Source organism: Streptomyces achromogenes subsp. achromogenes, from assembly GCF_000720835.1.
Taxonomy (GTDB): Bacteria; Actinomycetota; Actinomycetes; order Streptomycetales; family Streptomycetaceae; genus Streptomyces; species Streptomyces achromogenes.
Genome location: NZ_JODT01000002.1, coordinates 229,131 through 344,473, shown reverse-complemented (window position 1 = coordinate 344,473; position 115,343 = coordinate 229,131). Strand labels below are relative to the sequence as shown.

The window sequence follows — 115,343 nt, the reverse complement described above, 5'->3', positions numbered from 1 at the left end:
ATCACCGGCGCGGCCGACGAGGGGCACGTGGCCGCGCTCGCCGGGCCGGCGGCGGCCACGGCCAGGCCGCCGGCCAGAACGGCGGCCGACAGGGCGGACGTGAGGGTCTTGCGGACAGCGGACATGGTTGCTCCTCCAGGTGAAAGAGGTCATGGAAGCCGGACCGGAACGCCTCTCAGGGCGGGGCGCCGCCGACAGGGCGGGCCGCCCGGAACGCCGGTCGCGGCAGCAGCATGGCCGGAGGAGCCGGCCCGCGGAAGCCGATGCCGGCCGCCCGCCCAGGCACATCCATGCCGCGTCCCGGCATCGGAACCCAGGGCGCCGCCGACGTGCTGTCATGCCGGCGGGACGGCGGGCCCACGCCCTGCGGGCGGGCCTATGCCGCCGCTTGTCACGCGGACGCGGACGGGGGCATGCCCGTCGACCTCTGATACGCCGGGGCACTGGCGGGAGGACGCTGCCGCACCAGCAGCGCCAGCCAGGTGTCCGGGTCCGCCCTGCCGGTCACGGGCAGGTGGTGGGTGCGCTGGAAGAACCTCAGATCGTCGGCGGTCACCGCGCTGAACCGCCCCGACACCACCGTGCCGCCCTGGCCCACGTTGTCCAGGAGTTCCTGCACGGCCAGGACCATGTGCCCCGAGGAACCGGGCCCGACCGTCCGCACCAGCTCCGGCCAGGTGTCCGGGCCCACCTTGCCGTCGGACACCAGATGGCGCTTGCGCTGGAAGTCCATGACGGCGTCCCGGGTCTCCTCGCCGAAGAAGCCGTCCGTCCTCACCTGGTAGCCGTACGCGTTGAGCAGGTGCTGCAACGCGCGGGCACGGGTGTACTGGTCCTCCTTCCTCATCCGCAGCAGCGGCCACTCGTACGGCGACTCGGTGACGCGGAACGCACCGGGAGCGCCGTCGGCCGGCACGCCGTGGCCCGGGGCGAGCAGCGCGTGTACGGCGATCCCGGCGGCGAAGGACAGTACGACGGCCGACGCCACCAGCGCCGGGAGCAGCCGCCGGGAGCGGAGCCTGCCCCACGCGCCGTACCGGCCCGCCCTCACCGTGTCATCGGCACCGGTGGGGGCGCAGGCTCCGGAGGTGGTGCCGGGCTGTTCCACGAGGCCGGTCGCGGTCCTGCCGCCGGCCGGCCGTTGGCGGCTGCTCTCCTCCAGTGCGGCCCGGCACAGCGCCCTGGCCGGTTCCAGGTCCGCCGCCGGGGCCCGCAGCTGGGCGTGCAGGGCCTCCACCACCCGCGGGGGAGCGTTCAAGGGGTGCTTCGGATTGAGGTAGCGCGACAGCGTGGTCTGGTCGATGCCCAGGCGCGCGGCCAGCGCCTGCTGCGTCGGCCGGGCACCGCCGGACGCGCTTCCGGCCTCCTCCCACCAGCGGCGCAGCACCAGCGCCAACCGCGCCCCCTGCGCCCGGTCCTCTCGCTCCCGCATGTCCGTGTCCCCCAGTGGTCGTCAGGTGGGTCGGCCGGGCATCCGCACCGGTGCATGCACGGCATACGGCAGGCCGGCCGGGCATGCCTCGGCATGCATGGACGCATCGGCGTACAGCGGCGCAGAGCGTAGCGACACGGAAGCCGGCTCCCGGCGTGCCTGCCGCGAAGCCGTCGGCGGCCCCTCGCCGCCACGGGCACCGCGCGGCCGGGAGCGGAAGCGGGCTCGCGCCGGTGGACGGGCTCGGCGGCGAGTGCGCGAGTTCATCCGGACGAGTGCGCGGTACGGCACCGGTCTGACGTGCGTGGGTCACTCACAGGGAGGATGCGAGGCCGGGGGAGCCGCCCGCCGGGGCTCAGTTCGCCGCTGTCTTCCCCCGGCCGGGGTCGAAGTGTGCCGGGATGTGCCGGAAGAAGAAGTTGTGGATCAGCCGGGCGGTGGCCTTGCTGTCGCCGAAGTACTCCTGGGCCTGGTGGAACTGGCCGGGATCGAAGAGCACGAGCCGGTTCGGCACCATCGCCAGGGAGAGCAGCTCCTGCCACCGGGTGATGTCACCGCCGTCGGCGAGGATCTCCTGGGCGTCCGCACGGCCGCGCAGCTCGGAGAAGTGCCGCACTCCGGTGCGGCGGTGGGCGTAGAGGGAGGTGCCGCCGCGGCACTGCTCCGCCGTGTTCAGGTAGAGCACGCCCGCCCAGCGGGCCTCGTCGATGTGGATGCGGGCGCCGCGGTGCAGGTTGACCTTCCAGTCCATCGCCGTCGACATGTGCAGATGGTTGGCGATCAGTTCCGCCCGGCTGCCGGCCCCCAGTACCTCGCAGATCCGGCCGATGGCCTCCTCCTCCATCCAGCGGGGCGCAGGCGCGGTGCGATAGGCGAAGGCGCTGTCCGTGCGCGGGGTGAACGGGCGGGACAGCGCGGCGGCGCGGGCGCGTTCGAAGTCCGCGTAGACGTCGTCGACGACGATGAGGGAGGCGCGGTCGATGCCGGTGACGGTCATGGCGAGGCTCCTTCGGGGTCACGGGCGACAGCGGCGCGGTCCAGGACGAAGGCCGTCACCTCGGCCACGGCCCGGCGCGAGGCGCCCTGGCAGAACCGTTCCACGTGGCCGACGGGATAGCTGCTGAGGGTCACCGCCGCCCGGCCGCGCAGCCGTTCGGCCAGGCGCCGGCCGTGCCGGGCGTCGGCCCGGGTGTCGTGGGTGCCGGTCTGGATCAGCACCGGCGGCAGCGGACCGGCGGGCAGCGGCAGGTGGAGGGGCGACAGCGCGGCGAGGGCCGCGCGCTGTTCGGGGCGGGACGGGTCGCCGAGCAGGGACGTCCAGTACCGGCCGATGCCGAGCGCGGGGAAGCCGACCAGGTCGGTGACGGGGAAGCGCAGGATCCAGCCGTCGAACAGGCCGGGTTCCAGCAGCACCGCGCGTGCGGCGCCGACCGCGCCCATGCTGTGCCCGAGGACGAACAGCGGCCGGTCCGGCCCGGTGCGCTGGCGCAGGTGCCGGGCCGCGTGCAGCAGGTCGTCGTATCCGCGCCCGCCGGCCGGCACCCGATGGGCGGGGACCAGCGACCGGGTCACCGCCCGGGCCACGGTGAGCCGTCCCGCGCGGGCGAGGTCCTCCAGCGCGCGTTCCAGCGGGGCGTTGGCCAGGGCGGTGAGCCCGCCGTGCTCCAGCAGCAGGACGGGGCCCGCGGTGCCGGACAGCCCCACCGGGAGCCGGTGGCCGTCGCCCGCCGCGCAGAACCGGGTAGTGCGGGGCGCGGACGCGGGCCAGGGAAGCGCGCGGAGGGTGCGCGGGGCCGTCGTACCGTCCAGGAGCTGTTCCACGTGGCCGGCCGTACCGCCGTCGGGCCGGCGGCCGACCCTCAGCCACAGGGCGCAGTCGGCGTCGGGTGCGGCGGTGACCTCCGGGAACGAGTCGCCGGGCGCGCCCCCGGCGACCAGGCGCGGCTCGGGGCTGTCGGCGTCGATCCGGTACAGGGCCTCGGTCCCGCCCGCGACCACGGCGCGGACGACCACCCCCTGCCGTGTGCCCCAGAACCAGGCCGGTGCCGCCCCGTCCGGGAAGGCGACCGGTTCCCCGGCGGACGGGTCCGTCTCGCCGGGCGGAAGGGCGTACAGGACGGCGCGGGGCGTGCCCAGCGCCTCGCCGCGCCACCAGCGGTGCGCGCCGAGCACCAGGCGGGTGCGCGGGGAGGACGCCGCCGGCAGTTCGGTGACGAGGGGGAGGCCGGACCCGGGGGCGAGGCGCAGCAGCCGGTGGGCCGTCACACCGCGCGCCGTCGACTTCACGAGTACGGCGTCCGGGTCGGCCGTCGGCTCCAGGGTGACCAGCGCGTCCGGGGCGTCGCCGAGCGGCACCGGCCGGTCGTGCGCGAAGGGTTCACCGGCGCGGTGCACGGCGACCCTGATCCCGTCCACCGGGGGGTCCTCCAGGCGGGCGCCCGGCGGGAATCCGGTGTAGACGAAGCCCGGCCCGGCCGGTCCGCCGGTCGCCGACGGCACGCGGGGCAGGCGCACCAGGGCGGGACGCCGGGCGAGCACGCGGTCCGGCGCGCCGGCCTCGGTGAGATAGCCGTAGTCGCCGCCGGGATATCCGTACAGGGCGGCGCCGGGCCCGGCGTCGGCCGGATGGACGGCGAGGGCCGTGAGGCCGTCGGGCGGCTGGGGCAGGGCGACCTCGCGCACCCCGGAAGCGTCGCCGCGCAGCAGCCGGGACCCGCTCTCCGCGTCCTGCCACCAGTAGCCGGCCGCGCCGACGGCCAGCAGCCCGTGCACCGCCACCGGCTCCGGCCCGCCGGACGGACGACGCTCCCCGTACGCGCACATCCCGGGTCAGCCCTGCTCGTTGGAGGCGAGTTCGTGCCGCCCGGCGGCCAGGTGCAGGCCGCCCAGGACCAGCAGCGCGGCGGCGAGGCAGCCCGTGATCGCCTGGGCGGGGAAGCTGTCCGCGGCGGGGGAGCGGACCAGCAGCACGCAGTACGTGAACGGGTTCACCGCGGCCAGGACCCGCATGAACAGCGGCAGCCCGTCCAGGGAGTAGAACAGCGGGGCCGTCATGACCAGGGGCAGGCTGAACAGGGACGTCATCAGGTCCCGCTTGCTGTAGCTGTTGATCCCGAACCCGAGTGCGCATCCGGTCAGCACGGTCAGCAGACACACCAGCACCGCCAGGCCCGCCATTCTCAGGTCCTGGGCCGGACTGCCGCGCCCCAGCAGCTGCTTGAGCGCGCAGATGGCCGCGATCTGCACCGTCGCGACCACGGTGTTCGCCGCCAGGATCGAGCCGACGTACTGCGGGAAGGACACGTCCGTGGTCCGGGCGACCGCGTACACGCCCCACTTGCGGTCGTTGGCGACATCGCCCATGCACCAGAACAGGGCGCGTACGGCGATCACCACGAGGACGCCCGCGTAGGCGAAGTCGTCGTAGGCCATGCCGTCGACCCGGGTGCCGGCGACCAGGGTGTCCAGCCCGGTGACCATGAAGAGGAAGTAGGCGGGGGCCTCGATGACCCGGCTGAGATGGCTGGTCCGCCAGTTCCACACGCTGAGCAGGTGGAAGCGGGCCAGCGTCAGGGAGGTCTTCACTGCTGCACCGTCACAGTCTCGGTCTCGGGGGCGGGCGTGCGGTCGGCGTAGCGGGCGAGGTAGACATCGCGCAGGGACTGCTTCTCGGCGCTGAGGTCCTGCACCCGCAGCTCGGGCGGCAGCCAGGCGAGGACCGGGCGCAGTCCCGTGGCCAGCGGCACCTGCACCGCCAGCCCCGCGCGGTCCGGCGCCGTCGTCAGGGTCCACTCCGCCGGCAGTGTGCGGGCGAGCCGGTCCGGCACGGTGTCCGGCATCGGCTCGGCGAACACGACGCTCACCTTCATCGTGGCGCCGGCCCGGCGGACGAACTCCGCGACGGGCAGGTGGGCGCGCAGTCTGCCCTCGTCCAGCAGGACCAGGCCGGAGGCGGTCCGCTCGACGGCGTCCAGGTCGTGCGAGGAGACCAGCACCGTGCTGCCCGCGGCGGCCCGGCCGCGCAGATGCTCCATCACCAGCTCACCGGCCGCCGGATCGAGCCCGGCCGTCGGCTCGTCCAGTACGTAGACGGCCGCGTCGGCCACCAGCGCCCGCGCGATCTGGACGCGCTGCAACTGCCCGCCCGAGATGTACTCGGCCTGCCGGGAGCGGACCTTGTCCAGATCCAGCAGCCCCAGCACCCGGTCCACGGCGGCGACCGGCGTGCCGGTCAACCGCGCCACCAACTCGATGTTCTGACGCACCGTCAACGACCAGTCCACCATCGTCCGCTGGGGTGCCCACATGACCCGGCCGCGCCCGACGTCGGCGGTGACCGTGCCGGAGGTGGGGCGGATCAGCCCCGAGACGATGTTCAGCAGCGTCGACTTCCCCGCGCCGTTGTGGCCCACCACGGCCAGCACGGTGCCGGGCTCCACGGCGAAGGAGACGTCGAGCAGGGCCTCCGTCCCCGTGCGGTAACGCTTGGTGACGTGATCGACGGTCAGGCTAGGCACCGAAGTACTCCTCCACAAGATTCGCGCCCGCCTCCTCGCCGCCCTCGGCGGGCAGCGTCAGCAGGCTTCGTGCTCGGTCGGTCGCGAGCGTGCCGCCCAGCCACGACCAGGCCCCGGCCGGCCACACCCGCGGCACCGGCCCGCCCGGCTCCAGCGTCGGCGGGACGGGCGCGCCGGCCCGCCGTACGGCGACCAGGTGCACCGGCCGCAGCCGTCGTCCGACGGGGACGACCGCGCCCAGGCCCTCCGGCCGGGCGAGCACCACCTCACCGCTCACCGTGCAGAAGGAGCGGCGCTGTTCCAGCCCGGCCAGGGCGCCCTCGCGCATCGCGGCCAGCGTACGGCCGCGCACCCCGGTCGGCGTGAGATACGGCCGGGCCGCGCCGGTGGCGCGCTCGACCACCAGCAGCTGGTCCGAGGCCAGGGCCCAGCCGCGGGCCAGGAGCACCAGGCCGAGGCTGGTCTTGCCGCTGTGCGGTGCGCCGAAGAAGGCCACGCAGCGGCCCGCGCCCACCAGCACCGTGGCCTGGACCGTGACAACCGTGTCCCGCAGGGCCCGGAACGGCGGCAGCGGTGACGGCACCGAGGACCAGCGGGTGAAGCGGCGCTCCTCGATGAGGTCGCCGCCCGGCTCCGCGCACAGCCGGAAGGACTTCGGAGCGTCGTCCTTGGCCAGCAGCGAGCGCAGGAACCCGCCCTCACCGGCGACCAGTTCCACCCGGTACCGGGGCCGCGCCCCGCCTTGGACCCGGTGCGGACCGAAGAAGAAGTCCAGATCCACGGCGTCCGCGGGCCCGCACCGCACCCGGACCACGGTGCCGAAGAAGTCGAGGACGCGCTCGGCGCCCCGGTCACCCGGCATGGCGGCTCCCTCCTCCGGTCAGCTGTGCACACGTCTCCAGCAGGGGCGCCAGGTGCCGGTGCGGGTCCCAGCCGACGCGGGTGACGGGCCCGTCGGCGCGCGCGGTGAAGCGGTCGCCGCGGGCCAGATCGAGGCGCCAGGACAGTCGGTACGGCCGGTCGGCGGGGGCGCAGCGGCCGAGCCGCTGCGGGCGCACCATCCAAGTGCTGCCCCAACGGGTGGGCACACACGGCGCGCCGGCCAGGAGCGAGGCGTCGAGCCACGGCAGCAGCGGCAGGCTGCGCGCGCGGACACCGACGGGCCGGCCGTAGTAGTACAACCGCCCCCTGCTACGGCGGTCCAGCACCAGCAGGTCGTCGGAGACGAACCGCCAGCCGAGGCGCAGCAGATGGGCGACGACGACCGACTTCCCGGTGCCGCTGGCCCCGGTGACCGCCAGCGCCCGGCCCCCGTCGTCCGGGGCGGCCAGGGCGGCACCGTGCCGCAGGCGCACCCGGTCGCGCAGCGGCGGCAGACCGAAGGGCGGCACCGGCGACGGCAGCCGGGCCTGGACGCCCCACTCCTCGTACAGCAGCCAGGGCCCGCCCGGCGTGCGCCACCAGACGCGCTTGGGCGTCGCCGTGCCGAGGGCGGCGGTGAGGCAGCCGTCCCCGTCCGCCTCCAGCCGCACGCTCAACTCGGCCTCGCCACACGTCCGTTCCGGTACGAGGTGGTCGTCGAGGTAGTAGCGCAGGTGGCCGGCGTCGCGGGGGTGCGCGCAGTGGAAATCCACGGTCGTGCCGAGGAAGCGGGCCCGGACGGCCGGGAGCGTGCGGTCAGGCATCGAGACCGGCCTCCATGCCCTGTTCGCGCTGCCAGGCGGTGAGTTCCTCGCTGATGGCCCGCCGGTCGGCCCGGTAGCCGGGCTCCTCGAAGGGCATGCCCCGCACTCGGCTCGGGATCAGGGAGCAGGCGTGTTCTCGCGGGCTGAGGAGGCTGTCGAACATCCGCCACGGGAACTCCACGCTCAGCCCGAGCGCGGCCCGTTCGTCCCACAGCCCGCTGCCGGGGCGCAGCTCGCACTCGGTCAGGTACTTGGGCGCGGGGAGACCTGCCCGGCGGTGCGCGCGGATCTCCGCGAGCAGGCGCCGGCGGTGGTCCGGTGTCTCCTTGGGATGGCCGATCATCACACCCCACACGCTGCGCATGCCCAGCGAGCGGGCCGCGCGGAGCATCCCGACGCCCTCCTCGACGCTCTGCCGCTTGTTCATCAGCGCCAGATGGTCCTCCAGCAGGGTCTCGATGCCGAGCTGCACGGTCACCCGGCCGAGCCGGGCCAGCAGGCGCAGCCGTTCCTGGCCGAAGTCGGGCCGTATCTCGCAGAAGACGCGGTAGTCGTGCCGCTCCCCGGAGTCATCCAGCGCCTGGGTCAGCCGCGGGGGCAGCGCGGTGTCGAGGAACTGGAAGCGGCGCTGCCCGTACGTCCGGGCCAGGTGGGCCATCTCGGCCAGTACCCGGGCCGGGTCGTGCATCTTGAACCGGGCGTCGTAGGCGTCGTTGAAGTTGCAGAAGTCGCACCGGTCCCAGTAGCAGCCGCGGGACAGCTCCAGGCTCACCACCAGCCGGTCGCGCAGCCAGGGCCGGCGCGTTCCGGCCGCGACGAGGGCGGACTGCTCGGCGTACCCGTCCTTGAAGGTGTGCGCCCGGCCGGCCACGAGCCGGCGCCGCCCCTGGAGGGCGTGGTGCACGGCGTCGCCGAGGACGTCCTCGGCCTCCCCGTACACCACCACGTCCACCTCCTCGTGCCGGGCGAGGACGTCCCGGGCGACCTGCGAGGAGCCGAAGTAGCCCCCGAGCACCACGCGCGGCCGGGGCACACCCCGGGTCCGGGCGGCGCGGGCCACGCGGCGGGCCAGCAGCAGGCTGGGCAGCAACTGGAAGTGGGTGCTGGTCAGACACAGCACCTCGGTGCCCACGAGGCGTTCGGCGAGCCGGTCCAGATAGGCGTCGAACAGCTCCCGCAGCCGCGCCTCGTCCTCGGCGCCGGCGAGGATCTCGGTCCGCGCGAGCTCGGCGCGTTCGGCCCGGTGGGCGGGGGCCGGCGGCGACCACAGGGGCAGCAGGGCGACATCGGAGGCGAAGTGCCGGTTGGTGAACAGCTTGTACGCGCTCTCCGGCAGGCCCCGGCCGCGTGCGAAGGCGTAGAACTCCATGTGCGCCGGCAGGAACCGGGCCCGGCAGCCCAGCTGCCGCAGCCGCCGGGTGATGAGCACGGCCGGGTAGCAGGTCGCGAAGGGGGTGAAGAAGGGCAGCGAGACCACGGCGACGGTGGCCGCGGGCGCGGCCTGGGCGACCGGCGTCAGCGACAGGGGTGCGGGGCTTGGCGTCATCGGGGAGGGTCCCTCCGTGCCGTCCGGCGGTGCGAGTGACGTCGTAGGGGTGGTGCGCGATGATGAGGGGTGGTGCGGGTCCGGTGCACCGGCTTGGCCCCGGTGCACCGGACCCGTCCCGTGCCGGCGGATCAGTCCACGACGAACTGCTTGTGCAGGCCGGAGGCCATGATGGCCTCCTCGATCGTGGGCTCGAAGAAACCGTCGTCCTCGAACTCGACCTCCGCCGCGGCGGTGTCCGTCTGCTCCTCTGCCATGGGTTCACCTCCTTCCGGCGACTGGGTGCGCTGACCTGTCCGGGGATTCCACGGACAGGAACCGGGCGATCAGCAGCCGCCACACGAAGGCGCGCAGCCGCGGTACGGATCCCGGGGCGCAGCGCGCGGCCAGCGCGGCCCACCGGAGGCCGGCGCCGTCGCCGGCCTCGGCGTCGGCGCCTCGGCCCGCGTCGGCGTCTTCGCTCGCGTCGGCGATGAGGCGGGCGGCGGTGGCCCCGGAGGCGGACAGGCGCAGGCGCTGCCCGGTGATCCAGGAGGTCAGGAAGGCGTCGGTGCCCTCGTGGACGAGCCGCGTGCCCGGGGCGAGGCGCAGCAGCAGGTCGCCGGTCAGCTGGGCCGCCGAGGTCAGCGGCCGGGTGTCCGGGCCGGCGGGTTCCAGGCACCGGTGGTGCAGCGCGGCCCGCAGCAGCGTGCGTTCGGACCGGTCCCGGCACACGTCCACGGCGCGCCCGGGCAGGGCGTCCAGCAGTCCGCTCGGCAGGCTGAAGAGGGCGCCTTCCCGGGGCTCGTACAGGAGGGTCCGGTCGCCGTCGCGCAGCCGGACGACCCAGCCGCCGGCGGGGCGCAGCACCATGCGGTCCCAGTGGGGTCCCGGGCAGGGCACCTGCGGCGGGGCGGCCCGGTGGCCTCGGCGGGAGTCCGCCCGCAGGAAGAGGACCTCCTCGGCGGGGCGGTCCGCCGAATCGGGTGAGCCGCTCAGGACGCGGTCCGCCCGGGCGGCGATGTCCCGGTCCTCCGCGTCGCGCGGCTCCGGAACGGGGCCGACGTAGTCGTAGCGCAGCGCCATCTGGAGGTCCTCGCCCGGGTCCGGGGGCTCCAGGCGCACCTGGTACGTCTCCGGGGCGGCGGCCACCGGGGACAGCGCGTCCAGGACGAACGGGCCGATGCCGAAGGTGCTGTCCGGCACGCCGTACCGCTCCCGCGACCGGGCGAGGGTCGCGGCCGCGAACTCCACGGTGCGGGCCGTCTGCCAGCGCGCCTCGCCGGGGAATCCGGCGATCCCGAAGAGGTGGACGCTGATGCCGGACGCGAGCAGCGCGTCCAGGTTGGGCGCGATCCAGGAGGCCTTGATGTCCTTGCGCATGCGGTCGAGGACGCCCTGGTTGTACGACTCCAGGCCCAGGTCGAGCCGGCGGCACCCGGCGGCGTACAGCGCGTCGGTCAGACGGCGGTCGATGGTGGGGGAGAAGCGGGTCTCGCCGTACCAGCGGTAGCCGCGCCCGGCCAGCCCGCGGGCCAGTCCGCGCATGCTGCGGACGGTCAGGATCTCGTCCACGAACTGGAAGTGCCGGATGCCGTGGCGCCGGTGCAGCTCGTCCAGCTCCGCGACGACCGCCTCGGGGGCGCGCATCCGGAAGGCGTCCGAGGCGAAGGGGATCGCGCAGAACGCGCACTTCCAGGCGCAGCTGCGGGAGGCGATGACCGGCAGGACGGGGCCGGGCGCGAGATAGCCGTCGGCCAGGGGGTGGTCGGTGAAGTCGGGCACGGGCAGCTCGCCGAGCGAGGCGGTCACGGGCGGGCAGCGGTGCAGGGCGTCACCGTCGGGTACGACGATGCCGGGCACGCCGTGCGGGGACCGGCCCGTGAGCAGCCGGTCCACGAGGGCTGTGACCGACTCCTCGCCCTCGTAGCACACGAGGGAGTCCACAAGGGTGAAGAACGGGTGCCCCGGTCGCAGCCGGTCGGCGATCCGGGTGACGAAGTTGCCGCCGAGGGTGATGTGCGCGGCGGGCCGCTCGCGCCGGACCAGCCGTGCGGCCGTCAGCGCGGCGATGAGCTGGGAGTCGGCGGACACCGACAGTCCGACCACTTCGAGGTCCGGCAGCGCGCGCAGCCGGGGCACCAGGACGCGTTCGAAGACGTGCAGGTACGGGTTGTGCACGGGGTCGGTGACCGCGCGCATCACCTGCGCGCTGGAGACGGGGCGGTGCCGCAGGTCGAAGCGGTCGAAGCTCAGCCGGGCACCCGGGGTGAGGGCGGCCATGCCGCCGAGGACGGCATGGCATACGGCGGTGGCGGCCCGGTGACCGTCGATGTCCTCCACGGAGGCCGGCGAGCGCAGGAACGCCGCCGCGCGGTCCACCGCGGAGCGTGCCGCCTCGAACTGGTCCCGGGCCCGGCCGGTCAGCGTCTCCGGCCGGTGGGCCGCGTAGTCGCCGGACCCGGCGCGGCTGAGCAGGTGGCGCATCGTCTCCGCGGACAGGTCGAGCGCGCGGGCGGCCACACCGTGGCGGCGCAGCACGGCCAGCAGGAGGGGTACGGCGAGATGCGGGGCGTACGGGTTCCACAGCGGCGGGTTGACCAGCAGGACGCGGGTACCAGCGGTGTCAGCGGTATCAGCTGTGTCGGGGCTGGGGCTGGGGCTGGGGCTGGGGCTGGGGCTGGGGTTGCTGGGGCTGTCGTGGTTTTCGGGCGGGGGTGCGGGATTGCGTGGGTGCATGGGCTCACCTCGTCCCGTTTCCGGGAAATGGTCCGGCCTTCACGCCTTCACCGCTTCACGGCGAAGGCACGGAGGAGCGGTCGGTGTAGGTTCCCTCGCCGTCCCAGCGGCCGATGCGTCCGGGGACGAAGGTCTGCCGCACCGCGTCCGAGTGCGGGGTCCAGGGCTGCCCGAGGAGACGCCGGGTCAATTCTTCGAGGGGGCTTTTCGGTTCCGGACCGTCGGCGAGATTCATCGGTGCTTCGAGTGCCACGACCGGATTGGAGATGAATCGGGGCCGCCCCCGGGGATTGGGGGCCGACTGATGAGCGGTCAGCGGGTGCAGGATCCAGGCGTCACCCGCTTTGCCGGTCAGGGCGAGATGCCGCGCCGGGTCGCCGACGAAATCCCGGGCGGGAATGTGAGCGCTGGTCAGCCCGGCCGGATGGCGGGCCAGGTGCCGGAGAATGTCCGCGGTGGCCGTGGGTGCCGCGAGCGTGGCGCCCTCGTCCTCCGCCACGTCGGTCCACAGCACGAACAGCAGCAGCGCCTGTTCCGGGCTGTCGGGGTGGTGCACGAAGAAGTCACCGTCCACGTGCCAGCTGTCGGCCAGCGCGGTGGTACGGAAGTTGCAGATCAGGGCGTTGCCGAGACGGGCCGGCCGCCTGATCCGGCCGGCTCCGCCGAGCAGGGCGCACACGGCCTCCCAGAGGGTGGGCGCCACCTCGGCGAGGTCGGCGACGCGGGTCGGCGGCAGTGAGGTCACACCGGGCGGCACCTTCAGCCGGCCGTCCACGGTGAGTCCCTCCCGGCGGAGCGTGGTCTCGAAAAAGAGCTGGAGACGCGATCCGGGGCCGAGGTCGAGCGCATTTCTCACACGGACGTAACCATGCCGGAGAAAAGAGGAAACGAGAGAGACATGAGCCAACGGAGCCCCCGGTACTTCGTTTGACTGAGCCCTGAAGGGAATGGCATCGAATAAGGGAGTGAGGGGGAGGGTGGTCAATCCGCCCCGATTATCGGTGAACCGGTCCCAGTCGGAACCGAATCACCGGTGGAGTGCTGAATCTTCGGTGCGGTGGGATGCTAGCAGCGCCCACTTCGCGACGTCCATCAACGCGGCATTTCCGTACGGATCTTGGGGACTCCGCAAAGCGGACATCGCGCTTTTCAAACATGGGATTTTCTTGATCTGGTGGAGAGCCGCGAGCGGTCTCGGCAGGGCTCCTTTCGACAGGTAGCCGAGGGAATGACGGACAGCCCCGCCGCCGGGAATGGGCACCGCGCCAGGTGCCGTACATGGACTCCCGCGCATGCCCCGCGCCCACCGAACATCACCCGCACGAGTGACGACCGCCGGGCCTGGGGGAGCGGCCGGACGTGCGCTGCGGTCCACGGACCCGATGTGGCCGTCGCCTCGGCCGGAGCGCGGCTCACAGGCCGGGCCGACGCTTGTCGACGGTGACTTCGCCGTTCAGGATCACCATGCCGAGGTCGCGGATGTTGCCGATGTCCGCGGTGGGATCGGCGTTCAGCACGAGCAGATCGGCGCGCTTGCCGGGGGCCACCGTGCCGAGGTCGGGGCGGACGCACTGCCGTGAGGCGCCGCTGGTGCCCGCGGCCAGCACCTGTGCGGGCGTCATCCCGGCCGCCACCATGAGTTCGGCCTCTTCCAGCGTGTTGGCTCCGAACAGGCCCCGCCCGCTGAAGGTGTCGCTGCCGAGCGCGATGTGCACACCGGCCGCCGCGACCTTCCTGAGGTTGCCACGGGCGTCCGGGTGGGCGTGGTCGATCCAGAGTGTGGGCGTGTAGGTGATGCCGTGTTCGAGCATCAGGTCGATGAGCGAGTGGTCGGTGAGGGGCTCGATGGTGACACCGTGCTCCAGGCCGTCCGCCCCGGCCTCGATCGCCTCGCGTGCCGCGGCCTGCTGGGTGGTGTGGACGGTGACCCGCAGGCCCCGCTCGTGCCCGGCCTCGATCCCCGCGCGGAGGAGGGCGACGGGTAGCCGTACCAACTCCACACCGTCCGGGAACGCGGGATTCCGCCAGAGGTACGTCGGTCCGCCGGAGTGTGCGCACGCGCCCTCCGACAGGAGTTTGATCGCGTCCACCCCGCGGTCGGCGAGGTGGTGCACCAGGTCGCGGATCTGCCGCACGCCGTCGACCTCTGCCGTGAAGCGCTCGCGTGCCCACGGGTTGTCGCCGAAGACCGTGGTGGCGGGATGCCCGTCGCGTCCGGTGATGCCGCAGCCGGTCGCCAGCAGCCGCGGGCCTCCGAGCGCTCCCGCGGCGATTTTGGACCGTGTGTCCAGGATTCCGCCCGTCGGATCGCCCACCGACTTGATGGTGGTGACCCCGTGATCGAGGAACAGGCCGAGCTTTCGGGGAAGTTCGTTGTCCTCGAAGGCCCGCATCGAGTCGGGACCGGAGACCGCGCGTACGTCGTAGAGGTGGACATGTGTGTCGATCAGGCCCGGCATGACCCACCCTCCGGCCGCGTCCACCTCCCGTGTGCCCCTGAGCGGATCGGCCGAGACGGACGCGATCTTTTCGCCGTCGACGGCTATGTCGTACAGACCGGCGAGCGCCTGGTGGCCGTCGAAGACATGTGCGCGCCTGATCACGAGGTCGTAGGGCGCGGGGCCGTGAGCCCCGGCGTTCACGGTCGCTCCGGATTGCCGAGTCATCGCTCTCCTGTAGGCGTGTGGGGTGGGTCGTGCGTCGTGCCACGGATGTCTGTGCGCCACCGCTTGGGCGGTGGTCTCAGGGAACGGTCGGGCTGCCCGCCCACACCGTGGGGGTCCGTCCCGACCAGGGGCTCGCCTGCTCGAGCTGGCCGGCGAGGCGGAAGAGGCGGCCTTCGAGTCCGTGGCCCGCGGCGAACTGCATACCGATCGGGAGCCCCGTCTCCGGGTCGGCCGTCAGGGGCACGGACATGGCGGGGGTGCCCGCCACGTTGAACGCCATGGTGAACGGCGAGCGGTCGTTGATTCGGTCGATCCAGCCGAGGCCGTCCAGCGCCTCCGCGCCCTCGGCATAGGTGCCCAGGGGCACGGGCAGTTCCGGCAGCGTGGGGGTGAGCAGTACGTCGTAGGCGTCGAAGTACCGGGCCAGGCTCCGGGCGACCCGGTTCCGGATCGTGAGGGCGGTGACGAACTGGGCGCCGCTGACCCGCTGCCCGTAGTGGTAGCCGGCGAGGGTGATCGGTTCGAGGGTGGAGGAGTCGACCGGCCGGCCGAAGACGGTGGCCAGTTCGTCGACCTGGGCCGTCAGATTCGCCGTCATCAGGCGGGCGTTGGCCAGGACGAACTCCTCCCAGCCGGCCCCCAGGGCGACCTCGGCCTCCTCCACCCGGTGGCCGAGGGACACGAGCAGGCGCACGGTGCGGGAGAGGGCGTCGGCCACGGCCGGCGCGGTGCGGCGTCCGCCCCATGCCTGGGCGAGCACACCGATCCGCAGCGAGCCCGGATGCCGGGTGACTTCCTCCGCGTACGGCCGGGACGGCTGCCGGGCGGAGTAGGGGTCGCCCGGTTCCGGGCCGCGGATCTGGTCGAGCAGTGCCGCGCTGTCCCGTACGGTGCGGCTCAGGCTGCCGTGCACGGCCAGGCCGTTGAAGACCTCGTCGAAGTCGGGGCCCATGGAGACCCGGCCACGGGTCGGCTTCAGCCCGAAGAGGCCGTTGCAGGCGGCGGGGACGCGCAGCGAGCCGGCGGCGTCGGTGGCGTGTGCGACCGGGACCACCCCGGCGGCGACAGCCGCGCCCGCGCCGCCGCTGGATCCGCCCGCGCTCCGCGCCGGGTCCCACGGGTTGCGGGTCGCGCCGTACAGCAGTGGTTCCGTCGTGATGCTGTAGGCCATCTCCGGTGTCGCGGTACGCCCGAACGTCACGAGGCCGGCGCGACGGAAGCGTGCCATCAGGAAGGAGTCGGCGCGCGCGACGGCGCCGAGTGCGAGACGGCTGCCCAGCTCCATCCGCCTCCCGGCCATGGAGACTCCGATGTCCTTGATCAGGAAAGGCACCCCGGCCAGCGGTGCGCTGCCGGGACCGGGCGCGTCCTCGGCCGGCCATGTCTCCACGATGGCGTTGATCCGCGGATCGACCGCCCGTGCGGCCTCCCGTGCGGCCGTCTCCACTTCGGCGGGGGTCACCTCGCCGTTGGCCATCAGCTCCGCGAGTCCGACCGCGTCGAAGCTCACGTACTCGGACATCCTCACTACGACTCCCAGCAGACAGATCGATACCGTTGGGTCTCTGATGAGACCGAACGGTATCGCATGGAACGGGCTGGTATCTTGGCGGTGGGTGTGGGGGCCACACCGGACCTGACGTCACGGAGTAGTCATGGCAGCGACCGCCAGAAGGCCGAGCAGGGTGGCCAAACTGCCCCCTCGTGAACGCATCCTCGACGCGGCGGAAGAGCTCTTCCAGAGCGAGGGGATCCGGCGGGTGAGCGTCCAGGCGATCGCCGAGCGGGCCGAGACCACCAAGATGGCGATCTACCGGCACTTCGACACCAAGGACGCGCTGGTCGCGGAGTGGCTGCGGATCGTCGCCGCCGACTACCAGGCGGCCTTCGACCGGGCCGAGGCCGAACACCCCGGCCGGCCCAGGGAGCAGATCCTCGGCCTGGCCCGCTTCATCGCCGAAGGACTGCCGGGCATCTCGCACCGGGGCTGCCCGTTCATCAACTCCCTCGCCGAACTGCCCGACCGCTCCCACCCCGCACGTCGAGTGATCGAGGAGCACAAGGCGCTCCAGACCCGCAGACTGGTCGCCATGTGCGCCGAGGCCGGGTTGCACGACCCCGAGCAGGCCGCGGCCGAGATCACCTTCGTACTCGAAGGCGCGCAGGTCAGCACGCAGAACGGAAGCATCGGCCAGGCGGGGAACCGGCTGATGAGGACCGTCGAGGGCATCCTGGACCGGTACCGCTCCCCGCTCGGCGCAGCCCCCACGGCGACCGGCTGACCGCCCGCACCCGGTGTTCCCGTCACCGAGACCACCGGGTTCGCTTCCAGCGCCGGTGTCACCGACCCGGCGGACGCCGCCTGGCCGCGCGCCACGCTCCCGGGACTGCCGCCGCACGGCCCGCGGTGGCCGGCCCGGCCGTAAGGATTCCGGCCGGCGGCCGATGGATCACGCCGTGAGAGCGTGCGCGAGGAGCGTCTCCGCAGCCGCCCGCGCGTGCCGGCCGTAGTCCGCCTCGCCCAGCACCATGGCCCGGCTGGCCGCCCCGTCCGCGAGGGTGACCAGCTGTTCGGCGAGCGCGGCCGGCTCCCGGCAGCCCAGCTCCGTCACCAGTGCGGTGACCAGCTCCACCATCCGTAGCTTCTGCTCACGGGCGTAGGAGTGGACCGCGCTGTCCGGGTCGGGAAACTCCGCCGCGGCATCGATGAACGGGCACCCGCGCACCGGTGCCGCCTCCGGCGCGGACTGGTCGAACAACCCGAGGATCCGCTCCCGGGGCGGGATGTCCTCGCGGGTCAGCACGCTCTCCAGGGTCGCCCCCGACGAGGCGAGGTCCCGGAGGTGGGCGATCACCAGGTCGTCCTTGGTCCGGAAGTGCGCGTAGAGCGTCCGCTTGGACACCGGGGCCGCCTCCGCGACCTGCTCCATGCCGGTCGCGTTGATCCCCTGCACCGCGAACAGCCGGGCGGCGGCGGCCAGGATGCGCTCCCGCCCGCCGCGCCCGCGCCCCCCGGAGGCCGTAGTCGTCGCACTCATGCGCCAAGTATACGTCCGCGTTTACCTCGGCGGGTGGCGTCTGCTACGGTCCTGCCGTATCCGCAAAGTAAACGGTTCCGTTTACACCGTCTGTCGTCGAGGGAGTGCTCCATGACCCCGTTGGCCCCCACCGAACTGAGTGGCTGCGCGGAGAAGTTGATACGCGGCCGCCACGCGACCCGCGCATTCCGTCCGGACGCCGTGCCCGAGGACACGATGCGCGCGATCTTCTCGCTGGCCGGCGCCGCGCCGTCCAACTCCAACGCGCAGCCGTGGCGGGTGGAGGTGGTCAGCGGCGCCGCGCGTGAGCGCCTGGCGGACGCCTTGCAGGCGGCCCACGCCGCACAGCGCACCTCGGCCGACTTCCCGTACTCCGAGGACATGTACGCACCGGTGCACCGGGCGCGCCGGGCGGCGTTCGGCGCCCACCTGTACGGTGCGCTGGGCATCGGCCCCGACGACCACGAGGCACGAGCGGCCTACGACGCGCGGAGCCTGCGCTTCTACGGCGCGCCGCACGCCGCCTTCCTGTTCGTCACCGGGGACGGCGGACCCCGGCTGGCCGCCGACGTCGGCGCCTACATGCAGACCCTGCTCCTGGCGATGACCGCGTACGGCGTGGCGAGCTGCCCGCAGGGGCTGCTGAGCTTCTACGCCGACACGGTCCGCGCCGAACTCGCCGTCACCGCGGGGCGACTGCTCGTGGGCATCTCCTTCGGGTACGCCGACGAGGCGGCGCCCGTGAACCGCGTCACGACCGAGCGGGCCGCGCTCGAAGAGGTGACGGCCTTCCACGGCTAGGGGGTTGTCAGCGGTTGCCGTCGATCCGGGATCCGGGGACCCGCCCGACCGTGTGCGGCGGCCCGCACGGGCGACGCGGCACCGGGAGACAGGGAGCCGGCCGGACCCGCGCGAACCGCCGCCGTACGCTCAGGAGTGGTGCCGGTGCTCGGCGGCGAAGGCCGCCAGCCAGGCCAGGGGGGCGTTCCAGTTGATGGCGACCTCGTTGGTCGAGTACGAACCGATGTCGTCCACATAGCAGGCAGCCGGCCGGCACCCGGGCAGCCGCTCCTCGGCCACGGGGTCCTGAAGGGCGCTGTTGGGTCCGCCCGCCAGGGAGCCCGCGGGCGGGTTGGGCAGCGAGGCGTCGTACTCGTGCGCCCAGAACCGGTGGTGCTGGTTGTGGGAGTACCGGGTGCCGTAGCCGGTGACATAGGACGTACCGAGGGTATTGCGGCCCAGCAGGTAGTCCATCGTCTCCACGGCGCCGTCACGGTAACGCGGTCGCCGGGTCAGGTCGTAGGCGACCCCCAGGACGAGTCCGTTGTTCGCGACCTGGCTGTTGGAGCCCCAGACGTACGCCGACGCGGGAATCGGGGCCGGATAGCCCTGGGTGCTCAAAGTGGTGAGGTAGCCGTCGGCGGCGGAGACGACGGAGGCGCGCAGCCGGGCCACGTCCGAGGCCGGCAGCCCGTTCGGCACGGTGGCGAGGGTGAGACGGCCGAGGGCCGCGGTCTCGGCCCACCCGAAGCCGAAGGGGGTGAACACGTCCGAGGACGTGTGCCAGGGCGAGGAGGTGACGGCGTCGCGGTACGCCTTCTCCCGGGTGGTCGCGTACAGTTCGGCCGCCGCCCAGTAGAACTCGTCGGTCACCTGCCCGTCGCCGTACGCGCCGCCGCCCGTGCTGTCGGAGTCCGGCGCGATCATGCCGGGGTTCGCCTTGGCGGCGGCCCAGGCCTTGCGCGCGGCGGTCAGGCAGCGCGCCGCGAACGCCCGGTCGAACGGGGCGTACACCCGGGCACACTGCGCGGCCGTCGCCGCCAGGTTGAGGGTGGCCGCCGTGGAGGGCCGGTGCAGTTCGCGCGGCTGCGGATCCTGTTCGGGACGGGTGGGCAGCCCCGTCCAGTTGGCATCATGGATCTTGTGGAAGGCCATGCCGGCGTACGGCCGCCCGTCCGGTACCTGCATGCGCAGCAGGAACTCCAGCTCCCAGCGGGCCTCGTCGAGTACATCCGGCACACGGTTGCCGCGCTCGGGGACGCGCAGCGTGGAGTCGCCGAGGGCCTTGGCCGTGCCGGCCCGCGCCGCCCGGTCGTAGGAGTTGACCAGCAGCCAGGTGGAAATGCCGCCGTTCACCACGTACTTGCCCTGGTCACCGGCGTCGTACCAGCCGCCGCGGACATCGAGGGAGTAGTCACAGACCCCGGCCTGGCAGGGCACCTGTGTGTCACCCGTGTTGGGCGCCACGCCCAGGTGCCCGGCCGGCCGCGCGTACTCCGGCCCGGCGAGGGAGGCCTCGATCGGCGTGCCGCTGCGCTGCTGGTAGAAGAAGGACATCGAGTCCGAGAGCAGGGAACTGTAGAGGCCGGCGCGGATGTCGAAGACCGGACTGCTCTGTCCGTCCACCACCAGGCGGAAGCCCTTGCCGGTGCCCCTGTACGACGTGAAGTCGGCCAGATGGGTGGAGTCGCCGGACGCCTCGTCGGAGCCGCGCGGTGCCGTGGAGCCGGAGGCGACGGTCCGGCCGGAGGCGTCGAGCAATTGCCACGCCAGCGGCTGCGCCGACGAACTGACGACGGTGGCGCGCTTCGGGCCGTCCGGCAGGTACCCGAGCTGGTTGACCCGGACCGGAGAGTCGGCGATCGCGGCCGAGGGCGCCGCCACGGTAGGCGTGAGCCCCGCGGCTCCGGTGGCGTCGGTCAGCGCGCCGGTGAGGGTGAGTGCCGTCACCAGACTGACGGCCGCCACGCGATAACGGCGGCGGACGGCTGGGAAGCGGGAGGCCATGGGCTGCTCCTGGGCTGGACGGGACAGTATTGGGAGCGCTCCCACGCAGGGTTTCATGGCGATCTCACAGCGTCAATCGCTCCTGCGGCATTCGGCGGGACCCGGGCAGAGGGCGTGACGTCGGATGTACGGGGGTGCCGATGCCCGGCAGAATGCCGCGCTGTCCGCCGGGGGTAGTGCGGCCGGCGTGGTACGGCGCCTTGTCGGGCCGGTGTGCTCCCGTCAGGACTCGACCACCTCCACGTGGTCGCCCACGGCGACCACCAGGACCCGCGCGCCCGGCTCGGTGGAGCGCCAGCGGTGCCGGACGCCGCCGGACAGCAGCAGGGTGTCCCCACGCCCCAGCCGGTGGATCCGCCCCTCGGCCTCCACCTCCACCGAGCCGTCCGCCACGTACATCAGCTCGTCGTTGCGGTGCCGGAACTCGCGGTCCGCCTCGTGCGCGCCGATGAACTCCAGCGCGTGCAGCTGATGGCGTCCGCGCACCACCGGCCGGACGCGCGCCTCCCGGTCGAGACCGCTGTCGTCGTCCGCGCGCACCACGTCGACCGTGCGGGTCTCGTCCGAGGCCGCGAGGAGCTGCACCGCCGTGGTGCCGAGGGCGTCGGCGATCCGCTGCAACGAGCGCATGCTGGGGCGCGCCCGGTCGTTCTCGATCTGGCTCAGGAACGGGGAGGAGAGCCCGCTGCGCCGTGCCACGTCGGCGAGCGTCAGGTCGAGCGCCCGGCGTCGGCGGCGTACGGCAGCACCCACCCGAGGTGTGTTCCCGGCCTCCATGGCTGTCCCGCCCCTTCCCGCCGCGCGGCGCCGTTCTCCCTGGCCGACGGTGCCTGACGGCACCTTACGTGGCGCACGCCGAGAACCCGGAGGCGGTTTCGTACTGCCGACACACGCCCGTCACACAACCTCTCTACGGTCAAAGTCGATTGCTCTGATCAAAGAAAATTTGACGAGACGAGGAGTTCCGACGTGCCCCCGATCGACCAGAACTCACGCCGCCGGCGTCCCACCGGCCTCATCGCCCTCGACGAGACGGCCGTGTCCGACGGCTACACCCTCTACGCGCCGCTCACCGGCACCGGCGAGGTCTATCTCATCGACCTCCACGGCCGCACCGTCCACCGCTGGGACCTCCCCTACCGGCCCGGCCGCCACGCCCGCCTCCTGGCTGACGGAACCCTCGCCTACAACGGCGTTCTCCCGGGGGAGAAGGCCCTGTTCCCGATGTGGCACAAGTACCGGGGCGGCGTCATGCTCCGCGCGGCACCCGACGGAACGGTACTGAGGGAGCATCGCGACCCCCTCCAGCACCACGACGCCCACCACCTCGACGACGGCCGGATCCTCTATACGGCCCTGGAGGCCCTGACCGGGTCCGGGGCGGCGGACGTACGGGGCGGGGTGCCCGGCTCCGAAGCCGCGGGCGGCGTCGTCTGGGCGGACACCATCAAGGAGGTCGGCCCGGACGGCGAACTCCTGTGGTCCTGGCGCGCCGCCGAGCACCTCGACCGCGCGTCCTTCCCGCTGCACGAGGCGTACGCGCGGGAGCACTGGCCCCTCGTCAACAGCGTCACGCCCCTGCGGGACGGCAACATCCTCGCCAGCCTGCGCAGCGTCTCGGCCGTCGTCGTCATCAGCCGCGAGACCGGCGAGATCCTCTGGCGCAGCCGCCCCGGCACGGTCAGCCAGCAGCACGCGCCCACCGAACTGGACGACGGCCGGCTGCTGGTCTTCGACAACGGCGTCTTCCGGCCCGGCCACGACGTGCCGTACTCCCGCGTCATCGAGATCGACCGGGCGGGCGGAGACATCGTGTGGGAGTACCACGACCCGGCCCGCGAGTTCTTCTTCGCGCCGTTCATGGGCTCCGCGCAGCGCCTGCCGAACGGCAACACGCTCGTGACCGACTCGCCGTCCGGGCGATTGTTCGAGGTGACGAAGGACGGATACCTCTGCTGGGAGTACGTCGTCCCGTACTTCGCCGGATACCACGAGAGCGAGGTCCGGGGACTCTTCCCGTCCGAACCCAACGCCGTCTTCCGCGCCTACCGTTACACGGCGGCGGACATCCCGTGGCTGGAGACGACGGCATGACGGACATCCCGGCCCCGGCTGCCACCCGCCCTGCCGAACCCGTCGACGCGCGGGTGCCGTTGCGGCGGCTCGTACCGCTCGCCGTCCAGCACGTCCTGGCGATGATCGCCGCCCCCGTCTCCACCGTCTTCCTCGTCGCCGGCACCCTGAGGATGCCGCCCGGTGCGACGGCCTCCCTGCTGAGCGCCGTCCTGCTGCTGTGCGGCGCGGGCACCCTGCTCCAGTCCCTCGGCGTGTGGCGGATCGGTGGCCGCCTGCCGTTCGTCATGCTGCCCGGCGGTGCCGCGACGGCCCTGTTCCTCCAGATCGCCCAGGAACACGGCGCGCCCACCGCCACCGGTTCCGTCCTCCTGGCGGCGGCGCTGCTGCTCGCCGTACTGCCCCTGTACACCCGTGTCGTACGGCTCTTCCCGCCCCTGGTCATGGGCGTGACCGTCCTGCTCATCGGGATCGCGATGATCCGCGTCGCGGCCCGGCTGGTCACCGGTCCGGACGGTACGGGCGAGCCGCGCGCGGTGCTCCTGGCCGCGCTCACGGTGGCGGCGACCCTCGCCGCGTACGTGCTGCTGCGCGGCGTCTGGCGTCAGACCTCCGTCCTCATCGGGATGGCGGCCGGAACCGTCGTGGCGGTGACGACCGGCCTCGGGTCCTTCGCCCCCGCGGCCGGCGACGGCTTCGCGCTGCCCGCCTTCCTGCCCTTCGGTCCACCGCGCTTCGACCTGGTGGCCGCCCTTCCGCTGCTCGTGTTCAGCCTCACCACGCTGGCCGAGATCACCGGGCAGACCGTGCTCAACAGCGAGACCGCTGGCCGAACCCCCGTTCCCGAACGGGACGTTCCGCGCGTCGCCCGCGCCGATGCCCTCGTCTCCCTGGCCGGCGGACTGTTCGGCACGTCCCTCATGGTCACCAGCGCCGAGAACATCGGCATCGGCCGGCTCACCGGAGTCCGCAGCCGCTTCGTGACGGCCGGGGCGGGCGTGCTCCTGGTCGTCGTCGGCCTGGCCACGCCCGTGTCCCGGGCGCTGGCCGGCATACCCGAGGCCGTCGTGGGCGGCTCCTCGCTCGTCGTCTACGCCGTCATCGCCGTCATGGGCATCGAGATGCTCCGCCGAGCCGACCTCTCCGGTCCGGGGACGGGCAACCTGACGGCCGCGCTCGCGCTCACGATGGGGCTGCTGCCGTTGCTCAGCCCGCAGCTGTACGCGGGGTTCCCCGACTGGGCCCGCACGATCCTCGGCAGCGGTGTCGTCGCCGGGACCCTGACGGCGGTGCTCCTCACCGCGCTGCTCGGCCGGTCCGGCCCCGGGCGGGCGGGCCCCCGCTCCCGGCTCCCCTCGCCGCGCAGGCAACCGAGAAGTTAACAGTACATTTCGAGGAATGGGTGCAATATTTCTGAAACGAAAAAACACTCCTGTTGCGGTGGATGTTTGTGGCCGGTATTACCCTCAAAGCTCCGAAGTCTTCGTACGACGGGTCGAACGTGGCAGGTCACACCTTGATCGGTACTCGGTAGTAGGTATTCCGCTCTGGCGAGAACCCGTTGGTTGACCGATTAAGTGCACGCTCTCTATGATCTCTATGGGCTGATCATTAAAGAACCAGATGGTCATTGCAGGTTCTTGACACCATTCATCGCGCGCTGTCCGATTCACGAGGAAGGTGGCGGACGTGGGTTTGTTGGTCAGCGAGATCCTCCCGGAGTCCGATGGCGGTGCGTCCCGCGGCGTGTCCCTGCCCGTACGGATTGCGCACGCCCTGGCACAGCGCACCATCTGGCACCTCAACAGCACCGCCCGGGGCGGCGGGGTCGCCGATTTACTGGAGAAGTCCATAAGGCTGCACAACGAATCCGGACTGAGAGCACGATGGCTGGTGCTCACCGGTGAGCCCGGATTCTTCGCGGTCACCAAACGGCTCCACCACCGGCTGCACGGCAGTCCGGATCCGGCCGGACCGCTCGGCCCCGCCGAACGCGACGTCTACGAATCCACGACGCGGCGTCAGGCCCGGGAAGTGCTGGAACTGGTCGCGCCGGGCGATCTCTGCGTCCTGCACGACCCGCAGACCCTCGGCCTGGCCCCGCACCTCGTCGCCGCCGGCCTGGACGTCGCCTGGCGCTGCCACATCGGCACCGCCGCGCGGTCCGCCGTGGTCCGGGACACCTGGGACTTCCTCGACCCCTACCTGCGGGCTCCCGCACGGTGCGTGTTCACGGCCGAGCGGTACGCCCCGCCCGGCCTGGCCGGGCAGCGGGACAAGGTCGTCGTCCTGCGGCCGTCGATCGACCCCGCCGCCCGCAAGAACCGCCCGATGACGCGGACGGCGGCGCACGACCGGCTGCACGCGATCGGACTGCAGCCCGGACCCGGCCGGCCCACCGCCGCGCGCACCGCCCGCATCGTGCAGGACCGGCTCCTTCCGGCGGATGCCCCCATGGTCCTCCAGGTCTCCCGCTGGGACCCGCTCAAGGACATGGCCGGGGTGCTGCGCGGCTTCGCGGACCATGTCGCGCCGGCCCGGGACGACGTGCACCTGGTGCTCGCCGGGCCGGAGCCGGACGACATCCCCGACGACCCGGAGGGCGGACGCATCCTGCGCGAGCTGCGCGGGGTCTGGGAGGCGCTCGACCGGCCGGTTCGCGAGCGCGTGCACCTGGTCACCCTCTCGCTGTCGGACCCCGGAGCCAACGCCGACTCCGTCAACGCGCTGCAACGGCGCGCCGACATCGTCGTACAGAAAAGCCTGCGGGAGGGATTCGGGCTCACCGTCACCGAGGCCATGTGGAAGGGCAAGGCCATCGTCGCGAGCGCCGTCGGCGGAATCACCGACCAGATCCGCGACGGACACGAAGGCGCCCTGGTACGTAATCCGCATGACCTCGCCGCATTCGGTCGCTCCATTCTCCGGCTGCTGGCGGACGGTGACCTGCGCGAGCGGTACGGAACCGCCGCTCATCGCCGCTGCACAAAGGAATTCCTCATCTACCGGGAATTCATGGACTACTGCTCGCTGTACACCGGTCTGCTCCGGCGGACGCCGACCGCCACGCACCCGTGAGCGGTGCGCAACGCACACGGAGCCGGACCACCGCACCATTTCCTTTCCATCCGTAACCGATGAGGAAGCGACGACATGGAAAGTCTTGTGCAGTCCACCACCCGTACCCGCCCGGACACCGACGACCCCTCGGCCCCGGCCCTGATCAGAAACGGCGGAGACCGGCCCGAGTGGCTGGTCCAGGCCACGAAACCGGTCCGCTACGAAGTCCGCATGGTCGACGGACTGCTCGACCCGGCCCACCCCGACCTGGCCCTGGCCGGTGTCACCGAACGCACCGGCAACCGGCGGTTCATCGTTCTCGACGACCACGTGGAGCGCCACTACGGGGACCGGCTGCGCACCTATCTGGACGCGCACGGCCTGGAGCCCACCATCTGCGTCCTCGCCGCCGAAGAGCGCACCAAGACGATGGACAGCGTCTCCCATGTGGTCCATGCGCTCGACGCGTTCGGGATCTCCCGGCGGCACGACCCGATCATCGCCGTCGGCGGCGGCGTCCTGCTGGACATCGTGGGCTTCGCCGCGAGCCTGTACCGGCGCAGCACCCCGTACGTGCGCGTCCCCACGACGCTCATCGGCATCGTCGACGCAGGCGTCGGGGTGAAGACGGGCGTCAACTTCGGCAGCCACAAGAACCGGCTCGGCACCTACTTCGCCCCCGCGCTGGCCCTGCTGGACCGCGACTTCCTGGCCACGCTCGACGAACGGCACATCAGCAACGGGCTGGCCGAGATCCTGAAGATCGCCCTGGTCAAGGACATGCGGCTGTTCTCCCTGCTGGAGCGGCACGGCACCACCCTGGTGTCGAGCCGCATGCAGGCGCGGGGCGCCGACGGCGAGGTGGTGCAGGAAGTGCTGGAGCGGGCCATCCACGGCATGCTCGAAGAGCTCCAGCCCAACCTCTGGGAGAACGATCTGCAGCGCCTCGTCGACTACGGGCACACCTTCAGCCCCACCATCGAGATGCGGGCGCTGCCGGACCTGCTGCACGGCGAGGCCGTCGGCATCGACATGGCCCTCACCACCGCCATCGCCCGCCGGCGCGGACTGGTCGGAGCGGGGGAGCAGCGGCGCATCGGCGGCGTCATGCGCCGGTTACGCCTTCCGCAGTACCACCCGGTGTGCGAGGTGCACAGCCTGGCCGAGGCGCTGGAGGACACCGTCCGGCACCGCGACGGCCTCCAGCGGCTGCCGCTCCCGGTGGGCATCGGATCCGCCCGGTTCGTCAACGACGTGGTGGTGGACGAGATCGAGCAGGCCCTCGCCACGCTGGCCGCCGGGGGCCTCGATGCGGCCTGACCTCCAGATCTCCGACCTCGGCTCCCCGTCGGACGTCCACGGCGTGCACGGCGCGGCCGGCGTGACCCAGTGGCGGTCGCTCGCGGCCGGGCGGGGGCTGCGCGGTCCCTACGAGGCCGTCGAGTGGGCGTGCGTCCCGCCCGGCGGGCTCAGCGGCGAGCATCTGCACAGCCGCACCGAGGAGGCGTACGTCCTGCTCTCCGGCCGGGGCGAGGCGCTGCTCAACGGCGCGCCGCACCCGGTGCGGGCCGGAGAGGTGATCCTCACCGGTCTCGGCGCGACCCACGGCCTGCGCAACACGGGCTCCGGGCCGCTGAGCTGGCTGACGCTCGAAGTCCCCGCACCGCGCACGATGGCCCTCGCCCACACACCCTGGAAGGACGCGCCCATGGCAGAGCCGCACACCGGTGAAGCGGTCGTCGTCGACCTCGGAGAACTGCGGGACGTGGACCCCCGGCCCACCCTCCAGGGCCCGCTGCGCCGGATCCGGCTGCTGGAACTGGCCCCCGGCGCCAGCGAGGCCCTGCCCGGACAGGGCGCCGAGCACACGGTGTTCGTGCTGTCGGGCGCCGGAACGGCCACCAGCGGCTCCGGTGACGTCACCGTGCGGGAGGGCATGTCCGTGACCGCCTCCGGCGGCGAGGACCTGACCGTCACGGCGTCCACCGCGGGTCTGCGGGCCGTGTGCGCGAGCTTCGTCGTCGGGTCGCCGCACGGGAGGGAGACGGGCCTGTGATCGTCACCGACAGCGCCGCCGCCTCGACCGTGCTGGACGGCGACGGCCGCAGCCGGCTCTGGCGCTGCCTCGCGCGCCGCGGCATGCTGTTCAGCGAGTGCGAGTCCGTCGACCACGTGACCCTGGAGAAGGACTCCGTCCTGCACGCGGACCCCGAGGCCGGCACCGAATGCCTCTGGTACGTGGTGCGGGGGGACGCCGCGTTCCACACCGCCGGCCACGGCCCGGGCCGCCCCGTCCGGGACGGACATGCCGTCCTCCTCCCGGCCGGTGCCCCCGGCCGCCTGGTGGCCGGCTCCGCCACGGAGGTCGTCGTGGTGACCTGCGTACCGGACGCGGTGGCGCGCCGCCTCCCGGCCCGGGCGCCGTCGCTCCCGGCACCCGCCCGGGGCATCCCCACCGCGACCAACGTCGACCACATCGCCTACACCGTGCCCGACCTCGACGAGGCCGTGCGCTTCTTCGTCGACGTCCTCGGCGCCGACCTGCTCTACCGCGAGGACACCATCCGCTCCGACGACGACTGGATGCGCGAAGCGCTCAACGTGCACCCACGGGCCACCGCGGACATCGCCATGCTCCGCCTCGGCCCGGTCACCAACCTCGAACTGTTCCAGTACACGGCACCCGACCAGAACCGGGCCATACCCAGGAACAGCGACGTGGGCGGCCACCATCTCGCCTTCTACGTACGGGACATCGACGCGGCGACCGCGTACCTGCGCCGGCAGCCCGGCGTGCGGATCCTCGGCGACGGCCCCCGGACCGTGACGGACGGGCCCATCGCGGGAGACCGCTGGGTCTACTTCCTCAGCCCGTGGGGGATGCAGATGGAGCTGATCAGCCTTCCCGGGAAGCTGCCCTACGAGGAAACGACCCCGCACCGCCGTTTCGGGCCGTGCGCCGACTGGTCGGCCGCGCCGTGACCGGCCCGGTGCCCCGCGTCCGCGAAGGAGGTCTCGCGCCATGACGGGCAGCGGGGAACTCAGCTGCCGAGCCGTGCTGTTCGACCTGGACGGCGTCCTCGTGCGGTCCGGGGCCGTGGTGGAGCGGTCCTGGACCGAGTGGGCCCGCGACCGGGGCCTGGAGCCGGCCCGGGTGCTCGCCGCCTGCCACGGCCGACGGTCCGTGGAGGTGATCGCCGCCATCGCCCCGCACCTGGACGCGGCGGCCGAGGCGGCACGCCTGGAGGCCCGGCAGGCCGCGGACACCGACGGGCTGACGCGCTGCCGGGGCGCGGACGCCGTGCTCGCCGCGCTGTCCGGCGCGGCCTGGGCGGTGGTGACCTCGGGGACCAGCGCCCTGGCCCGCTCCAGGCTGCGCGCCACCGGGCTGCCCGTGCCGGACGTGCTGGTCACCGCCGACGACGTGACGAGCGGAAAACCCGCACCGGACGGCTATCTGGCCGCGTCCCGCGCGCTCGGTGTCCCGCCCGCCGACTGCGTCGTCGTGGAGGACGCGCTCCCCGGCGTCACCGCCGCGCGAGCCGCCGGCATGACCGTCGTCGGTGTGCGGGGACCGGCCCTCGGCCCCGAGGAGTCGCCGGCGCGGGTCATCGGCGCCGTGGGCGACCTCGCCCCCCGGCTCCGCGCGGGACGCATCGTCCTGCTGGGCGGCACCCGACGGCCGCGCCCCGGCGTTGCGGACACCTCGCACGACCCGGCCCACCCCTCACGAACACGCGCGCAGGAGGCGTCATGAGCGCAGATTCGCCCGCCGTCGGCCTGGTGACCGCGGGAACCGGCGGCATCGGCCGGGCCGTGACCGAGGAACTGCTCACCCGGGGCGTCGTCGACCGGCTCGTCGTCGTCGACGTGTCCGAACCCACGGCACCGCTGCCCGCGGGCGCCGACTTCCGCCAGTGCGACCTGCGGGACCCCGGCCGGCTCGCCGAGCTGGTGGCCGGACTGCCCACCGAGCTGTCGGTGCTGGTGAACGTGCTCGGCGGCGAGCGGCGGCCCCCCGTCGTACCGGTGGACGACGTGGCCTGGCCGCCGCCGGAGGTCTGGGACGACATCATCGACCTCAACGTCTCGGCCGCCTACCGGCTCACGCGCGCCCTGGCCGGCCGGCTCGCCCCGGGCGCGGCGGTGTGCAACGTCAGCTCCATCGCCGCCGCGATGCCCTGGGCGGTCTCACCCGCTTACGGCGCCGCCAAGGCCGCGCTGGAGCACTGGAGTTCCTCCCTGGCCGTGCTGCTCGCACCGCGCGCGGTCCGGGTCAATCTGGTCCGGCCCGGATTCGTCTGGAGCCGGCAGTGGGCGGCGGTGGACCGGGCGGAGTTCGAGCGCGTGGTCGCCGACCGGGTCGTCCTGCGCGAGGCGCCGCCGCACACCAGCCGGGAGCAGACGGCCGCCGACATCGCCGCCGCGGTGGCGTTCCTCTGCTCCGCCGACGCCCGGCATGTCACGGGGCAGGCCATCAACGTCGACGGCGGGGCGACGCTCGTCCGGGCCGCCCGATGACGGACCCCGCCGGACCGCACCCGTCCCGGCAGCGGTTTTCAGCCAAGACAGCCAAGAGAAGGGCACACATCGACATGCAGGAAGAGACCACCCCCCGGCTGTCCGTGGTCATCCCCACCTACAACCGCGAGAGCCTGCTGGACCGCACGCTCGGGTCCCTGGCCCGGCAGGACGTCCCGGTGTCGGACTTCGAGGTGGTCGTCGCCGACGACGGCTCCTCGGACGGCACCGCCGAGCTGGTCCGCTCCTACGCGGACCGGCTGCGCGTGCGCTACCACTTCCAGGAGGACCTCGGGTTCAGGGTGGCCGCGGCCCGCAACGGCGGGGCCAGGCTCGCCACCGCGCCCGTGCTGGCGTTCCTCGACACCGGCATGGTCGTGGGTCCGCAGTGGGTGCGCGCCCATCTCGACGCCCACGTGTCCGGCCGCCGGCAGGCGGTGCTCGGCTACTCGTACGGCTACAACCCCGCGAACCCGAGCCGGGAGATGGAGGGCATCGTCGACACCCTCCCGCCCGAGGAGGTGGTGCGGCGGCTGATCGACGTGCCGTCCTTCCAGGACATGCGGCTGCCCGACTACGAACGCGTCGGCTTCGACCTCGGCCGCATGGCCATGCCCTGGGTGTTCCTGTGGACGCTCAACTTCTCCGTGCCCGCGGCCGAGTTCTGGGCGGCCGGCGGCTTCGACGAGGACTTCACGGGCTGGGGGGTGGAGGACATCGAGTTCGGGTACCGGCTGCACCGCAACAGCGTCGCCATGGTGGTCTCCCGTACGGCGTGGGGGATCGAGCTGCCGCACGAACGGGCGCACGACGAGGCCGCGGTCAGCATCATGCGCAACTGCCAGCGGTTCCTCGACAAGCACCCCGGGGTGCAGACCGAGCTGTACTGGGCGGTGTCCTCCCGGGGGCTCATCGACCCCCTGGAGGTCGAATGGGAGGACCTGCTGGGCTGGACCGAAGCGGCCGCCGGGCGGGACGTGGCCGGCGAACTCGCCGAGAGCACCCGGCACCTGGCGGAGCGGACCGGAGATCCGGCACGCGTGGCGGTGTTCGGCTGCGGCCCGCGGCTCCCGGCCGCATGGGCGTCCGCGAACGCGCGGTTCACCCTCTGCGACTTCGACGACCGGGCCCTCGGGCAGGCCGTGGCCGGCGCCCCCGCCACGGTCGTGGAGTCCCTGCACCTGTGCGGGACGCGCACCCCCTGGCCGGACCGGCGGTTCGACCTCGTGGTGGTCACCTCCCGGCTCGCGGGCGGCCTGTGGAAACGCTGGGGCGATCACATCACGGCCGAGGCCAAGCGGCTCGGCGGCGAGGTCCGCGTCCCCGGTGCCGACCGCATGTGACTCCCGCGGGGCCGGCGGCCGAGGCCGGAAAGCGCCGACAGGGCTTTATTTTCAGGAACCCTGCCTGAAAAATAGCCCGGTCGGTCCGCGCCGGACCACCGCAAGCGCTTGTCGTCACTCGCACCCTCCCGAGGAGAACCCGCCATGAAAGCGTCGACCGACCGGCCCGCGAGGCCACGCCCCGACGTACGCGCGGCGCGCGTGCGCACCGCGACCGTCTTCGCCGTGCATGGTGCCGTCGCCGGCAGCTTCGCCACCCGCATCCCCTGGATCGTCGACCACCTGCGCATCAGCGACGGTTCGCTGGGTGTCGCGCTGCTCGCGCCGGCCCTCGGCTCCCTGCTGGCCATGCCCCTGGCCAGCAGGCTGGTCCACCGGTTCGGCGGGCGCGCGGCACTGCGCACCCTGCTCGGCGCCTGGTGTCTCGCGCTGCTGCTGCCCTCGCTGGCCCCCGACGTGGCCCTGCTGTTCGCCGGGCTGCTGGTGTTCGGCGCGGCGGCGGGCATGGCGGACGTCGTGATGAACGCCGCCGGGGTGGAACTGGAACAGGCACTCGGCCGCTCCGTCATGGCGAGCATGCACGGCATGTGGGGCGTCGGCGGACTGGTGGCCTCGGGCGCCGGGTCCCTCGCCGCGGCGACGGGGGTGGACGCCCGCGTCCACTTCGCGGCCGCGGCCGCCGTCCTCCTCTGCGTCGGGCTGTACGCCACCCAGGGCGTGCTCGACATCAGGCCGCGCCCGGGCCAGCAGGAGCCGCCGCGCTTCGCGCTGCCCCCGCGGTCCGCGCTGGCCATCGGCGCGGTCGGCTTCTGCGCCGTCTTCGCCGAGGGCGCCAGCGGCAACTGGAGCGCCGTCTACCTGACGTCCGTGGCCCACGCCTCCGACGGCGTCGCCGCGGGCAGCTACACCGGGTTCGCCTGCGCCCTGGCGCTCAGCCGGCTGCTCGGCGACCACGTGGTCCGGCGGATCGGCGTGGTGAACGCGGTCCGGCTCAGCGGAGCCGTCGCCACCATCGGTCTGCTCCTGGTCGTCGTCGCGCGCACCCCGGCCCCCGCCATCTGCGGCTTCGCCCTGGTGGGCATCGGAGTGGCGGTCGTCCTGCCGCTGTCCTTCGCCGCCGCGGGTGCGGCTGCCGTGGACACCAGCCGCACCATCGCCGGCGTCGCCACCCTCACCTACACCTCCAACCTGCTCGCACCGGCCGTCATGGGCTTCGTCTCCGACGCGACCTCGCTGCCCGTCTCCTTCGCGCTGGTGGCCCTGCTGACCCTGTCGCTCGTCGGCACGGCCGCCGTGCTGCGCCCGTCCGGCACCCCCGAGAAACCGGCCGCCACCTGACGCCGACGGCGCCGACGACACAGCACCCCAGCCGCCACCCACGGTGACCCACCGAGGGGCACCGATCGGAGAGACAGCCCGCATGGACACCACCGCCACCGACCGCGCCGTGCTCCGGCGCGGACGCACCGCCACCTCCCTGCTCTTCCTGCTGTTCGGCGCCGCCCTGGGCGCCTGGACGAGCCGGATCCCCAGCGTGAAAAGCCATCTCGACCTCGGCGACGGCCTGTTGAGCCTCGCGCTGCTCGCCTTCGCCCTCGGCGCGATCGTCGGCATGATGGTCCTCGGCCGGCTCACCGACCGCTACGGCAGCACCCGGGTCATGGTGCCCACGGCACTGCTGGAGGGGGTCCTCCTCGTCCCGCCGGCCTACATGCCGGACCTCGCGGCACTGATGCTGGCCCTGTTCCTGTTCGGACTGGTGCACGGCACCCTGAACATCGCCATGAACGCCAACGCGATCGAGGTCCAGCGGGCCTGGGGACGGCCCATCATGTCGTCGTTCCACGCCGTCTACAGCATCGGCGGCTTCCTCGGCTCGGCGGCCGGCGGCCTGTTCGCCCGTCAGGAGCTGAGCGCACGGGCGACCTTCCTCTCGGTGGGCGGCTGCGTCGTACTCCTGGCGCTCTGGGCGGCCCTGTGGGCGCTGCCGGCCGGCACGGGCGACACCACGCCGCAGGACGCACCCGCCGGGCCCGCGGGACGCGGCGTCATCCGCTCGCCGCAGCTGTGGTTCCTCGGCGCCCTGGCCATGTGCGCCCTGGTGGGCGAGGGCACGGCGGCCGACTGGAGCGCCGTCTACCTGCACGAGGACCTCGGCGGCTCGCCCGGCTTCGCCGCGTCGGCGTTCGCCGCGTTCTCGGCGGCGATGACCGCCGGACGCCTGCTCGGCGACCGGCTCACGGCGCGGTTCGGGCCGGTGGCGCTCGTCCGGGCCTGCGGTGTGCTCGCCTCCGTCGGCATGACGGCGGCCCTGATCATCGGCCGGCCGTGGGCCGGCGTCGCCGGATTCGCCTGCCTGGGCGCGGGCATGTCCTGCATCGCCCCCCAGGTCTACTCCGCGGCCGGCCAGCGCGACCCGGCCCGCGCGGGTGCCGCCCTGTCCCTGGTGGTCAGCCTCGGCTACGTGGGCTTCCTCATCGGCCCCATCGTCATCGGCAGCGTCAGCACGTTCGTCGGGCTGCCCCTCGCCCTCGGCCTGCCCGCGCTCCTCGTCTTCCTGGTGGCGCTCGGCGCGCCGGCCCTGCGCCCGGCCGGCCCGGCCCCCGAGGCCCCCGGCCGCACCGAAGACACCGGACTCGTACCCGGCCCCGGACGCGGCTGACCCAGCCCGCATTCCGGCCGACTCGCCGTACCGCCTAGCGAACAGAGGGACCGTTGCACATCATCGAGTGTCATTTCGAGTTCAGCGGATTCGACGACCGCCTCGTCAAGGCGGGCACCTCCGTCTACCTGTGGAACCTGGTCCGGCAGTTCCGGGACCAGGGCCACCGGGTCGGCGCGGTCACTCCCGCGCACGGCCTCCTGCCGCTGCTCAGAGAGCGCTACGAGGTCGTCGACCTGGACTGGCGGACGGACGACGAGATCCCGGTGCGGCTGGACCCGGCCGAGTGGCCGGACCAGCCGGAGACGGTACGCCTGCCGCTGTCCGTGCGCGCCCACCGGATGACCGTCGAGGGCATCGACATCGTGCTGCTGAGCGGCGGCCTGCTGGACACCCACCCGGACACCTTCCACCCGCCCGCCGACCTCAAGGGCCACGACCTGACCTACCTGAAGACCCTGGCCTTCCAGGTCGCCGCCGCCCGCTACGTCAGACAGCGGATCCCGGCCGGCGCGGTCGTGCACCTGCACGAGCCCGTCCACCACTACCTCCTGCCCGCGCTGCTCGCCGGACACGGCCACCAGGTGGTGTCCACCGTGCAGACGAACCTCGCGGTCAACACCAAGGTCTACGGCCCCGAGGTGCGCGCCCTCCTCCGCCACGAAGGGGCCGACACCTCGGTCGCCGAGGGCCTCGCGGACCCGCCGCTCGACGGCCACCTGGAGCGGGCGATGCGCGCCTACCTGCCGCGCACCCTGCTCCACACGGACTCCCCGGAGCGCCCCGGCCACGACTACCTGCCGGTGCTCGGCCTGGTGTCCCGGTCCGTCGCCGCGCTCGACTTCCTCTCCGACGGACAGCTCGCCCACGCGCTCACCCAGGCGGGAACCCCCTTCGAGCAGCTCTTCCGGCAACTGGCCGTGCGCCGCGAACTCCGGGCGCGCACCGACCTGATGACCGTCGGCGGCTGCGCCATCGGCGACGAGTGGCTCGACGTACGGCGGTCCGGGGAACGCCGCCGGCGGACCCTGACCGCCCTGGGACTGGACCCGGAGCTGCCCACGCTGTACCACAACGCACGGTACTCGGTGCAGCACAAGGGCCAGAAGGAGCTGTTCCGGGGGGTACGGCGGCTGCTGGACGAGGGGCACCGGGTCAACGTGCTGCTGCACTGCCTGTCCCCCCTGCCCCCGAAGGACGAGGACCTGGCCGCGCTGGAACGCGACCACGCCGGCCTCGTGCGCGTCCGCACCGACCCGATGAGCACCCCGGAACTGATGGACTGGGCGACCGCCAGTGACTTCTGCGTCTTCCCGTCCAAGTTCGAGATGGACACCTTCCTGATGGCGATGGGCGAGGCGATGGCCGCGGGCTGCGTTCCCATCGCGACCGCCCAGCAGGGCATGCGGCACTTCGGACACACCGAGGACCTGGACGCGCCCGGCGCCACCGGACTGGCGCTGCCCCGCTCGTTCCGGGTGGACGACGAAGCGCTGACCGAGGCGGTGCGGTCCGGCGTCCTGCGCATGCTCACCCTGTGGCACGAGGACCCGAAGCGGATCGACACCCTGCGCGCCAACGCCGTCGCCACCGGCCGCGGCTTCACCTGGAAGGCGGCCGCCGACCGCTTCCTCGCCGTGTTCACCGCCTGCGCCGAGGGGCGCCGCCCGGCGGACGCGACCCCGGTGGTCCGCTCGGTCCTCGCCGAAGACGGCAGCGATCCGCTCCCGGCCGGCCACGGCCGCGCCCACCTCACCGGGGACACCGTGCGGGTGCGGTGGCAGGGCCCCGGCATCAGCCGGGTCGAGGTCGTACCCGCCACCCCCGACCCTGCCGTGACGGAGCTCACCGCGGGGCCCGCCGGAGACCTGTTCACCGGTGAGGTCCCCGGACCGGCACGGGTGCTCGCGCTGCTCGTCACCGGCCGGGACGGCAGGTCGGCCTGGCACGCGCTGCGGGTGGACAGCGAACCCGAGGTACGGGCCACCGGATCGAAAGTGGTCTACGAGAACCGCTGGATGAGCGTGCGCGAGGACACCACCCTGCGCCACGACGGCACCCCGGGCCTGTACGGCGTGGTGCACAAGCCCGACTTCGCGGTCGTCATCCCCTACGCCGACGGCGGCTTCCACCTGGTCGAGCAGTACCGGTATCCCGTCGAGGGGCGCTACTGGGAGTTCCCGCAGGGTTCCTGGGAGGACCGGCCGGACGCCGACCCCCTCGACCTCGCCCGGGGCGAACTGGCCGAGGAGACCGGGCTGACCGCCGCCGAGATGACCCCGATCGGACACCTGTTCGCCGCCTACGGCTACAGCGACCAGGGCTGCCACGTCATCCTCGCCACCGGCCTCACCCAGGGCGAACCCCGCCCCGAACCGGAGGAGGCCGGCCTGGTCAGCCGCTGGTTCTCCGAGGAGGAGGTGTGGCGGATGGTCGCCGATGGCCGCGTCAAGGACGCCTCGACCCTGGCCGCCCTCGCCCTTCTCCAGCGGCACCTGGCGGCCGGCCGCGCGGGCCTGTCCGCCGTAGACCACCGGAGTTGACACTCGGAAAGGGCACGCATGGAAACCCACGTATTGGTGGTGCACACCCGGCCGAGACCCGGCGCGGAGGCCGAGTACCACCGCTGGTATGACGACTTCCACCTCGACGAGGTGCTCCGCGTCCCGGGCTTCGTCTCCGCCCGGCGGCTCCAGCTCCTGCCCGGCGACGCGGGCGGCGACCGCGCCCCGGGCCTTCCGGCCGGACCCGGCAGCCACCTCGCGCTGTTCACGGTGCAGACCGACGACATCGACGCCACCATCGCCGCGTTCGAACGGGCACGCACCACGATGCGGACCCCCGACTGCCTCGACCCGGACAGCGTGACCCTGAGCTGGTGGCGCTCCCTGAGCCACCGCATCACGACGCCGCCGCCCACAGGCCCCGGCCACCCGGACCCGGCACCCGGCCCGACACCGTCCCACAGGAAGGCCCCGTCACCATGAACGCACGGCTGGAACCGACGACCGCGCAGGCCCCCCACACCCCCCGGGACACGGACGGAGTGCGCGCGGTCCTGCTGGCCGGCGGCGAGGGACGGCGCCTGGGCCCCCTCGGGCGGGGCCGGCTGAAACCGCTCGTGCCGTACGGCGGCACCGCCCGGCTGATCGACTTCAGCCTCGCCAACGCCCGCCGCTCCGGCTTCCGGGACGTCCTGCTGCTCTCCCAGTACGAGGAACGCCGGCTCATGGACGACCTGCACACCGTCTGGAACCGCGACCCCGGCTTCCGCGTGCACTTCGGCCCCTACGACGAGGCGTACCGCGGGTCCCCCGACGCGCCGCCCGCCGTGCTGCCGCGGCGCACCTGGCCGCAGGAACGGGGCACCGCCGACGCCCTGATCACCAAGGCCGAGCACGTCTTCGAGGGCGACCCGTCCGAGATCCTGGTACTGCACGCCGACCACGTCTACCGGTTCGACTACGGCGACATGATCCGCCGGCACCGCGCGTCCGGAGCCGCGCTCACGGTGTCGTACCAGCGCATCGAGCGACGCTACGTCCACCTCTTCGGCATGGTCGAGTTCGACGCCTCCGGAGACCTGACCCGATTCGTCGAGAAACCCGAACACCCCACCAGCGACCTCGTGTTCGCCGCCTTCTGCGTCTTCGACGCCGCGCTCCTGCGCCGGTACCTGGAACGGCTCCGGCACACCGACTGGCAGCACGACATCAGCCGGGACGTCATCCCGGCGATGCTGGCCGACGGCCAACGCGTGCGCGGCTACCCCGTCGAGAGCCACTGGGAGGACATCGGCACCGTGGACCGCTACCACCGGTCCCACCTGGGCCTGCTGGAACGGACGCCCACCCTGCCGCTGACCGACCTGCCGCTCACCGTGCGCCCCGAGCTGACCCCCCGCTTCGTCGAGGAAGGCGACGGCGTGCGTTCCAGCATCGTCCGGGACGACCTCGTCAACCACGGACTCCTCGACCACTGCGTGACCTACCCCGGTGTGCGCATCGGCACCGGCGCCACCGTGCGGAACTCCGTGCTGCTGCCGGGGGCCCGCATACCCGACGGAGCCCGGCTGGAGTCGGCCATCGTGCTGGAGGACGGCACCGTACAGCACTGCGACCCGGAGCCCGCCACCGTCAGGGCGGCGTCGTGAGCGCCGCCATCACGGCCGCGCCCGGCCCGCGCCGCCATGTCGTGGCCGACCTGGGCGGCACCAGCCTGCGCATCGGCCGGATCACGGCCCACGGCGGCGTCGAGGCGGTGCGCCGGGTCACCACCGACGGCATCGGCCGCCCCGGCGCCCGGGCGGCCGGCACCGCGCAGCGCCGGGTCCTGGACCAGCTCGCCCGCGAACTGGAGGAGTACCTGCGCTCGCCCGACGGCCACGGCGCGAGCGCGGTGGGCCTCTCCTTCGCCGGCCCGCTGACCAAGGACGGCGTCGTCCGCGCGGCCCCCACCCTGTGGGGCGCCGAGGCCGAACCCGTGCACGTCGGTGACCTGCTCTCGGCGAGACTCGGCCTGCCGGTGCTGGTCGCCAACGACATCACCGCCGCGGCCTGGCGCTACGCCGAGACGGAAACGGAGCCCTTCTGCCTCATCACCATCAGCTCCGGCATCGGCAGCAAGGTCTTCCGGCACGGAGAGGTCCTCGTCGACGACCAGGGGCACGGCGGGGAACTGGGACACTGGCGGATCGATCTGAGCGAGGACGCGGCGCCCTGCGACTGCGGCGGCCGGGGCCACCTCGGCGCCGTCGCCTCCGGCCGCGGCATCCTGCGCGCGGCCCGCGCCGCCGCCGCGGCCGACCCGGCGGCATTCGCCCGCTCGGCACTCGCCGCACCCGCCGGACACCGGCCGGAAGGCATCACCAACGAGGCACTGGCCCGGGCCGTCCGCGCGGGCGACCCCTTCGCGACGCACACCCTGCGCGGTTCGCTGCGCCCGCTCGCCTCGGCCGTCAACTGCCTGTTCACGGCCATCGGCATCCGGCGGTACCTGTTCATCGGCGGCTTCGCCGTCGCCGTGGGGGAGCGGTTCGTCTCCCTGCTGGGCGACGAACTCGTCCGCCACGGCTGCTTCGGCCTGGACAGCGCCGAGACCCGCGCCATGCTCGCGCTCGGCGCCAGGGACGACGACCACTGCCTGATCGGCATGGGCCGCATGCTGGAGCGGTCCTCGCACCTCACCCCCGTCCTGGAGGACAGCGTATGAGCACCCTGGTCATCGGCAGCGGATTCGTCGGACGGGCCGTCGCCGCGCATCTGCTGCACTCCGGTGAGAAGGCCGTGCTGGCCTCACGGACCCCACCCCCCGCCGACACCGGCCGCCGGCCGCCGTGGTCGGCCCTCGACGTCACCGACCCGACGGCGGTCCGCAGGGTCGTCGACGCCACGGACGCCGAGCGGATCGTCCTCGTCCACGGCCCGTCGGACGTCACCTGGTGCGAGGAACACCCCGAGGAGAGCCTGCGCGGCCACGCCGGGGCGGCACGCGTCGTGACCGAGGCGGCCGACGACCGGCGGATCGTGCTGATCTCCACCGACAACGTCTTCGACGGCACCGACCCGGGCCCCGTCGAGACCAGCCCGACCCGCCCCGCCAACGCCTACGGCAGGGCCAAGCTCGCCGCCGAACGAGTCCTCGCCGAACGGGGTGGCGCCACGACGGTGCTGCGGGTGAGCCTCATCTACGGCTGGGAGCCCGCCGCCGCCCCGAAGTGGCTCAACTTCTTCTCGTCCTGCGTGCACCGGCTGCGCGCGGGAGAGCACATCACGGCCCCGACCGATCAGTGGACCACCCCGGTGCTCGTCGAGGACGTGGCGGCGGTCACCGCCGCCGTGCTGCCGGCACCGGCGCCCGCACTCCTGCACCTGGGCGGACCCGAGCGGATCTCCCGCGCCGACTGGGCCCGGCTCATCGCACGCGAACTGGGCCTGCCGCCCGACCGGGTGACGGGGCAGCCGCGCGCCCTCGGCCGGTACGCCTCCCGGCCGGAGAACAGCTGTCTGGCGAGCACCCTGCTCACGACCCACCCGGCCACGGCAGGCGTCCCGGTCCGCGGAGCCCACGACGGCACCCGCCTCCTGCTCACCCGCGCGGAACGCGCCGCTGCGCTCTGACCCGCCCGGGCCGACCTCGCCGCCGCGTCGCGCCCCACGGCTGCGCACGCCCTCGTACGGCGTCGTGCCGCGGGCACACCCCCGTGCGGCCGGTCGCCCGCACCCCCACCCACCGACCCCGAACCACGCGAAGAGGAGGGACACCCGTGCCCGCACTGATGCCCCACGACCCGGACACGCTGGCCGACGCCGTCGTCACCACCCTCGCGGTCGACGCCGACCCCCAGGCACGCGAGGCCAGCATCTTCTACTGGGAACGCGGACTGCCGTACCGCAAGGCCGTGGTGGAAGCCATGGCCCGGGTCCCGGACGGCGAACTGCGCGCGGCGGCCGAGGCGCTGCGGAACAGACCGGCCGACCCGGCCACCCACGCGGCCCTGCACCGGCGGCTGACCGAACTGGCCCACGACCGCGCCGCCCCGGCCCTCGACAAGCTGTTCACCGAGGCCTGGCAGGCCGAGTCCAACTCCCGTCTCGGGTACCACCTGGGAGGCCGTTACAGCCCCCGCGCGACGCCGAGCGTCACCCCGGAACGGCTGCACTCCCTCGCCGCCGTCACCGTCCCGCGGCCCGCCGCGTCCGCCGAGCCCGGCGGCGACGCCGAGACGCTCGTCGTCGTACCGTTCCGCGACCGCGGCCCCGGACACCGGCTGCGCAACCTGCTGGCCTGCCTGCTGTCGCTGCGCGACCAGTCGGTGCCGGCCTCGTCGTACCGGGTCGTGGTCGTGGAGAGCGACGACATACCCCGCCGGCGGGACGCCGTCCTGCCCTACACCGACCACTACCTCTTCGCCCGCAAGGACGGACTCTTCAACAAGTCCTGGGCGGTGAACGTCGGCGTGGTCAACGCGCCCGGCCGGCCGGAGGCCGTGTGCATCCTGGACGCCGACGTACTGGTCGACCGTGACTTCATCGCCCGCAACACCGCGCGCTTCCGGGAACGCGGCACCATGGGACACCTCAGCTACCGCGACATGTGGTGCCTCGACGAGTCCGCCACCTCCTGGGCGATCGAGGAACGCCTCGGGCGCGGCGTCCCCCAGGTCGACACCGACCACCTGCGGGCCTTCGTGCTCCGCCGGCCGCCCGGCTGCTGCGTCTGGGTCCGCACCAGCGCCTTCCACCGCATCGGCGGCATGGACGAGCGGTTCGAGGGCTGGGGAGGCGAGGACAACGACTTCGCCTACCGCATGGACACACATTCCGCCTTCGACCAGTACCGCGATCCGCTGCTGCACATGTACCACCCCTCCTCCGCCGTACTGCGCGAGGACGGAGAACTGATCAACGCGCACATCCCCGCTCTCACCTGGGGCCCCGGCGAACGCCTGGGCGACATCGACCGGTTCGCCGAGGAGCGCGCGGCGGCGGGCCCGGACCGGTGACGGCATGACAGCACATCTCCACAGCGATGAAAGGCAGCCCGACATGGCACAGGACGTACCCGTACTGGACCTGACCGAGTGGAAGGAGGCGGACACCGCGCAGCGCGCCGCCATCGCCGCGCGACTGGACGCCGCCCTGCGGCAGACCGGCCTGTTCCTGCTGGCCGGCCACGGGGTGCCGGACGAACTGACCGACCGGATGCGCACCGAGGGACGCGCCTTCTTCGGGCTCCCGCGCGAGGACAAGGAGCGGTACCGGGTCAGCCGCCCCTACGACAACGGATGGCGCGGACTCGGCGCGCTCCAGGTCGGCGCCCTGGACGGCAAGCCCGACACCTCCGACCTGCACGAGGCCTTCCACGTCGGCCCCACCCACCGCACCGGCGACCCGGCGTTCGACGCGCTGTACTACCCCGACAACAAGTGGCCGGACGAACAGCCCGCGCTGCGCGAGACGGTGCTGGCGTACACCGGGCACATGACCCGCGTCGCCCACGAGGTGATGGGCGTGCTGGCCGACGTCCTCGCCCTGCCGGCGGACTTCTTCACCTCGCGCTGCGCGCGGGCCACCTGGACGCAGAACGTCAACTGGTACCCCTCCCTGACCAGCCTGGGCGAGATACAGCCTGGCCAGATGCGCGTCGGCCCGCACACCGACTTCGGCACGCTGTCCCTGCTGGACCGGCAGCCCGGAATCGGCGGCCTGGAAGTGTGGAACGAGGAGGACGGCTGGTTCGAGCCGCCCTTCGTGCCGGGCACCCTGGTCGTCAACCTCGGCGACCTCATGTCCCTGTGGACGGACGGCCGCTGGCGGGCGCTGCGCCACCGCGTCCTCGCTCCGAGCAGCATCGCGCCGGACGAGGAACTGGTGTCACTCGTCTACTTCTTCGAGACCGATCCCGACGCCGAGATCGTCCCGTTGCCCGCTCCGGTGGGCGGCGGCGAGGGCCTGTCACCCGTCATCGCCGGCGAGTCGATCCTGCAGAAGGTCGGCGCGACGGTGAGCCTGCCCGGCTGACCCCGGCCCGGCGGCACCGCCTCCCGGTCGGATCCGAGGACCGGCCCGGGGGTGGTGCCCCCGAAAGCCCTTGACCTGAAGTGCACTTCAAAACCGAGCATGGCGGCATGAACACCACCGATCACCAGATCGTCCTCGGCACCATGGACTTCGGCACCCGTGTCGCCCCCGACCGGGCCTTCGCCGTCCTCGACTCCTTCGTCGCCGGCGGCGGTGTCTGGCTCGACACCGCGAACTGCTACTCCTTCTGGGCCGACCCCAGCGGCGTCGGCGGCGCCAGCGAGCGCGTCATCGGCGCATGGCTCAAAGCCCGCCCGGGAGCGCGTGACATGGTGCGGATCGCCACGAAGGTCCGGCAGAACCCGCTCGTCCCGCACTCCTGGCCACAGAGCGCCGAAGGGCTCTCGGCGCGGGCCGTCCGGTCCGGCGTGGAGGAGAGCCTGAAGCGTCTCGGAGTCGAACACGTCGATCTGCTCTGGGCCCACGCCGAGGACCGCACCGTGCCGCTTCAGGAGACGGTCGGCGCCTTCGGCGAACTGGTCGCGGAGGGAGTGGCGCTGCGGGTCGGCGCGGCGAACCATGCCGCCTAGCGCGTCGAGCGCGCCCGGTCGCTCGCGCGGGAGCAGGGCGTGGCACCGTGGACGGCCCTGCAACTGCGCCATTCGCTCGTCCAGCCGCGGCCGCTCACCCCCGTCGCCGAGAGCGGCCACCGCATGCTCACCGCCGAAGACCTCGACCTCGCGCGGTCGGAGGAGCTCACGGTGTGGTCGTACAGCTCACTCCTGTGGGGCTCCTATGTGCGCCCGGACAAGCCGCTGCCGGACACCTACGACCACCCGGGGACCACTCGCGTACTCGCGGTCCTGGACGATGTCGCCGCGGAGCTGTCGGTCACCCGGAACCAGGTCGTCCTGGCATGGCTGATGCGGCAGGGGATCGCCCCCATCGTCGGCGCCGGCCGGGCGGAGCAGATCGAGGAGGCACTCGCCGCGCGCCGCGTGCGGCTCACCGACGCACACCTGGCGCGCTTCACCGAGGCGCGTTAGCCAAGAAGCTCTTCGCTGCCGTACCGGATGCACCGGACGCACCGTCGGGGCCGGGCCGGTCAGCGGCGCAGGAACTCGATCAGGTCCTGGTTGAACCGCTCTTTGTCACCGGAGACCATGGCGATGCCGTGGGAGCCGCCCTCGTACACCTTGAGTTCGGCGTCGGCGATGATCTCGGCGGACTTGCGGCCGGTGGCGTCGATGGGGACGACCTGGTCGTCGTCGCCGTGGACGACGAGGGTGGGGATGTCGAACTTCTCGAGGTCGTCGGTGAAGTCCGTGTAGGCGAAGGCGTCCACACAGCGCACGCCGCCCTCGATGGTCTGGGCCATGGCCATGTACCAGAAGGCGTCCTTGTTGCCCTGGGTGACCTTGTTGCCCGGCCGGTCGGCGGAGAAGAAGCCCTCCGCGGTGTCCTTCCAGAACTGCGAGCGTTCGTTGAGGATGCCGTTCTTGATCTGCTCGAACACCTCGTCCGGTACACCTTCGGGGTTGCCGTCGGACTTCACCATGACGGGCGGGACGGCGGACAGCAGCACCGCCGACCGCAGCCGTCCGGTGCCGTGCCGGCCGATGTAGCGGGCGAGTTCGCCACCGCCCATGGAGTGCGCGACCAGCGTCACGTCGGTCAGGTCGAGGTGGTTGATCAGATCGTTCAGGTCGTCGGCGAAGGTGTCGAAGTCGTAGCCGTCCCAGACGGGCGTGGAGCGGCCGTGGCCGCGGCGGTCGTGGGCGATGCCGCGGAAGCCGGCGTCGGCGACGGCCTTGAGCTGGTCCTGCCACGCGTCGCCGTTGAGCGGCCAGCCGTGGATGAACACGACCGGCCGGCCCTGGCCCCAGTCCTTGTAGAAGATGTCGACTTGGTCGCGGGTGGTGCACACCGGCATGGTCGGGTCCTGCCTTTCAAGGGTGGCCGCTTCGGTCGTTCCAGGAGCAGTGGTGGTGGTGACCGGGGCGGGCGCGGACGCCGACGCCCGCCGCTCTTCGGCGTCCCCTCCACTATCCGTGGCGGGTGCCCCGGCGGCAATCCGAGCGGGCCGGCTACGGACGGGGGTCGTTTCCCCGCCCGCGGGCACAGGCGGCCTCGTCGACCGGGTCGGCGTCCCGCGGCGGGGCCGGCGGTCACCAAGTGACCGGGAGTGCCTCCACCCCGTAGACCGTCGAGCCCCGGCGGAAGCGGAGGTCCGTCTCGGGAACGGCGAGTGCGAGGGTGGGGAAGCGGCGGAGCAGGGCCGGCAGGGCGATCTTCATCTCCAGCCGGGCCAGTTGCTGGCCGAGGCACTGGTGGACACCGAAGCCGAAGGACAGCTGGGCGACGGGACGGCGGTGGAGGTCGAGGTCGTCGGGGCGCTCGGGGACGAGGCCGGGGTCACGGTTCGCGGTCAGCGGAGAGAGCACTACATGCTCGCCCGCGGCGATCCGGTGGCCGTTGAGGTCGATGTCGGCCACGGCCGTGCGCAGGAGCGGTGCCGGGACGGCGAGATGGCGCAGGAGTTCCTCCACGGCCGTCCCCGCGATGGTGGGCTCGTCGCGGAGGGAGACGAGCTGGTCACGGTTGCGGAGCAGGGCCGGCACGCTCAGGGCGAGCATGTTCGCCGTGGTCTCGTGTCCCCCGACCAGGAGGGTGGTCCCGAAGCCGATGAGTTCGTCGTCGGTGAGCTCCGCGCCGTGCTCCCGCACCACCGTGCCGAGCACTCCGTTCCCGGGGGCGGCCCGGTTGCGGGTGACGATGTCGGCCATGGCCGCGTTCAGTTCGGCCGAGGCGGCCACCAGGCTGTCGGCGTCGGCCGTACCGTCCATGATCACTTGGGAGCAGCGCTGGAACATGGACCGCGTCTCGTAGGGGACGTCGAGCAGTTCGCAGATCACCAGTGAGGGGATGGGCAGGGCGAACCTCTCGACCAGGTCGACCACGGGGCCGTGGTCCGCCATGGCGTCGAGGTGGTCGGAGACGATCGTCTCGATCGCGGGCCGCAGCCGCTCGACCTTACGGACGGTGAAGCTGCCGGTGAGCATCCGGCGCAGGCGGGTGTGATCCGGACCGCTGTATGCGGGCAGGAAGCCCGGGTGGTTGTACAGGGTGCGCGGCAGCGCCGGGTCGATGCCGTTGCCCGTCACCAGGCGTTCGTCCGCGAAGGCGGCCCGGACGTCGCTGTACCTGGTGAGGACCACGGCTTCGATCTCGCCGCGTACCGGGTGGAAGACGCGCAGCCGCCGCGGGCCGCCCTCGTCGCGCATACGCAGGAGGTCCGGTGACGGGTCGAACGGGCAGGTCCGGTCCCGTTCGGAGGCTACGAAGGACGCTGAACGCCGGTCGGGCATGCCGCATGCTCCTCAACTGTGTCGATCCTGGGGACGCCGTCGTGTCGTGGTGGCCCGCGCCGGCCTACACGCGGTACCGGGTGGAGGCGTGGTGCCAGTCGTAGGCGCTGCGGAGGGTGGTCTGGAGTGCCTCGGTGCAGTAGCGCCGCAGCAGGTCGTGTTCGGCCGGGCCGAGGTGGCTCGTGGCCGGGGCGGCGAGAAGGGCGCGGTGGGCGCCGGTGAACAGTTCCAGGGCTTCGTCCTGGCGGCGCAGGGCCTCCTCGACCGCTTCCCGCCGGGAGATCCGGAACTCCCGTTCCAGGCAGAGCACGAGGTTGTTCCGCTCGCCCAGAGCCGCGTCCTTGTCCAGGGACACGATGTCGTTGTCGCAGATGATGAACGTCTTCGTCATCTCGCGCATGACCGACAGGTGCGGCAGCACGTACAGGTGGTCCGGGAGGACGCACGAGGACAGGCGCTCGGCGAGATCGATGACCGGTGCCACGCCGATCGTGTGGCGCCGGACGCGCAGATATGTGCTCAGGGACATGGGGGTGCCGGTCCGACGGCTGAGCGCCTCGTGGACATGGTGGTCGAGGTAGGAGGACCAGTGGGCCGCGGACCGCTGGATCCAGTCCCCGGGCATGTCCCGGCAGCTGCGTCGACGCATGTCCGCGAAGGCACCGGCCAGGGGCAGCGGGGACGCCTGGCCGCCGATGCCCTCCTTGACGAGTCCGACGAGGTGGCCAACCCGCTCCGGTGACCGTCCCCACTGCTCGTCGAGTGCGTCGTCGAACAGGAAGTACCAGCTCTGCTGGTCGACCCCGAGGTCGAGTTCGTCTCCGGTCGCGTTCGGATAGAACATGGCCGCTATCAGCGGGAACTGGCCCTTGAGGTGATGGGCCTCCTCCTCTTTCGAAGACAGGAAGCCGAAGGACTTCGGCCAGGCGAGATGGCGGTCGTGGGCGGCCCGGAAGTCCGCACTGATCCGGCGGGGGAAGGGGACGGGATCCGGAGCCGGGGTCCTGGAACCGTCCTCGGTCACGGACCCGGTCGCGAGCACGGTCGGCTCTGCCGTCGATGTCATGGTGGGGCGCACCTTCGGAATGTGGGGCCGGTTCAGCGGGCCGGCCAGGGTGAGACGCGCATGGGCAGCGCATTGGGGCGGATCAGCGCCTGGACGACCGGCCGGACCCGGCGCCCCGCGACCGGCCGCGGTCGCCACCGCGAGACGATCGAGCGGAGGACGACCAGCATCTCGGTCATCGCGAAGTGGTCCCCGATGCACTTCCGGTTGCCCAGGGCGAACGGGACGTAGGCGCCCGGTGGAAGATCCTTCTCGGTACGGCCGAGCCACCGGTCCGGGTCGAAGCGCAGGGGATCCGGGAAGTACGCCGGATCGCGGTGCATCGTCACCGCACTGTAGATCAGCTCGGCCCCCCGCGGGAGCTCGACGCCGCGGACCCGCACGGGTTCCGACGCGCGCCGCATGAGCAGCCAGTTGGGCTGGTGCAGGCGGAGCACCTCCCGCAGGAACCGGTCGGTGTAGGGAAGCGTTGCCGCGCTGGGCAGGGCGCCTGCGGGCAGCGCGGCGCACTCGGCTCTGATCCGCTCGGTGATCTCCGGGCGCCTGCCGAGTTCGTGGAGCGCCCAGGACAGGGTGGTCGACGTGGTTTCGGCACCAGCCATGAGCAGGGACAGCAGTTCGTCGCGGGCCTCGGTGTCGGTCATCCCCCGTGGATTGCCGGGGGTGCCGGCGAACATGACCGACAACAGGTCGCCGCGGTCGGCGGGGTCCTGCCGGGCCTGCCGGACTGCGGTGTCGGCGAGTTCGCGCAGCGCCGCGGCCGCGGACAGGTATGTGCGATGCCCCAGCACGGGTGAGGACGCGATCGGCGCGGGCAGGACGGTGCCCACGAAGACCCCGCGCATCACCGTGGTGAGGTGCTCCGCGACCCGCTCTCCCAGCTCGGCCACGCCCACGGCGCCGTCCGGGCGTTCGGTGCTGAACAGGGTCGCGACGAGCATGCCCGTCATCATCCGGCGCATCACCAGATCCATGGCGATCACCTCGCCCGGTCTCCAGGCCGCCACCTGTTCCTCGGCGATGCCGGTCATCGTGCCGACGCACGCGGCGATGCTGTCCCGGTGGAAAGCGGGCTGGAGCGCCCGCCGTTGACGCCGGTGCACCTCCCGCTCGGACGTGATGATGCCGTTCCCGATGAAGGGCCGCGCCACGTCGAACAGCAGCCCTTTGCCGAACTTCCTGCTCTGCGTGACGAGAACGTCGTGGACGGCCGCCGGGGAGTTCAGGACGAAGACCGGCCGATTCCCGAGGAATATCCTGACGATCTCGCCCCGCGCCCTGACCGATTGCAGGAAGTCCACCCGTCTGACGGCCAGTTGTGGCAGGTGGCCGAGGAGGGGAAAGCGGCCCGGCACAACGGGCGCCGCCGCTTCAGCGGTGGTGGAGCGCATGAGCATGGACCCCTCCGAAGTGAGCCGGACCGGCATCCGGTCCTGGTGGGCCGTACGGCGACGACGTCGGCCCCACTGTGCGCCACGGCCACCCGTCGGCGCATCAGTCATGTGACTGCGGGAGAGGTCCTGCCGGTCACCCCGGAGTGAGAAGCAGCCCGGCCTTCGGCTCTGCGAGGGCTGCCGGTTCCCGGCCGGCCGCGGTGGGGGTCAGCGGTCGCGGCGGGCGGAAGCGCGGAGGCGGTCGATGCCCAGGTCGAGCGCGGCCTCCAGGTGCGTGCCGTCCCCCGTGGTCAGCAGGATCAGCACGCCACCCTGGATGCCGGCCAGCAGGGCCGCGGCCTCTCGTCCGGCGTCGAGTGCCGGGTCGACCTCACCGCTGCTCTGCATGTGCCGGATCCCCGCTACGAGTTCCTGCTGCCACCGGCCGAGCAGTTCGCCGGCGACGGTCCTGGTGGCATCGGTGGCCCCGCCCAGCTGAGCGAGGGCCGCATGGAGGGGACAGTCGCCGCCCTGCGCCCGGTAGCGGGCGACGACTTTGTCGCGCCACTCCTGCCAGGCCGCCCAAGAGGTGAGGGAGCCGAGCTCCGGCTGCTGCTCGTCGATCACCCGGGACGCCTCGTGCCGGGCCACGGCGAGGAGCAGCTCGTCCTTCCCGTCGGGGAAGTAGTGGAAGAGCTGACTCTTGCTGGTCGCCGTGCGGGCCATGATGTCCTCCAACCGCACCGAGAACACGCCCTGTTCGCGGATCTGGTCGGCGGCGCCCTCGATGATGCGCTGCCTGGTCGCGGTGCCCTTGCGCGTCAACGGCATGGTTCCTCCCGGTGCGATCTGGTGTGGGCATGGAAATGGATCAGGCGGGACGAGTGCCGGCCGGTCAGGGCAGCAGGAGCAGTTTGCCGGTGGTACGACGCGACTCCAGGTCCGCGTGGGCGCGGGCCGCGTCCGCGAGCGGATAGCGGCCGGTGACGCGCGGGACGAGGCGCCCCGCCAGGATCAGCTCGAACACCTCCCCGGTCCGCCGCAGCAGAGCCTCCCGGGTCGCGACGTGGTGGTGTACGACGGGGTAGGTCAGCAGGATGCTGTTGGGCAGGTCGGTGGGGCGCAGCGTGGGGACGCCCATGAAGGGGCCGTAGTAGGCGTGCACCCCGTGGGTGCGCAGGGCCAGCTGCGAGGAGCGGAAGGTGCCGGCGCCGCCGCCGTCGTAGACGACATCGGCGCCCTGTCCTCCGGTCAGCTTCCTGACCCGCTCCTCGAAGCCGCCCCCGGAGTGGACGAGAATGTGGTCGGCGCCGGCCTCCTTCGCGAGGGAAGCCTTTTCCTCGCGGGAGACCAGGCCGATGACCCGGCCGCCGCGAGCCTTGATCATCTGGGTGAGCAACTGGCCGACGCCGCCCGCCGCGGCGTGCACCACGGCGGTGTCGCCGGACCGATCGGGTAGGTCTCGGTGCTCAGGTGGCTGGCCGTGAGCCCCTGCATCATCACGGCGGCGGCGGTCTCGTCGCTGACGCCGTCGGGCACCTTGACGATCGAGTCCGCCGGGACCGCGAGCAGCTCGGCGTAGCTGCCGGGGTGGTAGAACCAGGCCACCCGGTCGCCGATGGCCAGGTCCCGTACCCCCTTGCCGACGGCGGTGACGTAGCCCATCCCCTCGGCACCGAGGATCGCGGGGGCCGCCCAGCCCGGGCCGCCTTCGGTACGAGCGCCGACGTCCATGTAGTTCACGCCGGCGGCGCCCAGCCGAACCAGCGCCTCGCCGGGGCCGGGTGACGGGTCGGGCAGGTCGGTCCAGCGCATGACCTCGGGGCCGCCGTGCCCCTCTATCCGGATCGCATGCATGGGTGACACCTTTCCGCGTGAGCGGGTGGATGTGGTCGGGAACGGCAGCACCGTAGGTCGAGGGAATTGGACCGGCAAGTCCAAATATGCACGCCAGAAAGGGAGTTGGGAGAGCGATGATCCGGGTCCGGGCTGGTGAAGTGCTTGATGCGGGGGTGCCGCCCCTCTGGCGGGTGGTGCCGCGCCTCCGAAGGATCGGCGGTCGGACGGGCTTGCGGCACAAGGCTTGTCGGCCATTTGGATCCGGGCCGGTGGAGTCGGCCTCCGGGGACACCGCGACACGTCCCGCACGCTGATCTGCCGGGATACCCGCAGGAGCGCGCCACCCGTCGGAAGCCCGTACGCCTGGGGCATGGCCGGATAGCGTGGCCGGCGCGCACGGGCGGGGGCTCGCGGGGCGCGCAAGGTGTATCAACGAAACGGTACCGAGGTGACAACCCCGGAAGATCCGTGGCGCGTATGGGGGAAGCATGGCGCGTGGGAGGGAACTGCCGGATTCACTGGAGGCGACGCGTCCGCGAAGGGAAGCCGGGCCGTCGGCGGACCGCGTCGTGGCCCCGCGCAGCCGGCGGGTGCCGCGCTGATGACCGTCCCCGCACCGGAGTGCGCGGCGTTGACCGAAGGTCTCCGTGCCGTCAGAGCGCGTACCGGTCTGAGCCTGACGGGGCTGGCCGAGCGCACCCCGTACAGCAGATCGTCCTGGGAGCGTTACCTCAACGGGAAGAAGCCGGTACCCCGGCAGGCCGTCGAGGCGCTGTGCGCGATGGCGGGAGAGCCCTCCGCGCGGCTGCTCGCGCTCTGGGAGCTGGCGGATGCCGAGTGGAGCGGGCGGGCCCGGTCCACCCCTCCCGCCGTACGGTCCGCACCCGCGGCGCCCCCGGCCGCCGCGGGCGCCGGCCCGGGTGTCCTCGGCAGGGCCCGCCGTCAGTACTGGTTCGTCGTGGGTACGGGCGTGGCGGTGCTGGCCGCGGCGATGACCGGGGTGCTGATCGTGGTGCTGTCGGTGCTGAACCCGGGTTCCGCGCATCCGGCGAGGGCGGCGCTTCCCGTGCTGGATCCCGTTCCCGGATGCCACGGCAGGGCGTGTGAGGGGAAGGATCCCGACCGCATGTTCTGCGGACTGCCCGGGCGGGCGGACTCGCTCGGTCCGGAGCACCGCACCGCGACCGGCGCCCATGTGGAGATCCGGTACAGCACGGTGTGCGCCGCCGCGTGGGGCCGGATCTGGCACGCGCGGATCGGGGACGCGATCGAGCTCTCGGCGCCTGGCGCCCGCTCGCGCCGGACCGTCATCAAGAGCGCGGTGGATACCGGTGTCTACCGTTTCACCTCGATGATCGGCGCCCCGGCCAGGGCCACCCTGCGTCTCTGCTTCCTGCCGGCGTCCGGCGCGGGCCGGCGGGAGTGCGTCTCCCCCCACTGACGGGGAGGCCGGGCGCTCGGCGCCCGGCCCGGACCTGCTGCTCGGTGCCACGCCCCGTCAGGTCCCGGCCGACGTCCCCCGCGTGCATGTCACCGCCGGCGCCCGCCGCCAGGCGAGCCCCTGACCGGGTCACGCGGCACCCGGCGGATCCGCACCCTGGTCAGGGCCTGCGGACCTCGTAGTGGAAGCAGCCGTACTCCACCGCCCGTACGTGCACCAGGGCGACCTGGGGGTCGGTGAAGGCCGTGCGCAGGGCCTGTTCCACGGCGACCTGTGCCTCGACGGGATCGACCGGCAGCCGCACGACCGTGCCACCGGTGATCCGGCCTTCGCCGTTGTAGCGACGCAGGACGCGCGAGGCCCCGGTCTCGGCGAACGGATACCCGGACGCCGGATGCGGACCCTGGCACGGGCCGGCGTGGATGAACACGGGGCCCACCTCGTCATAGGCCCCCGGGTCGGCGCCCACCTCCGCCGCCCATCGACGCAACGGGGCGTACGACACCAGCGAGATCCGCTCCCCGGCACGGCTGCGGCGCAGACAGCAGCGCAACGGCGCTCCGTCCATGTCGTACGCGTGGGCACGCGGAACCGCGCCGGCGTCGTCGCGTTCGCGGAGCTCGTCGAGGACGTGGGGAGCGATGGCAAGCGGCTGATGGGTCAACAGCGTCATGCCTTCAGACTGCGCGTCCGAAGGCCGCCGGTGCCTGCGGAAATGCGACATCGAGTTCGGCCCCGGTCGGAAAGGCGGAGGCGTCGCCGGTGCGGGTGCCGCGTCGTCGGCCGGGCGACGTGGGGCATAACGCGAGGTTATGGCGAAGTGCTAGTACCCGGCTCGCCGGTCCTTCCCGAAGCTAGGTCATGTCCATGCCGTGAACACCGTCCGGTGACCGCGTACCCGCATGGACGCGGCCCGTGAGGCCGTCCACCCCACACACGTGCGCTTCCCCAGGCGCCCTTCGGATCGAGGAACCTTGCGTATATCAAGGCTTGCGCCCGCTCTCGCCGCGGCAGCGGTCTCCGTCCTCGCGCTGTTCGCCCCCACTGCCTCCGCCGCGCCGACGGCGGCCCCCGTCGCCGCCAGGGGTTCCCAGCCCATCATCGGCGGCGGGTACGCCGGCAGCGGCCCCTGGGCCGCCCGGCTGTACGCGAACGGCCAGGAGACCTGTACGGCGACCATCATCGCCCCGACCTGGGTGCTCACCGCGAAACACTGCGTGTCCGGCGGCTCGCTGTCCTTCCGCGTGGGCAGCCTGGACCAGTACAGCGGCGGCACGGTCGCGGGCGGCGTCCAGACCTACACCCACAGCGCGGACCTGGCGCTCGTCCGTCTCGACCGTTCCGTCTCGACGACCTACGCCCCTCTCGGACAGCCCGGCACCGTGCGGGTCGGCCAGAGCGTGCAGGTGTACGGCTGGGGTGCCACCTTCCAGTGCGGCTCGGAGATCAACTGCCAGTCCCGCTACCTGAAGGTCGCCAACGTCACTGTGGCCGGCGGCTGCACCGACGCCTACGGCGGCTCCGCGATCTGCGCCTACCGGGGCAACGGGATCACCGCCGGCGGTGACTCCGGCGGTCCGATGATGGCGAACGGCGTCCAGGTCGGTGTCGCCTCGACCAGCGACCGCCAGACCAACACGGCGTACACCAACGTGACGGCGTACCGCTCCTGGATCCAGTCGGTCGCGGGCGTCTGAGCCGACCGGTCCCGCCTGCCCTGTCCTTGTGAGGACAGGGCAGGCGGCGATCTGTAGGTTATGGAGTGACGGCAGATCAACTCCGAGGAATCTCCATGCCACTTGAACGCCCGCCGGTCAACAGCAGCGTGCCGCACTCCGCCCGTATCTGGAACCACTGGCTGGGCGGCAAGGACTGCTACGAGATCGACCGGCAGGTCGGCGACCAGATCGCCGCGGCCAACCCGGCGATCCTCGACATCGCGCGAGCTCAGCGGGCGTTCCTCGCCCGCGCGGTCGAGCACCTCGTCGGTGCGGCCGGCATCCGGCAGTTCCTCGACGTCGGTACCGGTCTGCCGACCGCCGACAACACCCACGAGGTCGCCCAACGCCTCGCCCCCGAGACCCGCATCGTCTACGTCGACCACGACCCGATCGTGCTGGCGCACGCCGAGGCCCTGCTCACCAGCACACCCGAGGGCGCGACGGACTACATCGACGCGGACCTGCGCGACCCCGACGCGATCCTGGAACAGGCCGCGAGAACACTGGACTTCACCCGGCCGATCGCGCTGATCCTGCTCGGGATCACCGCCCACATCACCGACGACTCCGTGTACGACGTGGTCGGCCGCCTGACCGACGCCCTGCCCTCCGGCAGCTACCTCGTCCTGTGCGACGACACCGAGGTGGTCAACCCCCGGCGGATGCGCGAGATGATCGAGCAGTGGAACGAGGCGAGCGACAACCCGCGCGTCAACCGCAGCCCGGAGCAGCTCGCCCGGTTCTTCGACGGCCTGGAACTGCTGGAGCCCGGCCTCGTCTCGGTCTCCCGCTGGCGCCCCGCGAAAACCGGCACGGCGGTGCCGGCCGAGGTCGACGACTTCGGCGGTGTGGCACTGAAGCCGTAAGGCAGCCGCCTCTAACCGGGGGACCAGTCCACGACCGCTCCTCCAGGGGCGGAGGTCCGGAGCGCGGGCGTCGCCGCTCAGGACGAGGCCCGGCGGCGGTGCCGGGCGGCGACGGCCCCCAGGGCCACACCGACGGCGATGACGATCAGCCCGCGGGTCCAGACCTCGGCCTCGACCCGCGTGGCGAGCACCACGCAGGAGACCGCTCCCAGGACGGGTACGGCGGTGTACGCCCGGAAGTGGGGATGGGCCGGGCGGTCGCGCCGCTGGACGAGGACGGCGGTGTTGACGAGGAAGAACACCACGAGGAGCAGCAGCACCAGGGTGGAGGCGAGGGTCGCCACGTCCCCGGTGAGCGCCAGCAGGAAGGACAGGGCGGTCGTCACCGCGATCGAGGCCCACGGAGTGCGCCGCCGGGGAAGGACCCGGGTCAGGAAGCGGGGGAGGAGGCCGTCCCGCGCCATGCCGTAGGCCAGCCGGGAACTCATGATGCCGGTGAGCAGGGCGCCGTTCGCGACGGCGACGAGGGCGATGGCGCTGAACAGCTTCGGCGGCACCCCGCCCGCCTCCTTCACCACTTCCAGCAGCGGACCGCTGGAGCGGGCCAGTGTTGCGGTGGGGACGGCGGCCGACGCGACGACTCCGACGAGGACGTAGACGGCACCCGCGGTGACCAGAGCGCCGAAGAGGGCGCGAGGGTAGGAGTGACGCGGGTCGCGGGTCTCCTCGGCGACGTTGACGGAGGTCTCGAAGCCGACGAAGGAGTAGTACGCGAGCACTGTTGCGCTCAGGACGCCGGTGGCGGCCCCGGTGTCGGCGGTGCCGAGCTGGAGGAGCCGGCCGGGGTCCCCGGCGCCGCGCAGGAACAGCCAGGCCCCGAGGCCGACGACGAGGAGGAGACCGCTCACCTCGATGACCGTCGCCGCCACGTTGGCGCGGGTGGATTCGCTGATGCCACGGGCGTTCAGGAGGGCCAGGCAGCACAGGAAGACGGCGGCCACCAGCACCACGGGCAGGCTGACGAAGGCGGTCAGGTAGGCGCCGGCGAAACCCCGCGCCAGCGCGGCGACGGACACGATGCCCGCGGCGAGCATGCAGTACCCGGCGAGGAAGCCGGTGAACGGCCCGTACGCGAGGGTGGCGTAGTGGGAGGCACCGCCTGCCCGGGGGTATTTCGTGGCGAGCTCCGCGTACGAGGCGGCGGTCAGCAGTGACAGCAGCAGGGCGAGGAGCAGGGGCAACCACACGGCACCGCCCGATTCCGCGGCGATCTGGCCGACGAGGACGTAGACGCCGGCGCCCAGCACGTCGCCGAGGATGAAGAAGTACAGCAGAGGGGTCGTCAGCGCCCTCTTCAGCGCGGTGGTCCCGCCCTGCGGCGAGCCGTCTGTTGTCGGTGGGGAAGGAGTGGTCACCCCTGCCGCCTACCCCCTGCGGCGCGACCGAAGACGGAACGGATGTGACATGCGCTGAACGGCCCATCGGCGCCGCCGCCCGCGGACGCGACGGGTCCCCGGCGCATCGGCCGACGTGGCCACAAGCGCTCCTTGATGTACCTTTCGTTACATACGTTCCATTTTGGTGGTGTGCTTCGGTGAGGGCTCGCCGGCGAGGAGAACGGGATGACCGAGTCACGCATGGCGCCGCCCGTCACGGAGGTCGCGCTGCCATGGGCGGCCGACGGCCTGTCGGGCACGCCGGAGGAAGGGCTCCGGGCCGGGCTCGCCGCCCCCGCCACGGCCCGGCACCGCAGGATTCCCTCGCTCTTCGGCTACGACGAGACCGGTTCGCGGCTCTTCGAGGAGATCACCCGGCTGCCCGAGTACTACCCGCCCCGGGCCGAGCGGCGGCTGCTCACCGAGCACGGCGACGACCTGGTCGGCCTGGCGGCCCCGGCCGAGCTGGTGGACCTCGGGGCGGGCAGCGCCCACAAGTCCGAGATCCTGCTCGCGGCGATGGACAGGCACGGCCTGTTGCGGGCGTACACGGCCGTGGACGTCAGTGCCGAACCGATGCGGCAGGCCGCCGACCGCATCCGGCGCCGCCGCCCGGGAGTCCGGGTCACCGCCGTGCACGGCGACTTCCTGGCGGCCCTGGCGTGGCTGAGCGGGGCGGAGCGGGCCGCGCACGGTGCCGCGACCGCGGGTGACGGCAACGGCTCGGGCGGCCGCCTCCTGGCGCTGCTCGGCAACACCCTCGGCAACCTGTCCGAACCCGAGCAGGCGCGGTTTCTGCGTGCCGTGCGTGCCGGCTGCGCCCCGCACGACCACCTGCTGATCTGCGTGGACCTGAACGAACCCGTCGAGGTGGTGCGGCGCGCCTACGCGGCCGGATACACCGGGCCGCGTCCCGTCCGCCGGCTGTTCGCGCTGAACACCCTCCTCAGCCTCAACCGCCGCTACGGCGCGGACTTCGACGTCGACGCCTTCGAGCCGGAGCTCACCTACGACGTGGCCCGGCGCGAGGTGCGCGGCGGCCTGCGCAGCCTGCGGCGGCAGCGGGTGACGCTGTCCCGGCTGGGGCTCGCGGTGGACTTCGACGCGGGCGAGCTGCTCCTCCACGACGTGATCCGCAAGTTCACGGTGGACGACCTCGTCCGCGCGGTCGGCGCACACGGAATGCGCTGCCGACGGCACTGGGTGGAGGAGGAGTTCGGCTACGGGGCCTTCCTCTTCCAGCCGACCCGCTGACGGCCCCGTCCGCTGGGGGTGCGAGCGTCAGGGGCAGCGACGGCGAGGCGGCGGGGACACGGCGTCGACTGCCGCCGACGGCGGGAGAGCCGTGCCGGCCCGGCGGCGCCGGTGGTCGCCCGGCCGTCGGCCCGCGCGATCACCAGCGCCGCGAACAGCCACCGGTCAGCCGCAGTCGTACTCGACCGGCCGGCGGGATTCCACGCCGACCAGCGTCCGTTCGTCGTCGCTGAGCCAGTCGAGGGCGAACCCGGCCGGGACGGTGGACAGCGGGTCGCTGACCACGCCGTTACGCCAGAGCACCGGCCGCCGCTGGGAGTTGACGAACCTGTGGCCGCCGACCGTTCCGTTGCCGCCGATGGCCGTGGCGTCGAGGGCGCCGCTTCCGGTGGTGCGCACGAGCGTGCCGCGCGCGGTCCATTCGGCCGCGGCGCTGGTGTCGTTCAGGCCGCCGACGACACGGCCGTCCCGGACGGCCCACGGGGTGCCGTTCGAGGCGAGCTCGCGCCACCGGCCGTCGGTGTCCCAGACCAGTCCGCCGACGCTCGAGTCGCCCTGGGCGATGATCCTGCCCTGGCGGTCGACGTCCTGGAGGTGCAGATACTTGACATCCGGGGTGGGCAGCACCCGGTAGGTGCCCGGCGCCCCGGCCGGCCACACCACCACCCGGGACTTCAGGTCCACGGTGGCCGTGCCGACGATGTCGCCGCTGTCGCTGACGAGATCGGCGGAGTAGCCGTCCCACGCGGGGTCGCCCGGCAGTTGGTGCGTCGTGCCGTCGTGGTCGACGGTGATCCCGACGAACCCGTTGCCCACGACGGTGTCGCCGACGACCAAGCCTGCCGCGTTCACGTCGTTGAGGTGCGGGATCTCATCGGAGACCCGCAACGCGACCTTCCCGTGGTCCCACAGCGTGCCCCGTGCGTTCATGATGCCGTCGCCCATCCGCGCCCGGTTGCCGGTGATGCCCAAGGCCCAGCGCCCGCCGTCGTAGCCGTCGAGCGTGCCCACGTCCGCACCGGCGGGCAGGTCCCACACCGTCTTCCGCCACGTACAGGCCGCTGCCGCCGCACCGGCCTGGGCCGCCGGTAACGTCACCAGTCCCAGCGCCATCACCGGCACCGCGCCCAGCACTGTCGCGAGCGTGCGCCTTCTGCGTCGATCCGACACCGGATTCACCCTCCTGGTGGTGTGATCGCCCCAGCCCAGCACCTTCTCCCATAGCGGCGCTATAAGGCGGCCAGGGCGCATGAGGCTCTCGCGGCAGGGCCACAGTGGTGCGGCGGGCGGGGAAAGGGCAGGCGCCGGCCTCGGGCCGCGGGGGCGCCGTCCGCGAGCCGGGCGACCTCCTCGCGGCGCCGGAACAGTTGCGTTGTCAGTGCCCCCTGCCATCATCCCGGCATGCTCTACGACGCCTTGATCACCGATGTCCGCAGGGACGACTCCCTGGACGGCGTGCGGTTCGCCGCGCTCGACCGGGTCCGCTGGCTCGTCGACTCGCTGGAACGTCAGCGGACCGAGTTCCGGCGGGCCACCGGACACGAGTACCGGCGGTCCAGAGCGGCGGGCGCGGCGGTGCAGGCCGAGTTGGATGGACGGCTCGCGGCCTGCGCGGACGAGGAGGCCAGGGCGGCGGCCCTGTGCCTGATGCTGGCCACCCGCTGCGATCGTACGGGCTGGTGGGAGTACGACGCCGAGCTGGAGCCCCTCATGTCCCGGGCGCGTGGCTGGACGCCCGACGAGGTCGCGGTACTGCTGGTCCGGGCCACCGAGCGGGACATGGGCTTCTGGGGCGCGCGGGCGCTGGAGCTGGCGCTGGGCGCCGCCGACCGGCTCGACGCCGAGGGCCGCCGGGCGGTCCTGCCCTGGCTGGACGAGGCGCACGCACGGCTCGGGGACATCACCATGGAGGCGCGCAGGCGCACCGCGCTCGCCCAGCGCCTTCGCACGCTCCTCGCCCGCACGGACGAGGCCCGCCTGCCCGAGGGGCTGGTTCCCGCCGACGCCCCCTGGGCGGCCCCGCTCAGGCACCGGGCGACGACCGATCCGACCCCCGAACTCGCCTGGCTGGCCGGTCACTTGGCGAGTCTTTCCGGGCCGCGTCCCACCCAGCGGTGGCGGCGGACGTGTCTGGAACTCCTGGACGCGGCGGACGCGCGGGCTCTCGTGTCCGAGGTGCTGCGGACGCTGGCCGAGGACGCCCCGATGTGCAGCAGGCGGCACGGCGCGGGCAACGGCTGGCTCTCCGCCGACGTCCACCACCACTACGTCGTCCACGACCGTGACACGGACCTCGCGCGCGGCATCGTCTGGGCCGCCGCGCTGACCGGCGGCCCGGCCGCGGTGGCGCACCTCGGGACGCTGGCGCTGCGCAGCGGCGGTGTGCAGAACGAGGTGATGGAAGACCTCAAGCTCGCGGGCGCGGCGATCAACGCGCTCGCCGACACCGGCGACCCGGGCTCCCTGGAGGCGCTGTGGCGGCTGCGGTCCCGCATCCGGCACCGGGCGCTGCGCAAGCAGCTCGACACGGCCCTGACGACGGCGGCCGGCAAGCAGGGCATCACCCCCGAGCAACTCGTCGAGCGGAGCGTCCCGGACCACGGCCTGGCCCCGGACGGTGGACTGGAGCGGCAGGTGGGGGGCCACCGGATACGGGTGGCGATCGAGGAAGCGGCGACCGTACGGCTCACCTACACCCGCCCCGACGGCACGACCTCCCGTACCGCGCCGACGGCGCTGAAGGACGGCTTTCCCGACACGCTCAGGGAACTGAAGGCCCTGGCCAAGGAGGTGCGGTCGACGCTGTCGGCGGAGCGGGCCCGGGTGGAGGCGCTGATGTCGGCCGGGCGGGAATGGCCGTACGACGAGTGGTGCCGCCACTACCGGGACCACCCGGTCACCGGGGCCCTGGTCCGCGGCCTGATCTGGGAGTTCCGGGGCGCGGACGGCGAGTGGCGGGCGGTGGCACCCACGGCCGGGCCGCCCGGCCGACCCGAACGCGTCCGGCTGTGGCACCCGATCCGGTCCTCGGCCGACGAGATCAAGGCGTGGCGGGAGCGGCTCGTCGCCGCGCGGCTGCGACAGCCCTTCAAACAGGCCTTCCGGGAGATCTACCTGCTCACTCCGGCGGAGCGGGAGACGGGCGGCTACTCCAACCGGTTCGCCGCCCACATCGTCCACTACCGGCGGCTCTACGCGCTGTTCAAGGAGCGCGGCTGGCAGGCGAACTTCCTCGGCCCGTACGACGGCGGCCACGACGGCCTGGCGCGGGGCGAGTTCGGCGACGGCGAGTGGCGGGCCTGCTTCCACCACGAGCCCGCGCCGCACGACTACCCCGGTCACGCACCCGAGTACGCCGCGACGGACCAGGTCCGCTTCGAGCGCCGGGACGGGCGGCGCTGGCGGGAGACACCGCTGGACGAGGTGCCCCCGCTGGTCTTCAGCGAGGCCATGCGGGACGTCGACCTGTTCGTGGGCGTGACCTCCATCGCGACCGACCCCGACTGGACCGACCGGGGCCAGGACCGTCACACCGCGTACTGGCGGACGGCCGCCTTCGGCGAGCTGACGGCGAGCGCCGAGGTCCGGCGTGAGGCGCTGGCCCGGATCCTGCCGCGCCTGAAGATCGCCGGCCGGTGCACGCTCGACGGCCGCTTCCTGACCGTGCGCGGGGACCTGCGCACCTACCGGATCCACCTGGGTTCGGCCAACGTCCTGATGGCACCGGACGATGCCTACCTGTGCATCGTCCCGGCGCGCGGCAAGGGCCCCGGCCGGGTCTTCCTGCCGTTCGAGGACGAACGGCTGTCCCTGATCCTGAGCAAGGCGTTCCTGCTGGCCGCCGACACCGGGATCACCGACGCGTCCATCCTCGTGCAGATCGAGCGAGGCGCCTGATGGCCACCGTGACCTTCCGGGACGAGACCGCGACGGGCAGGCCGGTCACCGCGTGGGAGGTCGCCGGGCTGCCGGAACGGATGACCGTGCGGGAATTGATACGGCTGCGGGTGCGCGAGGAGGTCCTCCGGTACAACGCCCGTCCCGGTGAACGCTTCAACGGCCTGGTCCGCCCCGACGACGCCGAGACCGAGCTGAACGGCCACCGGTTGCGCGAGCCGCGTCGCATCGACTGGGAGCGCCAGGCCGACATCGCCGAACGGGCCTTCCTGGCCAACGGGTTCTTCGTCCTGGCCGGCGACCGCCAGGTGGACGACCTGGACGAAACCGTGGACCTCACCACCGACCCGAACCTGGTCTTCATCAGGCTCGTCGCCCTCGCCGGCGGCTGACACCCGGCCACCGGTGCCGGATGCCGGCTCGGCGACACGTCACTCCTCGTGCGGCGCGTCGGCCGGCCGGGGGTGCCTCGGGCGGATGGTCCGTGCGGTGAACACCGGGTCGACGGGCTTCACGAGCCGCTCGACGGCGACCGCCACCAGACGGTCCGGGACACCGCCGTCCAGCAACGCGCCGACGTACTCCAGGGACTGCGCCGGGGGCAGCGCCGGCAGTCTCCGGCGCAGCGTGCGGGACGCGCGTACCCGCCCGTGGGCGGCGGCGACCTCGCGTATCCCGTCGTGGAGGTCGTCCACCGGGGTCCGGACGGCCTGTCCCCGGATGCGGACCCGGTAGTCGGCCTCCCAGTCCCCGCTCTTCGCCGACACGACCCCGATCTGGTGCAGCCCGCCGTCGACGCGGTCGACGAGATAGGGGCCGTTGCCGGCCAGCGCGGCACGGAAGTCCCCGGTGCGCGCGAACTCCTCGGAGTTCCAGTGGACGATCCAGACCAGTTCGTGCTCCTTGACACCCGTCACCGTCGCCGGGAGCCAGTTCGGGTCGACAGCCGACCACTTCCGGTCCTGGCGGTCCAGTTCTTCCCGGACGATGCGCACCGCGTCTTCTCGATCGATCACGCGGGCAGCATGTCTGACGGCCGCCGCCGGCCACGAGTGGTTTTTCCACAGCGGGCACGTCCAGGGCCCGGACGGGCCGGGCCCGGCCCGATCCGTCAGCGGGCCGCGGTGGCCGGTGTCGGTGTGGTGTCGCGGAGGCCGAGGCGGAGGTGTTCCACGTGGTAGAGGGCCTGTTCGAGGAGTTCGGCCACGTGGTTGTCGTAGAGCGCGTAGATGACCGAGCGGCCCCGGCGTTCGCCGGCGACCAGGCCGAGGTTGCGCAGCAGGCGCAGCTGGTGGGAGCAGGCGGACTGCTCCATGCCGACGGCCTCGGCCAGCTCGGTCGCCGCGCACGGGCCTTCCTGGAGGCGGGCCAGGATCCGCAGCCGGGAGGGCGTCGCCAGGGCCTGGAGGGTGGCGGCCACATCGGCGGCGCCCACGGTCTCCAGGCGCTGGCGCGCGGTGGCGGTGGTCTTGGCGTCAACTCCGTGGCCCATGCCCCCATCCTACGGAGACATCTCGGGCCCGACGCCAATACATGAATAGGTATTCATTTGATCCTGTACCGTGGGGGAGCGGCACCGCCCCGCGCTGCCCGCCGCTCCGTCATGCCGTCGTGAAGGACTTTCCCGATGACCTCCGCACTCGCCCCGGCCCCGGCCGACCGCGCGGCACCCCCGCGCGGCGGGGCCCCCGCCCGCCGCCGTACCCCCTTCCTGTCCCTCCCCGAGGCCCGCTGGGCGGCCACGGCCACCGTCTGCTTCCTGCTCGCGCTGCCCCCGCACCTCACCGGCGCCCCGGCCTGGACCTGGGGCCCGCTGTACGCGCTCACCTACGCGGCCGGCGGCTGGGAGCCCGGCTGGGCGGGTCTGCGCGCCCTGCGGGACAAGAGCCTCGACGTCGACCTGCTGATGGTTGTGGCCGCGCTCGGGGCGGCGGCGATCGGCCAGGTCATGGACGGCGCGCTGCTGATCGTCATCTTCACCACCTCCGGCGCGCTGGAGGCCCTGGCCACCGCCCGCACCGCCGACTCCGTACGCGGCCTGCTCGACCTCGCACCCGCCACGGCCACGCGCCTGGGCGACGGCGACGCCGAGGAGACCGTCGCCGTCGCGGACCTGGCCGTCGGCGACATCATCCTCGTACGGCCCGGGGACCGGGTGGGCGCCGACGGCCGGGTGCTCCACGGCCGCAGCGACGTCGACCAGGCCACCATCACCGGTGAGCCGCTCCCGGTGGCCAAGGAGCAGGGCGACGAGGTCTTCGCCGGAACCCTCAACGGCACCGGAGCCCTGCGCGTCCGGGTCGAGCGGGACGCGTCCGACACGGTGATCGCCCGGATCGTGCGCATGGTCGAGGAGGCGTCGCAGACCAAGGCGCCGACACAGCTGTTCATCGAAAAGGTCGAACAGCGCTACTCGCTGGGCATGGTGGCGGCGACCCTCGCGGTGTTCCTCGTCCCCCTCGCCCTCGGCGACGACCTCGCCGGCGCGCTGCTGCGGGCCATGACCTTCATGATCGTCGCCTCGCCGTGCGCGGTGGTGCTGGCCACCATGCCGCCGCTGCTGTCGGCCATCGCCAACGCCGGACGGCACGGGGTCCTCGTCAAGTCGGCCGTGGTGATGGAGCGGCTGGGCCAGGTGGACGCGGTGGCGTTCGACAAGACCGGCACCCTCACCGAGGGCACCCCGCGCGTCACCGACGTACGGCCGCTGACCGGCTGCGGCATCGACGCGGACGGGCTGCTGCGCCTCGCGGCGGCCGCCGAGCGCCCGAGCGAGCATCCGCTGGCGCGGGCCGTCGTGGACGCGGCGCGGGAGCGGGGGACGGCCCTGCCGGCGGCGGACGGCTTCGCCGCCACCCCCGGGGTCGGCGTGACCGCCACCGTGGAGGGGCGGACGGTCACGGTCGGCGCACCGGCACGGTCGCCGGCCCCGGCCACCGGCGCGCGGGCCGCCCAGGCGGCGGTCGTCGCCGCCGAACTGGAGGAGGGCGGCCGGACGGCCGTGCTGGTCACCGTGGACGGCGGCCCGGCGGGCCTGCTCGGCATCGCCGACCGGCTCCGCCCGGACGCGGCACGCACCGTCCGCGCCCTGACCTCCCTCACCGGCACCGCACCCATGCTGCTGACCGGCGACAACCCGCGCGCCGCCGCCCGCCTCGCCGCCGAGACCGGCATCGAGGAGGTCCGGGCCGGACTGCTGCCCGAGGACAAGGTGCGCGCGGTCAGGGAATGGGAGGCCGCCGGCCGCACGGTGATGCTGGTCGGCGACGGCGTCAACGACGCCCCCGCGCTGGCCGCCGCGCACACCGGCGTCGCCATGGGCCGGGCGGGTTCCGACCTGGCGCTGGAGACCGCCGACGCGGTGGTGGTCCGCGACGAACTCGCGACCCTGCCCGCCGTGATCTCACTGTCCCGCCGGGCCCGCGCCCTGGTCCGGCAGAACCTCGTCGTCGCCGGTGTCTTCATCGCCGGACTGGTGGTCTGGGACCTGGCCGGCGACCTGCCGTTGCCGCTCGGCGTCGCCGGTCACGAGGGATCCACCGTCCTCGTCGGCCTCAACGGACTGCGGCTGCTGCGCGAGGCCGCCTGGCGGCGGGCCCGCACGCACGCGCCGCGCTGACCCTCACCGGTCGCCGAAGTCCTTCGTGTCCGGGAACGTCACGTGGGTGCAGCCCCTGCGCCCGGCGATGTCGTCGACGTACGCCCGGAACAGGGCCGACACCGTCCGGGAACCGAGCACGTTGTCATAGGCGTAGCTGGTGCCGAGCGTGTGCACGGCGGGCTTGCCCCCGCACACGGACGAGGCCCACCAGACGTCGTTCGCGTACCCGGCCGTCCCCGGCTTGATGACGACGTCCTCCCCGTCGATGGTCTCGTACCCGGCCGCGTGGGCCTCGGCGCCGGTGTAGGTGACGGTGCGCAGCCACCAGGGCGAGTGGGTGACCGCGCTGTCGGCGAAGTCGCGCTTGTCCTCGGGCAGGCCGCCGGCAGTGTGGCGCACCTGACCGGGGCTGACCGCCAGCAGGCAGCTCTCCCGCGGATACGTGTCCAGGACCGGCACCGACAGGGCGCGGTCGGGCAGCGGACCGTGGCCCGAGCGCCGGAGATACCCGGCGAACCACGCGCAGGAACCGCCGGCCGACCGCGCGGGACGCAGGACGGCCGGCACGGGCGCCGGCTCCCCGCCGGGCAGGGCGGACAGCCGGGTGCGGCAGCCGATCCGGCGGGTGAGGGTCTCCGCGGCCGAGCGGGCGATACGGGCCAGCCGCGCCCGGTCCACCCCGGAGACGTCGTCGTCGTAGTCGGCGCTGGCCGTGATGTGCAGCAGCGGGGGAGCGGTCGCGCGGCTGCCCGGTCCGCACTCGGCCCGGACGGTGGTGTACCAGTCGCCGTACCAGCCCAGGGAGCCGTCGCCCAGCGGCCGGGGCTCGGGGCGCCGGTCGGCGACCGCGGTGAGGTCCGTCTTGGGGGTGCGGTCGGCGGGGTCGGGCAGGGCGAAGGGCTCCGTGCGGTCGCCGATCCAGTTCAGCGGCTCGGCCTCACCGCCGGCCCGCACCGTGAGCGAGAACAGACCGGTGGTCCTGCCCGACGCGGACGCCTGGTAGACGGTGCAGGAACCCCGGGGCCCGTGCGTGTCGATCCGGTTGTCGTCGTCGGTCTTCGCCCGGACGGTGCCGCCGTGCAGATCCATCACCGCGGCCCCCGACACCAGCCGGTCGCACGCCTCGGCGATGGCCTGTTCGCTCGCGGAGCGGTCCCGTACGTCATCGACCGTCAGCCAGCCCGCGTACAGGCTCAGCCCGATCCCGCCCCATGCCACGCACCGCCACAGCCTGATCCACCCCGTGCGCACCGCACACCTTCCGCTCGCATCCGTCCGGCATGATCGCCGGCCCGTCAGACACCGAGGGTAGATGTCCGGCCACGGTCAACCCGACACGGGCCCGGCTCGGCACCGGTCGCCGGGCCCGGTGCTCAGCCGGCGCAGCAGTCCTGCCGGGGCGCGGGGTGCGCGGTGGTGTCGAGCCGGCAGTAGCAGGACGCCTCGACCGGTACGTCCGCCAGCGCGGCGGCGAGCTTCAGCTGCCGGGCCACGATCCGGGCCTCCCCCTCCTTGCCGAGCCGTACGAGGCACTCGTGCAGGCCGTGCAGCGCCCAGACGTTGTTCGGGTGCTGGAGCGGTCGCGGCAGCGTGTCGTCCAGCCCGAGGTCGGCGCGGTAGACGGCCTCGGCCTGCGCGACCCGGCCCTGTTCGAGCAACAGCGCGCCGTACGCGTGCCGGGCGGGCTGCATCCACCCCCACGGCTCGTCGTAGGCCAGGCCGTCGCTCAGCTCGATCGACCGGCGCAGCGCCGCGAACGCCGTGTCGTACCGGCCCTTGCGGTACTCCAGTTCCCCGTCGAGCATGTGCGCGGCGATCTCCAGGATGTCCGCGCAGGTGTTGTTGAACAGCGTCCGGGTCTCGGGGACCCGGGCGGCCGCCTCGCGGAACAGCTCGCGTTCCGTCGCGGCCTCGCCGGTGCGGTCCAGGGCGGAGAGCGCGACCCCGCGCGCGTACCGCAGCATGGCCGTGGTCACGCAGTACAGGCGCGCGTCGGCGGGCATCGGCAGGCGCAGGATGTCGTCCCAGCGGCCGAAGCGGACGAGTACGTGCACCCGCATCGCGAGGAAGCCCTCCAGCCAGTCCGCCATCGGCGGGCTGTCCACCCGCAACAGCTCCTCGGGCACCGCCGCTTCGAGCCGCTCCGCCGTCTCGATCGCGTCCTGGAAACGGCCGAGGAGCATCGCGCCGTAGATCTTGAAGTGAAGGTTGTGGCAGCGGTACAGGGTGTAGAAGTTCAGCGCGCCGGAGCGGGCGAGGAACTTCTCGTCGGCCGCGATCGCCGCGGTGTTGTCGGTGACGACCCGGCGGTAGTCGCCGCAGAGCACCTCCAGGTGGGACGGCATGTGCTGGAGATGGCCCGCGTCCGGCACCAGGTCCCGCAGCCGGTCGCCCGCGGGCAGCGCGGCCTCGGGGGTGGGGGACATCTCCATCAGGTGGATGTACAGGTGCAGCAGGCCCGGGTGACGGGACCCCGCCCCGGTGGCGAGCGCCCGCTCCAGCACCGCCCCGGCCTCGGCGGTGCGCGAGCCCGGCGCCGGCTTGCCCGTACGGATGTCCCACAGCTGCCAGGGCGTCAGGCTCATCAGCGCGTCGGCGTACAGGGCGGCCACGTCCGCATCGTCGGGCGCCAGCCGGTGCACGGCCCGCATGCGGTCGGCGTAGGCGGCGTTCCACACCGGACCCTCCTCGGCGTCCGGGATCCGGGCGCGCGGGTAACGGGCCTCCAGCGCCTCGACGAGGGCCCGCTCGACCGGTGTGGCGCCGGCCGCCTTCGCGTGCGCGCGTCGTACGGCGGCGTGCGCGCGTTCCACCGTCCGGCCAAGATCCCGCGCGTCGAAGGCGTCCCAGGGCTTGTTGTAGTTGGGGCCGAGCGCGTAGGCCAGGCCCCAGTCGGCCATGGCGCAGCCGGGATCCGCCCTGCCGGCGGCCTCGAAACAGCGCACGGCCTCCTCGTGGTTGAAGGCGTACGTCCAGTTCAGCCCGCGATCGAACCAGGTCTGCGCTTCGGCGGACGAGGTCGTCACGGGCCGGCCGTGACTGCCGAGGTCGTAGTACTGCATCCGGGCTCCCTCAGGGCTGGCGGTCGGCTGCTGCGGACACTGCCCCGTCCGTCCACGGGGAAACGGGTGAACTCCCGTCCAGCAGCTGCCTGTTGACCGCACGTCAACACGGCCGGTCGGTTCTCACCCGGTCGGCCGTCGTCGTCCGCCCGACCGCTCGGCGCCCGTCCGGTTGTCCGCCGTACGCCGTCACGGCCGCTCCACTCTCCTACGGGTGGCCGCCGCACAGGGGGACGGCCGCTCAGCCCCTCTCCGGGGGGCCGCCGGATGTCGGCACGGCCCCGCTCAGCCCCTATCCGGGTCACCGCCGCATGCCGGCACGGCCGCTCAGGGCCTGTCCGGTTGTCCGCCACAAGTCGATATGTCGCTACGAGCACTCAGCCGTCGCGACCGGCCGCAGCCAGCACGGCCTCGCGCAGCCAGCGGTGCGCCGGGTCGTCCGCCCGCCGGGCGTGCCACGCCTGCTGGTAGGCGAAGCGGGGGAGGTCCAGCGGCGGGGTGAACCTGCGCAGCGTCCGGTGCCGGCGCAGCGGGCCGACGGCCCGGCCGGCCACGGTCAGGACCAGATCGGTGCCCGCGAGCAGGTCCACGGCCGCGCTCCAGTGGGGCAGGGTCACGGCGAGGCGCCGGCGCAGCCCGCGCGCCGCGAGTGCCGTCTCGATCTCGTCGTGCGCGTCGGGCCGCATCGCCAGCATGATGTGCGGCCGCTCCAGCCACTCCGCCAGCGACAGGCCCCCCTTCTCCGGCAGTACGGTCCTGTCCGCCAGGCTGACGAACTCCTCCTGGAACAGGTCCTGGACCCGGATGTCCTCGGGCGGGTGCGGGAACACCCCCAGCGCCAGATCCACTTCGCCGTCCGCGAGCTGGGCCAGCATCGCCTCCCGGCTCGCCTGGCTGATCGCCAGGTCCAGGCCCGGCGCCCGCTCGCGGACGTGCCGCACCAGCGGAGGCAGCACGATGCGCGAGGCGTAGTCCGACAGACAGAGCCTGAAGCGCCCTCGGGTGCGCGACGGATCGAAGTCCGGCGCGCTCAGCAGCTCGTTCAGGCGGGTCAGCGCCTCCTCCAAAGGCCGCACCAGCGCCTGCGCACGGGCCGTCAGGACCATACGGCCACCGTGCCGCACCAGCAGGGGATCACCGAACCGCGTACGCAGCTGGGCCAGGACGTGACTGACGGCCGGCTGGCTCTTGTGCAGCCGTGCGGCGGCCCGCGTGACGTGCTTCTCGACCAGCAGGGCGTGCAACGTCAGGAGCTGGTTGAGGTCGATGCGGCGCAGCTCATCCATGCGGCGAATACTACGAATGCGTACGAAGCATTTCCATTGACGGACGTGATGGCGCAGGGTCGAAGCGTCGCCCCGCGCGCCCTGCCGGGGCGACGGCCAACCACCCCCTCACCCTCCGGAAGAGCCATGTCCACCTCGTCCGGGGCCGCCGCCACGCGCGCCCCCTCCGCCGTTCCTCCGTCTGCCCGTCAGGTCCCCGTCCTCTGGCTGGCGTTGCTCGCGTCCCCGGTGGCCGCCGCCGGCAACGCCGCCGTGCTGATCCTCGGCGACCTCGGCCGCTCCCTCGGGACCCCCACGGCCACCGCCTCCTGGCTGGTCACCACGTTCGCACTGGCCCTGGCGGTCGCGACGCCACTGTTCGCGACGCTGCTGCGGCGGCGCGGCACCCGGACCGCGCTGTGGCTCGCCGCCGCCTGCGTCGCCGCCGGCACCGCGCTGATGGCCATATCCCCGTGGCTGCCGCTCCTCCTGGCCGGACGCGCCGTGCAGGCGGCCGGCGGGGCGGGCATGACGGCCATCGCCATGAACCTGGCCGGCACCGCCCGCCGCATGGGCGCGATCAGCGCCGCGACCGGCATCCTCGGCGCCGTGGGACCGCTGCTCGGCGAGCGCCTCACCGAGACGGTCTCCTGGCGCGCGGCGCTGTCCCTCCTCGCGGTCACCCTCCTGGCCGTTCCCGCGGTCGGCCGCCGCACCACACCGGCACCGCCGCGCGCCGGGGACCGCTTCGACGCCCGGGGCGCGCTGCTGCTGGCCGTGCTGTCCGCCGGGCTGGTGCTGCTGCCGTACCGCCCGCTGCCCGCCCTGGCCGTGGCCGCCGTCGCCGCCGCACTGCTCGTCCCGCACATCCGGCACCGCCCGGACGGCTACGTCCCCGCCGCCGCGCTGCGCTCCGGCCACTTCCGCGGCTCGGTCCTGATCGCCCTGGCCCTGTCCGCGTCCTACTTCACGCTGCTGTTCGCGGTGCCCCAGCTGCTCGTCGACCGGGCGGGCCGGCCGGCGACCTCGGTGGCCGTGGGCCAGATGGCCGCCATGATCACCGGGTCCCTGCTCACCCTCGGCTTCGCGGCCGTCTCCGCGCGACTGTGCCAGCGCACGGTACGGGCGATCCTGCTCGCGGCCGGGACGCTCGCCGCCACCGCGGCCGTCCTCGCCCACGGCGCGATCGTGCCCCTCGCGGCGATCGGCCTGGCCGTCTTCGCCGCCACCGCCGCCAACGCCACCCAGTCCGTGGCCGCCGCCTCCGCCGTCCCCGACCGCCACCGCCCCGCCGCCATCGGCCTGTTCCAGCTCGGCTACCTCCTGGGCGGCGCCCTCGGCCCGGCCCTCGCCACCGCACTCGTGCTCCGCTGAACGGCCGACGGTTCGGGCGGAGCCACGGGCGAGGCGCTCCCGCCCATGGACGGCGCGGCACGGATCGACCCCGTCGCGGCACCACGAGGACCCGGCCGGGTTGTTGACGAGGGAGACCGCTGAAACTACTTTTCATCGCATGGATGCGTGTGCGAAGGAAACTTTCCTTCCGTGAGTGTGCGTCAGCTCGACCTGCTGGTGGTCGTCGTCTACCTCGTGGCGATCGCCGTGATCGGACTGCGCCTGGCCGGACGGCAGAAGACGGCGAAGGACTACTTCGTCGGCGAAGGCCACATGCCGTGGTGGACCGTCTCCTTCTCCGTGGTGGCCACCGAGACCAGCGTGCTCACCGTCATCAGCCTGCCGGGCGGCGCCTACACCGGACAGGGCTTCGGCAACGTCGAACTGGCCCTCGGCTACGTCATCGGACGCGTCGTCGTGGCGACCGTCCTCATCCCCCTGTACAAACGGGGCGGCTTCGTCAGCGCCTACCAGTACCTGGGCAGCCGGTTCGGGCTCAAGGTGCAGGGGCTCGCCTCGGTGACGTTCGTCTTCACCCGTTTGCTCGCCGAGGGCGTCCGGCTGTTCGCCTCCGCGATCCCGATCAAGCTGCTGCTGGACGAGTTCGGTGTGCACGCCGGCTACCGCGTCATCATCCTCGTACTCACGGCGATCACCGTCGTCTACACCTACCTCGGCGGCATCCGGGCGGTCATCTGGACGGACGCCATCCAGATGGGCCTGTATCTGGGCGGTGCCCTGCTCGCCATCGGCGTGCTCACCGCCCAGGTCGGCGGTAACGGCGTCCAGCGCGCCCTGCACGCGGGCCGGTTCCGGCTCTTCGACACCGACTTCGCCCTGGCGCACATCCTCACCAGCCCGTTCGCCCTGCCCACCGCGATCATCGGCGGCGCCATCTTCGCGATGGCCAGCCACGGCTCGGACCAGCTGATCGTCCAGCGCGTCCTGGCCACCCGCTCACTGCGCGACGGCCAGAAGGCCATGATCGCCTCCGGGGTCTTCGTCACGCTCCAGTTCGCCGCGTTCTCCCTCGTCGGCGCGCTGCTGTGGTCCTACAACCAGGGCAGGACCTTCCAGGAGCTGGGCCTTTCCAGCTCCGACAACCTCTACCCGGACTTCATCCTGCACGGACTGCCCGTGGTGGTCTCCGGCCTGCTCGTGGCCGGCATCCTCGGCGCGGCCATGGGCTCGCTGTCCTCCGCGCTGAACTCCATGTCGAACTCGACGGTCGCCGACATCATCCACAGCTTCTTCCGGAGCGTGCCCACCGAGGAGTTCCTGCTCCGGCTCGCCCGGCTGATGACCCTGGTGTGGGCGGTGCTGATGGCCCTGTTCGCCTGCGCCTTCAGCACCAGTACCGGCAACGTCTACCTCACCGGCCTCACCATCGCCGGATACACCTACGGCGCGCTCCTCGGGGCGTTCCTCCTCGGCCGGCTCGTCCGGCGGGCGAACGAGACCGACGCCGTGATCGCGTTCCTGGTGACGATCGGCGTCATGACGTACATGGTGCGCGGCGTCAAGATCGACGTCAGCGCGGGCGGCGGCACCGTACCCACCGCGATCGCCGCACAGTGGCTCGTCCCCCTCGGCGTGGCCGTCACCCTGGCCGTGGGCGGGCTGACCAGCCTGTTCCACCGGACACCCCCGAGCGCCCCGGCCCCGCTGGACGACGACGGCACCGAGCGTACGGCGGCCACCGTCGCCCCCGAGTGACCGGACGGACGGACGGCCCGGCGACCGGTAACCGCGACAGCCCCGGAGGAGCCATGCACCAGCCGCAGCAGCAGCCGGCCCCGCCCGCCCGGCGCGGCCCCGGCCGGAAGGAGGCGCCGTGCGCGTGATCGGCCTGATGTCGGGCACCTCGTACGACGCCATCGAGGCCGCCGCGGCCGACCTCGCGCTGGACGGTGACGCCCTGCTCCTACGGCCCCTCGGACACCTCTCCGTCCCCTACCCGGACGAACTGCGGGACCGCGTCGCCGCCGCCCTGCCCCCCGCCCCCACCACCACGCAGGCCGTCTGCGCCCTGGACACCGGCATTGGCCAGGCCTTCGCCGACGCCGCCGGACGCGCCCTGCGCGACCTGTGCGCCGGCACCGCCGACCTCGTGGTCTCGCACGGCCAGACCATGCACCACTGGGTCGAGGACGGCACGGTCCGCGGCACCCTCCAACTCGGCCAGCCCGCCTGGATCGCCGAGGCGACCGGCCTTCCCGTCGTGTCCGACCTGCGCAGCCGGGACGTCGCCGCCGGCGGTCAGGGCGCGCCCCTGGTCGCCCTGACCGACGCCCTGCTGCTGTCCGGGCTGCCCGGCACCCCCGCCGCGCTCAACCTCGGCGGCATCGCCAACATCACCGTTCTCGCACCCGGCGCCGAGCCGCTCGCCTTCGACACCGGCCCCGCCAACGCCCTGCTCGACGCGGCTGTGCACCACTTCACCGACGGCGCCGCCGCCTACGACGAGGACGGCCGCCGGGCCGGTGCCGGACGGGTCAGCCCCGGGCTGCTGCGCGTCCTGCTGGACGACCCCTACTACCGCAGACCCGCCCCGAAGAGCACCGGCAAGGAACACTTCCACCTGTCCTATCTGCGGCGGGCCCTCGACAGCGTGCCCGTGCCGGACACCGCCGACGTGCTGGCCACCCTGACCCGGCTGACCGCCGTCACCGTGGCGGACGCCTGCCGCGCCCACGGCGTCACCCGGCTCGTCGTCTCCGGCGGCGGCACCCGCAACCCGGTGCTGATGCGCATGCTCGCCGAGGAACTGCCGGGCGTGCCCCTCGGACCCAGCGACGAACTGGGCCTGCCGTCGGCCGCCAAGGAGGCCCTGGCCTTCGCCGTCCTGGGGTTCCTCACCGCCCACGGCCTGCCCGGAGCCCTGCCCTCGGGCACCGGAGCCCGCCGCGCCACCGTGCTCGGCAGCATCACTCCCGGCCGGACCCCCCTGCGCCTGCCCGAACCCGCCGCACGGCCACCGCGCCTGCTGCGGATCATCCGCTGACCCGGCCGGCCGCGGCGGGCTGGGAGCCCCGCCCGCCCGGGGTCGGTGCCACCCGGGCGGGCGAGGACGAGGGGAACCGCGCCGGTGTCACGCCGGGCGGGGCCGTCGTACGGAGGTCGGCGGCCAAGGGGGCCGGTGGTCAGGTGCCGGCGCAGTGCGGGGTCGGTGTCCCCGAGGTGCCGGTCGCGGTGAAACCGAATGTGGCTTTGGCGCCGGGGGAGAGAGTGCCGTCGAAGGCGGCGTTGCGGACGGTCGCCCGGCCCTGGGCCGTGGTCAGGGTGCCGTTCCACAGGCTGGTCACGGTGGCCCCGGTCAGGTCCCAGTCGACCGTCCAGCCCGTCAGCGCCCCGGAACCGGTGTTCTCCACGGTGACCTCGGCCTGGTAACCGCCCTGCCAGGAGGAGGCGGTGCGGAAGGTCGCCGTGCACACGCCCGGAGAGGGAGTCGGGGTCGGGGTGGGGGCCGGGGGCGGTTCGGGGGCGTTTCCGTAGGTCAGCCCGTACCCGTACGGGAACAGCGGGGTCTTGCCGTCGCCGTCGTTGACGGGTTCCTGCGAGGCGCCGCGCATCCAGCTCATCGGCAGCTTGCCGGTGGGGGCGTGGTCGCCGAACAGGACGTCGGCGACGCCCGCGCCCTCGGTGCCGGGCAGCCAGGAAGCCAACAGGGCCTTCCAGTCGGGCAGTTGCGCGGTGATGTCGAGCGGCCGGCCGGAGACCAGCACCACGACGACCGGCACCCCGCTCGCCTTCAGCCGGGCGAGGGTCCCCAGGTCCTCCTGATCCAGCCCCAAGCCACCCGGCCGGTCGCCCCGGCCCTCGGCGTACGGGGTCTCGCCGACGACGGCGACGGCGGCGGTGTAACCGGAGTCGATGCCGTTGCCGTACCGGTCGTAGGTGACCCGCGAGGGATCGGTGACGGCGGCGCGGATGCCCTGGAGCACGGTGGTGCCGTCGGTGACGGGACCGCTGCGTCCCTGCCAGCCCACCGTCCAGCCGCCGCTCTGGTTGCCGATGTCGTCGGCGGACTTGCCGGCGACGAACAGCCTGGCCGACTTCGCCAGCGGCAGCACCCCGCCGTCGTTCTTCAGCAGCACCTGGGACTCCCGCACCGCCTGCCGGGCCAGCGACCGGTGCGCCGCCGAGCCGACCGTGGCGGTGAACGACCGGTCCGTCAGCGGGTGTTCGAACAGGCCCAGCTGGAACTTCTTCGTCAGGATGCGGCGGTTGGCGTCGTCGACCCGGGCCTGCGGGATCCGGCCCGCGGTCACCTCGCCGCGCAGCAGGCCGAGGAACTTCTTGTAGTCGTGCGGGACCATCACCATGTCGACGCCCGCGTTGACCGCCGTGGAGATCTCGGCGCCGGTGAAACCGCTCTGCCCGTCGAGCTGGTCGACCGCGGCCCAGTCGGACACGACGAACCCGGTGAACCCCAGCTCGCCCTTGAGCACATCGGTGACCAGGTACCTGTCGGCGTGCGAGCGGACGCCGTTCCACCGGCTGTACGACAGCATCACGGAGCCGACCCCGCGGCGCACCGCCTCCTTGAACGGCGGCAGATGGATCGCCCGCAACTCGGCCTCGGACAGCTGGGTGTCACCCTGGTCCACGCCCGCGGTGGTGCCCCCGTCACCGAGGTAGTGCTTGGCGGTGGCCAGCACCGACGCCGGATCCGCGCCCAGGGTGTCGCCTTGCAGGCCGGTGACGAACGTGGTCATGGCGGAGGGCAGTTCGGGGCTCTCGCCGTACGACTCGTAGGTGCGCCCCCACCGGACGTCGCGGGCGACGCACAGGCACGGGGCGAAGTCCCAGTCGATGCCGGTGCCCGAGATCTCCTCGGCGACCGCGCGTCCGACCCGCTGGACGAGTGCGGGATCGCGGGTGGCGCCGAGTCCGATGTTGTGCGGGTAGAGCGTGGCGCCGCGCACCGCATTGTGGCCGTGCACGGCGTCGATCCCGTAGATCACGGGGATGCCGAGCGGCGTGGCCAGCGCGGTTTGCTGGAGCGAGTCGTAGGTGTCCGCCCAGGTCTGGGCGTTGTTGGGGCTGACCGTGGAGTCGCCTCCGGACAGCACGGACCCGATCCGGTACGCGGCGAGGTCGGACCGCGGGACGAGGGCGTCCTTCTCGATCTGCGTCATCTGGCCGAGCTTGTCGTCCAGCGTCATCCGGGACAGCAGGTCGTTCACCCGGTCCGCGACGGGCAGCGAGGCGTCCTGGTAGGGGAGCCCGGCGGCCGGCGCGGCGGCGGCCCGCTCCGGGACGGCCGTGGCGGGCCCGGAGAGGACCAGGCCCGCCACGCACACGGCGACGGCCGCCGTCACCCGGCGGCGGGCGGACGGAAAGCGCCTGGCGGCGCCGTCGTGGTGCGGTGACAGTCGCATGCGGGTCCTCTCCGAGGAGGCGGGAGGGGCGGCGGGCCCAAGAAGTGGGAGCGCTCCCATCGCCGCTCTGGTGGGGACTGTAGAGACAGGCGCACACCCCTGACAAGACGATCTGCAGAAGAACTTGTCAGGAGGCGCCCGATGCCCGGTCGCCGTCATGTACGGCGGAGCCTGCCGAAGCGGCGCCGGGAGCTCAGCCGTCGTCGCGTACCGCGGCCAGGCCGTTGAACACCCCGATGTACGCGGTGCCGTCCGGACCCAGGGTGATCGGCGCCCAGTTGTTGTCGTACCCGACGCCGGTGCCGACGAGCTGCTTCCAACGGGTCTGCCCGGTGCGGAAGTCGACGGCGGTCAGATACCAGGCGTCCACGCCGAGATTGTTGTGGTCCTTGGTGTAGAGGTAGATCAGCCCGTTGCCGGTGGACAGTTTGGGCACGACGGACGGCGACCGCTCAGCGCTTTCCCACACGGTCTCGCAACCGCTGCCGTCCGGGCGGACGTCGATCCGGGTGACCCCGCCGACGACGCTCCGCCCGAAGGTGAGGGACGAGACGTCCTCGTAACCGTAGTTGTTCTCCACCACCAGGCTGTCGCCCCAGCTGATCAGGGAGTTGTCGGTCGTGGAGGCACCGGAGGCGAAGACGGGGACCTCGCACACCAGACGCCGGCCGGCGGGCACGTCCGCGTCGCGCCGGTAGACCAGGACGTGCATCCGGTCGTCGGCGTTGTCGGTGATCGCCACGTACCGGCCGCCGTCGCCGAAGATGTCCGGTGTGGTGCCCGAACCCTGGTTCACCGAGCCGGGCTTGGTGCCGGTGCCCCGGTCGTAGGTCTGCCGCCACACCACGGCGGGGGTGCCGTCCGCCGCCGCGGTGAACTCGTACAGCGCGTGGTCGGACACGATGGACACGCCGTCGGCGGCGACGGAGAAGGAGTTCTGGATCTCCTCACCGTTCAGCCGGACGGAACGGATGGTCCCGGTGGCGGGGTCGACGGTGCCGATCCGGCCCTGCCGGGTGACCCACCAGATCCGGCCCTGCCAGTCCGGCATGACGGAGGTGACCGGGTCGCAGCTTCCGTCGGGGTACGGGTCGGCCCAGGTCGCGCAGTCGTGGGGCACCTGTTCGGTGAGGTCCCAGTCGTCGGTGACGGTGAACTCCCAGCTCCCGTCGGCCCGTTGCCGGTGGGCGAGGCGGACGATGTGCTGGCGGGAGTCCGCGAGGACCAGCCGGTCCTCGTCGTCCAGGTACGCATAGGCCCCGCCCGAGGTGTCCTTGAAGATCCGGGAGAAGTCGAGCCGGGTGATCGCCTCCACGGTGGACGGGCGCTGGGGCAGCTTGTACTCGGCCAGCGTGGCCAGGGAACGCGGGTCGAGCAGCTTGACCAGGAACCCGGTGAACGTTCCGCACACGGTGACGATCCGCCCCGCCCGGTCGAAGGTGACGGTGGCGCACTCCCCGCCCAGCGGCGCCATCTGCTCGCTGTCGGCCCGGGGCCGGGCGCCGAGCGGGCCGGACCACGGGGAGGTCGCGCTGCCCCAGCCGTCGGCGTGCATCCCGGACCGGCCGTTCGGCGCGAGGTGGGGGTGCTGGGGCGGCGGGGTGCCGGGCAGTGGCCGCGCGGCCACCGGGGCGCCGGCGTAGGTCTCGACCAGGCGGTGCCCGGGCGCCCTGGGGATCGGGTCGGCCGACGCGGGGGACGGCGCGGCGACGGCGGTGCCTGCGGCCAGGGCGAGGGTGAAGGCCAGGGCCCGGCCGGGCGTCCTGCGGGACATAGGGCTCCTCGGAGTGTGTGTGTCGGGTGGTCGCGCCGCCGCGACCCTAGGAGCCGGCCGTCGGGGAGTCCAGGGAAAGATGACGGTTGTTCATGACCCCGCAATACGGGTACTGGCAGCGGTGGACAACCCTCCATCGCACCCATGTGTCTCACTCCGTAATGGCGTGACATCCGATCAAGGGGGCAACATCATGCGACGAACAGCGGCGGCGGCAGCGGCGCTCGTTCTGGCGGGAACCGGGCTGGGGATGGTGACGGCCGCCGCGGGCACCGCGTCGGCGGCCACCACCGGCACCACGGCCTGTCCGACCGGCTGGGGCAGCGGCGACAAGGGCGGAGCCGCGGCGGGCGCCGTACCGCTGAAGTCCGTCAGGGCCGGCCGGCACGACTGCTTCGACCGTCTCGTCTTCGACGTGCCCGGCGGCGGCACCCTCGGCTACTCCGTGCGGTACGTCGACCGGCTCTACCAGCTGGCCAGCGGGGAGCACATCCCGGTCGGCGGCGGCGCCGTGCTCGACGTCCGGGTGGGCGCGCCCGCCTACGAACCGGCGAGCGGCACACCCGCGTACCCCGGGCGGGCCGGACAACCCCTCCCGGGCGTGGACGTCAGCGGGTACAGCACCTTCAGGGACACCCGGTTCTCCGCCAGTTTCGAGGGGGAGACGCAGATCGGCCTCGGCGTCCGCGCCCGCCTGCCGTTCCGGGTGATCCAGCTGCCCGACCAGCTCGTGGTCGACGTGGCGCACTCCTGGTGACGGGCGCGCTTGCGTGACGTGGCGCACTCCTGACAAGGCTTCCTGGTAAGGCTGCGGACGGAAGCGGACGGAAGGCTGGCCCCCGCGCGGCCCGCCGCCCGGGACGGGCGGGCCGAGCGCCTCGCGGCGCCGGCGCGGGGTAGCCGGAACCTACCCTTCCAGCGGTCGGAAAGAAAGCCCTCCGGCGACCCTTTCGACAGTCCACCGACCGCCTGACGGCGTGTTCCGGACGGCGGGCGGGGAGCGGTCGTTGCCATGGCGCTCATATCGGGTATATCCCCCTGGTGCCGACGAAGTGGCACGTGTGGCCGACGCCCGCCCGGGAGGCACGATGAGCCGGCAGCCTGTCCTTCTTCCCTACTCGGACCCGGCCTTCCTGGCCGACCCCTTCCCGCTCTACCGGCGGCTGCGCGAGGAGGGCCCGGTCCGGCGCGCGGTGATCGCCGGCGGCCTGGAGGCATGGCTGATCACCCGCTACGAGGACGGACTCGCCGCCCTCTCCGACCCCAGGCTGAGCAGCGATGTCCGCGACGCCTCCGACCCTCGCCTCCTCGCACAACTGCCCGCGTTCGAGCGCGAGTCGATGATGAGCAGCATGCTGCGCTCCGACCCGCCGGACCACACCCGGCTGCGCCGCCTGGTCTCGAAGGCGTTCACCGCACGCCGGGTCGCCGGGCTGCGCCCCCGTGTCCAGGAGATCACCGACCGCCTGCTCGACGCGGTGGTGCCGGCCGGCCGGGCCGACCTCGTGGCGGACTTCGCGCTGCCGCTGCCGGTTACCGTCATCGGCGAACTGCTCGGCGTACCCGGCGACGACCGGCAGGACTTCCAGCGGTGGACCGACGCCATGCTCGTACGCGGCGAAACCCTGCCCGACCCGGCCGTCGTCAACGAGGCGTGGCAGCGGATGCACGCCTATGTGACCAAGCACCTGGAGACCAAGCGCGCCCGGCCGGGCGACGACCTGCTCAGCGCGCTGATCAGCGCCCACGACGAGGAACAGCGGCTCAGCCAGGACGAGCTGATCGCCATGACCTTCCTGCTGCTGGTGGCCGGGTACGTCACCACGGTCAACCTGATCGCCGGGGGCATCGCCGCGCTGCTCGCCCATCCCGGGCAGCTGTCGTTGCTGCGGGAGCGCCCGGAGCTGCTGCCCGACGCCGTCGAGGAGTTCCTCCGCTACGACGGACCGGTCAACCCGGGGATCGCCCGGTTCGCCCGCGAGGACGTCGACATCGCGGGCGTGACCATTCCCCGCGGGGCCACCGTGGTGATCGCCTCCGCGATCGCCGACCGCGACCCGGCCCGGTTCCCCGACCCCGACAGGCTGGACATCACCCGCGGTGACAGCGGCCATCTGGCCTTCGGGCACGGCATCCACTACTGCCTGGGCGCGCCGCTCGCCCGGCTGGAGGGCGAGATCGCGATCGGCACGGTGCTGCGCCGCCTTCCGGACCTGGCCCTGGCGGTGCCACCGGCCGAGTTGACCTGGCGACCCGGCGGCCTGCGCGGCCCCGCGCGGCTTCCGGTCACGTTCACGCCCGGCGGGCCGATGGCCTGAACAAGGGGGTGCGGCTTCGCCGTCGAACCCCGAGTCACCGCCCCGGTCTCCCGGAACGCCCGCCCAGGTCACCGCCCCCGTCGTCCGGCGGGTCGGGGCGACGGCCCGCGCCACCGTGTCCCGGGCCGGGACGCGCTTCCGGCAGCGGATGCCCGTACAAGACCGGTGACATTGCCGGTCCGGTCGTGCCGCGCGACGCCGACAGTGGCACTGCTCACCCCCACTGGCGGAGCCCGTCGGCCGGCGCGCTCACGCGTGCGTCCGGGCCGGACGGGCGGCTCGCCACGACAGAGAGGACGACTCGTCGTGCAGCACCCGCGCACCAGCACCACGGCACCGGCCCACCGCCCCCGCCCCACCCGTCGTGCCGGACGGCTCGCGGCCCTCGCCGCGTCGGTCACCGCCGTCGTCGGCCTGACCATGCTCGGCGGACCGGCGGCCCACGGTGCCGACAACCCCTACGAGCGCGGTCCGGCGCCCACCGAATCCAGCATCGAGGCGCTCCGCGGCCCGTACGCCGTCGCGGAGACCAGCGTCTCCCGGGTCGCGGTCACCGGCTTCGGCGGGGGCACCATCTACTACCCGACCAGCACCACCGACGGCACCTTCGGCGCGGTGGCCGTCTCACCCGGCTACACCGGCACCCAGTCCTCCATCGCCTGGCTCGGCCCCCGGCTGGCCTCCCAGGGGTTCGTGGTCTTCACCATCGACACGCTGACCACGCTGGACCAGCCCGACTCCCGGGGCAACCAGCTGCTCGCGGCGCTCGACTACCTCACCGAGCGCAGCTCCGTACGCAACCGCGTCGACTCCAGCCGTCTCGGCGTCATGGGCCACTCGATGGGCGGCGGCGGCAGCCTGGAGGCGGCCAAGTCCCGTCCCTCGCTCCAGGCGGCGATCCCGCTGACCCCGTGGAACCTCGACAAGACCTGGCCCGAGGTCAAGACCCCCACCCTGATCTTCGGCGCCGACGGTGACACGATCGCCCCCGTCGCCACCCACGCCGAACCCTTCTACGCCACGCTCCCCAGCTCCCTGGACCGGGCGTACCTGGAGCTGAACGGCGCGACCCACTTCACGCCCAACACCTCGAACACGACGATCGCGAAGTACAGCATTTCGTGGCTGAAGCGGTTCATCGACAACGACACCCGCTACGAGCAGTTCCTGTGCCCGCTGCCACGGCCGAGCCTGACCATCGAGGAGTACCGGGGCAACTGCCCGCACACCTCCTGACCGGCCCTGAGGGCCCCGATGGCGACCGTCGGCCACGGCGGTCGCCACCGGCGTCGCGCCGTGCCGCCCCCGAATTCCCGCACCCCGGACCCGATGCCGCCGCAACGGACCGCAGGGGCCCGGACGCAAGCCTTCCGCGCGTCCTTACGCGTCAGTAAGGTTTCGGGAATGAGCGGACAGACGACTCTGGGGCCCGGTGCGGCGCGGCACCGGCCGGATCCGGTCGCGACGCTGGGGGAGCGGCTGCGGGAGGGCGGCGCGTGCGTCCTGACCGGTGAGCCCGGCAGCGGTCGCTCGACGGTCCTCGCCCGGGTCGCCCGCGCGTTCGACGCCGGGCCCGCCGTGGTCGTACCCGCCCGTCCCGAGGGGTTCCGGCAGCCGCTGGCCGGGCTGCGGGCGCTGTGCCGGGCGGCCGGGGTGCCGGACGCCGACGCCGCCGGCCCGGTGCGAGACCTGGTCGGCGCGCTGCGGGCGACCGCGGCGCCCGGGACGGTCCTGCTCTGCGTCGACGACGCCGACCGGTGGGACACCGCCTCCCGGGCCGCCCTCGGCCGGCTGGCCGCCCGGCTCTCCCCCGGTGGCGGGGTCGCCCTGGTGCTCACCGTGGCCGGAGTCCGGCCCGTGGACCCGGAGTTCACCGGCCTGCCGCTGCTCCGCCTCGCGCCGCTGTCCGCGCCGGCCGCCGCCGCCCTGCTGGACGAGGCCGCGCCGGCCGCGCTCGACCCCCGGGTCCGCGAGGAGATCACGGCCGCCGCCGACGGCAACCCCGGCCTGCTGCTCGGCGTGGTGCACCGCCTGACCCCGGCCCAGCTCGGCGGTATCGCTCCGCTGCCGTGTCCCCTGGTCGAGGCCGAGACCCTCGCCGCGCCGGCGGGCCGCCACCTGACCGGACTGCCGCCGGCCCAGCGGGACCTGCTGCTCGTGACCGCGGCGGCCGTGCAGGTCTCGGGAGAGGCGACCGCCGAGACCGATGTCGTACGACGCGCGGCGGCCCGGCTGGCCGCCGCCGGGCCGGGCCCCGATCCGTTCGCGCATCCGGTCGTGGACCCACTCGCGCGTCCACGCGCCGAGCACGGCCCCCTGCCGGGCCGTGATCTTGGTTTCTTGCCGGAGCCGGATGCCGGGGACGAAGCCGTGCTGCGTGGCGGTCTCGATTCCCTGCCGGAGACGCGCGCCCATGGTGACCCCTTGCCCGGCCATGGCCCCCTTGCGCACCCCCACGACGGCCGCACGCCCGGCCGCGGCTCCCTATCAGGCGCCACCACCGACGACCGGCTCCCGCCGGACGGCATCGCGCTGCCGGAGACGCTGTTCACCGCCGAGGGACGGGTCGGTTTCCGCAGCACGGTGCTGTGCCGGGCGGTGTACGCCGGCGCGTCGGGCGAACGACGCCGTGCGGCCCACGAGGCGCTGGCCCGCACGCTGCCCGACGCCTGCGGCCTTCCGGCGCTGCTGCACCGCTCGTGGGCCGTCACGGCCCCCGCCCCGGCGCTCGCCGCCGCCCTCGCGTCCGTCGCGGCGGACCCGGCGTCGGCGGCCACGCCCGCGCAGCGCAGTACGGCCTACACCCGCGCCGCCGAACTCGCCCCGGACGGCGCCGAACGGGTCCGGTGGTACACGGCCGCCGCCGAACAAGCCCTGCTGGCCGGTCAGTCGGCCCGGGCGCTGCGACTGCTCGACGCGGCCCGCTGCCGGCCGGCGCCCGCACCGGTACGCGCGCGTGCCGAACTGTTGCGCGGTACCGCGCTGCGCTGGGACGGCCCGGTCGACGACGCCCGCGAGACCCTGCTGCTCGCCGCGGCCCTGTCCGCTCCGTACGACCCCGAGCGGTCCGCCGAAGCGGCCCTGGCCGCCGCGGACGCCGCCTGGTCGGCGGGCGATGTCGCCGCGTGCCTGCGCGCCCTGACGCAGGGCCGCTGGTGGACGGGGGCCCACCGCGCGGGAAGGGCCTCCGGCGCCGCTCTCACGGGCCGGTCACTCCCCGGAACCCCGCCCCCGCCCGCCGACCGGACCGTGGCCGAGCGGGTGCCAGGAGCGGGGGAGGCTCCCGGCTCCCTGGGTCGGGTACGGCCGGTGCCCGCTGGTTCAGCCGGAGGTCAGCGGGGGGCCGGCGTGGGGGAGGGTGCCGGCCCGGTGGGTCAGGTACCGCCCATGCCCACCGGTCCAGCCGAGGACGAGCGCGGCCCTGGCATGGCGCGGGCCCCTGGCCCGGCGGCTGAGGTACCGCCACTGCCCGCCGGACCAGCCCGGGACGAGTGGGACCTGGGCATGCCGGAGGCCCCCGGCCCCGGCCCCATGGGTCACGTACCGCACGGGAGCCCGTCCCTGACCGCCGGTGTGCTCGCGGCCGGGCGGGGTCTCGGCGCCGTAGCGGCCCTGCGGGACCACCGCGCGGGCATGCGCGCCGTCCTGCAAGGGCGCTTCGACCTGGCCGCGGCCCCCCTGCGGCGGGTCGTGGACCGCGCGTGGACGGCGGACGACCCCGAGGAACTGCTGCGGGCGGCCTCGGCGGCCCTGCTGCTCGGCGACACCGCCGCCGCCCGCCGGTCCGGCGCCCGGGCGCTCGCGGTGGCCCGTACCCACGGATCCGCCCTGCACGAGACACGCGCCCTGGAGTACCTGGCCTACGGCGAACTCCGCGCCGGACGGCACGCGCTGGCCCGGGCGCACGCCGAGGAGGGGTTGCGCAGCGCCTACCGCGCCGGGCTGCGCAACACGGCCGCCCACCACCACGCGGTGCTCGCTCTGGCCGCCTCCATCGCCGGTGAGGCGCACACCGTCGCCGAGCACGCCACCGCGGCCATGACCACCGCCCGCCGGCACGGCCTGGCCCAGGCCGCCGCGCTGGCCCAGTGGGCGCTGGCCCGCGCCGACCTGGGGCACGGCCGGCCCCGCGAGGCCGCCGAACGGCTCGCACCCCTGGTACGGCCCGGCTCTGGGCGCGGCCACTTCGCCGTCTGGATGCTCGCCGTCCCGTGCTACGTGGAGGCCTGCGCGCTCGCCCGGCAGCCGGAGGGCGCCGGGGACGCGGTCGAGGACTTCGCGCTCTGGGCGGCGTGCGACGCCGACCCGCAGGCCCCCGCGCAACTGCTGCGCTGCCGCGCCCTGCTGGCACCGCCCGAGGCCGCCGACGCGCTGTACCGGCAGGCGCTGCGGCGGCACGGGGAGGGCACCGGGGACTTCGAACGCGCCCGCACCGCACTGCTCTACGGCAAGTGGCTGCGCCGACGCCGCCGGCTGAGCGAGGCACGCACCCATCTGCGGGCCGCGCTGCTCGGCTTCGAGCGCTGCGGCGCCGGCCCGTGGGCCCAGCAGGCGGCGGCGGAACTCCGGGCGAACGGGGTGACCGGGATGGCCGGGGTGGCCGGGATGACCGGGGCCGCCGGTGCGCCCGGCGCGGACGGGCCGGCCGCGGGCGTGCCCGGGGACACGGTCCGGCCGGACGGGTTGGCGCGGCTGACCCCGCAGCAACTGCGCATCGCCCGGCGCGTCGCTCAGGGACTCACCAACCGGGAGGTGGCCCTCAGCCTGTCGGTCAGCACCCGCACCGTCGACTACCACCTGCGCAACGTCTTCGCCGCCCTCGGCGTCCGCTCCCGGATGGAGCTGGCCCGTCTGGTGGAGCGGGCCGGGCAGACCGTGGCCCGGCCGTGAACGCCCCCTGCGTCAGGTGTCCCGGTGCCGCCTCAGCACCGCGAGACCCACCGCGTACGGCACGAGCACCGCGGTGAGCGGGAGGTAGTAGACGGGCGGCAGGGCGGTCAGGCCGAGTACCGGGCCGAGCGGTGAGGGGGGCACGGCCAGCCCGATGACGGCCAGGGCGAGCGCCGCCCAGGACACCGGTCCGGGACGACGGCCCCGGCCGCCGCCCCGGTCACCCCGGAGCAGGAACATGACCAGCGCCTGGGTGAGCAGGTTCTCGGTGAACCAGCCGGAGTGGAAGAGCGTCTCGTCGTCCCCGCTCCCCGGACCGTTCGGGACGAGCGCGAGCACGCCGAAGGTGGCGAGGTCGGCGACGGCGTTGAGCAGCCCGAAGCCGGTGAGGAACCGCAGGAGGGCCCGCGGGCGCAGCACGGCCGGCCGGCGCGGCACCGACGGATGCGGCCGGTCGTGGGCGAAGGCGAGCTGGGCCGCGTCGAAGCACAAGTTCTGGGCCAGCACCTGCGCGGGCAGCATCGGCAGGAACGGCAGCAGCAGACCGGCGAAGAGCATCGCCACCACGTTGCCGAGGTTGGAGGACAGCGTGACGCGCAGATACGTGGCGATGTTGCCGCCCGCGTGCCGGCCGGCGGCGATGGCGTGGGCGATCGCGGTCAGGTCTTTCCCGGCGAGCACCACATCGGCACCCTCCCGGGCCACGTCGGCGGCGTCACGCGGCGCGAGGCCGACATCGGCGGCGCGCAGGGCGGGCAGGTCGTTGACGCCGTCCCCGAGGAAGCCCACCGTGTGCCCGCCCGCGCGCAGCGCCTGGATGATCCGTGCCTTGTGCTCCGGGGTGCAGCGGGCGAAGACGGTCGTACGGCGGACCAGGCCGGACAGTTCGGCGTCGGTGAGGGCGTCGACGCGGCCGGCGGTGAGCACACCGTCCGCCGGCACGGGGACACCGAGGTCGCGGCAGGCGCGCAGGGCGGTGCCCGGGTGGTCGCCGGTGAGGACCTTGACGGTCACACCCCCGTCCATCAGGTCCCGCAGCGCGTCGGCGGCGGTGGGCGCGAGGGCGTCCCGCAGGGTGACCAGGCCGCGGAAGACGAGCCCGTGTTCGTCGGCCGCGGTGTACCCCCGGGCGCGGGCCGGGCGTTCGGCGGTGGCGACGGCCAGGACCCGCAGCCCCTCGTCGGCCGCGCGGGCGGCGAGGGCCCGGCACCGCTCGCGCTCCGCCTCGTCCAGGGCACAGCGATCCAGGACGCAGTGGACGTCCCCCTTGACGACGAGGGTGTGCGTGCCGAGCCGGCCCGGGGTGCGGAGCACGGCGGTGGCGAGGCGGCGGACCGGGTCGAAGGGAACGGCGGCCACGGCGTCGTAGGCCGTCGCCCCGTCCGTGTCCGCGTCCAGGAGCGCCTCGTCCAGGGCGTCGGGCCGGGGCAGGTCGGCGAGCTGGAGCGTCCACCACGCATTGGCGGCGGCCCAGCGCAGCACCTCGGGATCGTCCCGGCCGTCCGCGCCGAGCGACCGGTCGACGACCGGCCGGTCCCGGGTGAGGGTGCCGGTCTTGTCCAGGCACAGCACGTCCATCGCACCGATGTCGTGCAGGGCGGGCAGCCGTTTGACGATCACGCCCCGGGTGCGAGCCAGCAGCGACGCACCGCGGGCCAGACAGACGGTGACCAGGACCGGCAGCATCTCGGGCGTCAGCCCCACCGCCACCGCGACGGCGAACGGCAGCGTCTCCAGGCCCCGCCCGCGCAGCGCCGCGTTGGCCATGAGCACCAGCGGCGGGGTGAGCAGCATGAACCGGATCACAATCCACGAGATCCCGTGCACGGACCGGTCGAAGGCACTGGCCTCCCGCCGGCCGGCCGGGCCGCCCTGGGCAGCGGCGAACCGGGTGCGCGCCCCGGTCGCGGTGACGACCGCGGTGGCGCTGCCGGTGGCGACACTGCTGCCCAGGAAGCAGTACCGGGGCTTTCCGAACACCCCGTTCCCGGTCCCGTCCGAAAGATCGCCGGCATCTTTGGCGACGGCGGCCGACTCGCCGGTCAGCGCCGACTGGTGCACCGTCAGCCCACTGGCCCGCAGCAGGCGTACGTCCGCCGGCACCAGGTCGCCCGGCCCCAGACGCACCACGTCCCCGGGCACCAGCTCGTCCAGCGGAACCTCCCGGCTCACCGGCTCCGCGTCCTCGCGCGGGCGGCGCAGCACGGTGGCGGTGGTGGCGACCAGCTCACGCAGCCGGGCCGTGGACCGGTCCGCCCGGTGCTCCCCGGTCGCCCGCAGGACGCAGCTCACCGCGACCAGGAGGAGGATCACCGAGGCCGTGCCCCAGGCGGAAACGGCCGCCGACACCAGTCCCAGGCACGCCAGCACCGCGGTGAACGGATCCCGCAGGCTGCGCACGCACAGCCGCGCCCAGGACACCTCCCGCCGGGCCGGGAGCACGTTGTCACCGAACCGGGCCAGCCGCCGTCCGGCCTCCGCCTCCGTCAGGCCGCGCGGACCGGTCTCCAGCGCGCGCAGCACCTCCAGCACGCCGCGCCCCGGACGCTCCCCGGAACCGGACCCGTCGGCTCCTCGGCCCAAGTCCGTCCGCGCGGTGGCGCCGGGGGCCGGATCCGCCGCGTCCCGCCCGGAGGCCGCGGCGGCCTCAGGCACCGGTTCCGCGCAGCCGGTGGGTGAGGCCGGAGCCGGACCGGGAGGGCCCGGTCAGATGCGTGACCATCACCCGTACGAGTGTGACCACGTCGGGATCGTCGATGTAATAGACCTGCCGCCGGCCTTCCCGGCGCGAGCCGACGAGTCCGGCCAGCTTCAGCTTGGTCAGGTGCTGGCTGACGGCGGGCAGGGCACCGCCCACCCGGTCGGCGAGGTGGGTCACATCGCTCTCGCCCTGGGACAGGGCCCACATCAGATGCAGCCGGGCGGTCGAGGCGAGCAGCCCGAACGCGGCGGCCGCGGCCGCGAGCACCTCGGCGGGCGGATCCTCCAGGCCACCGGCGCGGTCCGTCACAGTTCCCCTGTCCTCTCCGCTTCCGCCCCGCGGGCGACCGCCGCCCCGGGGCCCGCCCATCGTAAGCGCCCCGTCACCGGCCATCGCCGCCGCCGGGTCCCCGGTCATCGTGCGCGCCGCCAGGCTCCCGCTCCTCGCGTACTCACCGGCCTCCGGTGGACCGAGCGGCGCCGGCCTCCGCTCATCGCGCGGCGCCGGAGCGTACGGGGGCCGTACCGGAAGCTCTCCCGGGCACTGAGCCCCGTACCGGAGGTTCTCCCCGCCCGGCGTCCCGCACCAGGGGTCTCCCGCCCGGCGGCTGTACGAAGGTCTCGCGCGCCCCGGCCCGTCACCGTCCCGCGTGGTCCCGGAGCCGTTCCAGGTGTGCCTCTTCGAGACGGCCGAGGAGGAAGGGCACCACCCCGCGCTCCAGCAGGGCCAGTTCCCAGGCCTGCCGGGCCCGGGCCACGGTGTCCGCGGAACCCGCCGCCGCACCGGAACCGCCCGAGCGGTCGCCTGCCACCGGCCCGGACCGCCGGACCAGGTGACCGATCGCCGCGGCGGCGGCCGGCGCGCCCAGCAGCAGGCCGGCCGTGAGCACACCGTTCCCGGCGCGGGGCAGGACACCGCAGGACCACATCCCGTACCCGGAGAGCAGCAGCACCAGCCCCACCGACACCGAGACGCACAGCGCGCACGGCGAGGACGCCGGCCCGGCGGCACGGGCCCGCGGCCCAGGGTCGCGGGACGGCGGCGCGGGGGAGCGGAGCGTCCGTCGGCCGTTCCGCTGACCGGAACGCGCGGTCACGGCCGCCAGGTACTCGCGGTACTCGAGGTCGGCGAACGCGGCGATGGCGTGTATCGCCCCGAGTGCCCTCGTGCGCAGCTCCGCGCGGTCGGCGAGGCTTCCGCACCGCTCCATCGCCTCCACGACCTGCCCGAGGCTTATGGCCTGGTCGAGTACGCGCTCGAACACACCGCGGAGTTCAAGCCCGAGCGGGGCACTGTCCGTCATACATCCCCCAGATCCGGAAAGTTCGCCGACGGCAGGACCGCCACCCCTCACAGCGTGGCGAGGGGTGGCGTCGCTCATAGTCGCAAACTTGCGCAACCGACAGAACGGGGCGTGCGGCCGGTCGAGGGGGCGTGAAGAAGGGAAAGGGGGAAGGGGAGACCGTGGCTCGGCCTCCCCTTCCCCCTTTCGGGGTACTCGACTTCCCGTCAGGACACTCAGCTCAGGCGCAGGGCCTCGCGGAGGGTGGTGAACAGGTCGGTCTGGTTGGTGACGCCGAGCACACGGTAGGCCAGCGGGCCCTGTGCGGCGATGCGCACCTCGGTGCCGGTGTGCTCCTGGGACTGGCCCGGGGTGTTGGTCGAGTAGTTGACCTTCAGCTGCTGGCCCTCGTTGGTCACCAGGGTGGCGGACAGGCCGGGCGGGGTGGCCTCCAGCGGGACGATCTGGCTGGTGTGGCCGTGGTCGGCGGTGGTGACGACCAGGGTGTCCGGGTGCTTGGCCGCGTAGGCGCGGGCGACCTTCACCGCGCGGTCGAAGGCGGCCGTCTCGCCGATCTGGCCGCAGGGGTCGGCGGCGTGGTCCTGCTTGTCGATGGAGGCGCCCTCGATCTGCAGGAAGAAGCCCTTCTTGGAGTGGTTCTGCCGCTGCTTGGCCTCCAGCAGCTGGATCGCCTTGGTGGCGGAGTCCGCCAGGCTCGGCGTGCTGGACGGCCGGTTCGGGTTGGAGGTGACGCAGCGCTGGGGGTCGGTGCCGCCGACGGCGGCCGGCTTGCCGGTCCACTCGACCGGCACGTTCCCCGAGGCGAACAGCCCGAGAACGGGCTTGCCCGGCTTCGCGGACTTCATCGAGGCGTTGTCGGTGACGACCTGATAGCCGAGCTTCCTCGCCTGCTCGGTGACGGTCAGACCCTTGTACCTGCCGTCGGTGACCTTCTGCTCGAAGCGCTGCTTGCCGCCGCCGAAGAGGACGTCCACCTTGTGGTTGACGGACTGCTCCGCGATCGAGCCCGGGCCGCCCGCCGGAATCGTGTCGGCGGGGCACTTGGCCATGTCGGCCGGGCCCTGGCAGGAGCGGTCGGTGACATGGGAGGCGAGCACGGCCGGGGTGGCGTCGGTCAGCTCCGCCGTGGTGACGCTGCCGGTGGCGTAACCGTTCTTCTGCGCCAGCTCCAGGATCGTGCGGACGGCCTTGTCGGAGCCCGGCGTCTTGGAGATGCGGCCGTTGACCGTCTTCACGCCGGTCGCCCAGCCGCTGCCGCTCGCGGCGGAGTCGGTGACGTAGTCCGGCGTGCCGTCCTTGTGCACGGCGTACGTGGTGTACTCGCCGGTCAGCGGGAACCTGTCCATGTTCAGACGGCCGTTGGCGCCGACGGTGTAGTCGCGGGCGAGCGTGATCTCCGAGTCCCCCATGCCGTCACCGATCAGCAGGATGACGTTCTTCGCCTTGCCGCCCTTGATGGCGTCCTCGGCCTGCTGCTTGGTGTCGGTCGCGCCGGCGCCGGTGGTGAAGGCGATGGCGGCGGTGGTGGACGCCAGCAGCGCGGTGGCGAGGGTGAGGTGACGGCGGGACGGTCTGTGCATGAAAGCGACTCCTTGGGGCATCCCGTCCGGGATGGACGGGCGTCAACGGGCGTCAGCCCATCACCCGTTGATGAATCGCTCGGAAACCCCTGGTGGGGCGTGGGTTTCGAACACGTGGCCCACGGACGATTCCCGGTGCGCGGCCTCCGGAGGGCCGCCGGTGGCGCAGCCCGCGTCGGGGGAGTGCTGCGGCTTAGGGCCGGGTGATGGCCTGCTCCAGCAGGCCCTGGAGGGTGCGTTGCTGCTGCGGGCTGAGGCCGGCCAGCGGTGACTCCTGGGCGAGGAGCCCGAGGAGCCGCTCGCGCAACGCCGTGCCCTCGGCGGTGAGCAGCAGCTGTTTGGCGCGGCGGTCGGTGGGGTGCGGGCACCGCTCGACCAGGCCCTGCTTCTCCAGCTTGTCGACGACGAACGTGGCGTTGGAGGGCTCGCAGCTCATGCGCTCGGCGAGCTCGCGCATGGTCATCGGGCCGGTCATCTCCCGCAGTGCGGTCGCCTGGGCGGCGGTGAGGCCCAGCGCGGCGGCCCTCTCCCGCACGTGCTCGGCGATCTGCTGCGCCAGCCCGTTCACCAGACCGCACAGCTCTCGTTCGGCGCTGGTCTGCGGCTCCGGGGGCGTCGTCATGGGGCCCATCCTAGCAAGTCCATCAAGCTCGGATATTTAGAGCTTGAATGTTTCTAGCTTGATGCTTATGGTGGTGGTGGAACGAGGAAGAGGGGGACGAGCACATGGTGGCCAATTCCGCACTCGCCCAGGACGACCGGCTGCGCCGGCCCGCGGGAATCCGCTCGGTACGGCTGGGCGACACGAAGGTGTCCTTCGTCCCGGACGGAGCCGTGCAGGGCAGGCCGCGCGCCTGGCTGCCGGACACCACCGACGACACCTGGGCGGCGCATCCGGAGTACCTGGACGCCTCCGGGTATCTCGTGGCGAGCATCGGCGGCCTGCTGGTGGAGCACGGCGAACGGGCGCTGCTGATCGACGCGGGGTTCGGCCCCCGGTCCCTGCCGGCCGACCCGGGCACCCCGAACGGCACGCTGTACGGCGGCGCGCTGCTGGACAGCCTGGCCGAGCTGGGCCGTCGGCCCGAGGACATCGAGGCCGTGGCCTTCACCCACCTGCACCCGGACCACATCGGCTGGGCCGTCCACCCCGCCCCGGGCGCCGGCCGGCTCGCGTTCGCCCACGCCGACCACCTCGTACCGGCACCGGAATGGGCCGCGCGTGACCTGCCGGAGGCGGCCGGCGGCCTCTCCGAGGAGACCGTCGCGGCGCCGGCACCGCGTGTGCGCACGGTGGCCGACGGACAGGAGATCTTCCCCGGCGTGCGGGGCCGGATCACCGCCGGCCACACGGCCGGACACACGGAGTACGTCATCACCGGCGGTGGCAGGCGGCTCATAGCCTTCGGCGACTCCCTGCACTCACCGATCCAGGTGGACCACCCCGAATGGTCCTGTGTCTACGACCACGACCCCGTCGGGGCCGCCGACCACCGCCGGCGTCTCGTCGCGGAGCTGGCGGAGCCCGGCACGATCGGCTTCGGCGTCCACTTCGCCGACGTGGTGTTCGGCCGGGTCCGGCGGGGCGGCGACGGCCCCGCGTGGCAGCCGCTGGACGCCTGAGGCGCCGGTACGGGCGGGGCTGGGGCGCGCGGGCAGGGCCGGGGCGCATGCCCGGGGCGCGGGCGCACGCGCGGGGGTGCGGCTCGTACCACTCCTACGGTGACACCCCCGGGCTCCGTCGACCGGCATCGAAGTCCCGCGCGCCGTCCCGCATTCGGCACCGGGCGCCCGCCACCATGGACCCGGCCGTGCCGCCCGCCCACCGTGGCGCCGGGCTGGTGCCCGTCGCCAGGCGACCCGGTGAGGAGAGCGATGACGACGGATCACGGCCGGGTGGGCCGCCGGGACCTGCTGCGGGCGTCGGCCGCCGGGCTGACGGCGGTCGCGGCACCCGCCCCGGCGACCCGCCCCGCCCCGGCGGTGTCCACCGCCGCCGAGCGGCAAACGCTGCTGTACCGCGAGCTGACCGGTGGATCGGTGACCTCCTCCCGTGACGGGTCCGTGCTGATCGCCGAGGTGCAAGGCGTCCTGTGGCGGGTGCCGCCGCAGGGCGGGGACGCGGTGCGGATCACCGACTGGGATCTGGAGGCGACCCGTCCGGTGCTGTCCCCCGACGGCGGACGCCTGGCGGTGGGCGGCTACCGGGGCGGCGGCTTCCATCTGTGGACGCTGCGCACCGACGGCAGCGGGCTGCGCCAGGTCACCGACGGGCCCTGGGACGACCGGGACCCGGCCTGGTCGCCGGACGGCAGCCGCCTGGTCTTCGCCTCCGAACGCGGCGGCGACGCGGTGACCGGTGCGTCGTTCGGACTGTGGACGACGCACCCGGACGGCGGCGGGGCCGTGCGGCTGACCGGCGGCGCCTACGAGGACATCGACCCGGTCTGGTGGCCGGACGGGCACTCGGTGGTCTGCGTCCGCGCCGCCCACACCCCCGACGGCGGCAACGACGGCGGCCTGGCACTGGTCCGGGTACCCGCCGGGGGCGGCCCCGGGCAGGTGCTCCGCAGGGTGGGGGAGGGCCGGCTGCTGTGCCCGTCCGTGTCCCCCTCGGGCCGGATCGCCTGCCTGCACCTGTCCGGCACCACGGCCTCCCCGTCCCTGCCGGCCGCGCGGGCCACGCTCCTGGTCGACGGACGGGTGGTGACCGAGGGCGAGGACCTGGCGGCGGCACCACCGTGCTGGCTCGGCGACGACCGGCTCCTCTACGTCGCCGACGGCCGGCTCCGCCTCCGCACCCTCGGCGCACCCGGTTCAGTGCGGGACGTCCCGTTCACCGCGCGCATGCCGGTGCCGCGCCCCCGGCGGCGCCCCAGGCCGTTCTCCCCGCAGGCCGCGGGACCGGTGCGCGGCATCCATCTGCCCGCCCTCGCGCCCGACGGCGGCAGCGTGGCCTTCGTCGCGCTGAACGCCCTGTGGGTGCTGCCCATCGGCGGGACGCCCCGCAAGGTGCTCCAGGCCGCCGCCGTCCACCATGTGCAGATGCCCGCCTGGGCGCCGGACGGACGGAGCCTGCTGTACTGCACCGACCGGGACGGGCTGACCGCCGTACGCCGGCTCCACCCGGACAGCGGGCACGACGAGCCGGTCACCGGACCGGGCCGGCTGTACCCGGCGGTGTCCCCGGACGGCACCCGCCTCGCCTGCCAGGACACCCGGGGCAACCTGCTGCTGCGCGACCTGGCCACCGGCGCGGAGCGGGTGCTCGCCCGGCCGCTGGCCACCGACGGCCCGCCCGGCGCCCCGACCTGGTCACCGGACGGCCGGTACGTGGCCTTCTGCGACCGCAACCGGCTCAACCACCGCTTCCGCGAGGGCTACCACCTCATCCGGGTCCTCGACACCCGCACCGGCACCGAGAAGCGCCATCTGCCCGCCGCGCACCAGTCCCTGTCCGACCGCGCCGCCGCCGGCCCCGTGTGGTCGCCCGACGGCCGCTCGATGGCGCTGGTCGCCGAGTCGGCGCTCTGGCTGCTGCCCGTCACCCCTGACGGCACCCCGACCGGCCCCGCCCGCCGGCTCACCGGGGAACCGGCCGACCACCCCACCTGGGCACGCGAGACGAACACCCTGCTCTACCTGTCCTCGGGCCGGCTGCGGCTCCTCGACCCGGTCCGGTCCGGGCCCCGTACGCTGCCCGTGCCGCTCACCCACCGCCCGGTGCGCGGCCGGGAGCGACTGCGCGTCCACGCCGGGCAGTTGTGGGACGGCACCGGCACCGCCCCGCGCCGGGACGTCGACATCCTCACCGACGGCCGCCGGATCACCGCCGTCGAACCCCACCGCCCGCGCCGCCCCGGGCACCGCACCGTCGACGCCTCACGGCACACCGTCCTGCCCGGGCTGTTCGACAGCCACACCCACCCCTACAGCGCCACCTACGGCGCCCGGCACGGCCTCACCGCACTCGCCTACGGCATCACCACCATGGCCTGCATGGGCGCGTCCCTGTACGAGGCGGTCCGGCTGCGCGAGTCCCTCGCCTCCGGGCACAGCACCGGCCCGCGCCTGCTGGCCTGCGCCGAACTCCTCGACGGTGCCCGCACCGCGTACGCCATGGGCCGCGCCCACCGCACCGCCGCCGGTGTGCGGCGCACCCTGGAGCGGGCCACCGCCCTGCGAGTCGACTTCGTCAAGACCTACGTCCGCGCCTCCGGGCAGGTCATGGCGCAGGCGGCCGACGCCGCCCACCGGCTCGGGGTGCCCAGCGGCAGCCACCTGTGCGCACCGGGCCGGGCGGCCGGACAGGACCTCACCACCCATCTGCAGGCCACCCAGCGCCTGCCCCACGGCCACGCCACCACCCCCACCGGCCACATCCACCAGGACCTCGTCCAGCAGTACGCCGACGGCCGCTTCGCCCTGATCGCGACCCCGTTCACCGCACAGGCCCTGCTGGGTGCCGACCCGGCCCTGGCCGAAGACCCCCGGGTGCTCACCCTCATGCCGCCCTGGGACGTCACCGCCGTCCGCGAACGCGCCCGCACCCCGCCCACCGACGGGCAACGACGGGCCCTCGCCACCGAGATGGCCGCCTACCGCCGCCTCGCCGCCGAGGGCGCCCTGCTCGCGGTGGGCACGGACGCACCGCTGGTCCCGGCCGGCCTCTCGCTCCACCTGGCCCTGCGCGCCCTGCACGCCCACGGCTTCGGCCCGGCCCAGGCACTCCGGTGCGCCACCGCCGCCCCCGCGCGGCTGTTCGGCGTCGAGAACGATCTGGGCACCGTCGAGCCGGGAAAGATCGCGGACCTGACCGTCGTCGACGGCGATCCCTTCACCGACTTCGGCAGCCTCCCGCGCACCCCGCTGGTCCTCCGGGACGGCGTCGCCCACTACCAGAGCGACCTCCTGGGCGCTGTCCGGGCCGCCGTCACGACGCCCGCTTGAGGACCACCGTCCGCATGCCACCCGGCCCGCCGCGCTCGTGCACCACCCGCAGCCCGGCGCCGCGGAACCGCTCCAGCACCCAGGCGTGGGAGAGCCGCAGCTCGCGGTAGCTGTGGGCGTTCAAGGACCAGTCGCCGCTCGCGGGGTCCCGGGTGTGGACCAGGTCGTGCACCACCACCGTGTAGGCGTCGAAGTCGTCCGGGTACTCCAGGAAACAGGTCATGATCCGGTCCTCGATGGAGCGGACCGGGAGGAAGCGGTCCGTGCCGGTGAGCGGGACCGTCAGATCGCGGTAGGCGAACACGGCCGTTCCCTCGGGCGCCAGCGCGGCGGCGACATCGGCGCACAGCGCGGCCACGGCCCCCCGGGTCGGCAGATGGGTCAGGGTGTCGCCCAGGCACACCACGGCCCCCACCGAGTCCGGGCGGATCAGCTCCGGCAGGGCGGTGCGCACATCCGCCCGCACCGGGCGCACCTCCGGGGTGCCGGTGGCGTGCGCGGCCAGTTCGTCCAGCAGCGGTTCGCTCAGGTCGACGGCGAACACCGGATCGAAGCCGAGACCGGCCAGGGCGAGACTGGTGTGCCCCGGTCCGCAGCCCAGGTCCACGGCCGTCGACCCGGCCGGGCCGGGCACGACGCCCCACTCCAGCGGATGGGCGCGCTGGGCAGCGGCCAGCGCGCGGAGGGGTGGCCATGGACTCCATTGATTCGGCGGTCCTCGGCCATCTCCAGCGCGATGCACGGCTCACCAACCGGGAGCTGGCCCGCAAGGTCGGCATCGCCCCGTCCACCTGCCTGGAGCGGGTCCGGTCGCTGCGGGCCCGCGGGTGATCACCGGCTACCACGCGGCCGTCAGCCACGCCTGCTGGGCCGTACGCTCCAGGCCCTGGTCTTCGCCCGGCTGCGCCCGCTGAGCCGGGACGTGATCTCCGGCTTCGAGGCGTACCTCGCCGAACTGCCCGAGGCGGTCTCGGTGTTCGTCGTCTCCGGCGACGACGACTTCGTGGTGCACGTGGCGGTGCCGGACATCGAGCGGCTGCACGCCTTCCTCATGGACCGCTTCAGCGCCCGCCGGGAAGTGGTGAGCTTCCCGCAGCTCCGTGATCTACCAGCAGACGAGCAGCCGCGTACTGAGCCCCCTGGACGGCACGGAACACGGTGAGGGGGAGTGACGGACGCGGCCGACGACAGGTCGGGCCCCGGCGGTCTCCGGTGTCATCCGCCGGCCCTGCGGCCGCGTCAGTCCTCGGTGCCCAGTGTCCGGGCCGCGAACTCCGCCAGCCGAGACCGCATGTCCTCGCGGGACAGGCCGGCCCCGTCGGCCAGGTGGGCGACGAGGTCGGCCCGGGTGGCGGCGAGCAGGGCGTGGGCGGTGAAATCGGCGTCGGCCCCGCCCGGCACCTGCTCCAGCAGTTCCTTCAGCAGCGCGTGCCAGCGCTCGTAGTGGTCCGTGCGGTACGGGCTGGCGTCGCCGGTCTGTTCCAGGGCCACCGCGAGGTGACGGTTGTCGAGTTTGAAGCACAACACGGCGTCGAGCAGGGCGAGTACCCGCCGGCGCGGCGGGCTCCCGGGTCCGAGTGGCGGCGGGCCCTCCTCCACGCGGGCGCGGACCGGTTCGAGCCGTGCCTCGTACAGCGCCCGGATCAGCCCGGTGCGATCGCCGAAGGCGCGGAAGAGCGTCCCCTTGCCGACGCCGGCCGCCGCCGCGATGTCGGCCATGGTGACGTCGTCCGGGTGGGCGCACCGGGCGAACAGCGGGTCGGCGGCGGCGAGGACGGCCGCGCGGTTACGGGCGGCGTCCTTGCGTGGTCTGCGGTCGGCCATGGGCCCCTCCTGGTTGCAATCCGGACCGGCGGTCCGTATCTTCGATGAAGCGGACCGTCGGTCCGTATCGTACTGGAACGGAGACAGCCATGCCCGTGACCACCCGTGCCGCCACCTCCCCGGCCGACCTGTACCGCCACAGCCTGCGGCTCCTCCTGGACAAGGACATCCCCGGCTGGATCGGGCTGTGGGCCGAGGACGGCGTGATGGAATTCCCCTTCGCCCCGCCGGGCCGGCCCGGCCGCCTGACGGGCCGGGAGGCCATCGCGGCCTACATGCGCCACTACCCCGACCACATCGACCTGCACGACTTCCCCGATGTGCGGATCCACCAGACCACCGAGCCGGACACCATCGTGGTCGAGATGCGCGCGGTGGGGCGGATCGTGGGGAGCGGCGATCCGTACGACATGACCTACATCGCTGTCGTCTCCGTCCGGGACGGCCGGTTCACCTCCTACCGGGACTACTGGAACCCCCTTGCCCTCCAGGCGCCCGGTCTCGACTTCCACCGGAGTGACGCCCGATGACGACCTCCGGCACCATCCTGGTCATCGGCGCCACCGGCACCACCGGCGGCCGGACCGCCGCGCAGCTGACCGCTGCCGGACACCGCGTGCGGGCCGCGAGCCGCCGGGCCACCCCGGTCCCGGGCGCGCAGCCGGTCCGATTCGACTGGTACGACCCCGGCACCTTCGGCGGAGCCCTCGACGGAACCGACCGCGTCTACCTCGTCCCGCCCCTGGGTGACCCGGACCCGGCCGCGGTCATGCTGACCTTCCTCCGGCAGGCCCGGGCCGCAGGAGTGCGCCGCGCCGTGCTGCTCGGCTCCTCGGCCATCCCCGCGGACGGGCCGGGCGTGGGGGCCGTACACCGGGCCCTGCCCGAGCTGTTCGACCAGTGGGCCGTACTGCGCCCCTCCTGGTTCATGCAGAACTTCACCGGCACCCACATGCACGCCCGGAGCATTCGTGAGCACGGCGTGATCCTCACCGCCGCCGGGAGCGGCCGGGTCGGGTTCGTCGACGCCGACGACATCGCCGCCGTCGCCGTCCATGCCCTGACCGACGATCGCGCGCCCGGCACCGACCTCGTCCTCACCGGTCCGCAGGCGCTCGGCTACGACGACATCGCCGCCATCGTCACCGAGGTCACCGGCCGGCCCGTGACCCACCAGCCGCTGACGTACGAGCGGATGCGGGACCGGCTGGCCGGACAACTCCCCCTGGAATTCGCCGAGATGCTGGCCGGCATGGACCGCGCCATCGCCGAGGGCGCCGAGGACCGCACCACCGACACCGTGCAGCGCCTCACCGGCCGCCCGCCGCACAGCTTCCGGGAGGTCGCGGAACGCGAGCTGACCCGGGGAGGATGAGCGGGGTCCGCGCGCGAAAGGGCCCAACGGCCCTGTTCCCCGGTCCCGGAAGGGACCAGGATCGGCGGGGAGAACCGAGTATGTGACAGGGAGTTACCATGGCGGAGCGCGCGCAGACCGGACCCGGCAACCCGATCCGGGTCTTCCTGCTCGACGACCACGAGGTGGTCCGGCGCGGGGTGCGCGACCTGCTGGACGACGAACCGGACATCACGGTGGCCGGCGAGGCGTCCACCGTCGCACAGGCCCTGGCGCGCGTCCCCGCACTGCGCCCCGACGTGGCCGTCCTCGATGTCCGGCTGCCGGACGGCGACGGGGTGACCGTCTGCCGGGAACTGCGCTCGCACCTGCCGGAGCTGGCCTGCCTGATGCTGACCTCGTTCGATGACGAGGAGGCGCTGTTGGACTCGATCATGGCGGGCGCGTCCGGGTACGTCCTCAAGCAGATCCGGGGTTCGGAACTGGTCTCCGCCGTGCGCACGGTGGCCGGCGGGCAGTCGCTGCTGGACCCCAGCGCCACCACCCGGCTCCTGAGCAGACTGCGGGACGGGCGGGAGGACGAGGCCGAGCCGGACGCCCTGCCCGGACTGACCGAGCGGGAGCGGGAGATCCTGGCCCTCATCGGGGAGGGGCTCACCAACCGGCAGATCGGCCGGCGGCTGTTCCTGGCCGAGAAGACGGTGAAGAACCACATCTCGCGCCTGCTCGCCAAGCTCGGGGTCGAACGCCGTGTCCAGGCGGCCGTCATCGCCACCCAGGTCCGGAACCGCCCGCGCGCGGACGGCCACCGGTTCTGAGCGGACGACCCCGGCCCCGCGCGGTGCCCGGCCCGTCACATCCCCGACAGCCGGCGGCCGGTGACCAAGTCCGGCGCGATGCGCACGAACACCCCGTCCCGCAGCGGCATCCAGGAGTCCGGGCCGCACCGCGCGAGGCGCGCCCGCTCGCCCGGGTCCGTCACCAGGGCGGCCCGGCCGGTGACGACCACACTCCAGCCGCTGCGGGCCGCCGCGTCGAACTCGTCGGCCTCGAAGGCGACCACGGCACCCTCCACCGCGCGCACCAGGTCCGACCCCGCCGACGTCCGCAGGACGACGGAGGAGTCCGCGTCCAGACGGAAGTTGACCGGCAGCACGGCCGGCAGCGCCTGCCTGGTGTACACGATCCGGCCGACCGGCACCCGGCCGAGCAGGCGCAGGCAGGCATGTCTGCCGAGCGTGTGGAAGTCGACGTCGTGAGGCACCAGGCCATCGTGGACCCCGGCGACCGCGGGAGGTAGGGCCGATAGGCCCTGCCCGCGCGTCCGGAAACCGCTGCCCGGCGGTGTACCCCCCGACCTCGGAAGGACGCCGGCCCCGGCCGCTACGGCGATCCCGGACGAGGGTGCGGGGAGGAGGGGGAGGAACGCCGGTGGAAGGCTCCGAGCGCACCGGAGCGGCACACACGCCGTACGGCTGCCGCAGCCGGGACCGGACGAGCCGCTGGAGGAGTCGCGGGCCCGCCTGGACGCCGCCCGCGGCACCCGGTCGGCTGGTAAGGCACGTGCCCCCCGTGGGAGCAGCGCCCGGGCCGTGTGCCGGCCGGGCGCGGTGCCGGACGGCGGCCGTCGTCAGGGTCGCCCGAGTGGAGCAGGGCGGGGGCCGAACGGCCGTAGCCCGCCGGGCCGGGGCCGTTTGACCAGGCCCGGCCCGGTGGCATCGGTCATGGTGGACGTACGGGTGACGGTCCGCAGCCCGAGGAATGAGGAACCATGGCCGAGCACAGACCACCGGGACGGCTGCCGCAGGGCGACCTCGGGCGCCGTATCGAACAGCGCCGCAGGGAACTGGGCCTCACCGTGGAGGAACTGGCGTTCCGGGCGGCCATGGCCCCGGCCTACATCGAACACCTGGAGAAGCACAGCACCGCCGCACCGGAAGCCGGCACACTGCTCCGGCTGGCCGGGGCCCTGCGGACCAGCGCCACGGAGCTCGGCGGCGGACACGTCGACCTGCCGTCCGGCCTCGGGCAGGCCGCCCGGACACCCCGCTTCAGCGAGCTGGGCGAGGAGGACTGCCGACGGCTGCTGTCGACGCACGGGGTGGGCCGGATCGCGGTGTCCACCGATGGCGCCCCGGTCGTCGTCCCGGTCAACTACAGCGTCATCGACGACGCCATCGTCTTCAGGACGCAGACCGGGACGGTCTCCCTCCAGGGGCTCGACCGGGAGGTGGCCTTCGAGGTCGACCGCCTGGACGACGCGCTCAGCCAGGGCTGGAGCGTCGTGGTGCACGGCACCGCCGAACAGGTGACCGACCCCGATGCCGTACGCCGTCTCGCCGAGCGGGTCTACAGCGCGCCCTGGGCCGGCGGGGAACGCGACGTGTGGGTGCGCATCGGGATGAGCGCGCTGACCGGCCGCCGCATCGACACCTGGTAGCCGGCGGCCACCGGGCCCGGATCAGCGCGGCCGGTCCTGGTCCTCCCGGACGACGACGACCGGGCAGGCCGCGTGCTGGGCGCAGCGCAGGCTCACGGAACCGAGGATCGCGCGGGCGAAGCCGCCCCGCCCCCGGCGGCCCACGACCAGGATCTCCGCCCCCTCCGAGGCCGCGATCAGCACGTCGGAGGGGTCGCCCTCCACCAGGATCTCGCGCATACCGGCGGGCCGCTGGTCCGGGAAGACCGCGCGCATCGCCTCCGCGAACCGCTCCTGCGCCTGCTCCAGGTCGAACTCGGGGTCGATCGCGGGCCCGGTCCAGCCGATGGCCGACGGCGTGTCCCAGGCGCACACGGCCTCCACGAAACCGCCGACCATCTCCGCGTACCGCGCCGCCCAGCGCAGCGCCGCGTACGACGACGGGGAGCCGTCCACGCCCGCGACCACGCGGGCCTTCGGTTCAGGGGGTTGCATGGCCACCTCACCAGCAGTCGTTGTCGGTACTCTCCACGCTGCCCGGGACGACGGAACTGTGCCAGCCGGGAAGTCACCTCCACCGCGCGGCGCTGCGCACGGGGAGTGAGCACCCTTCGCACGGTGCCGCGTGGTCAGACGAGGCTTCCGCTGCCGTAGGGGGCGTACAGGTCGAGCAGCCGGACGCGGGAGGCGAGCAGCCGTTCGACGAGCACCCGGCCCACCCAGACCGCGATCGCGCGGCCGAACTCCGGGTCCTCGGCGCACAGGGCCCGGACCGTCCCGCCGTCGAACTCCCACGCGCGCACCGGGCTGACCGCCTCGGCGCCCAGGTGCCAGAGGTACGGCGGGTGGTACCAGGACCAGCCGACCAGCTCGCCGTGTCCCAGCGAGGCGACGACGGCGGGACGCCGGCCGGGCACGCGCAGATCGAGGGCGACCGTGCCGGTGCGGACGATCCACAGCCGGTCGGCGCGCCGGCCCTCCTCGAACAGCCGGGTCCCGGCATCGAAGGACACCGCACCGGCTATCCCCATCAGCCGTTCCCGGTGTTCGGCGGGGAGGGCCGCGTTCATGGTGGTGGCGGAGGTCATCACACCGGCTCCCTTCGTGTGGTCTGCCCCCAGCCTGGGCCGCTCCGGGCCCCACCACCACGGGCCGCCCGGCCCGCTCCCAGGGCCCTTCGGCCCTCCCGCGCACACCTCCTGCCGGCGACGGCGCGGAGTACCGCCCTTCGAGCGGCCTCAGCGGCCGTCGCTCCGGGCGCGGGCGTGATACAGGTCGCGCAGCAGGGCGATCTCGGCTCCGTGGTGCAGCAGCTCCTGGTTGACCCACCACACGATGCCGAGGAACGGCTCTTCCGGGTCACTGCCGTACGGATAGGCGCAGTACCCGACCGTGTCGAGGGCGGTGTCGTCGGCGCCGAGCAGCGCCGTCCGCCAGGCCTCGGCGGCGCTGCCGAAGGCGGTGAGCGCGGTCGCCGCGTCCCCGCTGATGCGGTAGTCGTCCCGGGTGAGCCGCCGGGCGCCGGCGGTGTGGTCGGCGCGCAGGGCCAGCATCTCGCCGAGGTGGCTCAGGCGCCACGCGATGGTGGTGAAGGGCGGCGGCCAGGGGTGCGGGTAGGCGGCGGCGTCGCGTCCCCAGTCACCCGCCCCCGCCAGGGACGTGGCGCGCGGCCCCGGCCCGTCCTCGCGCCGCCGTACCGACCAGCAACCCGGCACCGGCTCCCAGAGGTACTCGTCGTCGGTCAGCGGACCGACCGGGGTGTCCGTACCGTCGCCGCTGTCCATGACGGGCCCTGCCATACGGTCGGCGAGACGCCTGTACGCGAAGTCGAACTGCTCCAGCAGCGGCAGCAGACGGGACGGCACCGTCATCACAGGCTCCTGTGGCGAGACCGGTTCGGAACGATCCGCCAGACTGACACAGCCGCGGCCGCAGCCGCGCCCGATTTTCCTCGCGGCTCCGCCCGGGCGACGCCCCCCTGCCGCCCCCTACTGCGGGGCGCACCGGCACGCCTCCATGGCGATCACCGCGACGCGGGACCACCAGGCAGCAGGACGCGGGGCCCGCTCCTGCGTGGCTCGCGTTCATGGCGGACGATGGGCCCAAGACCACGTCGTCCCACCGGAGAGACCTCCATGCGAATCCACCTGACCAACGTCTTCGTCGACGACCAGGAAAAGGCGCTGCGCTTCTACACCGAGGTGCTGGGCTTCGTGAAGAAACACGACGTTCCGGCGGGCGAGGACCGCTGGCTGACCGTGGTCTCGCCGGAAGACCCCCACGGCACCGAACTCCTGCTGGAGCCCTCCGGCCATCCGGCGGTGCGGCCGTACAAGACCGCGCTGGTCGAGGACGGCATCCCGGCCGCCTCGTTCGCCGTGGACGACGTACGGGCCGAGTTCGACCGGCTGCGCCGGCTGGGTGTGCGGTTCACCCAGGAGCCGCTGGAGACGGGCTCGGTCACCACGGCCGTCCTGGACGACACCTGCGGGAACCTGATCCAGCTCGTGCACACCCCATGAGCGCTCCGGCGGCGCCGGCCCTAGCCGGAGAAGGGATCCTCGAGCGCCGGGACGCACGGGGACAGCAACCGTTCCGTGTGCTCCGTGACCGTGCCGCGGACGAGCCTGAGCACCCGGAACTCGTTCTCATGGCCCCGGTCCTCGTCGTCGCGGACGTGGAGCAGTCCGTAGGAGCCGGGAGCGAGCGCCGCCACCTCCTCGAACAGCCCGACCACATCGGGAGCCGAGCGGTGGTTGGAATGACCTCCCAGGTGGATGAAGGGCTCGCCGTTCATCCACCTCAGGTCGAGGAGGTAGGGGCTGGCCATCCGGGTGATGCGCAGCCGGAGTTCGTCGACGATCCGCCGCAGCCGGACGTCGTCCTCGTCGTCGGACGCGGTCTCCCTGACCGTGATCCAGCCGTGGTACTCGAACACGCCACGATCCTAACGGCCCCGATGAGAAGGCGGGTTCCGGCCGCCGCCCCCTACGAGGCGAACCCGAGCAGGAGCTCGCTCGGTTCCACCGGCATGGTGATCGGGCAGCCGTCCGCTCCGGGACCTCGTCGGCAGCGGCGCAGACGACCAGCTGCACCAGCAGGAACGAACAGGAGGAGTGCACGTGGAGATCGTGGCGTACGGCGTTCTCTCCGACGAGGAACCCCTGCTCAGGGCCGCGTTCGACAAGGCGTTCCACGGGCGGCACGAACTGCGCTGCCTGCGGTTGTTCCTGGACCGGGACACCGTGCCGACGGCCGCCGGACACGAGATCGTACTCAGCGGCGTCAACGACACCCTGGACGCCGGTGTGCTGCGCATTCTGGCCGAGGGCGGCACCCGGATGATCGCCCAACGGTCCACCGGCTACAACAACATCGACCTCACCGCCGCCGGGGACCTCGGCGTCACGGTCGCCCGCGTCTCCTCCTACTCGCCGTACTCGGTCGCCGAGTTCGCCTGGACCCTCGCCCTGGCGGTCAACCGCCGGATCGTCCGCGCCGCCCACCGCACCCGCGAGTTCGACTTCCGGCTCGACGGCCTGATGGGCCGCGACCTGCGCGGCCGGACGGCCGGTGTCGTGGGCACCGGAAAGATCGGGTCCGCGTTCGCCGCGATCGCCCACGGCTTCGGGATGCGGCTGCTGGGCTGGGACATCACGGAGAATCCCGACTGCCTCGCCCTCGGCATGGAGTACGTCCCCCGCGAGCGGCTCTTCGCCGAGGCCGACCTGGTCAGCCTGCACGTGCCGCTGCTCCCGGAGACCCATCACCTCGTCGACGCCGGCACGCTGGGCCTGATGAAGGACGACGCCATCCTGGTCAACTCCAGCCGCGGCGGCCTGGTGGACACCGACGCCCTGCTGGCGGCCCTGCGCGCCGGACGGCTGACCGGCGTCGGCCTCGACGTGTACGAGGAGGAGGCCGGTGTCTTCTTCCTGGACAAGTCGCTGGAGGTGATGACCGACGAACGCCTGGCCCGGCTGATGACCTTCGGCAACGTCCTGCTGACCTCGCACCAGGCGTACTTCACCGAGGACGCCGTCGGCCAGATCGTCCGCACCACCGTGTCCAACGTCGAGGACTACCTCGCGGGCCGCAGCGGCGACAACACACTCGTCGCCCCGGCATGAACCCCTCCGCCGGGTGCGGTCACCCGGTGTCCTGGGCCGGCAGCACGACACACAGCTCATAGCCGCCGTCACCGGTGGGGCCCGAGGTCATCGTGCCCCCGAGGAGTTCGGCGCGCTGGCGCAGACCCAGCAGCCCGTGGTGCGCCCCGGGCAGGGGCAGCGGCGGCTGGGTCGGCGCCGTGTTGGTGACCCGGACCCGGACGGCGCCGTCGGCATGGCTCAGATCGATGTGCGCGGTCGCCCCCGGAGCGTGTTTGCGGGTGTTGGTCAGCGCCTCCTGGACCGTGCGGTAGACCGCGCGCTGGACGGTCGGCGGAAGCCCTTCGGGCAGGGCCATGCGCAACTCGGTCCTGATGCCGCTGTTGTCCGCCAGCCGCTGGATGTCGCTGAGCGCCGGCTGCGGGGTGAGCTCCGTGGGGTGACCGCTGGAGGCCCGCAGGACACCGACCATGTGCCGCAGTTCGTCCAGCGTCTGCACGCTCAGCCGGCGGATCGTCGCCGCGGCCTCCCGGGTGTCCGGGTCGCCCGCACCCACTTGCAGCGCCCCGGCACGCACGGCGATCAGACTGACCTGGTGAGAGACGACATCGTGCATCTCCCGCGCCAGCTGCGCGCGCTCCTTGGCGAGGACGGCCTGGGCGGTCAGCAACTGCTGATGGTCACGCGCCTCCGAGATCTCCGCCAGCCTCAGCGACAGATCGCGCCGGGTGCGCACCAACTGCCCCAGGAAGACGGCCGCCGCCGCCGTGGCGGCGCTGTAACCGAGTGCGATCAGCGTCGGGGTACGGGTCAGATCCAGCTCCGGCGACGGCAGCGACGTCGTGTCGCTGACCGCGAACGCCAGGGCGCACACCACCAGCAGCGCCCGGGGACGGTTGCACGAGGCGAGCGTGTACAGCGCGGCCAGGCAGGCGAAGACCGCGTCGGACAGCAGGACGGCGGGCAGCGTGAGCAGGAAGGTGAGCAGCGGTTGCGGCCGGCGCAGCAGCAGGGCGACCGCGGCGGCCAGCGCGCAGGCCATCCGCAACGGCTCGTCGATGTCCCAGTGCGCCCACACGTCGAGGAGCGCCATGGCCACGGCCACGCCGTCCACGAGCAGCGGGGACGGCCGGCGGGTCATCCCGCGCCCTCGGCCAGGAGCCCGGCCCGCTGGGCGAGGAGGGCGGCCTGGACCCGGCCGCTGACCTCCAGCTTGGTCAGGATCGCGCTGACATGGTCCTTCACGGTGCCGGTGCTCAGGTGCATCCGGGCCGCGATGTCGGTGTTCGACAGGCCCTCGGCGATCAGCACGAGCACCTCGCGCTCGCGCTCGGTCAGCCGCTCCAGGGCCTTGGGCGGGCGCTCCTGCGCTCCCGCGTTCAGATAGCCGTCCACCACCGTGCGCGTGACCTTGGGCGACAGCACCGTGCCACCCCGGGCCAGGCTCTGCACCGCCGGCGGGAGCGCCTCGGGGTCGGTGTCCTTCAGCAGGAAGCCGGCGGCGCCCGAGCGCAGCGCCGTCTCCACGTACTCGTCCATGTCGAACGTGGTCAGCATGGCCACCACCGGAGGCTCCGGCAGCCGCCGGATCTCGCTCAGCACGGTCAGCCCGTCCACGTCCGGCATGCGGATGTCCAGCAGGACCACATCCGGACGCGTCTGGCGCACCGTCCGCAGCGCCTGACCGCCGGAGACCGCCCCGACGACCTCGATGCCGTCGGCTGCGTCCAGGATGCGCTGGAAACCCGTGCGGATCAGGGCTTCGTCGTCGACCACCAGTACCCGGATCACGTGTGCTCCAGCCTCTGTGGGAGTACTGTGTCCGATTCGTACCACGCCGGGCGCGACGGCGCCGCCGGGGGCGTCCCGCGTCGTCCGCACAGCCCCGGTGCCGTACCGCTACAGGGCTGCCGTCCGCTGTACGGAGCTGCCGTCCGGCCTCCGGCGCCGATGGCCGTGCGGCGGTCGGATCACGGCCGTCCGGCGAGGCACAGCGGCTGCCGGCCGGCCGGCAGGGTGAATACGGCGCCGGGGACGCTCTCCCCGGCCGTCGGCGGCAGCCGTCGCGGTGTCGCGGGCGGTGCGAGCCGGGCCGTCCAGTGGCCCTCGCGCATCGTCAGCGTCACCGTCGACAGCGGCGGCACCCGCAGCTGCCAGAAGGCGCGGGCGGGCACGGCCAGGGCGTGGACCAGCGAGGCCCGGATGACCGCGGCCTCGGTGATCGTGAGCAGCTGCCCCGGGCCGCCGGGCAGTGCCGTCAGCCAGGCCGCCGTACGGTCACAGAGCCGGGCGACCGACTCGCCGCCGTGCGGTGCGGCCTCGGGATCCGTCAGCCAGGCGGACAGGCCGTGCGGGTCCCGCGCCGCGATGTCCCGCAGCGGGCGGCCGTCCCACGTGCCGTAGTCCAGATCCCGCAGGGTCTCCTCCGGCGTGGCCTCTACCGCCAGGGCCCCGGCGATCCGAGCGCAGCGGGCCGAGGGCGCCCGCAGCGCCCGCGCGTACGGCGGCAGGGCCGCCCGCACGGCGGTGACCGCGCGCTCGTTCCCGGGGACCCGGTCGGGGTCGCCCGGTGTGGCGGTCGCGCACAGCATCGTCAGTCGCACGGTCACCATGCGCCTCCTTCTCCGTACGGAGCGGCACCTCACCGGCCCGGTGAGCGGGGGTGCCCGTCGAGCAGGGGGTGCTCGTCAGTCACCACCCTCCAGGCAGCACGCCCGGTTGAACCATCCGGCAGGTGGCCGGACCACCCCCGCCGGGTGGCGGAACCCTCGCCCGCGCGGAGGCGGACCGCCGGCCGCGGAGCACGTGGCGGCTGTCCCCTACCGGCGCGTCAGCGCAGCCCCAGGCAGGGCAGCCAGCCGCGGGGCGCCCCATGGGCGGCGGTCAGCAGCGCGGCGAGCGCCCCCGGCAGGCCGGTGAGGAGGTCCGCGGGCCACTCGGCGAGCGGCCGAGCGGCCAGCCCGGCCGTCAGATGGCCGACGAGCCGGTCCTTCAGCGCGCTCGCCGCCGGCAGCCGGGCGTGGCGGTCGAAGGCGTCGGCGACCGCCAGCACACCCGCGGCCCCGTGGCACAGCCCGAGCCGGTCACCGGGGGTGTCACCGAAGAGGTGGAACGCCTCGTCGTAGTGCTCGGCGAGCGTGGTGAAGGCGGTCGCGGCCCAGTCGGCGGCGGCACCGTCCCCGAGGGCGTCGGCGGCGTCCCACAGTGCCCAGGCGACCCCCGGCGTGCCGTAGCACCACGCCTGGCGGGGGTCGGCCTCGGGGGAGGGCGGGCCGGCGAGTCCGGCGCCGGGCCAGGTGCGGATGCCCCGCTCGTCGTCGTACGCCCGGCGGACCAGCCAGCGGGTGGCCCGGCCGAGCGCCCCGGCGAGGCCGCGGGCGAGGTCCGGGTCCGGCCCGGCGCGGCGCAGGGCCGCGGTGAGCGCGGTGACGAGTCCGGCGACACCATGCCCCATGCCGGTGTTGACGTGGCCCTGCATCCAGGCCAGGAGCGGGTGGTCCGTGTACTGGCCCGCGCGCAGCCGCCCCAGCTCCTCCTCGTCGCACAGCAGCGCCAGATGCGCGGCGAGCGGTCGCGGCACGGGCAGCGCCGGTTCCGCCGCGCACAGCGCGAGCAGCAGACCCGAGGGGCCGGAGATCAGGTCGTAGTCGGGGAACGCGACCTCGCGGGTGCGGTACCCGAGCGGGCGCCCGGCGAGGTGGGCGCCGAGCCGGTCCGCCGCGGCCCCCAGCCCGGGGTGCACCCGGGCGCCCAGGCGCAGGCCGACGAGCGTGCCGGCCAGACCCCCGTCGTACAGGGCGGGGTGGGACGGCCCGCGGCCGGCCGTGCGGGACCACACGGCCACGGCGGCGGGCGCCGCCCGGTCGTCCGCGACCAGGTGGGCCAGCACCGGGATCCCGGGGTCGCAGAGGTGTCCGCCCCGCTCGGGCGCCTCGGCCCACTCCAGCAGGTAGCGGACGGCGAGGCCGTGGACGTCCTCACGCGGCGGGACGGCCGGTGCGGTCGTGTCGTGCGGCATCGTCCTCCAAACGTCGTCGCGGACGGGGCGGAGCCGCCCGCACGGGCGGGCGGCTCCTGGGAGCGTCATCCACAGATGACGACCGTGGCACAGATGACGATCGTGCACAGGCCGCTGCATCCGTTGGTGTACACGGACGCCGTCGGCAGGTCCTCGTCGGTGATCCGCTCCTCGAGGTCGCTGATCAGCGTGTCGAGTTCGTTGATTTCGTGGGCGGGCATGGGACTTCCCCTTTCACTCATCGGGTGTTGGCCGCCCCGGCGGGCCGCCTGGCGGGCGGGCCGGGGACGTCGTGCCGGCCGCCGTGGACCAGGGCGTCGGCGGCGGCCTCGGCGAGGCGGCCGGCGCAGCGGTCGTGGGGGAGCCGGAGCAGGAGCTGCGCGGCGACGCTCGCGCCGCCGTGCAGCGGGTCACGCAACAGCAGGTCTTCGGGGGCCGGCAGCATCTCCTCCACCAGCAGCGCGGTGCCCGCCTCCCGGGCGCACAGCCGCTCGATCAGCTGGAGGGCCGTCAGCGAGGCGAGGTCCACCGGGACCGGCTTCGCGCCGGGGGCGGTGCGCACGAACGCGTGCCGGGGCAGACCGGCGGACCGGCGCAGCAAGGCGAGGACACGGACCTTGGTGAGCAGGTCGTCGCCGGGCTCCCACAGCTTGCCGCGGTCGACGCGCCAGGTCGCCGGGGCGAGGACGAGGTCGCCGCCCGCGGTGAGCCGGGGCAGCCGGGCCCGGTCGGGCAGCGCCGCGTCCAGCGCGTCCAGCCGCACCAGATAGGAGGCGGCCGGATGGCTCGCCGCGAGCAGCAGCCGCACGAGGGTGTCGTAGGGCGGGGCGGGGGAGAGGGTGGCCTGGTACACGGGGATGACGCGCCGTCCGTCCGCCTCGGCGACGATCCGGCCGTGGGTGCGGCGCAGGCTGATGCGGTCCAGCGGGAGGTAGCGCGCCTGCCCGCCGGACGAGCCGTAGTACGGCGTGGGGTCCGGGTCGCCGGTCCACCAGCGGGTCGTCACCGGACGGCGCACGGCGTTGGCGGACCGCTCGGCGAGCGGCGGCACGAGCAGGTCGACGAAGCGGACCCCGCTGCGTTCCTCGACGGCGGCGAGGAAGGCGCGGTAGGCGTCGCTGTTGCCGTAGCCGCCGTGCAGGGTGCGCAGCCCGTCGGCGAACCGGGCGTCGAGCACCCCGGCCGACGAGGCGGTCTCCAGCACGGCCACCGGACCGCCGTCGGTACAGGGGCGCAGCGGGCGCAGCAGACAGTCGACCGGCCAGGGCGGCAGCGTGCTGTCGGCGGGCGGTGCGCCCAGCTCGTCCAGCAGCGCGTCGTCGAGGTCCACGCAGGCGGTGCCGGAGCGGGCGGCGGCGTCCAGGCGGGCCAGCAGCCGGGCGTAGCCGCCGGCGGGGTCGTGGGCGGGGTGCCAGCCCGTGTAGCGGCGGACGGGCGGCGGGTCGTCGGCGCTCAGCCGGTCGGCGAGGATCTCGCTGATGGGGCGCGCCTGTTCGGTCAGCCCGGCGAACCAGGGCTGTCGCTCCGGCGGCTCCGCCGGGCGGTCGGCCTCCCGGAGGGCGGCGAGCCGGGCCGCGATCCGCAGCCCGCGCCGGACGCGTGCGGCGGCTGCCGCGGGCACGGCGGCGTCGGCGCCGAGCCGGCGGTAGGAGTCGAGGAACCAGGCGTCCGCCCCGCCGCCCCCGGGTGTCGGCGGCAGCGCGCCGGTGGCGCCGACCGTCTCGGCCGGCACCCAGCCGGAGCAGTGCTGGCGGGGCGCCCGGCAGATCTGTACGACGCCCAGCCCGTGCAGGTGCTGGAGGAACCCGCGCAGTACCGCGGGGGCCACGGCCGGCCCGCCGGGCGGGGCGCTCAGCGGTGGCAGCATGCGGTCCAGTTCGCCGAGCGTGCGCGGCCCGCCGGCGAGCAGGGCCAGGACGCTTTCCAGCACGCGGGTGCGGCGCAGCACGATCTGCCGGAGCCGCCCGGGTGCACGGGGGTCGACGACGTAACAGCGCACCTGCCCGGGCGGGTCGCCGGGGGCGGGGGCGGAGGGTTCGGCGAAGTGCAGGGGCGTCGGCGCGAGCAGCGTCGCGGGGTCGGCGGTGCGCAGGTCCGCGGGGGCGGTGCCGGCCCGCAGGAGGTGCACGTTCTCCACGGCGATCGCCGCGAGCGCACCGAGGGGGGTACCGGGCGCGAGCAGCGGCGGGCGGCCGTCGTCCGGGTCCGGGCCGCCGGTCACCGGGAGCACGGCGATCTGGCCCGCCCAGCCGCGGGGCGTCGTCTTCACCGCGGCCCGGCCCACGATGCGCCACAGGTAGGCGGCACGTTTGCGCAACTGCTTGCCGGACCACGACTGGCCGTCGGCGAGCCGCCGTTCGATGTCGCCGACGAGCGCGGGGGCGGCACTGTCCAGGAACGCGCGCATCACCGGGCTGGAGCACGCCGTACGCCACGCCTGCTCGGCGACCCGCTGCTGCTCGGCCGTGACCTCCTGCCGCAGCCGGGCCAGCGCCGCCTGCGCCGCCTCCGCGCCGTGCAGCAGGGCGCGGGCCTGTCCGGCGAGGCCGGCGGGCACGGCCGGCGAGCGCTCCAGCAGCACGCAGTCCGGCGTCCCCGGTGCCGCTCCCGAGTGCAGCCGCCGCCGCAGGGCGAGTACGGCGCCCCGGTCGGCGGACGCCAGCGAAGGGTGCGGCACGACCTCCGCGCCCAGCCGGTCGGCCAGCGCCCGGGCCTGTGCGGCGAGCCGTTCGGTGGTGTGGGCGTGCCGGGCGGCGCCCTCGAAGAGGTGCTCGGCGGCGCCGGCCGTCCAGGCCGCTCCGGGCATGCCGCCCAGCCGCAGCAGCGCCGTGGCCCCGAGCAGCGCGTCGCGTGTGTCGGCCGGTTCGGTGACGTGTGCGGGTACGGACGGAGTTCCGGGTGCCGTGTCGTGGCTGTCGTGCCTTGAGTGCCCGTCGTGCCCGTCGTGCGCGTCGGCTGGTCGGGGGGCCGCTTGTGCCGGTACGTGTTCCATGCTCAGACCGCCTCTTCCCGGCCGTCGGCGGCGAGTGCCTCGGTGAGCAGGCACTGGCGTGCGGTGGAGAGCGCACCCCGGTTCCAGTGGAAGATCACGAAGTGGGCGGCGGCCCGGCGCGGACCGACCGTGGCCTCACCGGAGGCGAAGTAGTGGCTTCGCCAGCGCTCCGCGGCCTGCTCCACCGTCACCAGATGCTCGCCGAGGACGTCCTGCCAGGCCTTCGGCAGGGCCTGGAGCCGGTCCTCGGGGGGCTGCTCCCAGTAGGCGCGGATCCCGGCGGCGGCCCGGCGCAGGTCCGGTTCGCCGAGGCCGCCCGGCAGTCGTCGGCCGGTCTCCTCCCGTACCACCTGCCAGACCCCCCGATGCTCCCAGCCGACGATGCCCAGCCCGTCGAACACGGCGTGCAGCAAGGCCAGGGACACCCGCCAGCCGACCGGGGCCGGATCGCCGGCCACGGCGGTGTGCACGTCCAGCCAGGCCCGGGAGTCCGCGGTGAACAGCTCGTGCACCCAGGGCATGGAGAGCGGACCGCCGAAGAGGTAGGTCTCCGGCTCGTACACACCGGCCAGGGGCCTCTTCCCGGCGTCCTCGGTCCGCTCCGGCGTCAGGTGGCGCAGCAGGGCGGCGCGCAGTTCCGGTGCCCGGGACGGCTCCGCGGCGAGGAACCGTACCCGCAGCCCCGGGGGTTTGTGCATGAAGAAGAAGTCGCGGGCCTGTCCGGTGCCGAGCAACTCACGGGCCGCCGTGGCGAGTCGGCCGTACGGCGGCGGCGTGAGGGACAGGTTGAGCTGTACCCAGCCGGCCTCGGGGGTGTGGGCGCGCAGGGCTTCGAGTCCGGCCGTCAGAAAGGTCCGTCGGGCCGCCGCGTATGCGGGGTCCTCCGCCGTGAGGGGTACGGTGCCCAGCGGCTTGGCACGTACATCGTCCAGGCAGTCGGCCAGCAACCGCTCGACCCGCACCATGCGACCTCCTCACCAGGAAGGGCAGTTCACTCCTGTGATGTCCACGGCGCATGCGTCCCCAAGCGTCAATGCGAATTGGTCATATGATCAACAGGAGTGCGCGGGAGGTATGTCACGCGCGGCGACAGCCCGTCCGGCGCGCCGGCATCCCACTGGCGCCGCCGGTGAGGCCGGAGGCCGCCCGTGGTGTAACTCCGGTCGCGTCGTACGGTTACGCCCGGGTCAACGCAGCGCGCTCGGCGGACCCCCGGCGCAGTACTCCTCCCGAGTACGCCCGCGCTGGCGAGGGCATGCCCATCAGTTGGCCAACGCACCAAGTGATCCGGAGGCACGTGGTGGCCGAGGCGGGAGGCGGGACGTCGTGCGTGTTCGTCGTCGGCGAAGCCGGTCGTGGGTCTTGGCGACCGCTGCCAGGGTGTGCCCATGAAGACGACGCCCGATGGACGGCCCATTCCGCCCGCGCACGCCGACGAGCGCACCATGCTGGAAGCCTGGCTGGACTTTCACCGCGCGACGCTCGCTCTGAAGTGTTCCGGTCTCACGGACCATCGAATACGGCTTGCCGCGGTGCCTCCGTCACCGATGACGCTGCTCGGTCTCGTGCAGCACATGGCCGAGGTGGAACGCAACTGGTTCCAGCGGGTGTTCGCGGGTCGGGACGTGCCGCCGGTCTTCGGGGAAAGTGGCGCCGACGGCTTCGCCCTGGTTCCGGAACGAGGACTTGACGAGGCGATGACCGTCTGGCGGGCGGAGGTTGCCCGGGGGCGTGCGCTGATCGCCGGAGCGGCGCTGGACGACTCCGGCCGGCTGTCCGGACGGGAGGCAGGCCACGTCGGTGACCGGGGAGTCTCACTTCGCTGGATCTTGGTGCACATGATCGAGGAATACGCGCGTCACAACGGTCACGCGGATCTCCTTCGCGAGCGCATCGACGGGGTCACCGGGGCGTGAGACATGCGCGCGGCGCAGCAGGCAGGTGTGTCTAAGCGATCGAGAAGGTGGTGCCGGGGGCGGCATAGTCGATGGGGCCGTGGAATCGGGTCGAGGCTCGTCGTACCGCTTCGTCCGGGGTGAGGGTCGGGCCGACGTGGGTGACGAGCAACCGGGCCGCCCCGGCCGCCGTGGCCGTGTCGCCGGTGTCCTCGGGGATGTGGTGCACCTGCGGGCCGTCGGCCGGGGCCTGGCTGCTCTCCGCCTCGCACAGCAGCGCGTCGCATCCCTCGGCCAGTCGCGTGAGGTTCGCGCACGGAGCGGTGTCCCCGGAGTAGACCAGCGAGCGGCCCCCGGCCTCGACGCGCACGGCGAAGGCGGGGATGCCGTGCTCCACCGCCCGCGTGGTCAGCGTGAGATCGCCGACGCGCGTCTGATGCCCGTCATGCAACTCCTGCACGGCGAAGGCGGATTCGACGGGGCTGCGCGTCGCGGTATTGGTCAGGAAGTGGGCCAGCCGGTCGGCGATGCCAGGCGGCCCGTACAAGGGAATGGGCGCCTCGAACCGGACGTTCGCGAACAGCACCGCGTAGTACGTGGTGAGGAGATCCGCGCTGTGATCGGCGTGCGAGTGCGAGATCCAGATCGCGTCCACCTCGTCGAGCCGGACATGCCGCTGCAACCGCGCCAACGTCCCGCTGCCCGCGTCCATCCAAAGACGGGTGGCGCCACTGGAAACCAGGTAGCCGGAGCACGGGTTGTCGGCGGTGGCGTGAGGTGTCGCGGAGCCAAGGACGGTGAGCTGGAGAAGATCGCTGGTCATTCGCGGAGTCTATAGAGCGGTTGATCTTATGAGAGCGTCAATTTCGTGTGCGCTGACAACCTGCGCGGATGACGCCGGTTCGCGCCACTTCGGCATGCCGGGGCGCACGTACGGGCCAGTCGGGGACGGCGGTCGCGCCGGGAAACGTACCCTTCAAGACAACAAGGAAGATCATTCTCTAATGCGCTTTACATGGCGAACCGTTCCGCCCGGACAGCATGCGAAGGCAGCGCTTCCCGAGCGAAGGGAGTCGGCGGCATGGCCGACTGGAAGCAGATCAGCGGTGGGTTGACGCGGATCGCGGTGGGTTCGCGTACGAACGTGTGGGGTGTGAACTCGGCGGGGAACATCTACCGCTACACGAACAACGACGCCAGTCCGTGGGTGCAGATTCCCGGTGGGTTGTCGGACATCGGGGCGGGTGCGGACGGCACCGTGTGGGGCGTGAACTCGGCCGGGAACATCTACCGTTACACCGGTGACCAGGAGTCCGGTCACTGGAAGCAGATCAGCGGCGGACTGAAGGCGATCGCCTCCGGCTCCCGCACCACGGTGTGGGGTGTGAACTCGGCCGGGAACATCTACCACTACACCAACAACGACGCGAGTCCGTGGGTGCAGATTCCCGGTGGGCTGTCCGACATCGGGGCGGGTGCGGACGGCACCGTGTGGGGTGTCAACTCCGCGGGGAACATCTACCGTTACACCGGTGACCTCCCCGGCTGACGGGCACGCCGGCGCCCCGGCCCCGCACGGGGGTCCGGGGCGCCGTAACCGTACGGTCACCGTATGGAATCAGCGGGCGGCGAGCAGGTCGAGTGTGTCCAGCACGCGGTTGGAGAAGCCCCACTCGTT

The 115,343-nt window shown here is 73.5% G+C and carries 97 protein-coding genes and 3 pseudogenes (2 of these 100 cut by a window edge); 46 read left to right on the top strand and 54 right to left on the bottom strand.

Features of this window, described 5'->3' with window-relative positions:
- From IH25_RS0103375 to IH25_RS0103310, 14 genes are all read right to left on the bottom strand, one after another.
- On the bottom strand, nt 1-125 hold the start of the coding sequence (locus tag IH25_RS0103375) for a hypothetical protein (RefSeq protein WP_030602525.1). The gene continues 226 nt to the left of window position 1, outside the view; the window shows 125 of its 351 coding nt (coding positions 1-125); it begins with the start codon at nt 123-125; its stop codon lies off the left edge, out of view.
- Nucleotides 126-391: 266 nt separating this feature from the next.
- On the bottom strand, nt 392-1,432 hold the full coding sequence (locus tag IH25_RS0103370; RefSeq protein WP_030602523.1) for a peptidoglycan-binding protein: 1,041 nt from the start codon (nt 1,430-1,432) through the stop codon (nt 392-394).
- Nucleotides 1,433-1,787: 355 nt separating this feature from the next.
- Nucleotides 1,788-2,429, bottom strand: a complete 642-nt coding sequence (locus IH25_RS0103365; protein ID WP_030602520.1) for a DUF6445 family protein — start codon at nt 2,427-2,429, stop codon at nt 1,788-1,790.
- Complete coding sequence (locus tag IH25_RS0103360; RefSeq protein WP_030602517.1) at nt 2,426-4,210, bottom strand: alpha/beta hydrolase; 1,785 nt, start codon at nt 4,208-4,210, stop codon at nt 2,426-2,428. The genes IH25_RS0103365 and IH25_RS0103360 overlap by 4 nt, the downstream gene beginning before the upstream one ends.
- 51 nt (nt 4,211-4,261) lie before the next feature.
- Nucleotides 4,262-5,017, bottom strand: a complete 756-nt coding sequence (locus IH25_RS0103355) for an ABC transporter permease (protein ID WP_030602514.1) — start codon at nt 5,015-5,017, stop codon at nt 4,262-4,264.
- The gene (locus IH25_RS38440) at nt 5,014-5,949 is read right to left on the bottom strand and encodes an ABC transporter ATP-binding protein (RefSeq protein WP_051753734.1); all 936 of its coding nucleotides are present in this window, start codon (nt 5,947-5,949) and stop codon (nt 5,014-5,016) included. The genes IH25_RS0103355 and IH25_RS38440 overlap by 4 nt, the downstream gene beginning before the upstream one ends.
- The gene (locus IH25_RS0103345) at nt 5,942-6,811 is read right to left on the bottom strand and encodes a hypothetical protein (protein ID WP_030602508.1); all 870 of its coding nucleotides are present in this window, start codon (nt 6,809-6,811) and stop codon (nt 5,942-5,944) included. Before IH25_RS0103345 ends, IH25_RS38440 begins: the two co-directional genes overlap by 8 nt.
- Complete coding sequence (locus tag IH25_RS0103340) at nt 6,801-7,634, bottom strand: hypothetical protein (protein ID WP_030602505.1); 834 nt, start codon at nt 7,632-7,634, stop codon at nt 6,801-6,803. Before IH25_RS0103340 ends, IH25_RS0103345 begins: the two co-directional genes overlap by 11 nt.
- Nucleotides 7,627-9,180: a B12-binding domain-containing radical SAM protein gene (locus IH25_RS0103335; RefSeq protein ID WP_030602503.1), complete on the bottom strand. Its 1,554-nt coding sequence runs from the start codon at nt 9,178-9,180 to the stop codon at nt 7,627-7,629. The genes IH25_RS0103340 and IH25_RS0103335 overlap by 8 nt, the downstream gene beginning before the upstream one ends.
- 131 nt (nt 9,181-9,311) lie before the next feature.
- Nucleotides 9,312-9,437: a hypothetical protein gene (locus IH25_RS42770; protein ID WP_267925859.1), complete on the bottom strand. Its 126-nt coding sequence runs from the start codon at nt 9,435-9,437 to the stop codon at nt 9,312-9,314.
- A 4-nt stretch (nt 9,438-9,441) separates the two neighbouring features.
- Nucleotides 9,442-11,898, bottom strand: a complete 2,457-nt coding sequence (locus tag IH25_RS0103325) for a B12-binding domain-containing radical SAM protein (protein ID WP_157846934.1) — start codon at nt 11,896-11,898, stop codon at nt 9,442-9,444.
- Between the two features lie 55 nt (nt 11,899-11,953).
- Nucleotides 11,954-12,754: a phytanoyl-CoA dioxygenase family protein gene (locus tag IH25_RS37315; RefSeq protein ID WP_157846933.1), complete on the bottom strand. Its 801-nt coding sequence runs from the start codon at nt 12,752-12,754 to the stop codon at nt 11,954-11,956.
- Between the two features lie 556 nt (nt 12,755-13,310).
- On the bottom strand, nt 13,311-14,564 hold the full coding sequence (locus IH25_RS0103315; protein WP_030602498.1) for an amidohydrolase family protein: 1,254 nt from the start codon (nt 14,562-14,564) through the stop codon (nt 13,311-13,313).
- Nucleotides 14,565-14,640: 76 nt separating this feature from the next.
- On the bottom strand, nt 14,641-16,092 hold the full coding sequence (locus tag IH25_RS0103310; protein WP_030602497.1) for an amidase: 1,452 nt from the start codon (nt 16,090-16,092) through the stop codon (nt 14,641-14,643).
- A gap of 127 nt (nt 16,093-16,219) precedes the next feature.
- On the opposite strand from IH25_RS0103310, the gene IH25_RS0103305 reads away from it, so the two are divergent.
- On the top strand, nt 16,220-16,846 hold the full coding sequence (locus IH25_RS0103305) for a TetR/AcrR family transcriptional regulator (RefSeq protein ID WP_030602495.1): 627 nt from the start codon (nt 16,220-16,222) through the stop codon (nt 16,844-16,846).
- A gap of 168 nt (nt 16,847-17,014) precedes the next feature.
- Here the strand turns inward: IH25_RS0103305 and IH25_RS0103300 are convergent, their stop codons facing one another.
- Nucleotides 17,015-17,602 (bottom strand): TetR/AcrR family transcriptional regulator, encoded by a 588-nt coding sequence (locus tag IH25_RS0103300; RefSeq protein ID WP_030602492.1) that lies wholly within the window; start codon nt 17,600-17,602, stop codon nt 17,015-17,017.
- Nucleotides 17,603-17,713: 111 nt separating this feature from the next.
- On the opposite strand from IH25_RS0103300, the gene IH25_RS0103295 reads away from it, so the two are divergent.
- The gene (locus tag IH25_RS0103295; RefSeq protein ID WP_030602489.1) at nt 17,714-18,403 is read left to right on the top strand and encodes a nitroreductase; all 690 of its coding nucleotides are present in this window, start codon (nt 17,714-17,716) and stop codon (nt 18,401-18,403) included.
- Nucleotides 18,404-18,532: 129 nt separating this feature from the next.
- On the opposite strand, the gene IH25_RS0103290 is transcribed toward IH25_RS0103295, so the two are convergent.
- Nucleotides 18,533-20,389: a glycoside hydrolase family 9 protein gene (locus IH25_RS0103290; RefSeq protein ID WP_030602486.1), complete on the bottom strand. Its 1,857-nt coding sequence runs from the start codon at nt 20,387-20,389 to the stop codon at nt 18,533-18,535.
- Nucleotides 20,390-20,611: 222 nt separating this feature from the next.
- Nucleotides 20,612-21,166, bottom strand: a complete 555-nt coding sequence (locus tag IH25_RS0103285; RefSeq protein ID WP_030602483.1) for a helix-turn-helix domain-containing protein — start codon at nt 21,164-21,166, stop codon at nt 20,612-20,614.
- Nucleotides 21,167-21,358: 192 nt separating this feature from the next.
- Here IH25_RS0103285 and IH25_RS0103280 point away from each other — a divergent pair, with 192 nt between their 5' ends.
- The 19 genes and pseudogenes from IH25_RS0103280 to IH25_RS37300 all read left to right on the top strand — a co-directional run bounded on the left by IH25_RS0103280 (nt 21,359) and on the right by IH25_RS37300 (nt 43,616).
- Complete coding sequence (locus IH25_RS0103280; protein WP_030602480.1) at nt 21,359-22,483, top strand: aryl-sulfate sulfotransferase; 1,125 nt, start codon at nt 21,359-21,361, stop codon at nt 22,481-22,483.
- A complete protein-coding gene (locus IH25_RS0103275) occupies nt 22,480-23,844 on the top strand; it encodes a uracil-xanthine permease family protein (RefSeq protein WP_063755125.1) in 1,365 nt (454 codons plus the stop codon). Before IH25_RS0103280 ends, IH25_RS0103275 begins: the two co-directional genes overlap by 4 nt.
- Nucleotides 23,845-24,151: 307 nt before the next feature.
- Complete coding sequence (locus IH25_RS0103270; protein WP_157846932.1) at nt 24,152-25,540, top strand: glycosyltransferase; 1,389 nt, start codon at nt 24,152-24,154, stop codon at nt 25,538-25,540.
- Nucleotides 25,541-25,615: 75 nt separating this feature from the next.
- Nucleotides 25,616-26,842 (top strand): sedoheptulose 7-phosphate cyclase, encoded by a 1,227-nt coding sequence (locus IH25_RS0103265; RefSeq protein WP_078844107.1) that lies wholly within the window; start codon nt 25,616-25,618, stop codon nt 26,840-26,842.
- Entirely contained in the window at nt 26,832-27,578 is a 747-nt protein-coding gene (locus tag IH25_RS38955; protein ID WP_051753729.1) for a cupin domain-containing protein, read from the top strand. Before IH25_RS0103265 ends, IH25_RS38955 begins: the two co-directional genes overlap by 11 nt.
- The gene (locus IH25_RS0103250) at nt 27,575-28,504 is read left to right on the top strand and encodes a VOC family protein (RefSeq protein WP_245172677.1); all 930 of its coding nucleotides are present in this window, start codon (nt 27,575-27,577) and stop codon (nt 28,502-28,504) included. The genes IH25_RS38955 and IH25_RS0103250 overlap by 4 nt, the downstream gene beginning before the upstream one ends.
- Nucleotides 28,505-28,544: 40 nt before the next feature.
- Nucleotides 28,545-29,279: an HAD-IA family hydrolase gene (locus tag IH25_RS0103245; protein WP_051753727.1), complete on the top strand. Its 735-nt coding sequence runs from the start codon at nt 28,545-28,547 to the stop codon at nt 29,277-29,279.
- Nucleotides 29,276-30,043, top strand: a complete 768-nt coding sequence (locus IH25_RS37305; protein ID WP_037654191.1) for an SDR family NAD(P)-dependent oxidoreductase — start codon at nt 29,276-29,278, stop codon at nt 30,041-30,043. Before IH25_RS0103245 ends, IH25_RS37305 begins: the two co-directional genes overlap by 4 nt.
- A gap of 74 nt (nt 30,044-30,117) precedes the next feature.
- On the top strand, nt 30,118-31,386 hold the full coding sequence (locus IH25_RS0103235) for a glycosyltransferase (protein ID WP_051753724.1): 1,269 nt from the start codon (nt 30,118-30,120) through the stop codon (nt 31,384-31,386).
- Nucleotides 31,387-31,530: 144 nt separating this feature from the next.
- Nucleotides 31,531-32,724, top strand: coding sequence for an MFS transporter (locus IH25_RS0103230; protein WP_051753721.1), 1,194 nt, complete (start codon nt 31,531-31,533; stop codon nt 32,722-32,724).
- A gap of 82 nt (nt 32,725-32,806) precedes the next feature.
- Entirely contained in the window at nt 32,807-34,048 is a 1,242-nt protein-coding gene (locus IH25_RS0103225; RefSeq protein ID WP_051753720.1) for an MFS transporter, read from the top strand.
- Nucleotides 34,049-34,101: 53 nt separating this feature from the next.
- On the top strand, nt 34,102-36,591 hold the full coding sequence (locus tag IH25_RS40455) for an NUDIX domain-containing protein (protein WP_107058310.1): 2,490 nt from the start codon (nt 34,102-34,104) through the stop codon (nt 36,589-36,591).
- Nucleotides 36,592-36,609: 18 nt separating this feature from the next.
- Nucleotides 36,610-37,035: a hypothetical protein gene (locus IH25_RS38435; protein WP_157846931.1), complete on the top strand. Its 426-nt coding sequence runs from the start codon at nt 36,610-36,612 to the stop codon at nt 37,033-37,035.
- Nucleotides 37,032-38,201: a sugar phosphate nucleotidyltransferase gene (locus tag IH25_RS0103205; protein ID WP_051753713.1), complete on the top strand. Its 1,170-nt coding sequence runs from the start codon at nt 37,032-37,034 to the stop codon at nt 38,199-38,201. The genes IH25_RS38435 and IH25_RS0103205 overlap by 4 nt, the downstream gene beginning before the upstream one ends.
- Complete coding sequence (locus tag IH25_RS0103200; RefSeq protein WP_051753707.1) at nt 38,198-39,259, top strand: ROK family protein; 1,062 nt, start codon at nt 38,198-38,200, stop codon at nt 39,257-39,259. Before IH25_RS0103205 ends, IH25_RS0103200 begins: the two co-directional genes overlap by 4 nt.
- Nucleotides 39,256-40,167, top strand: a complete 912-nt coding sequence (locus IH25_RS0103195; RefSeq protein WP_030602442.1) for an SDR family oxidoreductase — start codon at nt 39,256-39,258, stop codon at nt 40,165-40,167. Before IH25_RS0103200 ends, IH25_RS0103195 begins: the two co-directional genes overlap by 4 nt.
- Nucleotides 40,168-40,313: 146 nt before the next feature.
- On the top strand, nt 40,314-41,552 hold the full coding sequence (locus IH25_RS0103190; protein WP_107058309.1) for a glycosyltransferase family 2 protein: 1,239 nt from the start codon (nt 40,314-40,316) through the stop codon (nt 41,550-41,552).
- A gap of 4 nt (nt 41,553-41,556) precedes the next feature.
- The gene (locus tag IH25_RS0103185) at nt 41,557-42,570 is read left to right on the top strand and encodes an isopenicillin N synthase family dioxygenase (protein WP_245172676.1); all 1,014 of its coding nucleotides are present in this window, start codon (nt 41,557-41,559) and stop codon (nt 42,568-42,570) included.
- Nucleotides 42,571-42,677: 107 nt separating this feature from the next.
- Nucleotides 42,678-43,616: pseudogene (locus IH25_RS37300) on the top strand (aldo/keto reductase).
- A gap of 59 nt (nt 43,617-43,675) precedes the next feature.
- Here the strand turns inward: IH25_RS37300 and IH25_RS0103175 are convergent.
- The 6 genes and pseudogenes from IH25_RS0103175 to IH25_RS37295 form a co-directional block, all read right to left on the bottom strand.
- Nucleotides 43,676-44,503 carry an alpha/beta fold hydrolase gene (locus IH25_RS0103175; protein WP_030602433.1) on the bottom strand — a complete coding sequence of 276 codons (828 nt, stop codon included), beginning with the start codon at nt 44,501-44,503 and terminating at the stop codon, nt 43,676-43,678.
- 235 nt (nt 44,504-44,738) lie between these two features.
- A complete protein-coding gene (locus tag IH25_RS0103170; protein WP_030602431.1) occupies nt 44,739-45,938 on the bottom strand; it encodes a cytochrome P450 in 1,200 nt (399 codons plus the stop codon).
- Between the two features lie 64 nt (nt 45,939-46,002).
- Nucleotides 46,003-47,004 (bottom strand): terpene synthase family protein, encoded by a 1,002-nt coding sequence (locus IH25_RS0103165; protein ID WP_157846930.1) that lies wholly within the window; start codon nt 47,002-47,004, stop codon nt 46,003-46,005.
- A gap of 32 nt (nt 47,005-47,036) precedes the next feature.
- Entirely contained in the window at nt 47,037-48,401 is a 1,365-nt protein-coding gene (locus IH25_RS0103160) for a cytochrome P450 (protein ID WP_157846929.1), read from the bottom strand.
- A 204-nt stretch (nt 48,402-48,605) separates the two neighbouring features.
- Entirely contained in the window at nt 48,606-49,208 is a 603-nt protein-coding gene (locus IH25_RS0103155; protein ID WP_030602422.1) for a TetR/AcrR family transcriptional regulator, read from the bottom strand.
- A gap of 64 nt (nt 49,209-49,272) precedes the next feature.
- Nucleotides 49,273-50,234: pseudogene (locus IH25_RS37295) on the bottom strand (quinone oxidoreductase family protein).
- A gap of 583 nt (nt 50,235-50,817) precedes the next feature.
- Here IH25_RS37295 and IH25_RS0103145 point away from each other — a divergent pair.
- Nucleotides 50,818-51,657: a helix-turn-helix domain-containing protein gene (locus tag IH25_RS0103145; RefSeq protein ID WP_030602420.1), complete on the top strand. Its 840-nt coding sequence runs from the start codon at nt 50,818-50,820 to the stop codon at nt 51,655-51,657.
- Nucleotides 51,658-51,817: 160 nt separating this feature from the next.
- Here IH25_RS0103145 and IH25_RS0103140 read toward each other — a convergent pair whose 3' ends face one another.
- Nucleotides 51,818-52,330: a DUF1203 domain-containing protein gene (locus IH25_RS0103140; RefSeq protein WP_030602418.1), complete on the bottom strand. Its 513-nt coding sequence runs from the start codon at nt 52,328-52,330 to the stop codon at nt 51,818-51,820.
- Between the two features lie 301 nt (nt 52,331-52,631).
- Here IH25_RS0103140 and IH25_RS0103135 point away from each other — a divergent pair, with 301 nt between their 5' ends.
- Together IH25_RS0103135 and IH25_RS0103130 are read left to right on the top strand one after the other, a co-directional pair.
- Nucleotides 52,632-53,354, top strand: a complete 723-nt coding sequence (locus IH25_RS0103135) for a S1 family peptidase (protein WP_030602416.1) — start codon at nt 52,632-52,634, stop codon at nt 53,352-53,354.
- 95 nt (nt 53,355-53,449) lie between these two features.
- Nucleotides 53,450-54,244 carry an SAM-dependent methyltransferase gene (locus tag IH25_RS0103130; RefSeq protein WP_030602414.1) on the top strand — a complete coding sequence of 265 codons (795 nt, stop codon included), beginning with the start codon at nt 53,450-53,452 and terminating at the stop codon, nt 54,242-54,244.
- Between the two features lie 77 nt (nt 54,245-54,321).
- Here the strand turns inward: IH25_RS0103130 and IH25_RS0103125 are convergent, their stop codons facing one another.
- Entirely contained in the window at nt 54,322-55,659 is a 1,338-nt protein-coding gene (locus IH25_RS0103125) for an APC family permease (protein WP_030602412.1), read from the bottom strand.
- A gap of 207 nt (nt 55,660-55,866) precedes the next feature.
- Here IH25_RS0103125 and IH25_RS0103120 point away from each other — a divergent pair, with 207 nt between their 5' ends.
- Complete coding sequence (locus tag IH25_RS0103120) at nt 55,867-56,934, top strand: L-histidine N(alpha)-methyltransferase (protein ID WP_051753705.1); 1,068 nt, start codon at nt 55,867-55,869, stop codon at nt 56,932-56,934.
- A 165-nt stretch (nt 56,935-57,099) separates the two neighbouring features.
- Here the strand turns inward: IH25_RS0103120 and IH25_RS0103115 are convergent, their stop codons facing one another.
- Nucleotides 57,100-58,104 (bottom strand): hypothetical protein, encoded by a 1,005-nt coding sequence (locus tag IH25_RS0103115; protein WP_157846928.1) that lies wholly within the window; start codon nt 58,102-58,104, stop codon nt 57,100-57,102.
- Nucleotides 58,105-58,335: 231 nt separating this feature from the next.
- Between IH25_RS0103115 and IH25_RS38430 the strand changes: the two genes are divergently transcribed.
- Nucleotides 58,336-60,831: a DUF4132 domain-containing protein gene (locus tag IH25_RS38430; protein WP_051753701.1), complete on the top strand. Its 2,496-nt coding sequence runs from the start codon at nt 58,336-58,338 to the stop codon at nt 60,829-60,831.
- Entirely contained in the window at nt 60,831-61,223 is a 393-nt protein-coding gene (locus IH25_RS0103105; protein WP_030602403.1) for a hypothetical protein, read from the top strand. Before IH25_RS38430 ends, IH25_RS0103105 begins: the two co-directional genes overlap by 1 nt.
- Before the next feature lie 39 nt (nt 61,224-61,262).
- Here the strand turns inward: IH25_RS0103105 and IH25_RS0103100 are convergent, their stop codons facing one another.
- Both IH25_RS0103100 and IH25_RS0103095 read right to left on the bottom strand, forming a co-directional pair.
- Nucleotides 61,263-61,847, bottom strand: coding sequence for a YrhB domain-containing protein (locus tag IH25_RS0103100; protein WP_030602400.1), 585 nt, complete (start codon nt 61,845-61,847; stop codon nt 61,263-61,265).
- Between the two features lie 95 nt (nt 61,848-61,942).
- Nucleotides 61,943-62,323 (bottom strand): ArsR/SmtB family transcription factor, encoded by a 381-nt coding sequence (locus IH25_RS0103095; RefSeq protein ID WP_030602396.1) that lies wholly within the window; start codon nt 62,321-62,323, stop codon nt 61,943-61,945.
- A 135-nt stretch (nt 62,324-62,458) separates the two neighbouring features.
- Between IH25_RS0103095 and IH25_RS0103090 the strand changes: the two genes are divergently transcribed.
- The gene (locus IH25_RS0103090) at nt 62,459-64,450 is read left to right on the top strand and encodes a heavy metal translocating P-type ATPase (RefSeq protein WP_030602391.1); all 1,992 of its coding nucleotides are present in this window, start codon (nt 62,459-62,461) and stop codon (nt 64,448-64,450) included.
- A gap of 3 nt (nt 64,451-64,453) precedes the next feature.
- On the opposite strand, the gene IH25_RS0103085 is transcribed toward IH25_RS0103090, so the two are convergent.
- The 3 genes from IH25_RS0103085 to IH25_RS0103075 all read right to left on the bottom strand — a co-directional run bounded on the left by IH25_RS0103085 (nt 64,454) and on the right by IH25_RS0103075 (nt 68,780).
- On the bottom strand, nt 64,454-65,683 hold the full coding sequence (locus IH25_RS0103085; protein ID WP_030602388.1) for a hypothetical protein: 1,230 nt from the start codon (nt 65,681-65,683) through the stop codon (nt 64,454-64,456).
- A gap of 122 nt (nt 65,684-65,805) precedes the next feature.
- Complete coding sequence (locus IH25_RS0103080; RefSeq protein WP_030602385.1) at nt 65,806-67,494, bottom strand: tetratricopeptide repeat protein; 1,689 nt, start codon at nt 67,492-67,494, stop codon at nt 65,806-65,808.
- 377 nt (nt 67,495-67,871) lie between these two features.
- Entirely contained in the window at nt 67,872-68,780 is a 909-nt protein-coding gene (locus IH25_RS0103075) for a LysR family transcriptional regulator (RefSeq protein WP_030602383.1), read from the bottom strand.
- Nucleotides 68,781-68,906: 126 nt separating this feature from the next.
- Here IH25_RS0103075 and IH25_RS0103070 point away from each other — a divergent pair, with 126 nt between their 5' ends.
- The 3 genes from IH25_RS0103070 to IH25_RS0103060 all read left to right on the top strand — a co-directional run bounded on the left by IH25_RS0103070 (nt 68,907) and on the right by IH25_RS0103060 (nt 73,158).
- Nucleotides 68,907-70,133 carry an MFS transporter gene (locus tag IH25_RS0103070; RefSeq protein ID WP_030602380.1) on the top strand — a complete coding sequence of 409 codons (1,227 nt, stop codon included), beginning with the start codon at nt 68,907-68,909 and terminating at the stop codon, nt 70,131-70,133.
- A gap of 177 nt (nt 70,134-70,310) precedes the next feature.
- Nucleotides 70,311-71,870: a sodium:solute symporter gene (locus IH25_RS0103065; RefSeq protein WP_030602377.1), complete on the top strand. Its 1,560-nt coding sequence runs from the start codon at nt 70,311-70,313 to the stop codon at nt 71,868-71,870.
- 118 nt (nt 71,871-71,988) lie between these two features.
- Nucleotides 71,989-73,158 (top strand): anhydro-N-acetylmuramic acid kinase, encoded by a 1,170-nt coding sequence (locus tag IH25_RS0103060; RefSeq protein WP_030602374.1) that lies wholly within the window; start codon nt 71,989-71,991, stop codon nt 73,156-73,158.
- A gap of 139 nt (nt 73,159-73,297) precedes the next feature.
- Here IH25_RS0103060 and IH25_RS0103055 read toward each other — a convergent pair whose 3' ends face one another.
- The gene (locus tag IH25_RS0103055) at nt 73,298-75,538 is read right to left on the bottom strand and encodes a glycoside hydrolase family 3 N-terminal domain-containing protein (RefSeq protein ID WP_051753699.1); all 2,241 of its coding nucleotides are present in this window, start codon (nt 75,536-75,538) and stop codon (nt 73,298-73,300) included.
- A 193-nt stretch (nt 75,539-75,731) separates the two neighbouring features.
- Complete coding sequence (locus IH25_RS0103050; protein WP_030602368.1) at nt 75,732-77,312, bottom strand: hypothetical protein; 1,581 nt, start codon at nt 77,310-77,312, stop codon at nt 75,732-75,734.
- A gap of 193 nt (nt 77,313-77,505) precedes the next feature.
- Between IH25_RS0103050 and IH25_RS0103045 the strand changes: the two genes are divergently transcribed.
- The 4 genes from IH25_RS0103045 (at nt 77,506) to IH25_RS0103030 (ending at nt 84,520) form a co-directional block, all read left to right on the top strand.
- Nucleotides 77,506-78,069, top strand: coding sequence for an AMIN-like domain-containing (lipo)protein (locus IH25_RS0103045; protein WP_030602365.1), 564 nt, complete (start codon nt 77,506-77,508; stop codon nt 78,067-78,069).
- 331 nt (nt 78,070-78,400) lie between these two features.
- Nucleotides 78,401-79,630, top strand: coding sequence for a cytochrome P450 family protein (locus IH25_RS0103040; RefSeq protein WP_030602363.1), 1,230 nt, complete (start codon nt 78,401-78,403; stop codon nt 79,628-79,630).
- Nucleotides 79,631-79,936: 306 nt separating this feature from the next.
- Nucleotides 79,937-80,866, top strand: coding sequence for a bis(hydroxyethyl) terephthalate hydrolase (gene bdeA / locus IH25_RS0103035; protein ID WP_030602360.1), 930 nt, complete (start codon nt 79,937-79,939; stop codon nt 80,864-80,866).
- Between the two features lie 168 nt (nt 80,867-81,034).
- Nucleotides 81,035-84,520: a LuxR C-terminal-related transcriptional regulator gene (locus tag IH25_RS0103030; protein ID WP_051753697.1), complete on the top strand. Its 3,486-nt coding sequence runs from the start codon at nt 81,035-81,037 to the stop codon at nt 84,518-84,520.
- Nucleotides 84,521-84,532: 12 nt separating this feature from the next.
- Here IH25_RS0103030 and mgtA read toward each other — a convergent pair whose 3' ends face one another.
- From mgtA to IH25_RS0103005, 5 genes are all read right to left on the bottom strand, one after another.
- Nucleotides 84,533-87,175: a magnesium-translocating P-type ATPase gene (gene mgtA, locus IH25_RS0103025; protein WP_030602355.1), complete on the bottom strand. Its 2,643-nt coding sequence runs from the start codon at nt 87,173-87,175 to the stop codon at nt 84,533-84,535.
- Nucleotides 87,168-87,530 (bottom strand): ArsR/SmtB family transcription factor, encoded by a 363-nt coding sequence (locus tag IH25_RS0103020; RefSeq protein WP_030602352.1) that lies wholly within the window; start codon nt 87,528-87,530, stop codon nt 87,168-87,170. The genes mgtA and IH25_RS0103020 overlap by 8 nt, the downstream gene beginning before the upstream one ends.
- A 328-nt stretch (nt 87,531-87,858) precedes the next feature.
- The gene (locus tag IH25_RS0103015) at nt 87,859-88,485 is read right to left on the bottom strand and encodes a hypothetical protein (RefSeq protein WP_030602350.1); all 627 of its coding nucleotides are present in this window, start codon (nt 88,483-88,485) and stop codon (nt 87,859-87,861) included.
- A 254-nt stretch (nt 88,486-88,739) separates the two neighbouring features.
- Nucleotides 88,740-90,104 carry an alkaline phosphatase gene (locus IH25_RS0103010; RefSeq protein WP_030602348.1) on the bottom strand — a complete coding sequence of 455 codons (1,365 nt, stop codon included), beginning with the start codon at nt 90,102-90,104 and terminating at the stop codon, nt 88,740-88,742.
- Between the two features lie 193 nt (nt 90,105-90,297).
- Complete coding sequence (locus tag IH25_RS0103005) at nt 90,298-90,726, bottom strand: MarR family winged helix-turn-helix transcriptional regulator (protein ID WP_030602345.1); 429 nt, start codon at nt 90,724-90,726, stop codon at nt 90,298-90,300.
- 104 nt (nt 90,727-90,830) lie between these two features.
- Between IH25_RS0103005 and IH25_RS0103000 the strand changes: the two genes are divergently transcribed.
- Nucleotides 90,831-91,727: an MBL fold metallo-hydrolase gene (locus IH25_RS0103000; RefSeq protein WP_030602342.1), complete on the top strand. Its 897-nt coding sequence runs from the start codon at nt 90,831-90,833 to the stop codon at nt 91,725-91,727.
- 252 nt (nt 91,728-91,979) lie between these two features.
- Nucleotides 91,980-95,054: an amidohydrolase family protein gene (locus IH25_RS0102995; RefSeq protein WP_030602338.1), complete on the top strand. Its 3,075-nt coding sequence runs from the start codon at nt 91,980-91,982 to the stop codon at nt 95,052-95,054.
- On the opposite strand, the gene IH25_RS0102990 is transcribed toward IH25_RS0102995, so the two are convergent.
- Nucleotides 95,038-95,688, bottom strand: a complete 651-nt coding sequence (locus tag IH25_RS0102990; protein WP_245172675.1) for a class I SAM-dependent methyltransferase — start codon at nt 95,686-95,688, stop codon at nt 95,038-95,040. The genes IH25_RS0102995 and IH25_RS0102990 overlap by 17 nt on opposite strands.
- Before the next feature lie 59 nt (nt 95,689-95,747).
- Between IH25_RS0102990 and IH25_RS37285 the strand changes: the two are divergent.
- A pseudogene (locus IH25_RS37285) lies at nt 95,748-96,226 on the top strand (Lrp/AsnC family transcriptional regulator).
- Between the two features lie 67 nt (nt 96,227-96,293).
- Here the strand turns inward: IH25_RS37285 and IH25_RS0102980 are convergent.
- Nucleotides 96,294-96,878: a TetR/AcrR family transcriptional regulator gene (locus IH25_RS0102980; RefSeq protein ID WP_030602331.1), complete on the bottom strand. Its 585-nt coding sequence runs from the start codon at nt 96,876-96,878 to the stop codon at nt 96,294-96,296.
- A gap of 89 nt (nt 96,879-96,967) precedes the next feature.
- On the opposite strand from IH25_RS0102980, the gene IH25_RS0102975 reads away from it, so the two are divergent.
- The 3 genes from IH25_RS0102975 (at nt 96,968) to IH25_RS0102965 (ending at nt 99,050) form a co-directional block, all read left to right on the top strand.
- A complete protein-coding gene (locus IH25_RS0102975; protein ID WP_030602328.1) occupies nt 96,968-97,408 on the top strand; it encodes a nuclear transport factor 2 family protein in 441 nt (146 codons plus the stop codon).
- Nucleotides 97,405-98,253: an NAD(P)H-binding protein gene (locus IH25_RS0102970; RefSeq protein ID WP_030602325.1), complete on the top strand. Its 849-nt coding sequence runs from the start codon at nt 97,405-97,407 to the stop codon at nt 98,251-98,253. The genes IH25_RS0102975 and IH25_RS0102970 overlap by 4 nt, the downstream gene beginning before the upstream one ends.
- A 98-nt stretch (nt 98,254-98,351) precedes the next feature.
- A complete protein-coding gene (locus IH25_RS0102965) occupies nt 98,352-99,050 on the top strand; it encodes a response regulator (protein WP_030602322.1) in 699 nt (232 codons plus the stop codon).
- A gap of 35 nt (nt 99,051-99,085) precedes the next feature.
- Here IH25_RS0102965 and IH25_RS0102960 read toward each other — a convergent pair whose 3' ends face one another.
- Nucleotides 99,086-99,496 carry a pyridoxamine 5'-phosphate oxidase family protein gene (locus tag IH25_RS0102960; RefSeq protein WP_387877377.1) on the bottom strand — a complete coding sequence of 137 codons (411 nt, stop codon included), beginning with the start codon at nt 99,494-99,496 and terminating at the stop codon, nt 99,086-99,088.
- Between the two features lie 507 nt (nt 99,497-100,003).
- On the opposite strand from IH25_RS0102960, the gene IH25_RS0102955 reads away from it, so the two are divergent.
- A complete protein-coding gene (locus IH25_RS0102955; RefSeq protein WP_030602317.1) occupies nt 100,004-100,672 on the top strand; it encodes a helix-turn-helix domain-containing protein in 669 nt (222 codons plus the stop codon).
- Between the two features lie 21 nt (nt 100,673-100,693).
- Here the strand turns inward: IH25_RS0102955 and IH25_RS0102950 are convergent, their stop codons facing one another.
- From IH25_RS0102950 to IH25_RS0102940, 3 genes are all read right to left on the bottom strand, one after another.
- Complete coding sequence (locus IH25_RS0102950) at nt 100,694-101,146, bottom strand: universal stress protein (protein WP_030602314.1); 453 nt, start codon at nt 101,144-101,146, stop codon at nt 100,694-100,696.
- 134 nt (nt 101,147-101,280) lie between these two features.
- Nucleotides 101,281-101,739: a cyclic nucleotide-binding domain-containing protein gene (locus tag IH25_RS0102945; RefSeq protein WP_030602311.1), complete on the bottom strand. Its 459-nt coding sequence runs from the start codon at nt 101,737-101,739 to the stop codon at nt 101,281-101,283.
- A gap of 150 nt (nt 101,740-101,889) precedes the next feature.
- Nucleotides 101,890-102,522 (bottom strand): DinB family protein, encoded by a 633-nt coding sequence (locus IH25_RS0102940; protein ID WP_030602308.1) that lies wholly within the window; start codon nt 102,520-102,522, stop codon nt 101,890-101,892.
- Nucleotides 102,523-102,786: 264 nt separating this feature from the next.
- Between IH25_RS0102940 and IH25_RS0102935 the strand changes: the two genes are divergently transcribed.
- Complete coding sequence (locus IH25_RS0102935) at nt 102,787-103,173, top strand: VOC family protein (RefSeq protein WP_030602305.1); 387 nt, start codon at nt 102,787-102,789, stop codon at nt 103,171-103,173.
- A gap of 20 nt (nt 103,174-103,193) precedes the next feature.
- Here IH25_RS0102935 and IH25_RS0102930 read toward each other — a convergent pair whose 3' ends face one another.
- Nucleotides 103,194-103,589: an Imm7 family immunity protein gene (locus tag IH25_RS0102930; protein ID WP_030602301.1), complete on the bottom strand. Its 396-nt coding sequence runs from the start codon at nt 103,587-103,589 to the stop codon at nt 103,194-103,196.
- Nucleotides 103,590-103,773: 184 nt separating this feature from the next.
- Here IH25_RS0102930 and IH25_RS0102925 point away from each other — a divergent pair, with 184 nt between their 5' ends.
- Nucleotides 103,774-104,781, top strand: a complete 1,008-nt coding sequence (locus IH25_RS0102925; RefSeq protein ID WP_030602298.1) for a 2-hydroxyacid dehydrogenase — start codon at nt 103,774-103,776, stop codon at nt 104,779-104,781.
- A gap of 19 nt (nt 104,782-104,800) precedes the next feature.
- Here IH25_RS0102925 and IH25_RS0102920 read toward each other — a convergent pair whose 3' ends face one another.
- The 7 genes from IH25_RS0102920 to IH25_RS0102890 form a co-directional block, all read right to left on the bottom strand.
- Nucleotides 104,801-105,901, bottom strand: coding sequence for a sensor histidine kinase (locus IH25_RS0102920; RefSeq protein WP_030602296.1), 1,101 nt, complete (start codon nt 105,899-105,901; stop codon nt 104,801-104,803).
- Nucleotides 105,898-106,551 carry a response regulator gene (locus IH25_RS0102915; RefSeq protein ID WP_030602293.1) on the bottom strand — a complete coding sequence of 218 codons (654 nt, stop codon included), beginning with the start codon at nt 106,549-106,551 and terminating at the stop codon, nt 105,898-105,900. Before IH25_RS0102915 ends, IH25_RS0102920 begins: the two co-directional genes overlap by 4 nt.
- A 179-nt stretch (nt 106,552-106,730) precedes the next feature.
- Nucleotides 106,731-107,372: a histidine phosphatase family protein gene (locus IH25_RS0102910; protein ID WP_245172674.1), complete on the bottom strand. Its 642-nt coding sequence runs from the start codon at nt 107,370-107,372 to the stop codon at nt 106,731-106,733.
- Nucleotides 107,373-107,590: 218 nt separating this feature from the next.
- Nucleotides 107,591-108,778, bottom strand: a complete 1,188-nt coding sequence (locus IH25_RS0102905) for a lanthionine synthetase LanC family protein (RefSeq protein ID WP_030602285.1) — start codon at nt 108,776-108,778, stop codon at nt 107,591-107,593.
- 65 nt (nt 108,779-108,843) lie between these two features.
- The gene (locus tag IH25_RS41505) at nt 108,844-108,999 is read right to left on the bottom strand and encodes a hypothetical protein (RefSeq protein ID WP_167346007.1); all 156 of its coding nucleotides are present in this window, start codon (nt 108,997-108,999) and stop codon (nt 108,844-108,846) included.
- 17 nt (nt 109,000-109,016) lie between these two features.
- On the bottom strand, nt 109,017-111,770 hold the full coding sequence (locus IH25_RS0102895) for a lantibiotic dehydratase (protein WP_245172673.1): 2,754 nt from the start codon (nt 111,768-111,770) through the stop codon (nt 109,017-109,019).
- A 2-nt stretch (nt 111,771-111,772) separates the two neighbouring features.
- Entirely contained in the window at nt 111,773-112,735 is a 963-nt protein-coding gene (locus IH25_RS0102890; RefSeq protein ID WP_030602278.1) for a thiopeptide-type bacteriocin biosynthesis protein, read from the bottom strand.
- Nucleotides 112,736-113,158: 423 nt separating this feature from the next.
- Here IH25_RS0102890 and IH25_RS0102885 point away from each other — a divergent pair, with 423 nt between their 5' ends.
- A complete protein-coding gene (locus tag IH25_RS0102885; RefSeq protein WP_030602276.1) occupies nt 113,159-113,686 on the top strand; it encodes a DinB family protein in 528 nt (175 codons plus the stop codon).
- A 31-nt stretch (nt 113,687-113,717) separates the two neighbouring features.
- On the opposite strand, the gene IH25_RS0102880 is transcribed toward IH25_RS0102885, so the two are convergent.
- Nucleotides 113,718-114,488, bottom strand: coding sequence for an MBL fold metallo-hydrolase (locus IH25_RS0102880; protein WP_030602275.1), 771 nt, complete (start codon nt 114,486-114,488; stop codon nt 113,718-113,720).
- A 258-nt stretch (nt 114,489-114,746) separates the two neighbouring features.
- Here IH25_RS0102880 and IH25_RS0102875 point away from each other — a divergent pair, with 258 nt between their 5' ends.
- Nucleotides 114,747-115,214, top strand: coding sequence for a tectonin domain-containing protein (locus IH25_RS0102875; RefSeq protein WP_245172672.1), 468 nt, complete (start codon nt 114,747-114,749; stop codon nt 115,212-115,214).
- Between the two features lie 69 nt (nt 115,215-115,283).
- Here IH25_RS0102875 and gap read toward each other — a convergent pair whose 3' ends face one another.
- A protein-coding gene (gap, locus tag IH25_RS0102870; RefSeq protein ID WP_030602271.1) for a type I glyceraldehyde-3-phosphate dehydrogenase crosses the window boundary here: on the bottom strand, nt 115,284-115,343 show its 3' portion. The gene runs 939 nt beyond the window's last position; the window shows 60 of its 999 coding nt (coding positions 940-999); its start codon lies beyond the right edge, outside the window; its stop codon occupies nt 115,284-115,286.

Bases quoted from the DNA above. Each gene is read 5' to 3' on its own strand.
- IH25_RS0103370 (WP_030602523.1), bottom strand. From the start codon at position 1,432: ATGCGGGAGCGAGAGGACCGGGCGCAGGGGGCGCGGTTGGCGCTGGTG.
- IH25_RS0103365 (WP_030602520.1), bottom strand. From the start codon at position 2,429: ATGACCGTCACCGGCATCGACCGCGCCTCCCTCATCGTCGTCGACGAC.
- IH25_RS0103345 (WP_030602508.1), bottom strand. From the start codon at position 6,811: ATGCCGGGTGACCGGGGCGCCGAGCGCGTCCTCGACTTCTTCGGCACC.
- IH25_RS0103340 (WP_030602505.1), bottom strand. From the start codon at position 7,634: ATGCCTGACCGCACGCTCCCGGCCGTCCGGGCCCGCTTCCTCGGCACG.
- IH25_RS0103335 (WP_030602503.1), bottom strand. From the start codon at position 9,180: ATGACGCCAAGCCCCGCACCCCTGTCGCTGACGCCGGTCGCCCAGGCC.
- IH25_RS42770 (WP_267925859.1), bottom strand. From the start codon at position 9,437: ATGGCAGAGGAGCAGACGGACACCGCCGCGGCGGAGGTCGAGTTCGAG.
- IH25_RS0103325 (WP_157846934.1), bottom strand. From the start codon at position 11,898: ATGCACCCACGCAATCCCGCACCCCCGCCCGAAAACCACGACAGCCCC.
- IH25_RS0103315 (WP_030602498.1), bottom strand. From the start codon at position 14,564: ATGACTCGGCAATCCGGAGCGACCGTGAACGCCGGGGCTCACGGCCCC.
- IH25_RS0103305 (WP_030602495.1), top strand. From the start codon at position 16,220: ATGGCAGCGACCGCCAGAAGGCCGAGCAGGGTGGCCAAACTGCCCCCT.
- IH25_RS0103300 (WP_030602492.1), bottom strand. From the start codon at position 17,602: ATGAGTGCGACGACTACGGCCTCCGGGGGGCGCGGGCGCGGCGGGCGG.
- IH25_RS0103295 (WP_030602489.1), top strand. From the start codon at position 17,714: ATGACCCCGTTGGCCCCCACCGAACTGAGTGGCTGCGCGGAGAAGTTG.
- IH25_RS0103290 (WP_030602486.1), bottom strand. From the start codon at position 20,389: ATGGCCTCCCGCTTCCCAGCCGTCCGCCGCCGTTATCGCGTGGCGGCC.
- IH25_RS0103285 (WP_030602483.1), bottom strand. From the start codon at position 21,166: ATGGAGGCCGGGAACACACCTCGGGTGGGTGCTGCCGTACGCCGCCGA.
- IH25_RS0103275 (WP_063755125.1), top strand. From the start codon at position 22,480: ATGACGGACATCCCGGCCCCGGCTGCCACCCGCCCTGCCGAACCCGTC.
- IH25_RS0103265 (WP_078844107.1), top strand. From the start codon at position 25,616: ATGGAAAGTCTTGTGCAGTCCACCACCCGTACCCGCCCGGACACCGAC.
- IH25_RS38955 (WP_051753729.1), top strand. From the start codon at position 26,832: ATGCGGCCTGACCTCCAGATCTCCGACCTCGGCTCCCCGTCGGACGTC.
- IH25_RS0103245 (WP_051753727.1), top strand. From the start codon at position 28,545: ATGACGGGCAGCGGGGAACTCAGCTGCCGAGCCGTGCTGTTCGACCTG.
- IH25_RS37305 (WP_037654191.1), top strand. From the start codon at position 29,276: ATGAGCGCAGATTCGCCCGCCGTCGGCCTGGTGACCGCGGGAACCGGC.
- IH25_RS0103235 (WP_051753724.1), top strand. From the start codon at position 30,118: ATGCAGGAAGAGACCACCCCCCGGCTGTCCGTGGTCATCCCCACCTAC.
- IH25_RS0103230 (WP_051753721.1), top strand. From the start codon at position 31,531: ATGAAAGCGTCGACCGACCGGCCCGCGAGGCCACGCCCCGACGTACGC.
- IH25_RS0103225 (WP_051753720.1), top strand. From the start codon at position 32,807: ATGGACACCACCGCCACCGACCGCGCCGTGCTCCGGCGCGGACGCACC.
- IH25_RS38435 (WP_157846931.1), top strand. From the start codon at position 36,610: ATGGAAACCCACGTATTGGTGGTGCACACCCGGCCGAGACCCGGCGCG.
- IH25_RS0103205 (WP_051753713.1), top strand. From the start codon at position 37,032: ATGAACGCACGGCTGGAACCGACGACCGCGCAGGCCCCCCACACCCCC.
- IH25_RS0103195 (WP_030602442.1), top strand. From the start codon at position 39,256: ATGAGCACCCTGGTCATCGGCAGCGGATTCGTCGGACGGGCCGTCGCC.
- IH25_RS0103185 (WP_245172676.1), top strand. From the start codon at position 41,557: ATGACAGCACATCTCCACAGCGATGAAAGGCAGCCCGACATGGCACAG.
- IH25_RS0103175 (WP_030602433.1), bottom strand. From the start codon at position 44,503: ATGCCGGTGTGCACCACCCGCGACCAAGTCGACATCTTCTACAAGGAC.
- IH25_RS0103170 (WP_030602431.1), bottom strand. From the start codon at position 45,938: ATGCCCGACCGGCGTTCAGCGTCCTTCGTAGCCTCCGAACGGGACCGG.
- IH25_RS0103165 (WP_157846930.1), bottom strand. From the start codon at position 47,004: ATGACATCGACGGCAGAGCCGACCGTGCTCGCGACCGGGTCCGTGACC.
- IH25_RS0103160 (WP_157846929.1), bottom strand. From the start codon at position 48,401: ATGCTCATGCGCTCCACCACCGCTGAAGCGGCGGCGCCCGTTGTGCCG.
- IH25_RS0103155 (WP_030602422.1), bottom strand. From the start codon at position 49,208: ATGCCGTTGACGCGCAAGGGCACCGCGACCAGGCAGCGCATCATCGAG.
- IH25_RS0103145 (WP_030602420.1), top strand. From the start codon at position 50,818: ATGACCGTCCCCGCACCGGAGTGCGCGGCGTTGACCGAAGGTCTCCGT.
- IH25_RS0103140 (WP_030602418.1), bottom strand. From the start codon at position 52,330: ATGACGCTGTTGACCCATCAGCCGCTTGCCATCGCTCCCCACGTCCTC.
- IH25_RS0103130 (WP_030602414.1), top strand. From the start codon at position 53,450: ATGCCACTTGAACGCCCGCCGGTCAACAGCAGCGTGCCGCACTCCGCC.
- IH25_RS0103120 (WP_051753705.1), top strand. From the start codon at position 55,867: ATGACCGAGTCACGCATGGCGCCGCCCGTCACGGAGGTCGCGCTGCCA.
- IH25_RS38430 (WP_051753701.1), top strand. From the start codon at position 58,336: ATGCTCTACGACGCCTTGATCACCGATGTCCGCAGGGACGACTCCCTG.
- IH25_RS0103105 (WP_030602403.1), top strand. From the start codon at position 60,831: ATGGCCACCGTGACCTTCCGGGACGAGACCGCGACGGGCAGGCCGGTC.
- IH25_RS0103095 (WP_030602396.1), bottom strand. From the start codon at position 62,323: ATGGGCCACGGAGTTGACGCCAAGACCACCGCCACCGCGCGCCAGCGC.
- IH25_RS0103090 (WP_030602391.1), top strand. From the start codon at position 62,459: ATGACCTCCGCACTCGCCCCGGCCCCGGCCGACCGCGCGGCACCCCCG.
- IH25_RS0103080 (WP_030602385.1), bottom strand. From the start codon at position 67,494: ATGCAGTACTACGACCTCGGCAGTCACGGCCGGCCCGTGACGACCTCG.
- IH25_RS0103075 (WP_030602383.1), bottom strand. From the start codon at position 68,780: ATGGATGAGCTGCGCCGCATCGACCTCAACCAGCTCCTGACGTTGCAC.
- IH25_RS0103070 (WP_030602380.1), top strand. From the start codon at position 68,907: ATGTCCACCTCGTCCGGGGCCGCCGCCACGCGCGCCCCCTCCGCCGTT.
- IH25_RS0103055 (WP_051753699.1), bottom strand. From the start codon at position 75,538: ATGCGACTGTCACCGCACCACGACGGCGCCGCCAGGCGCTTTCCGTCC.
- IH25_RS0103050 (WP_030602368.1), bottom strand. From the start codon at position 77,312: ATGTCCCGCAGGACGCCCGGCCGGGCCCTGGCCTTCACCCTCGCCCTG.
- IH25_RS0103045 (WP_030602365.1), top strand. From the start codon at position 77,506: ATGCGACGAACAGCGGCGGCGGCAGCGGCGCTCGTTCTGGCGGGAACC.
- IH25_RS0103040 (WP_030602363.1), top strand. From the start codon at position 78,401: ATGAGCCGGCAGCCTGTCCTTCTTCCCTACTCGGACCCGGCCTTCCTG.
- IH25_RS0103030 (WP_051753697.1), top strand. From the start codon at position 81,035: ATGAGCGGACAGACGACTCTGGGGCCCGGTGCGGCGCGGCACCGGCCG.
- IH25_RS0103010 (WP_030602348.1), bottom strand. From the start codon at position 90,104: ATGCACAGACCGTCCCGCCGTCACCTCACCCTCGCCACCGCGCTGCTG.
- IH25_RS0103005 (WP_030602345.1), bottom strand. From the start codon at position 90,726: ATGACGACGCCCCCGGAGCCGCAGACCAGCGCCGAACGAGAGCTGTGC.
- IH25_RS0103000 (WP_030602342.1), top strand. From the start codon at position 90,831: ATGGTGGCCAATTCCGCACTCGCCCAGGACGACCGGCTGCGCCGGCCC.
- IH25_RS0102995 (WP_030602338.1), top strand. From the start codon at position 91,980: ATGACGACGGATCACGGCCGGGTGGGCCGCCGGGACCTGCTGCGGGCG.
- IH25_RS0102980 (WP_030602331.1), bottom strand. From the start codon at position 96,878: ATGGCCGACCGCAGACCACGCAAGGACGCCGCCCGTAACCGCGCGGCC.
- IH25_RS0102975 (WP_030602328.1), top strand. From the start codon at position 96,968: ATGCCCGTGACCACCCGTGCCGCCACCTCCCCGGCCGACCTGTACCGC.
- IH25_RS0102970 (WP_030602325.1), top strand. From the start codon at position 97,405: ATGACGACCTCCGGCACCATCCTGGTCATCGGCGCCACCGGCACCACC.
- IH25_RS0102965 (WP_030602322.1), top strand. From the start codon at position 98,352: ATGGCGGAGCGCGCGCAGACCGGACCCGGCAACCCGATCCGGGTCTTC.
- IH25_RS0102955 (WP_030602317.1), top strand. From the start codon at position 100,004: ATGGCCGAGCACAGACCACCGGGACGGCTGCCGCAGGGCGACCTCGGG.
- IH25_RS0102950 (WP_030602314.1), bottom strand. From the start codon at position 101,146: ATGCAACCCCCTGAACCGAAGGCCCGCGTGGTCGCGGGCGTGGACGGC.
- IH25_RS0102945 (WP_030602311.1), bottom strand. From the start codon at position 101,739: ATGACCTCCGCCACCACCATGAACGCGGCCCTCCCCGCCGAACACCGG.
- IH25_RS0102940 (WP_030602308.1), bottom strand. From the start codon at position 102,522: ATGACGGTGCCGTCCCGTCTGCTGCCGCTGCTGGAGCAGTTCGACTTC.
- IH25_RS0102935 (WP_030602305.1), top strand. From the start codon at position 102,787: ATGCGAATCCACCTGACCAACGTCTTCGTCGACGACCAGGAAAAGGCG.
- IH25_RS0102920 (WP_030602296.1), bottom strand. From the start codon at position 105,901: ATGACCCGCCGGCCGTCCCCGCTGCTCGTGGACGGCGTGGCCGTGGCC.
- IH25_RS0102910 (WP_245172674.1), bottom strand. From the start codon at position 107,372: ATGGTGACCGTGCGACTGACGATGCTGTGCGCGACCGCCACACCGGGC.
- IH25_RS0102905 (WP_030602285.1), bottom strand. From the start codon at position 108,778: ATGCCGCACGACACGACCGCACCGGCCGTCCCGCCGCGTGAGGACGTC.
- IH25_RS41505 (WP_167346007.1), bottom strand. From the start codon at position 108,999: ATGCCCGCCCACGAAATCAACGAACTCGACACGCTGATCAGCGACCTC.
- IH25_RS0102895 (WP_245172673.1), bottom strand. From the start codon at position 111,770: ATGGAACACGTACCGGCACAAGCGGCCCCCCGACCAGCCGACGCGCAC.
- IH25_RS0102890 (WP_030602278.1), bottom strand. From the start codon at position 112,735: ATGGTGCGGGTCGAGCGGTTGCTGGCCGACTGCCTGGACGATGTACGT.
- IH25_RS0102885 (WP_030602276.1), top strand. From the start codon at position 113,159: ATGAAGACGACGCCCGATGGACGGCCCATTCCGCCCGCGCACGCCGAC.
- IH25_RS0102880 (WP_030602275.1), bottom strand. From the start codon at position 114,488: ATGACCAGCGATCTTCTCCAGCTCACCGTCCTTGGCTCCGCGACACCT.
- IH25_RS0102875 (WP_245172672.1), top strand. From the start codon at position 114,747: ATGGCCGACTGGAAGCAGATCAGCGGTGGGTTGACGCGGATCGCGGTG.